The following is a 111,998-nucleotide window of genomic DNA, read 5'->3' on the forward strand; positions in this document are numbered from 1 at the left end:
CGGCGTCGACCGACCAGCGCGCGCCGAGCGGGAGGAACACGCTCCAGAAGAGCAGCATGCGCAGCAGGCTGTCCCCCGCGTTCAACACCATCGGGTTCCGGGCTTGCACGGAGAGCAGCAGCAGCCAGGAGACGAGCGTCACCGCCCGCGTTCGATACCCGACGAGGAGGGCGAGGGCGAACGCGCCGGCGACGGCGAACAGCAGCGCCGCGGCCCACGGTTCCCCCGAGAGCGTGTGCGGCAAGGGAGTCGTCGAGTAGTCCACGACGTACGCGCGTCGCGGGAGCACGCCGTAGTCGGTGTAGAAGGCCGTCAGCGAACGCGAGCGCCGCGCGAGGTCGGCGAGCAACAGCGTCGCGAGCCCGATCCGAAAGGCGGCGAGCGCGCGCAGGTCGACCGCGACCCGCGCGGCGAGCGCCGCGGAGAGCCGATCGACGGCGTTCGAGAGTCGGGACCGAGCGGTGTCGGTGGAGGGCGTTCGTTCCATAATTTCGTAGCGGAGAGTTCAGCAGGAATCTCAGTTCGGCCGGCATAAGCTTGTTGTATATTGAAACGTTCGTTTGACTCTCGCCGCGTCGGCCGCGAGCGGGATACAGTCGGGGCCGCGGCGACCGGAAGCGTGAATTGGGGCGGGCGCGTACGACCATACCGATGGACGCAGAGACCGCTGAGGCCGACGCGATCGTGCTCTTCGACGGCGTCTGCAACCTCTGTAGCGGGTTCGTGCAGTTCATTCTCCCGCGCGACGACGAGGGCAAGTACCGGTTCGCCTCACTGCAGTCCGACGTCGGACAGGCGCTGCTGGCCGAGCACGACCTGCCGAGGGACGAGCTCGACTCGGTCGTCCTGATCGAGGACGGAGAGAGCTACGTCAAGTCGGCGGCGATACTCCGGATCGCGACGGGACTGGGCGGTTTCTACCGGCTCCTCTCGCCGTTCCGGTACCTGCCCCGATCGGTCCGCGACCGTCTCTACGACTTCGTCGCCGACCACCGATACCGGTGGTTCGGCAAGAAGGACCGGTGTATGATGCCGTCCGAAGACGTCCAGTCGCGGTTCTTGGAGTGAGCGGGCTCGCTCGGGCCCCTCGCGCTGCGACGGCTACCTGAGTGGCTCATCGCTCGCTGACTCGGTATCCGTCCTTCAGAAAGCGGGCCGGGCGCGATTTGAACGTATCAGGCCCGCTACGCACCACAAACGGGCGTTCGGTGTGACGGAACAAGGTGTCGTCGTTAGTGTGTTGAGCGCGAGGCCCGCTAATGACAACCGACCTCAAACCAATCGAACCGCAGGAAGCAAAGGAGTGGTATCTCGAAAACCGTCGCGGCGAACTGGCCGACGCGACCTACAAGGCGCACAAGTACCGACTCTCTCCGTTCGTTGAATGGTGCGGTACCGAGGGAGACGTGAATAATATGAACGACCTGAGTGGGCGGAACTTCCACCAGTACAAGAAATGGCGACGGGAGAAGGGCGACTGTAACAAGGTCACGATGGCGACCCAACTGAGTACTCTCAAAGTCTTCATCGACTTCTGTGAGAGTATCGACGCCGTCCAACCCGGCCTTGCTGACTACATCGACCCACCGACGATGAAGAACAAGGAGGACGTGAACGATGACTACATAGACAGCGACACCGCGCAAGCCATCATCGAATATCAGCGGAACTTCAACTACTCTCAGCGCGAACACGCAATCATCGAGTTGCTATGGCACACCGGGATGCGAAACGGTGCGCTTCGAGCCATCGACCTCAATGACTATCACGATGAGGGGCGCACGCTCGAAATCCATCACCGCCCGGACAAGGGTACTCCGCTGAAAAACGGCAAAGAAGGCGAGCGCGTCGTCTCCCTCAAGCCGAAAATCAACCAGATTGTTCAGGACTACATCAACCATCATCGATTCGCTAAAACAGACGATTTTGGACGTGAACCGTTACTGACGACTCGACAGGGTCGTATCTCCAAGACCTCTATCCGTAGCAACTGCTATCGGGCTACCCGTCCGTGTGAGTACGGGCTTGATTGTCCTCACGACCGAAGCCCCGAGGACTGTGATGCGGCAAATTCCTATCACGCCGCCTCGAAGTGTCCCTCCTCCCACGCATCTCACTCGTTCCGAAAGGGTGCTATCACTCACGCCCGTCGAAGTGAGGTTCCGATAGAAGCGGTGTCTGAACGAATGGACGTGAGTGCAGATGTGTTGAAGAAGCATTACGACAAGCGTACTAAGAAACAAGAAATGAAGAACCGGCGAGGGTACTTCGACAACATCTAACTCAAAGTCCCCACACACGCGGTCGTAATATTTATTCTACTTTTTCGTACCCTATCGCGATGAGGGGAAGTGTTGCGTCTCCCTGCTTGGTTTGACGAGAGAATAGGGTACCTGTCGTCAGACACGAAAACGCGCAACAGCGCGGTGGAACAAATCTGGTAGGCCGGTCACTCCATCGGTAGCGATAGGTTCCACACAGAAATCATTTCTACCTATTTAGACTGACTTGAGTACTGGTGCCGCAACGCGATGAGGGGGCGCTGGCCTCTGATGCGTTACTCAGGAAACTACTCACACAAAACGAAGGAGAACCGCGATACTTCCGGTAGTAAAAAGCACTACACCGATACCGAGGAGAAGACCAGTAAGCACGCGAAGGGTGTTAGTACTTTCTCGGTTGCCGATTAATTGCGTAGTACCGTCTATACCTCCGGGTATCAAAAGGAGCGCGCCAAAAAGAACAGTTGGCAAGGGGTCGAGAGGTAGTCCCAACAAGAGTGTCATCAAAATCGTAAGCCCCCCGCTTGCGTACATCCCCATACATCTGGCACATAACCCAAAGTACCGCCCGTGATAGGATAATGACCGGTCTGGTCGGGAGTGACAGAAAGGATATGGTCGAAAAATCTTGTTTGAGAGATAGAACAGGGTATCGAGAATCCTATTCATTAATTACCTCACCGCAATCTATACAGTAGTTGTTGCCCTGTGGATTTTGCCACCCACAATTTCGGCAGATGTATTTTGAACGATTGGTCTGTTGATGGTCTGCTCTATCTGGAAACGTCTCTCCACAATCTACGCAATTATTGTTCGCCTGATGATTATGCCAGCCACATTCAGGGCATTCTTTCGTTGTTGAGGAAGGCTTGTTTTCGTGTAGCGACTTCTCAAGTGTTGCCATAAGTACTGGAATACCGGAGGCTATCAGGAAAGATATACCCGCCATTATGAGGTTTCCTCTAATAAGGAAACCTAAACCAAGAACGGCTCCCAGTCCCATCGACCCAAATAATACAACTATTCTTAAAATGTCTTTGTCGAGACGGGATTTTTTTGGAGTATTTTCATTTGCCGGCGACTCGGAATCTTCCTCAGCATCGTCAATCCCTCTTGGCGTATCTTCAGCCATTAATTAGTTAACTCCGTGCCGCAGTCGTGGCAGTAATTGTTTTCTTGAGTATTCTGCCAGCCACAGTCCTGACAAATAATCTTGTTACGAGATTCTTTAGTAGTATTGTTAGTCTGGTTCGATTGGTTTGAGCCTGATTCAACAACCCTATTCATAAACCACGTTGCCCCCAATTCTGTGAATATAATCCAAAATGGGGATGCTACCAAACTTCCAAAGAACAAGAATGATAAAAAGTTGCTACTCGGGATGATAACTACGCTACCAATCCCGCCCACAAGAAAAGCGATGATAACGATACCCCACGAAGTTAGTGCGTCAGTATTCGCGGATAATGTCTCATCGTCGTTATTCGTATCGTGACGATAATTCCAATCACCCGGCGAAACCTCATCAGAATCGCTACTTGTCATCTCCGTCTCCAGAAGACTTGAAAGTGAAACCGCAGTCTCCGCAATGGTTCGCTTCCGGTGGGTTCTCCATTCCACAATCGGGGCAAATCCGTTTTGGCTTCGAACTACTGTTATCAGGAACTGTAATCTGTTGCTGTTGTTGCTGTTTAGAGCCACAACAACCGATTATCCCAATCCCGAGAAGACCAACAAACGCAGTCGCCGCTCCTGTTAATTCGACAAACACAATTGGAACTGTTTGACCGTTCTGCTCTAACCGGTTATAATCGGTGGTTAGTATTATGCGATAAATTGGCGGATAGCAATATCCTTCTCGGCTACCTGATGTATGGAAAACTTCACTCAATCGATGGTCGTAGGTCACGCCAGCGAAAATCAGCCGTCTCCTCGTTTTCGAGTTCGACACAGAAAATCGTCGTATCGCGTTTGTCGCCAGTTGTTCGGCTCGCGTCATCCTCCAGTACATCCACGACCGTCCCGTGTTGCCTGTGGTATCGTTCGTGGTCGGGGTTGGTCATATCAGGAATGTCTACCCGAACGCGGTCGCCCGTGGTGAATCCGCTCATTCGCGTTGATTTGCGATGAGGCGGGGGCAAAGTTAGTCCTCCCTCACTTCCCGCCCCGTCGCTCCACCTCCCGCTCGCAGACACGGTCAGGGTCAGGCTCGCGTTCCGGCTCGCCGTCACCAATATCCCCAACGTGGGGTGGGTCACATTAGAGCGCCATCACTCGTTCTCCGTGGACTGGAAGCACGCAAAGCAGGGGAGTGGAATCAGCGTCCGGCCCGGAACACCACTTCTCGCCGTTCGGACACTCGTGTTCGGCTTCGATGAGGCCGCGGGCGTCATCGCGCTGTTCCTCGACAATCACACCGCCGTCAGTACGCAGTCGTTCCGCGAGCGTCGTGGAGTCCGTTTTGTCGCTCTCCACCGTGGGGGTTGGACACTCCACAGATGCTTGAAGAACGACTGGCCCGCTGATAGGGTGAGCGCAAGTGTCCGTTTCTCTACTTTGAGGTGGCGGTAGCGTTCGTAGCCTCGACGATGTACGGGGCACGCACAAGAGCAATTAGCGGATTTGATGTTTCCTATGGTTCTATGCTATTCGTTCTCTCAAAGACTTATTGACACATACTTTAAGACTTTAAATTTATTGTCCTTCTCTATATAATATAACTATGCGCTCAAACACGAACCTCGAACCAATCCATCCGGCGAAGGCCAAAGAGATGTATCTCTCACAGCGTGAGGAGGAAGTCTCACAGAGTACAATTCAAGCACATCACTACCGTCTCAAACACTTTGTCCGATGGTGCCGTGAAGTCGCGGAGATTGACAATCTGAACGAACTCTCAGCACGTGGTCTTCAACAGTACAGAATGTGGCGGCGTGAGGACGGCGACCTCAACAACGTCACGATGGTCACGCAACTCTCAACTCTACGTGTCTTTGTGAGATGGTGCGAGAATATTGATGCGGTGGAAAGCGGAATACATGATACAATATTGTTGCCCTCTCTCGAAAAGACTGAGGACCGAAGAACAGCGATGCTCAGCGAGGAGGCGGCGAAGCAACTACTTGAGTATCTTCGGCAATTCGAGTATGCGACTCGCACACACGCACTTATTGAGGTACTGTGGCATACTGGCATCCGAATCGGAGCCGCACACAGTCTTGATATAGGGGACTATGACGGGGAGGAACAGTATCTCGAACTCCACCACCGTCCCGAGACGGGAACGCGGCTCAAAAACAAGACCGAAGGTGAGCGGTATCTCTCACTGAGCGCCGATGTGTGTGACGCGCTGGATGGGTACCTCCAATATAATCGCGAGGAGGGGGCGGATGATGAGGGACGAAACCCGCTATTCTCAAGCCGGAGCGGTCGTCCCGCTAAATCGACACTCCGAGACAGTATCTACCGTATCACACGTCCTTGTGAATACACTGGGGAGTGTCCTCACGACCGCGAGATAGACTCCTGCGAAGCATTAGAGAACTATAAGGCGAGTACCTGTCCATCAAGTGTGAGTCCCCACGCAATACGTCGAGGGTCAATAACTCATCATTTGTCGGTAGACGTGCCGCAGAAGGTTGTTAGCGACCGTATGAATGTGAGTTTGGATGTACTTGAGAAGCATTACGACCGACGTGGGGAACAAAAGAAAGCGGAACAGCGTCGGGACCATCTTAGAAATATCTGATTCTCTATAGGATATTAACAAAACCAGTAGAAGGCAAGTTGATGAATATACATCGGTATTTTTAGGTTAATAGACGTTGTCTATAGAGTGAGGGAAATGCGAACGGAGTTTGAGGTTCTACCCTCTGTACTACTACCGCAGTGTTGTTCAATAGTGCCGTAGTTCGAGGTACGTCTCTCCGATTTCGAGAGCGATGACGCGGGGTTAACTCTCTGCGGTGAAGTTGAGTTCCTGAGTTCAAACCTGCGGTTACAGTCCTGCTGTGTCTGTCCCGGCCTCATCGGAGCGAATTTTTAGACCAAACCGCAGAGAATTGTACCACCGAGTACAACCTTCTGTATGCTCCTCTACTACCTCTCTATAGTCTCTCCTTCTTCTCCACACAGGGAACACTTCGATGAGGGGGAGTCAGTTCAGGATAGAGTTAGCAAGGACTACTCCTCCCTCATCGCGCCCCACTACACCAAGCAAGACCCCGCTGTTCCGGCTCTCTCTCAACGACAATAGAAGGGCCTACCATAGAGGCCCGACAGAGCGGTTGGCACACGAGGGGCCGGGCGCTCGCGTGTATATACGTAACTCGGCCTCAGTATTCCGTCGATTTTGAACGCAATTTCGGAGTTTTATCATTCGACGGCTTTCGACGGATAGTGAGTTGGAGGCTTTTTGTTGTCGTCTCAAGCGTCGATTTTCTCGATACACGAGTATCTTGAACGTGAGTCCAAGGAGGCTTTTGAGTCTGTGAACACGCACCCTCACTGCAACGACCGGCTCGCTGACGGTCGCCGGGTAATCGGAGGGCGTCTGGAAGAAGCCGAATCCGCACGACGCACTACTACCAAATAAATATACTATTAATTTTTCTGGTATTTCTTCACTACTCGCGCCCATCTTGCTGGCCGACCTCGGTGAGACGCGCGATGAGCCGGCGTGGAGGTCGAGCAGATGGTTCGCGGAGTTGCTCAACAGATTTGGTACTCTTGTGACCCATACAAGGTGTGTAGCCGCCCGATAGATGGTAGTTCTCTGTAGTGTGGATTAGAACGGTTGTTAGGCTAGTACTGTGAGCAATTCCAATTCAATTCGGTGAGGTTCAGTTCAACGAGGTCTAATTCAACAGCAAAGTTCTATTACAATGCCGGCGTCATCGGTGTGAATAGTAACTCAAACTCGTGAGTTGAATATGGATTAGTGATTGAGTAGTGTATGTTGCCTCACTCTGTAGTGCCCATAGTACCGACCCATTTGATGTGGCGCTACAGCAGTGCGCCCGCGTGGGGCGTGGCGTAACGCTCGGAGATGGATGCGTGACTTGGAATACTGCTTGGCTGTGATGCTAATTTTAAGCACTCTGACAAGCCGGTGAGTGAGATATGAGGGGGTGTTGAATGGCTTTCCTCGTTAGAAACCTAAAGTCGCTTATGAAGCCACTCTAAGCGTTCTGTCTATGGCTGTGTTTCAGCGATTTTTCGGGTTATTCCAATATATCTCAGAGTACTCCCGACTAAACAGGGTTAGAAATCATACGTAAGGCAACACATGGCTCACAGAAGCATCCTACAGGCTTCCGAGGGGTAGGGTATCCTACAAGAGAAACAAACCTCTCTACGGGCCTGCTGTGGATTCGGGACACGGCGCAGTAAAATTCCTATTGATGGCAAAGACCAATATTTGTTATATTTATCTGGTAGTTATACTTTCATACTAATTTTCTTATATATTTTACAGTCACTCGCTATTTCATATCATTTTCACTCACTTTTTTGATGAGTGGACGACTGGAACTCATTAATGCCGGATGCCTCCGCTCTCCACGATTCCTTGCGTTCAATCGCTCAGCAGACAGACGACGATATGAGCGAGCGCGACGTGGAGAATCTGTTTCTCGAACACGGGTTCTACGACGCGCTTGACTACGAAGGTACTGGAACCGACCTACGAAGCGAGTTCACCCTTCCCGACGACCGACGCCCGGACTACATCACTCTCGACTCGAACGAAGCCGTGACTGCGGTGTACGAGTTCAAAACGACCGGACGCGACCTTCCACCCCACGAATCGCAATTGTTCGGCTATATGGAGTTCTTGCGGGCTGAGTACGGTGTTCTGACAAACGGCGAGGAGTTGCGGCTCTATCGACGGGGCGTCGATGACCCGCTCATCGCGGTATCGACGGCGTCGATTACTGAGAGTGATGCCCGCGACCTCGTGAGCGCCCTCCAGAAACGCGAGTTCGACCTCACGAGTGCGGATGACGTGAACCAGTTCCTCGAAGACCTTGACCCAATCCCGCTTGACGAGCAGGCAGAACTCGGACAGGAACACTTCTTCGACACCTTCCGGCTCGAAGAAGGCAGTCCGTTTGCCGACCTCGTGACCGGGATGATGGACTTGCTCGAAGAACTCCGCGATGAGCAGGAGGCAAAATTCGTCAAAGGGGCGTACGATTTTTGGGAGGCAACCTATGCGAGCGAGCCGGACGAGGTGCCGAGTTCGTGGGAGCCGTTCATCGACGGGAATCAGTCGCTACGGGACTTTATGTTCTGCCTCGAAAGCGGCCACGCCCTCCTCGCGCGGCTCCTCCTTGCGAAGGCCACAGAAGACCACGACTTCTTTGCGGGAACCGGCTACGACGGGATGGACGACTACTTCCGAGGGTTACAGGGATTCGGTCAGAGCATCAATCTTGACGCCTTCCCCGTCGCCGCTGACAACCTCATCGACGATATGCAAGAGCAGTTGGTCGAAGGGCTGTTCCAAGACGACATTTTTGTGTGGTGGACTGACGGCTACAAGGAAGAAATATCGCGAGGACACGAGACTGGTGCCAGTCAATTCGAGGCTGTGGCGACTGGTCGTGGTGACGAAGGCGGTGTTACCCGTATCAGCGAAGCCACACGGAATCGGTTCAGTCGCGCCGTAGCCGAGGTCTTTTTCAACGTTCTTCGGTTCGACTTTGGCGACGTAGAAGGCGACCTCCTCGGTGACCTCTACCAGCGGTATTTCGACCCGGAGACGCGCAAAGCACTCGGGGAGTTCTACACGCCTCAGCCGGTCATCGACTACATTATGGACGGCGTCGGCTACGAGCGCGGCGTCTCCGGTGAACGCCTCATCGACCCGGCCTGTGGGTCGGGGACGTTCCTTGTCGAAGCCGTTGAGCGGTATCTCGCTGACGTGGAACGCTACGAGGACGACCCGGACTGGAAAGACCATCTCCAAGACCTCTGTACGCGCCCGAGAGTTGTCGGACTCGACATTCACCCGTTCGCCGTCCTGATGGCACAGATTCGGTTCGTCGTCGCAATCCTCCCTGCGTACCGCGAAGCGAAGCAGTCTCATCCCGACTACACAATTCGGCGGCTCCCCATCTACCGGACAGACACTCTACGGAACGAACGGGAACTCACCGGGGCCGACCTTGGCAACGACGGGACACGACAGATGACGTTTGACGCGATGACCGAGGACGAGCAGGACGTGCGGATTCCCGTCCCCCTTCCGGTCGAAGTCGATGAGGACGAAGCCGCTGAGACGGAAGACGGGTTCCTCGTTCGTCGTGTTCGGATGCCGCTGTTCGACACCATCCAGTTGGAGACGGGTGTGGGGAACTTCGGGGAGTACTTTGCGGCTCTACAAGGCGTTCTGGACACCGTTAAAGACCATATGGCCCTCGCTGAGGAGTTCGGCGGTGACTTCGATTGGACGTACCAAAGCGGTCTTGAGGAGCGAGTCAACCAGCACACTTCGCAGGAGTACTCTGGTGTCGAGGAGTTCTTCGCGCCTTACGTGAACGATATGCTTGAGAACGTCCGGTATCTCAAAGAGGAACACAACGACGGGCGGCTGTTCAAAATGTTCGAGGACACGGTGCTGGCGCTCGTCGTGAAGAACTATATGGAGTACGACTACGTCGTGGGGAATCCCCCCTACGTCCGTATCCAGAACCTTCCAGATAATCAGAAGCGGATGATGAACCAATTGTACGAATCCACAACCGGGAACTACGATATTTACGGCCCGTTCTATGAGCGTGGTCTTGAGTGGTTATCTGAAGATAGCGGAAAACTCGGATACATCACTCCGAATCAGTTTATGACCACGGACTACGGCGAAGGACTTCGGCGTGTGCTGTTACGCGAAAGCCGAATCAAAGAGGTGTACGACTTCCGCGACTCGGGTGTGTTCGAGGATGCGAAGAATTACCCGGCTATCGTCATCCTCGAAGACGAGCCGGACGCAAACGAGCGAAATGAGAATGAAATCCGGTGCGTCCGTGTGAAGGGTGATACAAAAGAACCCACTAACCGGAGCCTCGATACCGCAATCCTCGAAGCAGTCCGTCAACACCGTGACGACCCCGGCTATGAAGACGAGTTCATCAATGTGTTCGACCATCCACAGGGTGACTTGGATGACGGGTATTGGGCGTTGATGCCGCCGGAGGAACTGAATATCATTCACAAGATGGATGCGGCAAGTGACGCGAGTGTAGGGGATGTGACGGACTCAGTTTTTGCTGGAACACAGACCAGCGCGAACGACGTGTTCCTCGTCACGCCGATAAATGCCGACCGAATCTCTGCCGACGATACAGGTAACACGGTCACAGTTGTTCCGAAGGGAGAGAGCCGAGAGTACGAGATTGAGACAGATACGCTACGACCGTGGTTACAAGGTCGTGACATTAACCGATGGCGTGGAGATTGGTCTGGAGAACACGCAATCGTTCCGTACACCCTCGACCGAGACGACGACGGGAATCTCACCTCAAATCTAATCAATCAGGAGAGGTTGGAGGACGAGTTACCCTTGACGTGGTCGTATCTGACTGAGCATCGGGACACATTAGAAAGTCGTGAGGGAGGACGCTTTGAAGACCGGGAAGACTGGTACGGATTTGGCTATCCCAAAAGTATGACGCGATTTGAAGACCCGAAACTCATCTGCCCTGAAATCGCGGCAGAAGCGACGTTTATGCTGGACGAGGTGGGAACGTGGTTCTTCAAGGCCGCATACGGTGTTCAACTCGAAGATGAGTTCAAGAACCGGACAGACACGTTCGCCGCGCTGTTGAACTCTAATGCGTTGGACTTCTACCTCAAACACTACACGGCGCTAAAGGTTGATGGATACTACAAGTACACCACGAACTATCTCACTCCCCTTCCGATTACGTGGGGAGACGACGAAGACCGTAACGAGATTCGGGAGTCCGTGTCTGCCATCACTACAGCGTTAGATACAGATGCCAAAACCGAGCGATTCCCCGAAGCGTACCTTGGGGATTACAGCGGTGAACTCGATTATATCACTTACGAGTGGCAGACACGCCGGTATCCCGTCAACGCCGACGTTCAGGGAGACGTAGAGGGCGACTTCACGGTACAAGCCGGTCGGTCGGACGTAATCAACGACCCGGCGATGTACTCCGGTGACCGTGAGGCCCGGAAGCGTCGCGCCGAGTACGTTCACGCTGCCGTGGATGGTCGGAACGTCAAGAGTGGCGAGGAAACGACTATTCCCATTCCCCGAAGCGATGACGGCGTTGAGGAACTGCTGAGCCGTCTCGATGGCGACCGCGATGAGGTAGCGGCGACGAACACCGAGGAACTGGAGGAGAGAGTGAACGACGTTGTGTATGATATGTTCGGAATTACGGCTGAGGAGCAGGATGTGATTGAGGAGTTCTTAGAGACGTTCCGAGTGTATTGATGGCTGTCGGAGTAGATGTGTTCTGACTTTCTGCCCCCTCATCGCACTTTGACGCGATGGGGGACTTATCAGTTGTAATGCCAATACGACTGTATGAATTCAGTTGACCGTTTTCGAACTCGGGTAGCAGAGGCCTTTGGTGCGATGATACTGACGCTAATGGCGACAGTCGGGGGAGTTTTTATCACATCTGTTCGGGAGGCAACACCTGCTACTGAACCGGCCACCTCAGCATCAATTAGTCTGCTGACTGGATTGCTGACCTCGCTCCCCGGTATCGTGTCTTTTCTTGGTATAATCGGTGCGACCGTTATCGCGGGGCCACTCGGGTTTTTTGGGGCAATGCTCGAAGTAGCAGGGACGAACGTATTACTCTACAATCAGAGTGTGTTAGGCTTCCGGATGATTGTCTTCGGTGCCGGACTTGTTACAGTAGGTGCCCTGATTCCGTGGCTGAGAGTGTTAGAGTGGTTCTTTGATTCTGGTGGGCGATATTAGAGTACGTAGCCATCGCATCGTCGAATAGTCGTCTTGTTTTATGTTCCAATAGCAGGACTACCAAATGTGACCGACGAAGGTTGGGAGATTGAAGGAGAATTTAGAGATGGTAGTAAGCGAGTTCGAGACGATGATGGACAATATCAATCCGTTAGTACGGCTATCCTTGAGGAATTATCTGAATATGAGGTAGTTGATAAGTCAGATATTGCGTCTCGGATAGGAGTTGAGGAGACAGTTGCGCTTGAACATCTTATTCATCTCAAAAAGAAGGGATTACTCCACGGCAAAGAGGGCGCGTGGTCGAAAGAACCGAGAAAATCTGAGAAGGGAATCCCTCCTGAGGACTCTCACGCTTTCGAGTGGGAAAATAAGGACAGCGAAGACTCAATCTACTAAGCGAAATTTGGACTCGATGAGAGTATTCAAATGTTCTTGCTCTCCCGCTCATCGCAACTCCTTTCGGTCAAGTTTCTGCTCGTATCCAAATTGCGCAAGTGGCGACTCCTGTTCGGTCAAGTAGTATGCTCCAATGAGTTCTGTCTCAATCTCAGTTCGTTTGTGATGCGCATCGAGATGAGTTAGTGCTACCCACGAGAACTGAGCGTGTCCTCCAAATGTCTTCTCGTGGTTGTAGAGACGAGACGAGATGTTACTTGATTCTCCCACGTAGGCTAAAGGCACCGAGGCGTCATCGTACCAGATGCGATAGAGGCCATTATCTGGTGGATTCGCATCAAGACGATTTCTGAGACGATAGGGTTCCGACCACTCAAGCCCCATCCAATCTCGCGCGCGTGGCTCGGTCGAGTTTTTCCACTTGGTTGGCCCTACCCCTTCCTCAGCGTTCGCTTCCGTCTCGCCGTCATCGAGGCGGCCACCTTTGTACGCTGGCTCGTTGTAACTGTAGGACGACTGCTTGTATCCCTCGATTATTCGTCCGAAATTTGCTGTTGGACTTTGGTTTGTCTCGCGGCGATGAAGTGCGATGAGCGCGGCTTCTATTCCCTTGCGGTGTTGGTCATCTTCTGCTTTCGAGGGCGTGGCATAGGAAACTTCGAGTTCCGGGCCGACAGCGTCACGGATTGCCCACAGCGAGGGCGCGGCTGTATGGGGGTCACGGTACGGCATCTTGTCGGCATACGTCCCACGAGCCAGCGCTTGGACTCTACGGCGGGTATCTCCGGACTCTCCGATGTATTCGAGAAACAGACGCTCATCGTGTTGACTACGAACCCGATACAGTCCCGGTTCTTTCGGAATCTCTGAAAACGAGTCGGCGTAGAGTGGCTTCCATTCTGACCACTCTAACTCGAACCAATCGCGAGTACTGAAATCTGACTTAGTCACGGATTTCTCTTACATCGCGTGCGGTGACAATACTGAAATAATTCATCACGGCGACACACCAACGAGCCATATTGGAATATCAAATACAGACTCGTATTTGCTGATTTCTTTCTTGGCCCATTCTCTGGTCTTAAACCACGACTTACCTCCCCAATCCTCCTTATTTTCGGGGACAATAAGGATTGACTCATCAATATATCCCTGACTATACTCCTCTTGGAGCGTCAAGAGGTTAGTTAATACCGCAGTTCTCTTTGACCCAATATCAATCTCAATCGGGATATTTCCGTGATAAACATCTACCCGTTTGTTTGGCAGACTTTGTGGACTGACCTCCGTTCTATGACCATTACTCTGAAACGCATCCTGAATTGGTTGAGATAGAGAGCGGTTGCCACTTGCTGAACTACCAGTGTGAATTTGAATGTCATCCCGGAGGATATTTCTCACATTTTGCTTTGCCTCCTCATTTTGAACACCACCACTAATACTCGTCTCCTGCTTGATTTTCATAATTTGTCTTCATCTTACAACCAGAAAGAGCCTGCTGTACTTCCTATTGAATTAACGGGTACTATCTCGCTTTGCCGTGCTCCAACACGAAGACAGAGTACCCCGAAGTATTCTGAGTCTCCGCCGCGCTCATCGCACTTTTACGTGGATAGGGACTTATCAGTTGTAATGCCAATATGACTGTATGAACTCAGTTGACCGTTTCCAAAATCGGGTAGCAGAAGCCTTTGGCGGGATGATACTGACGCTGGTAGCGACTGTTGGAGGAATTGTAATTCGCTCTGCTCAGGAAGCGGCACCGGCTACGGAACCTGCCACATCTCTCTCACCAAATCTAATGACGGGCTTGCTAACCTCACTTCCGGGTATCGTCACGCTTCTCGGGATTGGCGGGGCGACCGTCATCGCAGGCCCGTTTGGATTTGTGGGTGCGTTATTGGAAGTGGCAGGTGCCAATCTCATCTTCTACCATCAGAGTACGAGTGGCTTCTGGATGATTATCTTCGGTGCTGGACTTGTTACAGTAGGTGCCCCTATTCGGTGGTTGAGAGTGTTGGAGTGGCTCTTAGACTCCGGTGGGAGGTATTAGACTTCGCAGAATCGTTGAACATCTAATCGTTGAGCCAAACAGAACGAACTTCCAAGGAATTGAACCGCCGCTGTTACCCGGGAGATTGAAGTTCACCGGCTGAGTACTCTTAAAGTGACTCAATGACCCTATACGGATACGATATTGAAACTACTGGGCTAAATCCCTACAAAGATGAAATAGTAACGATTCAGTATAAAAGGGACAAAACTGGGCTATCAGTTTACAAACGATGGGAACATGATACTGAGCGAGATATGCTGCTCGCCTTTCTCAACGACTGGAAAGATATCCCCCGGTCCAGGAAAAGGGGTGCCGAAGAATTTATCGCGTTCAATGTTTTAAAATTTGATGCTCCCTTCCTTCTTACAAAAGCTCAGCAGCACAATATTGCTACAGAGTCTAACTGGAATGGCGAATATGTTTGGCAGAATATCATTCACGGACCACCATTCCTTGACTTAGCCCAGCTCTTAGGGGACGATATGAAGAAATTTGCGGAGTGGAGAAACTGCTTGACTGGGAGCTATGGCGACTACGAAAGTAAGCAAATTCCTGAATTCTACAACAATGGTAGCTACAATAAAATTGAAGAATATGTACGTGATGAAATGAATACCCTAGAGCAAGTCTACCAAGAGATACAGACCGAGAATTTCTATGAGGAACTACAAACGCTCAGAGAGACTGCGGAGGCGAAGTGGAAAAACCGCGACAATAGTAGCTTATCAGACTTTTAATTCTACGACAGAATTAGTTAGATATCTTTAGGATATTCTTCTCGCCGTTCCATCTGCTCATTCTTTGTTGTCCTGTCGTTTCTTAATCGTTTTCCTGAGCGCCAATTTACTACTGAGCCGCCTTAATGACGACCGCGATGAGGTGGCGGCGACGAACATTTAGGAACTGGAAAGAGCGATTGGCGACGCGATTTACGTATTATTCAACTTGACCGACGACGAGCGTGAGGTAGTGGAAAACTAATTTAAACTGTTCCGATTACTCGTCCGCCTCATCGGATTGCCACTCACAAAGAAACTCTATAGAGAGTCCAACCTGCTCCGTAAGCTCACGAAGACGCGTTTTCTTCCCTTGTGTATTGAGCGAAGTGTGTAGGAAGTACCCGTTCGTCAGTTCATAGGGCCGTCTCATATCCTCGCCGTTGGGGTGTACGGGTTCGCTATTAATGGAACAATTCTTTCGAGCGCGTGGTGGAAAGTGCGGCATTTTAATTTTGTCAATTAGGTCGTATTCCTCTATCAGGTAGTCCACCGCCGCACCCATATTCTCTTTTTGCTGTGCGTTTATCCTCGTGTTGTCTCCGGGAATCACCGTGCCATCAGAAAACCGTACGACGTAGCCTTGTCTATCTCCAATCTCTCTGGTCCTGAATTTTGCCGACTCATTCACATCCGTCTGTTGACCTGACTCCTCATTGAGTTCTCCTTGCGATTCCTCGCTAACAAATTTTCGCTGTTCACGAAGTACGGAAACAAGATTCCTTACGAACTCTCGGGATTGCTCTTCAAGTTCTATGTTGAGTTCACCGACCTCGTTTTGTACTGCCTCGGTGACGGACTTTGTGACACTGTCCGCGTTCTCTTGTAGGTGCCGAATTGCTCTATTCGTCTGCGCGACCTGCTCGGCCACCTCATCGGACTTCCCCGAACGTATCGATTCCTTAGTTAGCAGTTCCAGTACGTCCGGGTTCTCGGTGAGGTCATCAAGAGTGAACTGGACAACCGATACTTCCTCGCCACCATTCCGGTGGTTGTTTTTCGTTAAAACCTCAAACGATTCACCGTTGGTCAAGATACCCCAATCCACATCCAGTTCTTGTCGCATATAACTCCGCAACTGCCGAACCTCTTTATCGGTGAGAGTAGAACGAACCGGTTTCGCTTCCACGAATACGACAGGAGAATCACCGACGAGGAGCGCATAGTCGACGTGGGTATTCCCCGACGCCATTGGAATGGTGTATTCAAGAGCGACTTCTGTAGAGTAGAGATTCCATCCGAGAAGTTCGAGAAACGGCTGGACGAGTTTCACCTTCGTGTTTTCCTCGTCCATCTGCGGTGACGACTCAATGAGTTGCTGACACCGCTGGACGTACTCCTCAATTTCATCTCTCTGCATTGTCAAACAGTCCGTGACGAACCCTTTTTAAAATGGCGTAAACGGAGCGAACTTCCAAGGAATTGAGGTGATGTAGATTAGGGCTGAGTCACCTGTCAAAGTTCGGTTCTTCAGCGAACCCAAAAGCGTTCCAAATGTCTTCCATTACTTGGTCAACTATCTCCTCAGTAGAATCAGAATAGTCTTGAATTGCTACCTCTGGAAGAAGTGCCATATCACGGTCTAACGTTCCACTCATATTGGGTCTGCGAACTGGCGTTTCAATCTCAATACCCTCCGCACCGATTAGGGAAATGAATAGGAAGATTGGCACTGGTACGTCTTCCTCCTCTAAGAATTCCACATAATTGGGGAGAGTGTGCTCAAGCATTTCCCTTACCACGAGTGCTGAAAACGTATTTTCTCCATCGTCAGATAATGGCCCAAACGGGAATCCATTCACTGTCTCTATGATTCCGTTCCTGTAGACTTGAACGTACGCAGAGGGGTCATCAGAGGGACAATATTTGACAAGTCCATCTAAATTATGCCTATTGCCGTGTGGGCGTTCCTGTCTCTGTAAACTATCTGGAGAATCACGCACATCGAATGAGTCTATGACCCTCGAATTTCTCCCCGCACTAAATACACGTAGTGGAATAAGATGTATTGTTACGAGCGGTGATTCGGTGATTTCAACGGGAGTATCATTAGCACGAATATCCGCAAGACGGTCTGCTCGGTAGTCGCGTATCTCTTTCGCATTGGTTTCTGATAGAATGAATTCTCTCCTGAGTTCTTCTACGTCAAGTGGATACTTTCCATTGCTACTTCGCGCGTAGAATTTGTCGTGACCGCCAAGAGTCACCCTGTGTGGACTTCTAAAACTTTCTCGAACTCTAATGATTATTACGTGCTTGTCACTGTTCACTTCGACAGTCTTCACATCGTATCCAGGTATTCGGGGGTTGACTCCATCTCGAATGATACTATCCAATCTACCAACTTCCTCATCCACGTCTGATATTTCCAAGTCGTGGAAATCAACTGGTTCTCCGCTATCATCGTCTTCTTCAATTCCATAAATTAGGTCACCCCCTTGTGTGTTTGCGAATGAGGATGCTTCTTGAACCAACGTCTTTCGACCTCCGCGTGTGTCTGGTATTTCCTGCTTGTATTCTATGGTTTTTCCCTCCAAAACGGTGTGTTCAATAAGGTTCTGTAAATCCGATTCTGTTATCTCGTCAAGTGGTTTTTCTATCACAACACAACAGACATACCGAAAGAATATGAATCTAATTTCGCTGGAAGATACAGGCGGGACTCAAACGTCCACGAGATTGTCCTCACGCCGTTCCATTTGCTCGTTCTTCGTCGCTTTGTCGTAGTGCTTGTCCATCACTTCGTGAGACATATCCACTCTGTCGGCAGGCACGTCCAACCGCCACCTCATCGTGACACCTCTCGATTGACTCACACCGAACAATTCTACAGCCTGCTAATTCTCGCGCGCGCTGGCTGAAGTTACAGATGGGACGCAAGCCAACTATAGCAAACCGCAGTAAGGAGGAGACGCGCATCACACTCGAAACGAACTGACGCCAAATAGATGGCTATTCCCAAACCTTCTAATGGCGCTACCTGCTACGTATAGACAGTTCAGCCACTAACGACCTAACTTGGTATCCGTCGTCGAGAAAGCGGGCCGGGCGCGATTTGAACACGCGACCGACGGATTAAGAGTCCGTCGCTCTCCCTAACTGAGCTACCGGCCCTCACCGAATTCTACCCGTGTCGGCGTAAAAGACCTTTTCATTCGGCGGCGTCGATTCACGCGGTGTCACGGTCATTTCTCGTCGGTGGGTCCCCCTGCCAGCGTCGTCGTCGGAGTCGCCCGAAGCCGGCGCCGCTCCCCGTCCCACGCGGAGAGCGCACTCGTTAAGTGTGGTCCCGGGGAAATCACGTGCAATGAGTAGTGGGGCATCCGGATCCGCGCGGACCCGATACGCGATCCTCGGCTGTGGAAGCGTCGGACACGCCGTCGCGGAGGAGCTGACGGACCGCGGCAAGGACGTGCTCATCCTCGACCGCGACGAGAGCCGCGTCGAGGCGCTCCGCGACCAGGACCTCAACGCCCGCGTGCAGGACATCGCCGAGCCCGACGTGGTCGCGGAGCTCGACGACCGTGACATCGTGCTGATCCTCGCCAGCGACGTCGAGGCGAACAAGGCGGCCGTCTCGGCGGTGCGCGACGTCGGCGGCGACCACTACGTCGTCGTCCGCGCCTCCGACCCCGTCAGCGAGGACGAGCTCCGCGACCGCGGCGCCGACGTGGTGATCAACCCCTCGACGGTGATCGCCGACAGCGCCCTCCAGTCGCTCGAAACCGGCGAGCTGGAGTACATGGCGCGCCAGCTCGCGGAGATCATCGAGGAGGGCGGCGGCCGGATGGCGATCCTGACCCACGACAACCCGGAGCCGGACTCGATCGCGTCGGCGACAGCGCTCCAGGCGATCGCGGACGCGTTCGGCGTCGAGGCCGACATCCTCTACTCGGGGGACGTGGGCCACCAGGAGAACCGGGCGTTCGTCAACCTCCTCGGGATCGACCTCGTGGCGCGGTCGGACGCGCCCGACCTCTCGGAGTACGAGACGGTCGCCGCGGTCGACCTCGCGAAGTCGGCCGACGACGGCTTCGACTTCGACGTCGGGATCGACGTGTACATCGATCACTTGAAGGCGGACGTCCCGTTCGACGCCCGGTTCGTCGACGTGCGGACCAACGTCTCCTCGACGTCGACAATCCTCACGAAGTACCTCCAGGAGTTCGACCAGTCGCCGACCGAGGCGGTCGCGACCGCGCTCCTGTACGGGATCCGCGCCGAGACGCTCGACTTCAAGCGGGACACGACGCCCGCGGACCTGACCGCGGCCGCGTACCTCCACCCGTTCGCGAACCACGACACGCTCGAACAGGTGGAGTCGCCGTCGATGAGCCCCGAGACGCTGGACGTGCTCGCGGAGGCGATCCAGAACCGCGAGGTGCAGGGGAGCCACCTCTTCTCGACGGCCGGCTTCATCCGGGACCGGGAGGCGCTCGCGCAGGCCGCCCAACACCTGCTGAACTTGGAGGGGATCACGACGACCGCCGTCCTCGGGATCGCCGACGACACGATTTACCTCGCCGCGCGCTCGAAGGACATCCGCCTGAACATCGGGAACGTCCTCGACGAGGCGTTCTCGGAGATGGGCGACGCCGCCGGTCACTCCACGCAGGGGTCGCTGGAGATCCCGCTCGGCATCTTCACCGGTATCGAGGCGAGCGGCGAGAACCGCGACACCCTCCTCCACCTCACCGAGGAGGCGGTCCGCCGGAAGCTGTTCGACGCGCTCGGCGTCGAAGGCGGGAGCGGGAGCGACGGCGGGAACGGGTCGTAAGCGGGAGTAAACCAGCTACCGGTTCGGCCACCACCGCCGGATCCGTTTTACTCGTCTGACCCGTACCCGGAGCTACGCGGCTGCGCGATCACCATGCACGTTCCCGAGGACACGCCGGACGCCTGCCCCGCCTGCGGCGATCCCTACGAGTCGGTGTCTCGCCACGCCGACGGGTTCGTCGTCAACCTGCTCGACAACGAGCGGTATCAGCGTGTGTGCTTCGATCCCGCGAGCGACGGCGACGGCCCCGCGCTCGACTGTTATCACCACACCCACCGACAGGCCGGCGGCTCGGCGGGCGAGCGGTCGGAAGGCAGGTAACGTCGCACCCGACGAGCCGTTCGGTCGCCGTCGGTCAGAAGTCGTCGCCGTCGGTCAGAAGTCGTCGCCGTCGGTGATCGAGGTGTACGAGCCGATCAGCGCGCCGGAGAGGTCGACGCCCTCCAGCGTGACGCCCTCGTCGATGACGGAGTTACGGATATCGGAGTCGGTGATCGTCCCGTTCGGGAAGACGACCGAGCGGTCGAGCGTCGAGTCGGTGACGGTCGCGCCCGACATGACGTGGACCACGTCGCCGAGGTCGGACCCCTCGACGGTCGCGTCGTCGGCGACGAGCGTGCCGCCCTTGAGCGCGTACTCGACCGCGTCGAGGTAGCTGTCGGCGGTGCCGATGTCGAACCACGCGCCGTCGAAGGTGAACGCGTGAACCGGGCCGCGCCCCTGGAGCCACTGGAGGAACCAGCCCGGTTCGTCGGGGTTGTTCCCGTCCGAGAGGTACGTCGAGAGGTCGGGGAGCGTCTCCGCCGGGAACGCGTAACACGCGATGGAGACGAGCGTGCTCTTCGGGTCGTCGGGCTTCTCCTGGAAGTTCACGACCTCGTCGCCGTCGAGTTCGACGAGCCCGTACGACTTGGCGCGTTCGCGGTCCTCGACGTCGTAGGCGGCCAGCGTCGGCGCCCCCTTCGTCTCGAAGAAGTCGGCGAACTCGGCGAGATCGAAGCTGATCATGTTGTCGCCGGCGACGACGACGAGGTCGTCGTCGACTCCCTCGCGGTCGACGAGCTGTTCGAGCGCCCCCACGACGCCGAACTTCTCGTCCTCCTCGACGGTCTCCTCGACCGAGAGCGTCGGCTTCTCGAACGGGCTGTCGCTGAGGTACTCGTCGAACGTGTCCGCGAACCGCTCGTTCGTGGAGACGAACACCTCGTCGACGCGGTCGTCCGCCTCGAAGTCCTCGAATATCTCGTCGATGACGGTGTTTTCCCCGACCGGGAGGAACATCTTCGGTCGGTGCTCGGTGATCGGCCAGAGTCGGGTGGCGTAACCCCCCGCGAGTACGACGGCTTTCATATCACCCCCGTCTCACCCCGGTGACATACTTCTTTTGCTCGTGTCAACCACCGAAAACGCAGGCGGCGGCTTCGTCTTAGTCGCTCAGGCGTTCGGTGTCGATGCTCACGCCCGGCGGCGTGACCACGAGGAACCCGCGGAAGTGCATCAGCTCGCCGCCCATGTCCTTCACCTCGCGGGCGAAGCCGGCGGCGAGCTCGTTGAGGTCGCCGTCGATCGACAACACCAGCGTGTTCCCGTAGTCGACGCTGCGGACCCACTCCTCGGGATCGGTGGTGCCGTCGAGGACGCCGAGGACGACGTCGCCGGCGGCCGCGAACGCCTCGTCCATCTGCTCTTCGGCGTCGCGTAAGTCGAGGTCCCAGTCGCTCATACCTCAGGGTCGCGAGGCGGCGGCAAAAACGTTCGGACCCGCCGAGTGCGTCGCACGCCGGGCGCCACCGCCCGGTCGCGGAGTCGTTAAGTGCGCTCCGGCCCCAGCGGGCAACATGGAACGCACGCGGCGGTCCCTGCTCGCGGGCGCGGCGTCGGTCGGCGTCGTCGGCGCGGCGGGATGTCTCGGCGGCGGCACTACCCTCGACCTCAGCGGCGTCGACCTCGACACCGGCGAGTACGACTGCGACCTGGCGGAGCCGTCGGACCCGAACCTCGACCACCGGCCGACCCTCGGCGACCCCGAGTCAGACGTGGTCGTTCGGGCGTTCGAGGACTTCACCTGCGGTCACTGTGCGAGCTACACGCTCGATCACTTCCCGGCGATCCGCGAGGAGTACGTCGAGTCCGGCGAGATCCGGTACGAACACTGGGACTTCCCGATCCCCGTCAACGAGACGTGGGCGGTCCCCGTCGCCAGCGCGGCCCGCGGCGTCGGCGCCCGGAACGGCTCCGAGGCGTTCTTCGAGTTCGCCTCGGCGGCCTACGAGTCGCAGGGGAGCTACAGCGGCGAGGCGATCGGCGCCGCCGCCGAGGCCGCGGGCGCTGACCCCTGTGCGGCGATGTCGGACGCGCGGTTCGCGGCGTACGGGGAGGCGTCGGCGGACGACAGGTCGGAGGGAACGTCGATGGGCGTCGAGGGGACGCCGACGATATTCGTGAACGGCGAGCCGGTCGACACCTACGAGGCCGCGACCGTCGCGGCGGCGATCGACGAGGCGCTGTAGTCGCGACGACGACGCCCCTCCCGTATCTCGCGCCGATGACCCCGTAGCGTCGGTCTTTTGCCCGTTCGACTCGTTTTATAAGGCAATGAGCGACGACGACCGCGGGGAGCGACGGCTGCTCGGCGCCGTCGTGCTCGCGGTGCTGATATCGCAGGTACTCCTCTACCCCGGCGTGCCGGACCTCGTGGTCGCCCTCGGCGCGCCGGCCGGCATCGACGCCGGGATGTGGTTCCTCGTCGCGGAGTTCGGCGCCTTCGTCTCCTTCGCGGTCGTCTGGGGGGCCGCCAGCGACGCGCTCGGGAAGCGGGTCCCGCTGATCGTCGCCGGCGCGCTCGGCGGGGCGACCTCCTACCTCGCGCTGGCGGCGGTTCCGGGGCTCGGACTCGGATTCCGAGCCGCCCTCGTCGTCCGCGTCGTCGGCGGTGCGCTCACGATCGGCGCGTTCTCGCTCGCGATCACGTCGCTGATGGATCTGCGCGGCGGCAACGGGCGGAACATGGGCGCCGCCGGCACGGCGATCGGACTGGGCGCGGCGGTCGGCTCCGTCGTCGGCGGCGCGCTCGCCGACCTCGACCCCTTCTACCCGGTGTACGCCGGGGCGGCCGTGCTGGCGGTCGCGGGGCTGCTCGCGTCGACCGTCGACGACTCGACGGCGACGCCCGGGCGGTCGGTCGAGGACAGCCGTGAGGACGCCGGCTTCCGTCACGTGCTCTCGCGGGCCCGGACGACGCGCGGGCTCTTGGTTCCGCTGGCGTTCGGGTTCGTCGACCGGCTCACGGCCGGCTTCTTCGCGCTGGTCGGCGTCTACTACTTCCAGGACCCGGGGACGTTCGGCCTCTCGGCGGCCGGTGCGGGGGCGACGCTCGCGCTCTTTTTCGTCCCGTTCGCGCTGCTCCAGTCCCCGTTCGGATCGCTCTCCGACAGGGTGGGGCGGTTCCTGCCAGTCGTGGTCGGCTCCGTCGCCTACGGGGTCGCCACCGTCGGCGTCGGCGTCGCGCCGGTCTACCCGCTCGCGGCCGGGCTGATGGTCCTCGTCGGCGTCTGCGGCGCGCTGATGGCGCCGGCGACGATGGCGCTCGTCACCGACCTCGTCGAGCCCGAGGCCCGCGGCGCGGCGATGGGGCTGTTCAACGTGTTCGGCTCGCTCGGGTTCCTCGCGGGCTTCCTCGTCGGTGGGAGCGCCACGGAGGCGTTCGGCTACACGCCGGCGTTCCTCGCGGTCGGCGGACTGGAGCTCGCCATCGCGCTGGCGCTGTTCCCGGCCGTGCGGGCGCTCGCGCCGGGCGAGGGCCTGCTCGGGCTCCGCGGCGACGCCGAGCGTTCGACCTCGGAGTAGGTCGCCGAGTCGAGCCTTTTTAAGCCTCGCGCGCCCTCCGTTCGGGCAACCGATGGACATACTCGTCGCGGGCGCGGGCGAGATCGGCCGGTGGATCGCCGACACGGTGTCGGCCGACGAGTCGCCGGTAGAGGCGACGCTCGCGTTCGCCGACCGCGACCCGGGCGTCGCCCGCGACGCCGCCGCCTCGCGGGACGCGACGACGGTCCCGGTCGACGGCGACACGACCCACGACGCGGTGTGTCTCGCGGTGCCGATGTCGGCGGTCCCGGCCGCGGTCGAGGCGTACGCGCCCCGCGCGGATCAGGCGATCCTCGACGTCTCCGGCGAGATGACCGACGCGGTCGCGGCGATGCGCGAGCACGCGCCGGGGCTCGAACGCGCGAGCTTCCACCCCCTGTTCGCGCCGCCGCGGGTCCCGGGCAACGTCGCCTGCGTGGTCGACGAGGGCGGCCCGGTCGTCGAGGGGATCGCGGCCGCGATCGAGGCCGGCGGCAACGAGGTGTTCGAGACGACCGCCGCGGAACACGACCGGGCGATGGAGACGGTGCAGGCCGGCGCGCACGCGGCCGTCCTCGCGTGGCGGCTCGCGGGCGACGACGTGCGCGAGGAGTTCCACACGCCCGTCTCGGCCGCGCTCGACGACGTCGCCGACACCGTCACCGAGGGCGCGCCCGGCGTGTACGCCGAGATCCAGCGCGCCTTCGACGGCGCCGACGACGTGGCCGCCGCGGCCCGCGAGATCGCCGACGCCGACTCGGACGAGTTCGCCGACCTGTACGAGGCGGCCCGCGGCGACCGCGAGGGACGGGAGCGACACGAGTGACCGACCGACGACCACGAGTGAGCAGACCGACGACAACAGTGATTCCATGATAGACAGAGACGCGGTCCGGAACAACGCCAACTACCTGCGCAACGTCAGGCCGATCGACCCCGAGGAGATCGCGGAGTACGTCGAGGGGACGCCGCACCCGGCGGTCGTCCGCGAGACGCTCCGCGAGGAGGCGTTCGACCTCCGGCTCCGCGAGCGGGACGACGGGAGCTTCGAGCCGGTCCCCGAGGGGCCGATCCCCGACTCCGAGTGGTCGCCGACGGCGTTCCCCGAAAATTACGCGTTCGCCCTCGAAGACCTCCTCGTCGCCGAGTTCGGCGCGAACTGGCACCGCGGCGAGTCGGGCGCGGAGCTCCGCGAGGCGGTCCGGCGGCTGAAGACCGACTACCTCTACGAGAACGACGTCGAGTACGGTCGGATGGCGGCGCTCGGCTACGCGATATACCACCTCCCCGCCTACTACGCGACGATCGGGTACGTCCTCGACGACCTCGCGGAGAACGGGCTGCTCGACCGGACGCTCCGCGTCCTCGACGTGGGCGCCGGCGTGGGCGGGCCCGCGCTCGGCCTCCACGACTACCTCCCAGACGACGCCGTCGTCGACTACCACGCGGTCGAGCCGAGCGCCGCGGCCGACGTCCTCGACCGGCTGCTCGACGAGACCGGCCGCAACTTCCGCGCGACGATCCACGAGACGACGGCGGAGTCGTTCCTCGGAACCGGCGGGAGAGACGCGGAGTTCACGTCCGACGACCCCTTCGATCTGGTCGTCTTCGGGAACGTGCTCTCGGAGCTCGCGGACCCGGTGGCGGTGGTCGACGCCGCGCTCGACCGACTCGCCGACGACGGGAGCGTCGCCGCCTTCGCGCCCGCCGACCGCAACACCGCGATGGGGCTCCGGGAGATCGAGCGAGCGGTCGTCACGCCGACGAGCGACGTCGACACGTACTCGCCGACCGTCCGGCTGTGGCCGGATGCGACGCCCTCGGACGGCGGCTGGTCGTTCGACGTCGCCGACGACCTCGACGCGCCCCCGTTCCAGCGGCGGCTCGACGAGGGCGCCGACCGCGGCGCGACCGACGAGCCGGGCGAGTTCGTGAACGTCGACGTGCAGTTCGCGTACGCGATCCTCCGACCGGACGGGAAACGCCGGGTCGACGTCCGGGCGAACGACGGCCGCTGCGCGCGGATGGCGGACTCCGAGGAGCACGTCACCGACCGCGTGAACCTTCTCGCGGTGAAGCTCAGCCACGACCTCAGCGCGGGCGACAACGCCCTTTACCGCGTCGGCGACGGCTCGCAGACCGTGGATCACTACCTCGTCTGCACGCGCGAGACCGTGCTCAACGAGGACCTCCGGCGGGCCGACTACGGCGCGGTCGTCTTCGTCGAGAACGGCCTCGTGCTCTGGAACGACGACGAGGACGCGTACAACGTGGTCGTCGACGACGAGACGGTCGTCGACCTGGTCGCGCCCTGAGGACCGGTCGGCCTCCGTCGCGACGCGACGGCGACCGAACGCCGATCGCTCTCCCCCGGGATCACGGACGACCGTTCGCGGTCGACCCGTTCGGACCGCCGTTCACGGCCGACCCGCTCGGACCGACCTCGTCGCGGACGGCGAAGTAGAGGACCCAGACGACGACGCCGCCGAACAGCGCGGCGAGCGTCCACGCGATCGCGTGGCGGCTGTTCCGGTCCGTGGCGTCCAGATAGACGAGCAGGGACACGAGCAGCGCCGGAACGACCAGTATCCCGAGGAGGAGGGCGGCAACGAGCAGTTCCGGACCGCCGGCGACACCGATCTGCAGGGTGGAGGGCATGCTGTCCTTTCATTTGGAAAATAGGTAAAAAAGGATTACTTCCCGCCGACCGGCTCGATCAGCTCCGGCGCGTCGACTCCGGGCGAGTTCACCCGGCTCGACACCGGGTACGCCGTCAGCTCGTCGGCCGGGTACGGGTCCAGCAGCGCGGCGGCCTCGTCGGGGTCCCCGCGGAGCCACGTCTCCTCTTCGTCCGGCGCCAAGAGTACCGCCATCCGGTGGTGGAGGCCGGTGACGAGGTCGTTCGGCTCGGTCGTAACGATCGTGAACGTCTCCACGGGGCCGTCGGTCTCGCCGTCGTCGCTCTCCGCCGACCCGCCGCCGAACGCCCCGAGCCCAGTCTGCGTCGTCTCGGGCTCGGGCGGCTCCCACCGCTCGTAGAGTCCCGCCATCGCGAACGGCCGGTCGTCCTCGAACGCGACCCGGTAGGGCGTCTTTCCGGAGCCGCCCCGTCCGCCGGATCCGCTCCGCTCACTGGCTCCGTTCGGTCCGCCGCCGTCGACCCACTCGTAGAAGCCGTCCGCGGGGACGAGACACCGCCGTCGCTCGAAGGCGTCGGCGAAGCTCCGCTTCTCGCGGACCGTCTCGGCGCGGGCGTTGATGAGGCCGAACGACTCGTCCGCCCACGAGGGGGTGAGTCCCCACTCCATCCGCGTCGCGGCGGTCGGGTCCTCGTCCGCGATCACCGGGAGCTCCTGGCCCGGCGCGCAGTTGTAGCTGGGTTCGACGCCGCCGAAGTCGGCGCCGAACCGGGCCTCCAAGTCGGCGGCGGCGGTGAAAAGCGTGTAGCGGCCGCACATTGATAGCGGATGTTGGCGCCGCCGATACTTAAGTAACGGTCGGCCTCGGCGTCGGTCCCCACCCGCGCCGCCTCCCGTCGGGTTTTTGCCCGCGCGCCGCCGCGGTCGGGTATGCGCATCGAGAACAGCTTCATCCCGGTCGAGGGAGTCGGCGAGACGACGGAGCGCAGGCTCTGGGGCGAGGGCGTCACCACCTGGGAGGCGTTCGACCCCGCGGTCGACGTCGCGGGCGTCGGCTCGACCACCGCCGACCGGATCGAGTCGTTCATCGCCGAGGCGCTGACGCGCCTCGACGACGGCGACGCGGCCTACTTCGACCGGACGTTCCCGAGCGGGGAGCGCTGGCGGCTCTACGAGAACTTCCGCGAGGAGACCTGCTTCTTCGACATCGAGACGACGGGGCTCGACGAGCACCGCGACCGCGTGACGACCGTGAGCTTCCACCGCGACGGGGAGACGACGACGCTCGTCGCAGGCGACGACCTCACCGCCGACCGCCTGCGCGAGCAGTTCGCCGACGCCAGCCTGCTCGCGACGTTCAACGGCGCGCGGTTCGACGTGCCCTTCTTGGAGGCCTCCTTCGGGATCGACGTCGACACGCCGCATCTCGACCTCATGTACCCCTGCAAGCGGATCGGGCTCTCCGGCGGGCTGAAACCCATCGAGAAGGAGATCGGGATCGACCGCGACCGCCCGGACCTGTCGGGCCGGGACGCGGTCCGGCTCTGGCGCGAGTACGAGCGCGGGGACGCGGACGCGCTCGACACCCTCGTCTCGTACAACCGCGAGGACACCGAGAACCTCCGAACGCTCGCCGACGTCGTCAGCGAGCGGCTCCACGAGGACGTGTTCGTCGGCGCCGCCGCGGAGCGCTAAGGAGAGAGGACCGACGGCTCGACGGCGGCTACGTCGGCTCCGCGTCGGGGTCGACCGGCGCCTCGGCCGTCTCTGAGCCCGTACCGTCCTCCTCACCGTTCCCGTCAGGAGTCGCGTCGGTCTCCTCGGAGACCGACTCGCCGTCGCTCTCCGGTTCCTCCCCCGCGGCCGCCTCCGCGCTGACGATCGGCGGGTCTTCGCGATCCGACTCCTCGTCTGGCACCGACTCCCCGTCGGGGTCCGACGCTTCGTCGGACTCGGTCGCGTCGTCGTCTCCGGCGCTCTCCTCGTCGACGGTGCTTTCTCCGTCTTCAGCACTTTCCTCGCCTCCGGCGCTCTCTTCCTCCCCGGCGCTTTCCTCGTCGCTCTCGGCGGCGTCCTCGCTGTCGTCGGCCGCTTCGCCGCCCTCGTCCGACTCCTCTCCCGCCTCCTGCACCAGCTTCATTTCGCCGCGCGCCCGGAGAGAGCCGTCGATCTCGGCGCCGTCGTGGACGACGAGGTCGCCCGCCGAGACGTCGCCGAGCACCCGCGCGCCGGCCTCGATGGTGACCGTCCCGCCGCGAGTCGTGACGTCGCCGTGGATGACCGTGTCGGCGCCGACGGTCACGCCCTCGCGGGCGCGGAGGGAGCCGAACACCTCGTTGCGCTCGCCGACGTGTACCGATTCGGCCCGGAGGTTGCCGTGGAGCCGGCAGTCGTCCCCGACCGTCGCGGGCGTCGAGACGCGCCACGCGTCGTCGGAGATCTCGGCGCCGCGCGGCACCAACAGGGGGTCGCGCACGTCGTCGCCGTCGGCGAGCGCCTCCGCGAGCTCGTCGGCCGCGTCGGTCTCGCCGACCCGCAGGAGCTGGGAGAGGACGATGAAGTAGAAGACGATCGTTGGGACGGGGTTCCGGATGACGATCCAGCCGTTCGCCTCGAACCCCTCCTCGATCGACACGTCGTCGCCGATGTCGAGGTCCCCGGAGACCATCAGCCGGCCGGTGACGGTGACCCGCTCGCCGAGGTACGCGTCCTCGCCGACGAGCACGTTGCCGTCGACGGTACACCACGTGTCGAGCCGGCAGTCGCCCTCGGCCTCGATGTCGTTCCCGACGCGCACGCGCTCGCCGATGGCGACGTTGCGCCCGCGCAGGCCGAACTCCACCGTCGACTGGCCGCCGACGAGCACGTCGCCGTCGACGACGAGGTCGTGCTCCTCGACGGTCGTCCCGGACGGGACCGCGAGCTCCTCTATCGGACCGTCCCCTCGCAGCGACACACCGGGAGAACTCCCTCCGCGCGTATAAACCGTGTGGGGACGTCCGACGCGCGTCGGACGCCGGCGCGGTCGCGAGAGCGATTGACCTCGCGGCGGGCGCGAGCGGTCGGTCCCGCCCGAGCGGTCGACCCCCAGCGCCGCGCGTGCGACTCCCCCTCGGATCGTCGGCAGGTCACTACCCTTTTGAGTCCGGCGCGGATGGGTCAGGTATGGGATTCGGATCGTACGACGAGAGCGAGCAGAAGAACCAGGACGTTGACACCGACGACGACGCCGCGGTGAACGTCCACGAGCACGACCACGACGGCGAGGTGTCCATCGAGGGCGGCGCGTCCACCGACGACTTGGTCGGGCGGCTCTCGGAGATGAAAGACGACGGCGACGAGGAGTAATCGCCACCGCCCCCTCGCCGAATCGAGACCGGCGACCGGGGACCCGCGAGCGCCGGACCGAGGCCGTGTCACGCTCCTTTTATCCGGTCGACGCCTACGACGGCCCATGAGCACAGACCTGACCTTCACCGACGACGGCGTCGACGTCGTCTACGAGGGGACCGAGTTCGAGCTGGAGAAGGACCTGATCGAGGAGGCGACCGGCAAGGGGTTCCGCGACGTCACCGACCACGAGGTGTTACAGATCGTGGCCGAGGAGCCCGACTTGGACGGCGAGCCCGTCCGGATCGGCGACGTCTTGTAAGGCGGCTCCGCGAAGCGGTACGATTTTACGCGACGGTCGGTTCCGCCGCGGTATGAGTATCGGCACCGTTCTCTCCGCGCTCACGAGTTCGAAACTACGGACCGCTCTCGTCGGGCTGTTGGTCCTCGTGGGCGCCGTCGGCGGCGCGTTCGCCGTCGGGATGCTCGGCGTCCCGAGCGTCGCGACAGTCGACAACACCTTCGGCGACGTGACGAACGAGACCACCGAGGTCGAGACGGACCTGGTCGTCTCGAATCCGAACCCGATCGGCGTCGGGCTCGACGGCGTCTCGGTGAACTACACGGTGTCGATGAACGACATCAAGATGGCGCAGGGCGGTCGCGAGGGCGTCTCCGTCGACGCCGGCAACTCCACCGTCCCCCTCGAAACGGAACTGCGGAACGACGCGATCCCGCCGTGGTGGGTCAGTCACGTCCGCAACGGCGAGCGGACCGAGGTCGGCATCGACGCCAGCGTCACCTCGGACCTGCTCGGGCGGACCGTGGAGTTCAGTCGCGACCGCGAGATAACGACCGACCTGCTCGGCGCCTTCGACTCGAACGAGACCAGACCGGTGAACGCCGACAGCGCGCTGACGGACGATCCCGTCCTCTACGTCAACGAGACGCGGGGCGAGTGGGGGAGCGTCAGCGAGGCCGAGACGCCCATCGACATGGCGTTCACGGTGTACAACCCGAACCTCGAACCGTACGTCGTCACTGAGATCGGCTACGACGTCACGATGAACGGGGTCGAGATGGCCACGGGACGGACCGAGGAGGGGTACGTGATCCCCTCGCGGAGCTCCGAGACGATCGAGTTCACGACCGCGCTCCAGAACCGCCGGCTCGACGAGTGGTGGGTCACGCACCTCGACGAGGAGGTCCGCGGCCACCAGGTGAGCGGTCTCCGGATCGAGTTCTACGCCGTCATCGAGTTCCCGGGCGGAGAGGAGGTCACCGTTCCGCTCGACGAGCTGACCTACGAGGAGACTATCGAGACCGACATCTTCGACGAGGGCGAGGACGTTCGGGGCTCGGGCGACACCGACGGGAGCGGGACCCAGGGCGACGGGTCCGGCACGGACGACACCGACGGCGGAAACGATACCGACGACGGAAGCGCCACCGACGACACCTCGGGAGACGGGGATTCCACCGGCGGCAACACCACCGACGACGGGAACGCAACCGACGACGACACCACTGACGACGGGTCGGACGACGGCGACGACGGCGTCCTCCCGCTGTAGGACCGCCGCCGGTATCTCTGACTGATAGTCGGGACCGACCGACGTGACGCCCGCTCGTACGCGGCGTCGAGCCATACGACGCGACCGCGGTCGACGCGATCGACCCCCTCCGAATGAAACGCTGTTTTCATCGATCAGCGAGCAGGCTCGTCTGCCGCAAACGGGCCGCCAGATATACAACACTACTTTATTTGCGGCCGCCGAACAGCCGATAATGGCCGACGCCGATGGCGGAGGATCGCCGGACGTCCTCGAGAACAAGCGGAGCGCGACGCGGTATCAGGTGCTCGTGGAGATCGCGGCCCGCCAGCCCGCCGTGAGTCAGGGCGAGATAGCCGAGACGATCGGGGTGACCTCGCAGGCGGTCAGCGATTACGTTCGCGACCTCGTCGAGGCCGGATACGTCGAGAAGGGGGGTCGCGGCCGGTACGAGGTGACCAAGGAGGGCGTCGACTGGCTCATCTCCCGGACCGACGACCTGGAGACGTACCTCGAGCGAGTGAACTCCGACGTCCTCGGGAGCGTCGAGGTCGACGCCGCCATCGCGCTCGGGAACGTGGCGGAGGGGAGCGAGGTCGGACTGGTGATGCGGGACGGCGTCCTCCACGCCGACCCCTCGGGCGGGACCGCGACCGCGGTCACTGTCACGAGCGGTAAAAAGGGCGAGGCCGTCGGCGTCGCCGACTTCGAGGGCGTCGTCGACTACGACACCGGGACCGTCTCCGTGCTTCCCGTGCCCACCGTCACCGACGAGGCCCCGCCCGATCCGGACGTGATATCGGATCACGTCCCGGAAGGCGGGCTTCTCGCGGTCGCCGGGACGGAGGCGTACGCGCTCGTTTCCCGGAGCGACGCGACCCCGGACGTCCGGTTCGGAACCGCCGATGGCGTCGCCGAGGCCGGCATGCTCGGCCTCGACGTCCTGTTGGTGGCGGTTACAGACGAGATCCCGCGTCACACGTCCAAACTCCGCGACAGGAACATCCCGCACCGGGTACTCGATTCGGACGACCGCTGATCGGGCGGTCAGCCGGCGGTCGCCGCCGAACAAGACGGCGACGGTGCGGTCTCGATGCGCCCTCTCAATCCGCCGCGTCGGTGACGCCCCGACTCTCGCCTTCCAACCTCGTCGGTAGCTTACCGTCGTACCCCTCCGGCACGTACGGACAGAGCGGGTCGCTTCCGGTCGGGTCCCCGGTCGCCGCGAACGCCCGGGAGCGGCTCCCGCCGCAGACCCGTCGGAACTCGCAGGCGCCGCACTTGCCCGCGAACTGATCCGGTTCCCGGAGCGACTCGAACAGGCCCGAGTTCCGATAGATGTCCACCACGGACCGGTCCCGGACGTTGCCCGCGGACTTCGGGAGGAACCCCGACGGGTACGTCTCTCCGGTATGGCTGACGAAGGCGAACCCCCGGCCGGCCGTGATGCCGCCGCGTCGACGGACCCCGGCGTCGTCGCCGTCGCGCTGAAGACCGACCCGGCGGTAAAACGGCGCCTCCGTGGTCTTGACGCCGAACCGTTCCGCCTCGGCGACGTCGTGGAGCCACTCCATGACCGCCTCCGCGCGCTCCGGGGAGATCGGGTCGAGGATCCGCCCGCGGCCCACGGGCACGAGGAAGAAGACGCTCCAGAGCACCGCGCCGAGGTCGCGGACCCGATCGCGAATCGCCGGGAGCTCCTCGACGGTCTCGGCGCAGACGGTGGTGTTGATCTGCAGCGGGAGCCCGTCCTCCCGGGCCGCTCGGACCGCAGTCACCGTATCGCCGAAGCTCCGCTCGCCGCGGAACCGGTCGTGGCTTTCTCGGGTCGCGCCGTCGAGGCTGACCGCCATCCGCTGAACGCCGGCCTCCGCGAGCGCCTCGACGCGGTCGGGGGTCAGCGACGCCGTCCCGCTCGGCGTAAGCGTCATGCGGTGGCCGAGGTCGTCGCCGTGCGAGATCAATTCCGTGAGGTCCTCCCGGGCGAGCGGGTCGCCCCCCGACAGGACGACCAGTTGGCCGTCGCCGAACTCGGCGGTGTCGTCGAGGAGCCGCTTCCCCTCGGCGGTCGTCAGCTCGTCGGGGTGACGCTCCGGCTTCGCGTCCGCCCGACAGTGACGACAGGCGAGGCCGCACGCCTGCGTCACCTCCCAAATCAGGACGAAGGGACGCCGGTCAACGTCGAAGTCGTCGAACATGTGCTCGTCCCGCGCTACGACCTTTGCCCCCTTGGGGAATACCCCGAACGTGTTCAGGTAACGTCCCGCTTCCCCGACCGCGGCTCAGCCCTCGCTCCGCCTGCGATCGGTCATCGAGAAACGCGTACCGACGATGTGCGATCGGCGTCCCGGGGAGCGCCGCTCTTCTCGTTCTCTCTGAGGGATTCGGGGGGACAGCGTGAATTCAGACGTGGGCGAAAATTCGTATAGCGGCATATAATTTATGCGTCCGACTCGCGACGCGATCCACGTTGCTTTCAAGCCAACAAAATACGATTCGGTCCCCGAAACTATCCCAACAGTCGGTAGACGTTCGCCTCGTACGTCTCCCGGACCTGATCGCCCCAGTTGTGCGTGTAAGTGTCGATCACGTCGTCGGCGACGTCGCCCCGCAGGTATTTGACCACGCCGCGGTCACCGGTCCTGTCGCGCAGGTGCGTCGTGAAGAAGTGCCGGAAGTAGTGGGGCGTGACGTTCTCGGCGGCGCCGCCGCCCGTCCGGTACCAGCCCGCATCGCGGGCGTACCGCTCGACGACGTGTCGCACCGCCTGCGGATCGAGCCGCTCGCCCCATCCCTCCGCCGTACCGACGAACAGGGGCTCCGCCGGCGAGGGGCTGTCGGGGCGGATCGCCAGCCAGCGCTTCAGGGTTCGGGCGAGTTCCTCGTCGACGGGGATCACCGTCCCGCGCTTCCGCTTGTTAGACGCCGTCCGCACCTCGCCGTTCAGCTCTTCGCCGACGGTCGCGTCCGGCGTCACGTACAGCGAATTCGGGCGGTCCGCGAGGACGTGACGCGTTCCGAGGTCGTACTCGCCTCGGATCTCGGCGTCGTCGACGGCGAGATCGCGGAGATCGAGGTTACAGCACTCTCCGACCCGCATCCCGGTCTTGAGAAGCGTCACGACGAGGGCCCGATGGAGCGGATGGCGGATCTCGGCGACGAACTCCCGCATCACCGGCACGGGAATGTCTCGGCGAGCGGGGTCCTTGTCCACCGTCTCGTCCATTTCCTCCATCACGAGCGTCATCGGGTTCCCCTCGAAGACGCCGACCTCGGTCATGTATCCGTAAAACCGGTGCAGGTAGGCGGCGTACGTCGCCACCGTGCTGTCCGCCACGTCGCCGCGCAGCGAATGGACGAATGACATGCAGTCGCGGTGCGTCGCCGCCGCGGGCGTCGTCTCCGGGCCGAGGAACGACTCGAATCGACGGAGGACGCGCTCGTAAGACTCGCGGGTGCGCTCCGTCTTCCCGTGATACGTGAGGTCCTCGATGAAGTACCCTACCGGGTCCGAGACCTCGTCCGGCGCGCGGGCGCTACTCATCGGTGAGAGTGTACCCGCCCTTCCGGCCGTTGTACCGAACGCGGTTGCGATCCTGTAACTCGTCGAGCGCGCCCTCCAACCGGTCCTCGAAATCGCCGACCACCGCCTCGGTGAGTTCCTCCCACGAGAGCGGCCCGTCGACGAGGGCCGCTTCCACCCGTGTTTCGAGGCCGTCACCCCCGGGGTCAGACCCGGACGGATCGGGTTCGGCCGGCTTCCCGGAATCGTCCGTCGAGAACCCGCGGCGTCCGGCCTGTACCATCGTCCTGACGAACTCGCTCTGTGACATCCCGAGCTCGTCCGCGTGGTCTCGCCACCGATCCTTTTGCTCGGCGGGAACGTACGTCTTCACCGAGCGGCGATCGTCGCTCATCGTTCGGATTCGGCTTCTCCGGCCGCCGACTTCAATCTATCCCACAATTCCGGATAAGGTCACTTATACTGAGTTATAGGTCTCTCGATGCGGCGCCAAGATGTGTGTATCTTGGTTTCTAGGACTTACTGATCGTCTATTAGTCCTAGAATATGGGATATATTATAGGGGCCGTTCTCAAAACCGCCGGATACTGCGGAACATAATTCGAGTAGAACCTCTCGCTCAGGAGGCCGCGCTCTCGCTTTTCGGTTTGGCCTACGCGTCGAGACGCGCCCCTTCGAGTTTTCATTCCCACTGCGACCACCGCGCCGCTGAGAAGCGCACAGCGCCGCGTCGACCGGCCCTGGTCGGCTCCCGGAGCGAGTGCCCGTCCCTCACACTGAGGGGTCCTCTCGTCGTCTCACCCGGCATGAGAGTTGGCGCCTCCTCACTGAAGAAGCAGAGGGCCCCGTCTCACGGGTCGTCCGCAACAGATGTATCGTATGTCGCTATAGAAACAGTGGGGATCAGATTCGGATCTCGGAGGCGGCGTCCTCGACGTCGAGGGCAGCTATCGCGCGCTCGACCCGCGGGTCGCTTTCGACCGCGTTCCGCATCAGGACGGTCTCGCTCGGGAAGAGGTGTTCCCCGACGACGAGGCCGTGATCGCGGGCGGTCGACCCGGTGACGGTGAGATAGACGCCGACGCCAGCCCGGGCGATGCCCGCCTCTTCCTCCTCGTCGGGGTCCGGGTAGACGAACTCGACGCCGTCGAGCGCGTCCGTCCCCAACACAGCGGTAACGAGCCGCTCGTACCGAGGCGAGATACAGAGCGGCCCCTCGTAGCCGGCGAGGAACGCGCGGTCGAGGTCGGTCCCCGGCTGGATCCGCTCCGGTCGGGCCATCAGGGTGTGGTACACGGTGTCACCGAGCCCGTTGACGACGCGGACGTCGGTGTCGACCGGGTCGATCCGCTCGTTGATGTCGGCGATCTCGCCGAGCCCCTCCGGGCGGATCCCGACGACCTCCTCCAGCACGAGGTCCGCCGAATCGAATCCGAGCGCGAACTCATGGGTCCGGAGGGCGCGGAACGGCTCCTCGCGGCCGACGAGCTTCAGCCTGACATCGCCGAGGTCGACGGTCGCCGCGTCGAAGACGATGCGGCGGGGCTTCCCGTCCCGGTCGTCGCGGAGCAGCGTGAACTCCGGCTCGGACGCGGCGTGCGGGTCCGAGTACTCGGCCAGCCGCTCGTAGGGGCCGTCGTCCGCCTCGACGCGGCCTTTCGTGATCGCCTTCTCGTAGCGGAGCGTGTTGCTCACGCCGTCCGCGAGCCCTTCCAGCCGGTCCTCGCGGCCGACGGCCGCGATCCGTTCGAGGACCGCTTCGAGGGGCCGGCCCTTCCGCGGGACGGCGACCGGTACCGGTTCGCTCATTACCCGAGTTGCGTCACCGCGGCTAAAACGGGTTGCGCTTTCGGTCGGGGGAGAACGGCGATCCGACGGGAACAGCGGTCGGGATCGGAACGAACGAACAGAGCGAATTCGGTCGAGAGGGCGCCGTTACGGTCCGAACGCCTCGTTGAGCCGCTTGCGGAACGCCTCGAGCTCCTCCAGGTGGTCGTTGATGGATTCGAGCTCCGTCTCGACGTCGTCGATGTCCTCGCCGAGCCGGTCTTCGATCTCCGTCAGCCGGGTGTCGACCTCCGCGAGGTCGTCCCACAGGTCGTCGAACTCCTCGTCGAAGCGGCCCAGCCGGGACTCCACGTCTTCGACGCGGTCCGCCGTCGCCTCTGCCGCGGCGGCGGCGTCGTCGACCTCTTCGTACAGCGTCTCCACGTCGTCGCCGACGTCGTCGAGCGCCTCGTCGAGCGCGTCCGTCTCCGCGTCGATCCGCGAGACGTCGTCGGTGACCTCCTCGACCGTCGCCTCCACGTCGCCGACGCTGGCTTCGACGTCCTCGACGGTCGATTCGACCCCGTCGACGCGTTCGGTCACGCCGTCGACGCGTTCGGAAACGCCGTCCACGCGCTCGGTCACGCCGTCGACCTCCGTCGAGACGGTCTCGACGGAGTCGTCCACCCGACCGACCGTCTCGCGCAGGTCATCGCGGTCCGCGTCGGCCGCGTCGACCCTGTCGTCGAGCGCCGCCATCTCCGACTCGACGGTCTCCACCTTTCGGTCGAGCTCGTCGAGGATCTCACGGGCCGTCCCCTCGCCGTCGATGAACTCCGCGAGCGCGTCCGCGTACGCCTCGATGTCGGCGACGCTCGACTGGAGCCGCGAGATGCGGACGTCGACGCTCCGCGGGACGCCGACGTCGAGCTCCTCGCCGATGGTCTCGAGGTCCTCGTCAGCGACGTCGCCGGCGCGGATCTCGGCCGCCAGCGCGGCCGCGAGACCGCTCTCGGGCGACGGATCGGGGGCGGAGTCGGAGGCGGACTCGTCCGATTCCGGAGACTCTTCGGTCGCTTTGTCGGCGTCGGTCGCGTCGTCGGCGTCTGTCGAGTCTGTCGCTGCGGCCGCTTCGGCCGCCTCGTCAGCGTCGCTCGCCTCGGTCGTGTCATCCGCTCTCGACTCCGCCGCCTGCTCCGTGTCGTCGACTCCGTCGTCGCCCGTCTCGTCGTGCATCGTCACCGCCGCGCTGCCGCCCGCGGTGACGGTCCGGGGTTCCGGGGCGTCCGCCTCGGCGGCGGTCTCCGCTTCCGGATCCGCCTCGGTGACGGTCTCCGCTTCCGCGTCCGCCTCCGCGTCGGAATCGGCCGCTCCCGCGCCCTCCCCCTCCGCGACCGACCCCTCCATGCCGGGCAGGGTCGCGCGGTCGCCCGAGAGGACTTCCCTGACGGCGTCGGTGTCGCCGGTGCCGAGGACGTCCTCGATCTCCTCGCCGACCGGGACGTGTTCGATCACCGGCGTGCCGAGGAAGCCGTCGAGGTCCGGATCGTCGTCGCGGATGCCGAACACGGTCTCGATCTCGTCTCCCGGGTCGAGCACGCGCTCGAACTCGACGCGGTGGTCCTTGTACGCCGTCCAGTTCTCGCTTTCGTACTCCGGGTGAAACCCGATGCGGTCCATCGGGAACGACTCCGGGATCCGGTCGACGATGCGCACGCGCACGGGCTCTTCGCGGGTCGAAGAGAGCTCGTACATCACCGCGGGTACGGGGAACGCGTCGTCGGTGAAGGATTTCTCGACGCGAATACCGTCCTCGCCGACGGTCGTCGTCGCTTCTGCCGTCCGTTCGCTCATAATCAGTCCCTCCCGGAGCAGGGGCTTAAATTCCACGGGCCGGGTTTCGGGGTTGATAACCCCGGGTGGGGGAGTCGTTTCGCCCGTCTCGGCCGGTCCGCCTACAGGTCGATCCGGTCGCCGATCTCGACTATCTCCAGCCGGTTCGGGTGTTCGAAGCTCCGCACGTGGTCGTGGAGCGCGGTCGGGTCCGCGGTCAGCCCCTTCCACATGTCCCAGTGCGTCGGGACGAGCCGGTCCAGTTCGAGGTCGCTCGCTGCCTTCGCGATCTCGTTCTCGTCGCTGTACCACTTCGTACGGACGGGCTCGCCGGTCTCCTTGTCGGCGATGTTACCGACGGAACCGAACGCGAGGATCCCGAGGTCAATGTCGAACTCGTCGGCGAGGGCAGGAAACGACGCCGAGGGCTTGCTGTCCCCGGCGTGGAAGACGGTGCCGGCGTCGTGCTCGATCACGTAGCCGACGGGGTGCGTGGCGTCCGAGTCGTGCGTTGCCACGACGTGGACCGTGAACTCGCCGATCCGCAGTTCGTCGCCCTCGGTCACTTCCAGGAACGCCTCCCCGTCGACGTCCCAGTGTGCGGTCCACTCTTCGTCCTCTCGCGCGACCGCGAGCGAGTCGTCGGGGGCGACGAAGTCCGCGTCCGTGTTCGCGAGGATCGGCGCCTGCGAGGGGCCGTGGACGTGGTCGGTGTGTTCGTGGGTCGCGAGCACCGCGTCCGCCACGTCGACGTCGGCGGGGTCGAAGGGCACCGGGATCATCCGGACCGTGCGCGGCGGGTCGCCCGTCCCGACGTAGGGGTCGATCCAGAGGACGGTGCCCTCGCTGCCCTTGATCGCGAAGCCGTTACAGCCCAAGTACCACAGCGCAACCGTGTCGGGGTCGGCGTCCGCGACCGCGCGCGGCAGCCAGTCGCCCCAGTCGGAGTCGGCCATGTCCCACGCTGTGCGGGCGCGCGGGGTAATGATTCCGGAGTGCGCCAAAATTCCGACTCGCACACGGGGTCAGAAACGTGTCCGAGACCAGTCCCATAAACCGCATATCGCTATATAAAATAGTGCCCGAATCCGAAGCGGACTGGGACGCGAACGCACGGAACGAGAATCGACGAAAAACGGTGGTGTGAGCGCGTCTCTCAGCCGCCGAACTCCCACTCGGCGTCGAGCTCGCGGTGCGAGAACGGGAGCGCGTCTTCGCCGCTGTAGCTCGCGACGAGGTGCCCGTCGCCCTCCAGGTAGTACTTGTACGTGGTGAGCCCCTCCAGCCCGACCGGGCCGCGCGCGTGGACCTTGCCGGTCGAGATGCCGACCTCGGCGCCGAGCCCGTAGCGGTAGCCGTCGGCGAAGCGCGTCGAGGCGTTGTGGAAGACGCTCGCGGCGTCGATGCCGGTCATGAACGCGTCGGCTGCCGACCGGTCCTCGGTGACGATGGACTCCGTGTGTTTCGAGCCGTGCGCGTTGACGTGGTCGACCGCCTCGAACACGTCGCCGACGAGCTTGATCGAGAGTTCGAGGTCGCCGTACTCCGCGTCCCAGTCGTCGTCGGTCGCCGCGCCGACGTCGACGATCTCGCGGGTGGCGGCGTCACCGCGGAGCTCGACGTTCGCGGCCTCGTAGCGGTCGACCAGTTCCGGGAGTAGGTCGGGCGCGACCGCCTCGTTCACGAGCAGCGTCTCGACCGCGTTACACACCGCCGGGTACTGGACCTTCGCGTCGAACGCGACGTCGGCGGCCATCTCCAGGTCGGCGTCGTCGTCGACGTAGACGTGACAGACGCCCTCCGTGTGGCCGAGCACGGGGATCTGGGTGTTGTCTTGGATGTACGAGACGAACTCCGAGGACCCCCGCGGCATCACCAAGTCGACCGCGTCGTCGCGTTCGAGGAGGCGGTCGACCTCCTCGTGGGCCTCGACGAGCCCCGCCCACCCGTCGGGGAGGTCGGCGGTCGCCTCGCGGATCACCCGGTGGAGGACGCGGTTCGACTCGCTCGCCTCGCTGCCGCCCTTGAGGATGACGGCGTTGCCGGACTTCAGCGCGAGGGCCGCGATCTGGACGAGCGCGTCCGGCCGCGACTCGAAGACGGTCGCGACCACGCCGATCGGCACGGACACCCTGTACAGCTCCAGCCCCTCGTCGAGCTCGCGGGCCGCGAGCGTCCGACCGAGGGGGTCGGTCTGCTCGGCGACGGACTCGACCATCCCGGCGATGTCGTCGAGCTTCGCGGCGTCGAGCTTCAGGCGGTCGACGAGCGCCTGCGTGTACTCGCCGCGCTCCAACATCGCCGCGGCCGCCTCGACGTCCCGCGCGTTCGCGTCGAGGATCTCGGCCTCGTTCGCGCGGAGCGCGTCGGCGATCGCCCGGAGCGCGTCGTCCCGGGTCGCCTCGTCGGCGTTGGCGAGCCGCAGGGCGGCCCGCTGGCTCCGCTCGACCAACTCGTCCGTGTCGCGCTCGATTTCCGTTGTCTCACTCATTCGTCTCACCCGCTGTCGGGACGAATAGCGTGCCCGTCGGTTTACCGGCTGCGATCCGCTCTAAGACGTCCCGGGTCGCCGAGCCGGCGATCACTCCGGGGGTGCCGCTCTCCGCCACGTCGCGGGCGCCCTCGACCTTCGTCTGTATCCCGCCGAAGTCGGTGGCCGTGCTGTCGCCGACCAGCTCCCGGACCGCGTCGTAGTTCGCTCCGACCGCCTCGATGACGGTCGCGTCCGGATCGCGCTTCGGGTTCCCGGTGTACACCCCCTCGACGTCGGTGAGCGTGACCAGCAGGTCGACGTCGAGCGCGATCGCGGCCGACGCCGACAGCATGTCGTTGTCACCGATCCGCAGCTCGTCGGTCGCGACCGCGTCGTTCTCGTTGATGACGGGGACGACGCCCCACTCGAGCAGGGTCTCGACGGTGTTGGTGAAGTTGTCGAACCGCTCGGGCGCGTCGAGGTCGGCCCCGGTCACGAGGATCTGCGCGACCGGCTGGTCGTAGCGGTCGAAGCTCTGCGTGTAGTGGCGCATCAGGAGGCTCTGACCGACCGTCGACAGCGCCTGGCGCTCGTCGATCACGTCGCTTCCCCGGTCGATGTCGACGTCGACCGCGGCGGTCCCGCCGCCGTTACCGAGCCGACCGATGCCGGCGCCGACGGCGCCCGAGGAGACGAGGACGACCTCCTTTCCGCGCCGGCGGAGATCCATCACGTCGGCGACGAGCTTGTCGAGCTTCACGCGGTCGAGCCGCGAGTCATCGTCGGTGAGGGAGTTGGTCCCCGCCTTCACGACCACGCGGTCGGCCTCGGCGGCCGCGGTCCGCGCGCGGTCGACGGCGTCCGGGTCCACCGCCCCGACCGCGACGCCGTCACTCGTCATCGAACGCCTCGGCCAGTTCCCGCGAGCGCTCCTCGGCCGCCGCGACGGCGTCGACCACCGCCTCGTCGGCGTCGCTGTCCCAGAGGACCTCCATCCCCTCGATCGTCGTCCCGTTCGGCGAGCAGACGGCGTCGATCAGCTCGTCGACGCTCCGGTCGTCCCGGAGGACGGTCTCGGCGGCGCCCTTGAACGTCTGCGCGGCGAGCGTCTCCGCCTGCTCGGGCTCGAGGCCGCCGTCGATCCCGGCCCGCTTCACCGCGTCGATGAGGTAGAAAGCGAAGGCGGGACCGCTCCCGTTGACCGCGGTCGAGACGTCCATCAGCGACTCGTCGACCTCGACGAACTCCCCGGCGTCGTCGAGCATCGCGCGGACCTCGTCGGTGAGGCCCTCGTTCGTCGCCGCCGCGGCCATGTCGCCGGTCTCCGCCGCGAGGTTGGGCATGATCCGGACCACGCTCGCCGCGGTCCGCTCCGCGACGAACTCGCGGGGGAGCCCCGCGGCCAGCGTCACGAGCTGCTGGTCGGCGCCCAAGTCGAGGTCCGCGAGGACGTGCTCGGCGACGTCCGGTTTCACGGCGAGGACCACGACGTCGGCCTCTTTCGCCGCCGCCACGTCGTCGGTCGTCTCGTCCGCGGCGTCCTCGACGGCCGCGAGCGCGTCCGGGTCGAGGTCGATCGCCGTCAGGTGATACGAGTCGGTTCTCGCGAGGCCGCGCAACAGGGCACCCCCCATGTTCCCGCAGCCGATGACGCTCACGCGTGTCATGTTACCTGCACGGAGAACGCTCAGGGTCAAACCAACTGCGGTTTGGACAACACTGCCGGCGAGTGACCGAAACCCCCGAGGGCGGGCGATCGGCCCTCAGATCAGCCCGTCGTAGAGCGACCGGTACCGCTCCGCGATGGCGTCGAGCGAGAACGCCTCGCTGCGGGCGGCCGCGCTCGCCCCGAGTCGCTCGCGGAGCGCGGGGTCCGAAAGCCGACGTATCGCGTCCGCGAACGCCTCGGTCTCGGAGTCGGCGTCGACGGGGTCCACCTTGAGGCAGTCCTCGCCGTCGTCGAGCCACGAGAACGTCTCGATGTCACGGACGACGACGGCCTTGCCGGCGGTCATCGCCTCCAGCAGCGCGATCCCCTCGTTCTCCTCGTGGGTCGGGAACAGGAACACGTCGCCCGCGGCGAACGCGCCCCGGACGTCGTCGACGAACCCCGTGAACCTGCAGTTGTCGGGCGACTCCTCGATGAGCCGGGTCGTCTCGCGGCCCTTCAGCGACAGGTCGAGCGGCCCGAACCACGCGAAGTCGACGTCGGGGAGCGCGCGGGCGACATCGACGAACGTCTCTAACCCCTTCCGCTTGATCACGTGGCCGACGAGGAAGACGGTCGGCGGCTCTAGGTCGTACCGCTCGCGGTACTCCGCTTCGAGCGACTCGAAGCCCGCCAGCTTCTCGCGGTCGACGCCGTTCGAGATAACGGTCGTCGAGGCGTCCGCGTACCCCTCGATCACGCCGCGGTTGTACTCCGAGGGGCAGACGAGCGCGTCGGCGAGCCCGTACGCCCGGCGCAGGTAGGGCCGGAGCGGCTTCGCGAGCGCGTTCGTGAACCGGAAGCTGTCGCCGAAGTCCTCCGCGGTGACGTGAGTGTGCGCCACGACCGGAACGCCGCGGTCGCTCGCGCGCTTCGCGTACCACGCCGAGCGCGGTCCCATCAGGTTGCAGTGGAGCACGTCGGCGTCGAGGGTCGGGGCCGTGGTGTACTCGATGCCGACCCGGTCGAGCATCTTCCGCTGGTGGACGACCGACTCGCGGATCCCGCCCGTGACGTGGTCTTCGAACTCGAAGTAGTGGCTGACCTTCATCGGGGAATCGAGGACGGGACGGGGGTCGAGTCCGCGGCGGTCGAGTCGGCGACGGTCGCGGACGCGACCGCGATGGGCGACGCCGGCGTCGGCTCCGTAGCGTTCAGTTCACTTCCAGCCACGGGACCTCCATCAGCGGCGGGATGTGCGTCTCGATGTGGTGTTCCCAGACGCCCTCCTCGCCGAAGGCCTCGCCGTGGTCGGCGGTGACGACGACGGTCCCGTCGAGCTCCTCGACCAGCTCCGCGACGGATTCGAGGGCGATCCGGAGGTTCTCCTCGTAGAGGCGGAGCGCGGTGACGCGCGTGCCGTCCGTGACGAGGTCGGCCGGGTCGAGCTCCAGCCACAGCCCCGCCTTCTGCGCGAACTCGCTGTCGTCGAGCCGGCTCTCGATCTTGGGCCGGACCGTGTCGCTGAGCGAGGAGAGGAGTCCGCCGCCGTCGTCGTCGTCGCCGGCCGCCTCCTCCGCTTCCTGCTCTCTGATACCCTTTTGTATCTGCTTGAGCTTCTGGCCCTTCCCGCGGGAAAGGTAGGGGGCGTGCGGCTGCATGTAGTGGAGCACCGTGCGGTCGGCCCGCTCGACCGCCTCGGCGTTGTTCCGGAACGCCTCCGCGATCCCCTCAGGGGGGACCGTGCCGAGGTCGTCGTCCCACCCGGTCTTCCAGACGTCGTGGATGTCGCTGATGTGCTCGGAGGCGGTCCACTCGTAGTCGCAGCTCGCGCCCCACTTCAGCTCGTTCAGCGGGATTCCCAGGTCGTTGATGAAGGGATTGCCGGAGAAGTAGGCGATGTCGTGGTCGCCGGTGAACGTCCGGTAAGCCCACTCCGGCGTCGACGAGCCGACGCTCCAGCGCTTCTCGAGGTCGCCGTCGAGGTACTCGTCGTACACGTCCTCGAACACGTCGTAGCGGCACGCGTCGAGGACCAGACAGTAGTCCCACTCTGACTCGAGGAACCGCTGGTCTTCCATAGGTTGCGCGACGCTTCTCCACCGACGGTTGTATTCTTGTTGGTGCTCGGTCGGCCGCCGTCCCGGAATCGCCGGACGGTCGCGATCAGACGTTTCAAGTTCGCCACCGACGCACCGCACCGTATGGACGGAAACCGCCGGCGCGGACTGGTCATCGGCGGGACCGCGGCGGTCGCGATTCTCGCGGTGCTGTTCGCGGTCGTCGGCGCCGGCCGCGTGGTCGACGCGCTGCTGGCGTCCGACCCCTGGCTGGTCGCGGCGACGTTCGGGCTCGCGCTCTGCTGGCTGATCGCGTGGAGCCTCATGCTCAGGACGGTGCTCGGCTCGCTCGACGTCGACCTCCCGGTCGCGACGTCGTTCCTCGTGTACGCGGGGGCCGTCTTCGCGAACAACGTCACGCCCTTCGGACAGGCGGGCGGCGAGCCGGTCACCGCGGCGCTCATCGCGAAGGTGTCCGGCTCGCGATACGAGACGGGGCTCGTCGGCATCGCGAGCGTCGACGTGCTCAACGTCGTTCCCTCGATCTCCTTAGTCTTCCTCGGGGTCGGCGCCTACGCCGCCACCGCCGCCATCGGCGAGCGCCTGGAGGTCGCCGTCGCCGTCGCCGTCGCGCTGATCGCGTCGATCGCGACCGCGATCGCGCTCGGCTGGCGCTACCGTCGGGAGCTCGTCGACCGCCTCCCGGCCGCCGTCGGCGGACTCCTCGGTCGGCTGCGGCGGTTCGACGCCGCCGCGGTCGAGACGGCGCTCGCGACGCGCCTGCGCAACTTCTTCGAGGACATCGAGCGCGTCGGCACGAGACCCCGGCGCCTCGCGGCCGCGGTCGGGCTCTCCCTCGCGGGGTGGACGCTCCAGGCGACCGCGCTCGCGGTCGCGTTCGCCGCCGTCGGCAGTCCCATCGCACCGGAGGTCGCCCTGTTCGCGGTCCCGCTGGCGTACGTCGCGGGCGCCACGCCGCTGCCCGGCGGACTGGGCGGGATCGAGGCGGCGTTCGTCGCGCTGCTCGTCCCGACCACGGGCGTCGCCGCGGCGACCGTCACCGCCGCCGTGCTCGTGTTCCGCGGCGCCGTCTACTGGCTCCCGACGCTGATCGGCGGGATCTCCGTCTCGGCGCTCGGGATCGACGCGATGCGGTGAGCGAGGCGCGCGACGACCCGGACCAGCGTCCCGTCGGTGGGAGAGGAGAGGGGGTCCCTGCGCTCGCCCTCAGCGACCGTCGGCCTCCACGACGCCGGTCAGCTCGTCGGCTTGGAGCCGCACGAGCGCGAACACCGCGTCCGCCGGCGCGTCGAACACGTGATAAAACGGGATCTCCATCTCGCGCTCGGCCTGACTGACCGAGCGGTCGCTCGGGCGGTGAGTGTCTAAGTCGTCGACGGTGCTGCGGTGTTCCGGCTCGCCGCGCGCGAGGACGCTTTTCCAGCCCGCCTCGGTCTCGGCGGCGACGACGAACGTCGCGCGCTCCGTCGCGTCGATGAACTCCCGCTTGCGGCTTCCCGGGGCGTATCCGAGCCTGAAGTAGACGTCTCGGTCGTCCGGGTCGAAGGTGAACGACACCGGGATAGCGTAGGACTCGTTCCCCTTCGCCAACGAGAGGGTCCCCACCGATTGCGTTTCGAGAAACGACTCGATCGCCGCGTCGTCGAGCGCCTCGCCCGTCAGTCGTGTCATGCGCGCACATGTGTCAGAGACAACCTAAATCCATCGCGGCCGTCGTCGGGTCTCTCCGGACCTGTGGCCTCGGTTCCGTCCACGGCGGCGACGCGTACCGTATTCCGAACGATCGCCCGCGGTCTAGCTCGTTCAGAAGAACAGCCACAGCACGAGCAGCGCGTACAGCGCCAGCAGCGCGATCACCGTCAGCCGGATGAGGATGTTGACGCTGAACACGAGCCCGTTGTAGTCGTTCTTGAGGAGCTTGAGGGGGTCCGTCTTCCGGCTTTCCAGCCCGACCGTCGCCGGCGAGACGTCGTCGAGTGCGCGCTCGATCGCCGCTTCGAGGGCGTCGACGTTGGACTGTTTCATGTTCGCGAGCTCGTAGATCGAGGCGTGGGTGTCCGTCGAGAACACGAGGACCTCGTCGAACGCCTCCCCGCAGCGGTCCTCCATCTCGCGGATGTCCGGCGTGACGCCGTTCGTGTCGATCCCGATCGTCAGCACGTCCTGGCCGTCGACGGTCTCGACCACCGCGATCATGTCCTGATCGGTGCGCTCGACCGCGAACCCGGCGGCGTAGCCGTGGAGCGACTCCTCGGCGAGCCGTTCGCGGAAGTCGTCGAAGCGGTCTTTCAGTCGGTCGGCCTCGCTGGAGCCGTACTGCACCTCCTTCGTCGGTCCGTCCTGGATGTCGTGCTTGTGGAGGTCGACCAAGAGCACCTCGGACTCGTCGACGTCCCGCATGAACACCCCGGTGTCGTAGTCGTCGATCCCCTCGCTGTGGAGGTAGACGACCTGCTTGTCGCCGATCCGTCGCCCGTAGAACTCGATCTCGCCGTAGTCCTCGTGGACGAGCCTGGAGGCGCGACCGACGCCGTCGGGATCGGCGACGGCGTCGAGGATCTTCCGGGCGTCGGTCGGGTTCGAGAGGTCCTCCTTGTGCGTGCACGGGACGTGGAGGAAGAAGCCGTGGCTCTCGCCCTCGTTCAGCGCCTCGATGACGTTCCCGCTGAGCTGACCGCCCCCGAACCCGCCCAGCGGCCCGGGGTGGACCCACGGGGCGGCGAGCGTCAGCCGTCGCCCGTTGTCGATCGCGAGGGTCTCCACGACGGGCTCGGCCTCGACGCCGAGGTCCAACGACTCCCGGTCGTTGCGGAGGATCCCGGACGTGAGCGCGAACGCGGAGACGTCCGTGTTGCTCCGGATGAGGTAGTCGACGAGGGCGAGCACCGACACGAGGAACGCGGCCGCGATCAAAAGCGACGCGAACGCGAACACGTGACGGTACGTCGAGAACCCGAGGTCGCCGCCCGCGAACGCGTAGAAGGCCGCGATCAGCGCCGCCGGCTCCGCGAGCGACACGAGGAGGATCCGCTTGTAGCGGTCGATCCCCGTCGAGACGACGAGCGCGAGGATGTTGATCAGGTAGATCGTGATGAAGAGGAGCCAGACGATACTCCAGACGTTCCCGACGTCGTTGGCGCCGGAGAGCACCAGCGAGTAGACGAACAGGACGAACTGGTTGACGGCGGCGAGAAAGAAGCTCCACGACCGGGGGTAGCTAGGCAGCAGCCGGTGGAACAGCTCCCCGGCGAACAGGAAGGGGAGCAGGAAGAGGAGGACCGCGACCGGCAGGACGCTGGACGGCGCCGGGGAGAGCGGCGTGAACGTCGAGAACGCGACGAAGGCGAGGAGGCTGTACACGCCGCTGAGCCCGACGAGCGCCGGTATCTGCACCTTCAGCGGCGGGACGCTGAACACCAGGCGCTGGAAGACGTCGACGTTGTCCGCCCCCATCTACGAGGACACCCCGTAGATGGACTCGAGCTCGTCTATCGTGCGCGTCACGGAGAACCCCTCGACCGCCTCCCGAGTCCGCCGATCGCCGTTGAGACAGTCCCTGACCGCGCGCTCCATGTCGTCGCGGTCGCCGTACGCGAAGCGGGCGCCGTTGGCCCCGCCGATGGTCTCGTCGAACGGGGAGACGTCGGCCGCGGCGACCGGCGTCCCGCAGGCGTTCGCCTCCAGCGTCGAGAGGCCGAGGGTGTCGCAGGTCGAGGCCGTGGCGAAGACGTCGAGCGCGGAGTAGAACGCCGGCAGGTCCTCGCGCGGGAGGAAGTCGCGGAACCGGGCGTTGTCCGGGGCGTCGCGTTCGAGGGCGTCACGGACCGGGCCCTTCCCCACGAGCTCGAAGGACACGTCCGGCATCCGCTCGGCCAGCCGCAGTATCTCGTCGACGTTCTTGTTGCGGGTCATCCGGCCGCTGTAGCCGACGGTCGGCCCGTCGCGCTCGAACCGCGAGTCCTCGACGGGGCGGAACGTCTCCATCTCGATACCGACGGGGAGCTTTCGCGGGGCCACGTCCCGCCGGATCCGCGACGTCGACGCGGTGACGCAGTCGAACGAGCTGAGAAACCGGTTCTCGTAGGCGACGTACAGGCGCCCGGCGACGTCGGAGAGCGACTCCAGCTTCAGCCCCTGAACGAAGTAGTCCTCGACCGGCGTGTGGTGGGTGTACACCGACTTCACGCCGCGCTTCTTCGCGTACCGGCGTCCCATCAGTCCGGTCGACGCGGGACCGTGGCAGTGGACCACGTCGAGGTCGGGAAGCGTGGAGAGCCGGCGGTAGACGGGAACCCGGTACTGGCGGTAGAAGGGGTTCGGCAGCGACCGCACGGGGATCTCCCGCTCGTCCGGCTCGTGGCTGCTCGCCGGGTAGACGACGAACACGTCGTGGCCCCGGTCCTCCAGGCGATCCCGCCACGCGCGGATCGTGTAGGTGACGCCGTCGACGCCGGGAAAGTAGCTGTCTGTGAAGAATCCGATGTTCATACGAGGGTCCGTCGTTCGCGTGTCGTCCGCCGGAGACCGCTCTGCGGAGGGGTGCGGACGACGTTCTGACGAGCCGATCCGCCGACCGCCGCGTCCGCGGCGGACGGGAGCCGGTCGGGCCGCGTCGGCGCGTCTGGATGTGCAGCGGGTCGCACGGGTTCTGTCTCCCGGATTCCCCACCGAAAAGCTTCAACATTTTCATTCCGAGCGCGACCGAGTCGCCGGGGCCGGCCTGCGGCCGTCCCTTGCCGCCCCCTCGCCGCCCGCTCGCCGCTACCTCGCCGCGACCCCACGCTTAATCCGACGGGGCGCGGATCCAGAGGCATGATATCGACGGAACGCATGGCCGCGGTCGACGCCAACGCCGCCGCCCTCGGCGTGCCGCGCAAGCAGCTGATGGAGTCGTCGGGCAACGCGGTCGCTCGCGAGGTCCGGGCCGTCGCCGACTCGGGCGCCGAGGTCGCGCTGCTGTGCGGGCGCGGGAACAACGGGGGCGACGCGTTCGTCGCCGCGCGGTTCCTCTCCGCGTACGACGCGACGGTGCACCTGCTCGGCCGGCCGGAATCGATCCGCAGCGACATCGCGCGGGAGAACTGGGCGGCGCTCGACGCGGCCGAGATCCCGACCGAGACCGTCACCGACTCGGCGGACCTGTCGCTGGGCGACCCCGACGTCGTCGTCGACGCGATGCTCGGAACGGGGGTCACGGGCGCGCTCCGGGAGCCCGAGCGGACGGCGGCGCGGCTGGCGAACGGGAGCGACGCGACGGTCGTCGCCGTCGACGTCCCCTCCGGGATCGACGCCGACACGGGCGAGCCGACGGGAGCCGGTGGCGGTTCGGACGGCCGGGCCGACGCCGGCCGTCGCGTCGAGGCCGACCGCGTCGTCACCTTCCACGACGAGAAGCCGGGGCTCGGCGCGCTCGACGCCGCGGTGACGGTCGCGGACATCGGGATCCCGGCGGCCGCGCAGCGGTACACCGGGCCCGGCGACCTGCTCGCGCTCGGTCGCGACCCGGACTCGCACAAAGGGGAGAACGGCGAGGTGCTCGTCGTCGGCGGCGGCCCCTACACCGGCGCGCCGTCGCTGGCCGCGCGGGCCGCGCTCCGGGCCGGCGCCGACCTCGTGCGCGTCGCCTGCCCGGAGACCGTCGCGCGCGAGGTGCAGGGGTACTCGGCCGACCTGATCGTCCGCGGGCTCCCGGGCGGCCGGGTCGCCCCGGCCCACGTCGACCGCGTCGCGGAGTTGGCGGCCGACAACGACGTCGTCGTGTTCGGGCCGGGACTGGGCGACGACGACGCCACGCTGGAGTTCGTCCGCGAGTTCCTCGCCGGCTACGACGGCCGGGCCGTGGTCGACGCCGACGCGCTCCGCGCGGTCCCCGAGGTCGACACCGACGCGACGCTGGTCTGTACGCCCCATCAGGGCGAACTCGTCGGGATGGGCGGCGAGACCGCGGCCGACCCCGACGAGCGCGCGGCGCTCGTTCGGGCGTTCGCCGCCGACCTCGGTCACACCTTGCTCGTGAAGGGCGCGGTCGACGTGATCAGCGACGGCGACGGCGACGCCGTGCGACTGAACCGGACGGGGAACCCGGGCATGACGGTCGGCGGAACGGGCGACGTGCTCGCCGGGACCGTCGGCGCGCTGGCGGCCGTCACCGACCCGTTCCGGGCGGCCGCGATCGGGGCGTACGTCAACGGGCGGGCCGGCGACGCCGCGGCCGCCGCCCGCGGGAACGGCCTCGTGGCGACGGACTTACCCGACCGGCTTCCCGAGGCGATGCGTGATGAGTGACGAGCGCGAGCCCGCCGACGGAGCCACCGACGAGCTGACCCACACCGACGACTCCGGCGAGGTCCGGATGGTCGACGTCGGCGCGAAGCCGGACACGAGCCGCCTCGCGGTCGCGCGCGGCGAGATCCGACTGACGCCCTCGACGATCGCGGCCGTCGAGGCCGACGAGGTCGGGAAGGGAGACGTGCTCGCGACAGCTCGGATCGGCGCCGTGCAGGCCGTCAAACACACGTGGGAGACGATCCCGATGTGTCACCAGATCCCGATCACGAACGTCGACACCGACTTCGCGGTCGGCGACGACCGGATCGAGCTGACCGTCGCGGTGGAGACGACCGGCAAGACCGGCTGTGAGATGGAGGCGCTAGAGGGCGTCACCACCGGGCTCAACACGGTCTGGGACATGGTGAAGGCCGCCGAGAAGGACGCGGACGGCGGCTACCCCGACACGCGGATCGCGGACGTCGAGGTCGTCGAGAAGACGAAGCGGGCGATCGACGGGTAACCGCTCCGGGCGAGGCGACGGCGGGCCGGAAGCGACGGTCCCGGTGCGGACGGGAGCGGTCCGTCCCGTCAGTCGTCCGCGGGCTCCGCGTCGTCCGCGGACTCCCCGCCGTCTGTCACGGTAACCGCGATGTCCGCCGCCGCGGCCTTGTACTCCGGAATCTTCGCGCGGTCGTCCAGCACGTCGTTCGTGAGGCGGTTCGCCGAGGCGGCGGCGAAGTGCGGCGTCGTCCAGACGACGCCCTCCTTGATGTCCTCGGTCACCTGCGCCTTCACCTCGATCTCGCCGCGACGGGAGCGGAGCGTGACCACGTCGCCGTCCTCGATGCCGTACTCCGCGGCGTCGTTCGGGTGGACGTCGACGAAGTTCTCCGGGTGCTGACGCGACAGCGTCGGCGAGCGCCGGCTCATCGTCCCCGTGTTGTAGTGTTCCTCGAGTCGCGCGGTGGTGAGGATCAGCGGGTACTCCTCGTCCGGCACCTCGGCCGGCGGCTGGTGGCGGACGCCCTCGATCTGACCGAGGCCGTTCTCCGTGTCGAAGGAGTCCTCGTAGAGGTACTGATCGCCCTCGTCGCCCTCCTCGTAGCAGGGCCACTGGATCCCTTCCTCGCCGAGCGCGTCGTAGGTCATCCCGTGGTAGCTCGGACACACCCGGCGGAGCTCCTCGAAGACGGCCTCGGCGTCCTCGAAGCGGAACTCGTCCTCGCTGAAGAGGCGGCTCCCGACCTCCATCAGGATGTCGAGGTCGTGCTTCGTGTTCTCGTGGACCGTGTCGACGCCGCGCATCCGTTGGACGCGGCGGTCGGTGTTGGTGACTGTGCCGCCGCGCTCGGCCCACGTCGTCGCCGGCAGGACGACGTCGGCGAACTTCGCGGTCTCGGTCATGAAGATGTCCTGGGCCACCATGAACTCCAGCGACTTCAGCCGCTCTTCGACCTCGTTGCCGTCGGGTTCGCTCATGACGGGGTTCTCGCCCATGACGTACAGGCCGTGGACGGAGTGGCCCGCCTCGTGGGAGATCTCGACGTTCGTGAGCCCGGGCTCGTCGGGCACCTCGAAGCCCCAAACGTCCTCGACGCTCTTCCGGGCCTCGTCGTCGTCGACGAGCTGGTAGCCCGGTAGGACGTTCGGCATCGCACCGACGTCACACGTGCCCTGGACGTTGTTCTGGCCGCGGAGCGGGTTGACGCCGGTGCCGGGCCGGCCGAGGTTCCCCGTGATCAGCGCGAGGTTGATCTCGTTCTGCACGTTGTCGACGCCGCAGGTGTGCTGGCTCATCCCCATCCCGGTGAAGATGGCGGCGTTGTTCGCCATCGCGTACTTCTCCGCGGCGAGCTCGATGTCCTCGAGGGGGACGCCCGCCTCCTCGGCGGCCGCCTCCTTGTCGAAGTCCGCGAGCGTCTCTTTCAAGTGCTCGAACCCCTCGGTGCGCTCCTCGATGAACTCCTCGTCGATCCAGCCCGCGTCGGGCTCTTCCTCGTGGCGTTCGAGGATCGTCTTCAGAACGACGTTGAGCAGGGGAATGTCGGCTCCCGGGTTCAACTGGAGGTGCATGTGCCGGTCGGTCTCGTCGATCTCGAACGACCGGGTCGTCTTGTTCGCGTGGGGGTCGACCTGGATGACGGTCGCGCCCTCCAGGACGGCCTGCCGGAAGTACTGGCTGTTGGCGATCGGGTGCTGCTCGCCCGGGTTCGCCCCCTGGATCCAGAACACGTCGGCCGCCTCCTCGAGGTCCTCCATGCTGTTCGTCATCGCACCCGCGCCGAGGCTGGTCCGGAGCGCCCACACCGTCGAGGCGTGGCACATCCGCGTGCAGTTGTCGACGTTGTTGGTGCCGTACCGGCGCGCGAGCTTCTGGAGGAGGTAGTTCTCCTCGTTCATCGTCTTCGAGGACCCGAAGAAGCCCATCGCGTCGGGGTCGTAGTCGTCCCGGATACGCTCCATCTCCGAGACGATCCGGTCGTACGCCTCCTCCCACGTCGCCTCGCGGAACTCGCCGTCCTCCTTTATGAGCGGCTCCGTGAGACGGTCATCGTGGTCGACGACCTGCGTCGCCGCGCCGCCCTTGATGCAGACGCGCCCCTCGTTGACCGGGGCCTCGCCCCACGGCATGAAGTTTACGTCGCCGGGGTCGTCGCCCTGGTTCACCTTGATCCCGCACCCGACGCCGCAGTACGGGCAGATCGTTTTCACCGCCTCGTCTCCCTCAGTCGACATGGTACTCACCCTGACGTGCAGTCATATATCACGATTTGTGATGCCTCCTGCATCAGTGTATCGGTCGTTTCAACAGTGTGATGCGTCGTGAGCGGGCGCGGCGCGCCCGCGAAGGCCGACTCGGACTCCGGACGCCCGCTCCCAACGCCCCCTCGCTGCACGCTCGCACTCCGGACGCTCGCCGCCAACGCCCGCCGAACCGTTTTGTCGACGGCCGGCGTTCGGCCGGTATGGACACGACACTCGCCGACGTCGAGGCGCGCGTGGACGAGCACGTCGAGACGTACCGCGAGACCGCCCCCTTCCACCCGGTCGAGGCGGAGTCGATCGAGACGCTCCCGGACGCGTTCCGCGCCGGCGACTACGGCAGGCGGGACGTCGAGTGGGTCGTCCGCTGGTACTTCCGGCGCCGCGTCGACGCGATCGACCAGGAAGAGCGTCGGGCGGTCGAGGGGGCCGTCGAGGACGCGGACCCGAGCGAGCTCCGCGGGGCGATGTGGGACGCGATCGACGCGCTCGACGAGGCGGCCCCCGAGGAGGGCGGCGACGGCGACCCGCGAGCGCNNGCGCTCGCGGACCTGCCCGGCGTCGACGTCGCGATCGCTTCCGCGCTGCTCTGGTTCCTCGACCCGGACCGGTTCCTCGTCGTCGGCGACCGCGAGTGGCGAGTCGTCGCGGCGCTCACCGACCTCGACCCGGTGTATCCGGACCCGATGACGCCGGCGGCGTACGACCGCTACCTCGACGCGGCCCGGACGCTGGCGGACCGGCTCGGCGTCGACCACTGGCGACTCTACATGGTGATACAGCGGGTGTACGCGGAGGAGTTCGGCGGCGAGGGCGGCGACGCCGACGGGTGACCGCGAGTAGCCGGACGGCTACCGGTCGAGGAACGGCGGGATCACGATCTCGGCGCGCTTCTCGTCGCCGCGCACGACGACGCTCACCTCGGCCCCCGGCTCGACGTAGCTCTCGTGGAGGTAGCCGAGGCCGATCGGCTCGTCGAGCGTCGGGCTCATGGTCCCGGAGGTGAGGTGTCCGATCCGAGTGAGGTCGCCGTCGGTCACCGCGTAGCCCCCGCGGGGAACGCCGCGCTCCAGGAGGCGGACGCCGACGAACCGCTCGTCGACCCCCTCCGCCTTCTGTCGCTCGAGCGCGTCGCGGCCGACGAACTCCGTGTCCAGCTTCACGACGAACCCGATCCGCGCCTCGTAGGGGGTTCGGGGCTCGTCGTCGGGGTCGAAGTCCTGCCCGGAGAGGAGGTAGCCCATCTCCGTCCGGAGGGTGTCTCGCGCGCCGAGCCCGCACGGCTGTGCGGCCGGCTCGGCTCCGCCCTCGCCGGCGAACGCCGACCAGACGTCTTCGACCGCGTCGGTCGGACACAGTATTTCGAACCCGTCCTCCCCGGTGTATCCGGTTCGGGCGACCCAGCTGTCGGCGCCCGCGACCGCGGCGACCGTCGCCTCGAACTTCGGGAGGCCGACCACGCGGTCGGCGGGGGTCGCGTCGTCGACCGCGTCGGCCGCGTCCGGGCCCTGCACCGCGAGCATCGCCCAGTCGTCGGTGACGTTCGCGACGGTCGCGTCGAGCCCCGCCTCGTCGCGGTACTCCGTCCACCGGTCGGTCATCTGGTCGTCGTGGCCCGCGTTCGGGACGAAGAGGTACGCGGGGTCGCCGCCGGGGGCGTCGAGGTCGCGGTCCATGTCGGCGAGCGCGTCGGCGCCCGTCCCGGCCGCGACCCCGTCGGGGAGCCGGTAGACGACGGTGTCGTCGAGCATGACTCCCTCGTCGTCCGTGATCGCCGCGTACTGCGAGTCGCCCGGGTCGAGCGCCGCCGCGTCGTTGGTCGTCAGGCGGTTCATCAGCGCCGTCGCGTCCGGGCCGGACACCTCGATCTCGCCCATGTGCGAGACGTCGAAGACGCCGACGGACTCTCGGACCGCGGCGTGCTCCTCGCGGATCGACCCGAACTCGACCGGCATCTGCCAGCCGCCGAAGTCGGTGAACTTCGCGCGGCGCGCCTCGTGGGTCTCGTGGAGGGGTGGAAGCCGATCGGTCATGGCCGAACGGTCGCCGGGACGCGCCTAAGGTCTTGCCATCGGGGCGGTCTCGGCGCCCGGAGTCGCAGGGTCTCGGCGCCCGACCGCCGCCGGAAGGGGCGGGGGCGCCGACAGGCTCAAGCCGCTTCCCCACTCCCTGACTCGCGTGAAGCGGAACGTCTCCGAACTCCTCGCGCCCGCCGCGGCGGTCCTGCTCGTGGCGCTCGTCGTCGCGGCGGCCGCGGGCGTGTGGCCCCCGTTCGTCGCCGTCGAGAGCGGGAGCATGGAGCCGACCGTCGAACGCGGCGACCTCGTGGTCGTCACCGCGACGGAGCGGTTCCCCTGGCGCGGGCTGGTCGGACACGCCGAGCCCGACGCGCCCGCGCGGCTCGGGGGCGCGGGAGACGTAGTGGTCTTCGACCCCCCGGACGGGGAGACGCGGCCGATCCTCCACCGGCTCGCGTTCCGGGTCAGCGCGGGCGAGGACTGGACCGACCGCGCTGACCCCGCGCTGCTCGACGGCGACTGCGCAGACCTGGCGAGCTGTCCCGCGCCCTACGACGGCTACATCACCTTCGGCGACGCGAACGGCGAGTACGACCAGAGCGCGGGGATCGCCCCGGTCGTCCGGGAGGAGTGGATCTCCGCCAAGGCGCTGGTGTCGGTCCCGAACCTCGGCTGGTTCCGGGTCGGCGTCGACGCCGCGATCGCCCGCCTCGGGCTCCTCCCGACCGCCGTCGGTATCGGCGGCGCCGCGGCGATCGCGGGCGGCTTCGGCGCGGTGCTGATCGGGTGGGCGGGTCGCGGACGCGGCGGCGGGCGGAGGTAGCTCGGTGCCGGACGTTACTCGGGTTGGGAGTCCGCGGCCGCGTCCGACCCGATCGCCGCGTCCCCCTCGACCGCGTTCGGTTCGCCGGGCTCGCCGCCGTCCGAGCCGGCCTCCCCGTCGTCCGCGCCGACCTCGTCGAGCGTCACGGACCCGGTCGCGGCGTTCCGCAGGGCGTCGGACCGCCCGAACTCGCCGGGCGCGATGGCGAGGGTCCGGATCCCGTAGCCGTTCGCCGTCTCGACGACGGGCTTGAAGTCGGTGTCGCGGGAGGCGATCGCGAGGACGGACATCCGGTTCTCGGCCGCGAACTGGGCGGCGTCGACCGCGAGCTTCACGTCGACGTCGCCGCTCGTGATCACGACCTCGAACCCGCGCGCCTCCGCGGCCTGTATCAGCCCCGGGGTCGCGTGCTCGTCGAGGTAGAGCCGCGTCGTCACGAGCGGCCCCTCGGCCTCGGCCGCCCGTCGGACGTCGTCGAGGTCGACGTCGAACTCCTCGCGCAACACGTTCGGTCCGTCGACGAACAGCGCCACGCCGACCGGCTCCTCGTCCTCCCGACTGGATTCCATGTGTCGGGGTCGGCGGCGGGCGGAAATATGCGTGCTGGTCCGAGACGACCGCCGACCGCTCCGTTCCCCGCGTCGCCAGCGGCGTTATACACCTTATATCCGTTTTACCACCTGATTGACGACCGTAGTGAATATACGGAGAATTAAAGTAGTATGTCCAAGAATAACGGGTTAAGATGTCGAACTACGACACCTTCACTGTAATTTCCGAACAGAACGATCACGAATGCACCACGGTTCGTGCACATCCGCGCAACGAGACGTACCACGTCGTCGACTACGCCGACGACGACGCCCGCGAGGAGGTGGCCGACCTGCCGGTCGGCTCGGTCGTCAAGATGGAGCTGTCGCGCGCCGGTCGCCGCAGCAACGTCTGGCGCGCCGAGTCGGTCCGGACCGCGCACACTGACGGGGGAAAACGGGAGTAGACGGCGGCGAATCGTCCGGTCTCGCCGCTCTCACGGCCGCGCGCCTCAGGTCTTTCCTCGCCCTCTATTTCAAACGAACTCCGGTTACCTAACGGTCCCGCGTCAGCCGCGGGTTCGTCACCGCGCCGTCGGCCGCCGAGGCGAAGTCGCGAGCGTACTTCGCGAGGATACCGCCCTCGTACTGCGGCGCGGGCGCCTCCCACGCCTCGCGGCGCTCCTCGAACTCCTCGTCGGAGAGGTCGACGCTGAGGTCGCGCTCGGGGATGTCGACGGTGACGTGATCGCCGTCCTCGATGAGGCCGATCGGGCCGCCGTCGGCCGCCTCGGGGGCGACGTGGCCGATCATCGGGCCCCGCGTCGCGCCGGAGAAGCGCCCGTCGGTGAGGAGCGCCACGTCGTCCTCGTGGCCCGCGCCGACGACGGCGGCGGTGACGCCGAGCATCTCGCGCATCCCCGGCCCGCCGGTCGGCCCCTCGTTGCGGATCACGATCACGTCGCCGGAGTCGACCGCGCCCGACTGGACGTACTCCATCGCGTCCTCCTCGTGCTCGAACACGCGGGCGGGCCCCTCGTGGTAGAACTCGTCGTCGCCGGTCACCTTCAGCACGGAGCCCTCGGGCGCGAGGTTCCCCTTGAGGATCTTGATCGCGCCCTCCTCCTCCTTCGGCTCGTCCACGGTGTAGAGGAAGTCGGCCTCGATCTCCGAGTCGTCGGGGAGCGCGCCGCTCTCCTCTAGTTCCGCGATCTCCTCGGCGAGGGTGCGGCCGGTGACGGTCATCGCGTCGCCGTGGAGCAGATCGGCCTCCAGGAGGCGGCGGAGCACGACCGGCACGCCGCCGATCTCGTGGAGGTCGTTCATCACGCGGCTCCCGCCGGGCTGGAGGTCGGCGATCTTCGGCGTGCGCCGCGAGATCTCGTCGAAGTCCTCGATCGAGAGGTCGACGTCGGCCTCGGCGGCCAGCGCGAGCAGGTGGAGGACGCCGTTCGTCGAACCGCCGATGGCGGTCTGGAGAGCGATCGCGTTCTCGAACGACTCCCGCGAGAGGACGTCGGAGGGGCGGCGGTCGTTCTCGATGCAGTCCAAGACCAGCTCGCCGGCCCGCTCCGCGACCTCGTAGCGCTCTTTATCCTCGGCGGGCGCGGAGGCCGAGCCGAGCGGCGCCATCCCGAGCGCCTCGGAGATGGAGGCCATCGTGTTGGCGGTGAACATCCCGCCGCACGAGCCCGCGCCGGGGCAGGCGTGGCGCTCCAGCTCGTCGAGCTCCTCGCCGCTCATGTCGCCCTCGGCGTAGGCGCCGACGCCCTCGAACACCTGGACGATGGTGACGTCGCGCCCCTCGTGTTCGCCGGGCATGATCGAGCCGCCGTAGAGGAACACGGAGGGGAGGTCCGTGCGGATCGACGCCATCAGCATGCCGGGGAGGTTCTTGTCGCAGCCGGCGACGGTCACCAGCGCGTCCACGCGCTCGCCGAACGAGACGAGCTCGACCGAGTCGGCGATGACCTCGCGGGAGATCAGGCTCGCCTTCATCCCCTCCGTCCCCATCGAGATGGCGTCCGAGATGGTGATCGTTCCGAACTCGATCGGCATCCCGCCCGCCGCGTCGATCCCGTCGATCGCCGCGTCGGCGACGTCGTCGAGGTGGACGTTACACGGCGTGATGTCGGCGGCGGGGTTCGGCACGCCGACGAGCGGCGAGGAGAGGTCCTCGTCGTCGAACCCCATCGCCCGGAACATCGAGCGGTGGGGGGCGCGCTCGGCGCCCTCCGTCACGTCTCTGCTCCGCAGGTCCTCGTCCTTCTCCCCCGCGAACCGGTCCGCGTCGCCTCCGCGTCGCCGAGGGGCCTCTCCCTCGTCGGATCGTGGCTGCTGTTCGCTCATACCTCACCCTGTCGCTCGGGGGTCTTAAACGACCGCAAGGGGGCGAGGGTTGCTCGCGGAGACGAACCGGTTCGGGCCCAGTCCGATCGGTCCCTCGACCGACCGAAGAACTACGTCAACGGGCCGGCTGTACCGAGCGTGGAACTCGCAATCCTCAGCGACACGCACGTCCCCGAACAGGCGGAGGGCCTCCCGGAGCCGTTCCGCGATCGGATCGCGACGGCGGATCACGTCGTTCACACCGGCGACTTCGGCTCCGTCGAGGCGTTCGAGGCGGTCCGGTCGGCGGCGACGGAACTGACCGCGGTGTACGGGAACGCGGACCCGGCCGAGATCGACCTGCCCCCCGTCGCCTCCGTCTCCGTGGAGGGCGTCTCGTTCGTCGCCTCACACGGGATGGTCAACTTCGTCGAGCGCGCGATCGGGAGCACGGAGGGCGTCGTCTTCGACGAGGACGACTGGTTCGACGCGGTCGTCGACGTCGCTCGGGCGCGTGCCGACGGCGACGAGACCCTCGTGGGCGTCGCCGGTCACTCTCACGAGGTCGTAACCGAGACGCGGGGCGACGTCACCGTCCTGAACCCGGGGACCGCGACCGGCGTCGGCGGCGAGGACGTCCCGGCGACCATGCTGACGGCCGAGGTCGCGGCCGGGGAGGTCGACGTCACGGACCACACCGCCTGAGCGGCCCGCGAACTCACACCCGCGCCTTCAGTTCGACCCGGTAGCCGAACGGGTCCCTGACGTACACCGCCGGCGCCTCCCCGGTCGCGCCGAGCGGCTCGTCGAGCGTCTTCTCGATCTCGACGCCGGCCGCGTCCAGTTCGGCCTCGATCTCGTCGATCGACTCCTCGACGACGACGGCGACGTGGTCGTAGTTCGTCGCCGTCGGCGGCTCGAACTCGTCGGTCGGCCAGAGGTGGACGACCGCCGTCGCCGACAGCCGCACGTCGAAGAACGGCTTCTCGTCGGCCGCGTACAGCGCGTCCTCGATGCCGAAGCCGAGCCGCTCGCCGTAGAACTCCCGGGCGTCGGCGACGCCGTCCTCGGGGATCCGGACGTTGACGTGGTCGATGTGACGTGCCTGCATACCCGGAGATTTGTCGGCGCGGCGCAAAAGGTGCGGCGGTGGCGACGGGACTCGTCAGGCGAACGCCTTCAGGATCCCCGCCCCGTCCGTGCTCCGGCCGAGGTCCGGGAGCGTGGCGCGCTCGGGATGCGGCATGAGGACGGCGACCGTCTCCCGCTCGCCGATGACGCCGGCGACGTTGTCGGTCGAGCCGTTCGGGTTGGCCGCGTCGGTGACGTTCCCGTCGACGTCGCAGTAGCGGAAGAGGACGCGGTCGTCGGCGACGAGGTCGGCGTGGGCGTCCTCGCCGATCTCGAATCTCCCCTCGCCGTGCGCGATGGGGACCTCGATGACGTCGCCCTCGTCGTAGGCGGCGGTCCACGGCGTGTCCGCGCGCTCGACGCGCAGATGGACCGGTTCGCACTGGAAGCGCGCGGAGGCGTTGGTGGTGAACGCGCCGGGGACGAGCCCGGACTCCGCGCCGATCTGCGCGCCGTTACAGACGCCGATCACGGGGACGCCGTCGGCGGCGGCCTCCCGCACCTCGGTCATGACCGGGGCGCGGGCGGCCATCGCGCCGGCGCGGAGGTAGTCGCCGTACGAGAAGCCGCCGGGGAGGACGATGCCCTCGGTGTCGGCCGGGAGGCCGTCCTCGTGCCAGACGCGCTCGGCCTCGACTCCGAGGTGCTCCAGCGCGCGGACCGCGTCGCGGTCGCAGTTGGAGCCGCCGAACTGGACGACGGCGACCGTCACGCCGACCACCCCGCGTGGGCGGCCGCGACGACCGCGCCGGTGACGAGCGGCGTCGTCTCGACGACGACGACCGTCATCGCTCCGCGACCGCGACGTCGTAGTCGTGGATGGTCGGGTTCGCGAGGAGCCGCTCTGCCATCTCATCGGCGCGGTCGGCGGCCTCGTCGGCGTCGGCCGCATCCAGGTCCACCTCGAAGCGGTCGGCCGACCGGAGGTCAGACAGCTCGAACCCGAGGCGTTCCAACGCCTGCTGGGTGGTCTCGGCCTCCGGGTCGAGGACGCCCCGCTTCAGCCGGACCGTCACCGTCGCGGTGTATGCCGTCATGCCCGATACTGCGAAGTCGTGTGTAAAAACCGTTTTGGAACGCCTCTTATATCCATGTTCGTGGGTATATATTGGTCGATCATGCCGGTGGCAGACCCCGCGCGGAACGAAAGGGAAAAACCCCTCCGCGCTCTGGCCGGAGTGTATGCAGCCGCTCGAACCCGCGGAGGTGATCGTCGCATGACCCGCGAACTGACCGAGATCACGGTCGTCGGAGGAGACAAGACCGGACTCATCGCGCGGGTCACCTCCCTGCTGTTCGAGCGGGGAGTCAACATCGAGGACTTGGACCAGGCGGTCCGCGAGGGCGTCTTCCGGATGACGACCCGCGTGGACGCCTCGGAGATGGAGACCTCGCGCGGCGAGCTCCGCCGCGCCCTCGCGGAGCTCGGCCGCGAGCTCGGCGTCGACATCCAGGTGCGCTTCCCGAGCGACCGGGACGCGCGCCGGATCGCGCTGCTCGTCACGAAGGAGACGCACGCGCCCGAGGCGCTGCTGGATGCGGAGGCCAACGGCGACATCGCCGAAGACGGCGAGGAGGCCGAGATACCGGTCGTCATCGGCAACCGCGGAGACCTCCGCTCGCTCGCGGAGCGCTACGACAAGCCCTTCTACGACGTTGGCGACGGCAACGGCAACACCGACGAGGGGCGGCTGCTCGACCTGCTGGCCGAGTATGACGTCGACCTGATCGCGCTGGCCCGCTACATGCGCATCCTCTCGCCCGAGGTCGTCTTCCGCTACGAGGGGCGGATCATCAACGTCCACCCCTCGCTGCTCCCGGCGTTCCCCGGCGCCGAGGCGTACCGGCAGGCGAACGACGCCGGCGTCCGCATCGCGGGCGTCACCGCCCACTACGTGACGACGGACCTCGATCAGGGGCCCGTGATCTCCCAGCGCGCCTTCGATGTCCCCGCGGGCGCGGGCGTCGACGAGATCAAGCGCCGCGGGCAACCGCTCGAGGCCGACGTGCTACTCGACGCCGTCCGGCTCCACCTCGCCGACGCGATCGCGATCCACCGCGGCACGGTCCACGTGCGCGAGGACGCCGACGTCGACGCCCGGCTCGGGCTCAGCGAGGCGGCAATCGACGCCAACCCCGACGAGCCGGTCGACGGCGAGCCGCTGTCGCGCTCGGGGACGCCGCCGGTCGAGAGCGACTGACCGGCGGCAGTCGGCGGCGACCGCCGACCGACTCGCTCCGTGTAACGCGGTTCCGACTCGCGTCGTGCGACCCTTTTACCGTACCGGGCGCGTACGAGCGGGCGATGCCGATCGGCGGATCTCTCTCGGAAATCGCCGGCGACGCCCGCGCCGTCGTCCGGAGCGACGAGCGACTGATCCTGCTGTTCCTCCTGCTTCTTTCGGTGGTCGCCCTCGCCGTGTTCCTCCACTACACCACGCTGATCCTCGACGGGCTTCCGGACGTGATCCCCTCGGAGCCCCCGCGACCGTGAGCGGGCGCGCTCCGACGTCGACGCTCACTCGCCGTCGCCGTCCTCGATCGACTCCGTGACGCGGGCGTGGAACTCCCGGAGGACCGCCGACTCGTCGTCGGCGAGCACCGTGTCGGAGTCGACGAGCGTCGCGAGCCCGAACGAGAGCGGGGCCGGCGAGTCGACGGTGTGGTGCACGACGTCGACGTCGCCGTCGGCGACCCCGACGAGCACCTCGCGGATGCCGGCGAGGTCGAGCCGGTCCTCCAACAGCTCCCGGTACGTCTCCTCGGTGACGGCGAACTCGTCGAGCTCCTCCGCGAACGAGAGCAGCATCTCCGCCGACACCTGCTGTTCGGCCGCCGTCTTCTCGTACCCCTTGTAGCGCTTCAGGATGAGCAGCGAGCGGGCCGCGTCGATGCGGAAGTAGCGCTGGAGGAGGTCGGTCCCCTGCACCGCCTCCCGGAGGTCCTCGCGGACGGTGTCGGGGGACAGCTCCCGGAGGATCCCGGCGACGTCTACCTTGCGGTTCAGCGGGAGCGCGAGCGAGAAGCCGCGGTCGGCGACCGCGACCGCGACGTTGGCGTCCGTGCGGTTCGCGACCCGGGCCCCGACGAGCCGCGAGAGGCCGTCGTTGAACCGCCGGCCGTAGTTCGAGTGGACGTAGAACCGGCGCTTGTACTCGGCGCGGTCGAGCTCCTCCTCGACGACGAGCCGCCCGGGGGTGGGCACGCTCTCGGCGCCGGCGTACGCGACCTGTTCGTCGTACATCCGGGTGATCGCGCGGACCGCGCTCCCGTCGAGAGGGAACTCCCGGAGCCACGCGCGGACCGCGGGCGGCCCCCCGTCCCGGAGCCGGTCGAGCAGCTCGCCTTGGAACGCGAGCACCTCGCGGGCGAGGTCGTAGGAGAGCGGGAGCCGCTCGGAGTACCACGAGGGGACGGTCGGGCGCTCGCTCGTCCGGTCGACGTACACCTTCGAGCCGCGGCGGTACCGGAAGGCGAACCGCTCGCCGCCCAGCGCGAACACGTCGCCCGGATCGAGCGTGTCGAGGTAGCTCTCGTCGAGCGTCCCGACCGGCTCCCCGTCGCGCGTGAGCACCTGACAGCTGAACGAGTCCGGGATCGTCCCCACGTTCGTCATGTAGATCACCCGCGCCAGCCGGCCGCGCTTCCCCACGAGGAGTTCGCCTACGGGATGTTCTTCGTGGTGGTGCTCCCCGCCCGGCGGGTCGTTCTCGTCGCGCCACACCTTCGGGTAGACGTTGCGGTCCGCGAGCCCCTCGTAGTCCGCTGTGAGGTACCGCATCAGCCGCTCGTAGTCGGCCTCGCCGAAGTCGCGGTACGGGTGGGCGCGCCGGAGGATCTCGCGGACCTCGCGGTCGGGACGGATCCGGTTTATCGCCATCCCGTACACGTGCTGGGCGGCCACGTCGTAGGCGCCCTCGGGGAGGAAGACGCGGTCGACGAAGCCGTCCTCGGCGCGGGCGAGCATCGCCGCGCACTCGACCAGCTCGTCGCGGTCCAGTGCGAACACCCGCCCCTCGACCGTCTCGCCGGGGCTGTGGCCCGCGCGGCCGACGCGCTGGAGCAGCGCCGCGACCGACTTCGGCGAGCCCACCTGCACGACCAGGTCGAGGTGGGGCATGTCGATCCCGAGCTCCAGGCTCGTCGACGTGGTGACCACGTCCAGGTCGCCCGCCTTCAGCCCCTCCTCGATCCGAGTGCGTTGCCCCTCGCCGAGGCTCCCGTGGTGACAGCCCGAGTCCGACTCGTCGTAACCGTACCGCTCGCGGAGCTCCTGCAGGGTGCGTTCCGCGCCGGAGCGGGAGTTCGTGAACACCAGCGTGTTCTCGTGGTCGGCGATAAGCTCGTGGAGCGCGTCGTAGAAGCGGTCGGTGACGGCCGACCGGGGGGTGTGTATCAGGTCGGCCGCCGGGGTGCGAAGCTCCAGGTCGAACTCCCGGACGAACCGCGCGTCCACCAGCTCGTACGGTCGGGGTTCGAGGCCGGACTCGTCGCCGACCCCGCCGGCGACGCGCTCGCGGCCGACGAGGAACTCGGCGACCTCGTCGAGCGGCTCGACCGTCGCGGAACAGCCGATGCGGGTCGGCGACCCGTCGGCCAGCTCCGTCAGCCGCTCCAGCGAGACGGAGAGGTGGGTGCCGCGCTTGTTCGCCGCCAGCGAGTGGATCTCGTCGACGATGACGTACTCGACGGTCCGGAGCTTCTCCTTGAACTTCGGGGAGTTGAGCAGGATCGCCAGCGTCTCCGGCGTGGTGTTGAGCACGTGCGGCGTCTCCGCCAGCATGGCCTGCCGGTCGGCCTTGCTCGTGTCGCCGTGGCGGATCGCCTGCCGGACGCCGGGGTCGTGTGCGTCCCCGTCCCCGTCTCCCTCTCCGTCCCAGTCTCCGGAGCACGTCTCCGCCGCGATCCCCTCGATCGGGACCTCCAGGTTGCGCTTGATGTCGTTCGCGAGCGACTTCAGCGGCGAGACGTACAGGCAGTAGACCGAGTTCTCCAGCTCTCCGGCTCGCTCCCGGGCGAAGAGGTCGTCGAGCACGGCGGTGAAGGAGGCGAGCGTCTTGCCGCTGCCGGTCGGCGCGGCGACGAGGCAGTTCCGCCCCTCGTCGACGTGGGGGATCGCCTCGCGCTGCGGCGGGGTGAAGAAGCCGCCGTTCTCGCCGACGTACGCGCCGAACTCCGAGACCCACCACCGGCGGACCGGCGGCGAGAGCCGGTCGAGCACGTCGCCGTCCGGGAGCGGCACCGTCTCCGGGTCGAACTCGACGGAGGGGGAGTCGTTACCGGCGAGGGTCTCGCAGAGGAGCGCCCGCGCCGAGGGGCGTTCCGCGCCGCGTTCCGTGAGTTCGCTCACTGTCACGTACGTGGGCGCGCGGAGGCATATCGGTTGTGTCGGTTCTGTGGAACTCTTCGGTCGCTTCTCGTTTGGAGAGGCTATGCTGACTACGGGGCGCGTATCGCGCGCTGGGCCCTTACCAGAAAGAAATGGCTCGAATAGGTCGGTGTGGCGATTCACCGATACAGTCTCTGGGGCGGTCTTGGTTTAGCCCACCCGGTCAGTACCTGTCGTAGTTCGCACCGAGGTTGAAGCGACTAATGTCACAAGTGGATGGTGGCTGACTCGGGGGTTCGGTCTCTTTCGGGCGAACGTACCCCACGCGGAGATCGTCAGTCTCCTCTACCCAGAACTTCTCGACAGACGCGTGTCCAGCAAGGGGGAGTTCGTTGAACGCAGTACGATGGGCCTGCGCATGGACGTGGTCACCCGCATCGTTCACCGGTCCCAGTTTGATTTTGTAATTCACTCGATCGAACTCAGTCGTTAGGGTATCGTGCAACTCCGATGAGACGGCAACCGATGCATCGTTAATGGCTCCATCAACGTACTCCGGATCGAAAACCCCGAAGACCTCGTCTCGATCGCGGTCAAACTGTAATCGAAGGATATCGGTCAAAACAGATCCCTCCGTCTGGGTGAGTTCGACCTGGACTTTCTTTTGCCAGACTACTCCGTCGACAGACTCGTCCGACCGGTCGATGGTCGAACACCCCGTGAGAGAGACGAAACCGCCCGTCGCATAGACCGAAAGGAACCGTCGACGCGAAAGGGGAGGGCTCACAACAGAACGAAATGGTTCGTTTCGTGTGCGTTTTTCCATACAGAATCCATTTTCGGTATATCGTTCGATACGTAAGTGGCGTCGTCACGCTGTTTCATGCCAGTAATCGACAGTACGGTAGAGCATATAGAGGAGGGCATTAAGAAAGCCCACTACAATCAACAGTTCACCAAGCTGCGTGAACACTCGCTCGAAAGAACTTGTGAACTCGGTCACACCGTAACTGAAAAACGCAGCGATCACACCCCAGATGAGGAGGATTGCCGCGATACGTGCACCATCTGCGACGTAGTCTGTGATAGACTGTGGTTCTGGAACAGCGCTCACAGTGAGTCGTACACCCGGTTTTGTATAATACGCTTGAATGCTCAAAAACCTCTTTTAGCTGTTAGTTTGCTGCCCGTGGAAAACACACGGCGCAGGTCGGTCACTCAATTATCGAACCGGCCATCTTGATACTGTAAAATCCGTGTCAATCAGGTTGGTCTACACCAGTAGTGCGACTTCGGTGACTGATACCCCGAGGAGAATGAGGCCGAGATACGCCACCGCTATCGATCCGAGGTCCCGTATAGCCGATACCGGTCAGTCGTATGCAAAAAAGCAATAGGGTGCCTACAACACTGATGCGGAGGCCGACAGCGTTTTTCCAGAGTCCTACCTTCTTATGACATCCTCTCGTGTATCTGAAATCGAACGGAGAACGTATAGCATGTTTTAATCGTCTTTTGTCTCTGCAATCTGCGGTTGGTAGCGGCATAGCCACACCCCTAGTGAGCGTAATTTCCGTCTACTGCATCCATTCTCTATATATACAGCAGCCAGAGAGTGTCACTCACTGACAATTTCAACAGAGCCGTTGTGTCGGTGGGGTCGACCGCTTCCGGCGGCGTGCGGGACGCGCCCCCGGCAGCGGTGCGCGAACCGCCCCGTTTATCCGCGATCCGTCCGTGGCGCCGCACGTATGAGTGGAACCTCGCCGACGGCGGAGCGGGAGATCGACCGCAACCTGTTCGTCACCGTCTCCGGCCCGCCGGGCTGCGGGGCGACGACGCTGGTCGAGGCGCTCGCGGAGGCGCTCGACTGCGGCTACGTCTCCGGCGGGGAGCTGTTCCGCGAGATCGCCGCCGAGCGCGACATGAGCCTCTCGCAGCTCATCGCGAAGACGGGCGAGTCCGAGGAGATCGACCGCGCGCTCGACCGCCGGCTCCGCCGGATCGCCGAGAAGTGGGGCGCCGCGAACAAGGCGTTCATCCTGGAGTCGCGCCTCGCCGGCTGGATCGCCGGCAACCGCGCCGACGTCCGGATCTGGCTCGACGCGCCCGACGAGGTGCGCGCCGACCGGACGCTCGACCGCGAGGAGATGACCTCCGAGATGCAGGTCCGCGAGGTGATAGAGGAGAAGCGGTACAAGTCGTACTACGGGATCGACCTCTCCGACCGCTCCATCTACGACCTCGCGATCAACACGGGACGGTGGGACCCGGAGACGACGCTCGACGTCGCGCTCACCGCGATCGAGGGCTACGACGTCGAGGCCGACGAGGGAGCGTTCGACACGCCCGACTTCGAGATCTAGCGGACCTTCTCGGCCCGCGTCCTTCCGGGCCCGGCCTTCTCGCCCTGTCTTTCCGGACCCGGCCTTCTCGCCCTGCGGTCCCTCGCCTACAGCGTGATCACGTGGTCGACGCCGACCTCGCCGAGCGCCGCGTAGAGGTCGGGGAAGCAGCCGACGGTCGCGCCCTCGACCGTGTTCGTCGGCTCGTACCGGTCCCGGCCGTGCTCGTCGGTGCGGTCGAACTCGGCGAGCCCGCGGCGGGTCGCGCACTGATCGCAAAGCATGAGGAGGATGTCCCGATCGGCCGCCACGTCGGCGAGCCGCTGTCCCAGCGGGTCGCCCTCGCGGAGCGCGTAGGTGTTGTCGTGGAAGAAGAACATCCCGACCACGTCGGCGCCGTGCGCGTCGGCCTCCAGCTGCGGGAGGATCATGTCCCCGAGCACGTAGTCGATGGTCTGTCCGGCCGTCGCGAAGACGTAAGCGACCTTCATACCGCTTGGTCGAGCGGTCCGCTGATTGCTCCGCGGGCATCGGCAGCGTTCCCCGGTGTCTGTGACGACGGTTCGCGGCCCCGACCGCCGGACCGCGCTCAGACCACGACGGACCCGAAGGGGTACGCGCCCGTCTCCGCCGTCCATATCGGACCCCGCGAGACGTCGACGAGCGAGACCCGGTCGTCGTCGTAGTGCGAGACGACCAGCCGGTCGCCGACGCGGGTCGCGGCGAGCCCCGGCGCCGGGGTGTCGACGATCGCGCCCGAAAGCGAACGGAGGCCGTCGGCGGCCGCGTCGAGCACCCACCGCTCGCCGCCGATCCTGAACAGGTCGACGGGCCGGTCGAACCCCTCGTGGACCGCCGCGAGCCCGAGGTCGCGGTCGAACTCGTGGACGACGCCGTCGCCGCGGCCGGGGACGAACACCCGGTCCGCGGTGACGACGAGGTCGTACGGGTCGGCGCCGACCGCGGCCTCGCCGAGGACGGAAGCGTCGGAGGCGTCGCCCGGCTCGTCGGCGCCTCCCGCCGCGTCGGGCCTTCCCGGCGCGTCGGCCCCTCCCGGCGCGTCGACTCCCTCCGGATCGAACGCGACGACGCGGGCGCCCGCCTGATCCACGGCGTAGCCGCGGTCGCCCTCGGGGCCGACCGCGACGCCCTGCACTCGGGCGTCGGGACCGACATCGACGGCGCCGAGTCGCTCGCGGGCCGCGGGGTCGACGACGTCGACGACGCCCTCCCGGCGGCTGCCGGCGTAGAGCCGATCGCCGTCCTGAGAGACGGCGACCTCGTGGGGCTCGGCGCCGACCCCGATCCGGGCGACGAGGGTCAGCGACTCGGGGTCGACGACGGCGAGCGCGTCGCCGGCGGTACAGGAGACGAACAGCTCCCCGTTCGCGGTCGCGAAGTGCGAGGGGCCGAGCACGCCCGTCTCGACCCGCGAGACGGCGCCGTCCGCGTCGACCGCCGTGACCGCTCGCTCGCCCATCGTCGCGACGAACGTCCGTCCCCCGCGGGTCGTCGCGTGGACCGGGTGGCTGCCGACCGGGACCTCGCCGAGGGGCTCGCCGTCGGCGAGCGCGAACAGCGCGAGCGCGTCGTCGCCCTCGCAGGGGACCGCGACGATTCGGTCGGGCGGACCGTCTGAGCCGCTCTCGCTCATCCGGTACAGGAGAAGTCGCCGCCGCCGTCGTCGCCGCCGACGCTCCCCTCCGTCTCGATCACGGCGCTCGTCTTGGTCTCGACGGGGTACCGCCCGCGGTCCCCCTCGACGTTCGACCACTCGCCGAACCCGCCGTCGTACAGCCGCACGTCCTCGAAGCCGATCGCCCGCAGCGTCAGCCACGTGGACGTGGGGTCGACGTTGTCGTCGCCGTAGACGACCACGGTGCCCGAGCGGTCGAGCCCCGCCCGGTTCTCGTACAGGTGCACGAGCTCGCCCGGGTCCGTCATCCGCCGGCCGTCGACGTTGCCGACCCAGTGGACGCCGATCGCCCCGGGGAGATGTCCGTGGCGGTCGTTGTCGGGATTCAGGGCGTCGGCGGCGGGCGCTCCGAGGTACGCCTCCGGGACGCGCACGTCGACGAGCCCCGGTCCGTCGCCGTTGAACGTCCCGACGCGGTCGGCGAGCCACTCGCGGGTGACCCACGCCGACGCGGCGGGGTCGGCCTCGTACTCGGTCGGCTCGACCCGGTCGCGGGAGCCCGTTCCGAGCCGACCGTTCCAGCCCGAGAGGCCGCCGTTGAGGACGCGGACCGATCCGGCGTGGCCCAAGGCGACGAGCGCGAACGCGGTCCGGGTGACTCGCGACCCGACGCTGGCGCCGTAGACGAGGACGTCGTCGTCGGGCGACACCCCGACCTCACCGAACGCGTCGGCGATCGCCTCGACGTCCGGGACCAGTCCGGCGTCGGTCGACGCTCGGCTCGTGACCGCGTCGAACGGGACGCGCCTGGCGCCGTAGATCCGCTCCTCGCGGAAGCGCTCGGGGTCGCGAGCGTCGAGGACGACGACGTCCCCCCGGTTCTCGGCGAGCCAGCTCGGTCCGACGAAGTGCGAGACGTTCCCGCTCAGCCCGTACTGCGCGGCGGTGTCGGCCGGGGTGGTGATCCCGAGACAGCCGGCCGTGCTCGCCGCGCCGGCGGCCGTCGCACCCGCCGCGGCGCGGAGGAGGCCTCGGCGAGTCGACGCGGGATCGGACCCGCTCGTCTCGTCTGCTCCGGCCGCGTCGCTCTCGGCGGGGTCGGCGGGACCGTCGTCGCGCACGTTATCCGAGGCCATCTACCCGCAGTAGCAGTGGTCGTCCATGCACCACGACGCCTCCATCTCGCCGAACGCGATGCCGAGCGAGGCGAGCGACGCCTGGAGGCTCGACACCGCGTCCTCCTCCGGGCGGACCGTGCCGGCGACCGCGCCGGTGGGCGCCTCGCCGGCCTCGACGGTCGCGACGACCTCCCGCTCCGCGTGGTCGATCACGGCGACCTGGTTCGCGTCCTGCACGGGGACGTACAGCTTCTCGCGGTTCGGCCCCCACGCGCCGGCGATGCTGCTGCCGCCGACGTCGAGCGTCGTCGCGTACTCGTTCGCCTCCAGGTCGACGACGCCGACCCCCTCGCCGGGGATGAAGAGGTACGCCGCCGAGTTGTCCGGGGCGACCTCGCTCGTGATCGGCGCGCCCGGGAGCCCGTCGTCGCGGGTGACCTTCGCGATCTCCTCCGGGTTCTCCGGGTCGGAGATGTCCCAGACGCTCTCGGAGCCCTCGCGGGGCACCTCGGGGTCGCCGCCGAGCGTCCCCTCCCCGTTCTCGACGAGCAGGAGCTCCCCGTCGAACGAGGCGGTGCACATGAAGGGGAGGACGTTGCCCTCGGTGACCGGTTCGCCGGCGTCGACACGCGTCACCGTCTCGAACGGGTCGACGCTCAACACGCGGACCGCCTCGTCGGCGACGTCGACGACGAAGGCGTAGTCGCCGTTCGGGCCCAGCGTCATGTCGCAGGGGCCGACGTAGCCGGTCTCGATCTCGGCGGTCACCTCGCCGAACGCGTCGCTGTCGCGGTCCGCGTCGACGCGGAAGATAGCGTGGGCCTCGTCGCCCTCGGGCGCCATTCCGGTCGTCCCGCCGGAGGCGATCAGGACGTGCTCGCCGTCGGGCGTCACGTTCGGGTAGTTCGGGCCGTACCCGGTCTCGACGAAGGCGAGCTCCTCCAGCGTGCGCTGGTCGAACGCGCGGACGCCCCCGGAGACGTTCAGCCAGAGCACGTCGTGCTCGTCGTCGACGCCCGTGGCGTACTGGTTGGCCGGGAAGGAGGCGGTCGTGCCGAGGAACGCGGTGTTGAGCAGCTCGTCGCTCTCCGTGTCGATGACGCTCAGCGTTCGGTCGCCGTTGTTGAACACGAACATCGTCGGCGCGGGCTCGTCGCCGTCACCGCCGCCACCGCCGCCGGAACAGCCGGCCAGCGCCGTCGTCGCGCCGACGGCGCCCGACGCCTGCAGGAGTCGTCGCCGGTCGATCCCGTCGGCGAAGGGGTTGCGCCGGTCGTCGTTCGCCAGCTCGCTCCCCTTCGCGGGACGGGGCCCCGCGTCGGCGGACGCGTCCGGCGCGGCTTCGCCGGAGTCGCGCGGCGCCGAGTCGTTCGATCCGCATCCGCAGTCGTCGCTCATATCCGCACGACGCGGCTCGCGCCTAAAGGGCTCCCGGAGGCGCGCTTCGTTGCCCCGTGTGTCAAATAGCGGCAAGTGTTGTTTGTTCCTCTGATCATCGCGCACCGTTACCGTCTTCAGCGACGTTTTACGCCGGGGAGCACTCGACCCGCGTAATGATACTGTCTCCCGTCGCGTACGTCGGGATATCGATCGCGGTCGGCCTCTCGTTCGGCGTGCTGTTACAGAAGGCGCGGTTCTGCTTCGTCAGCGCGTTCCGGGACTTCGTCGCGTTCAAAGACACGCGCGTGCTGAAGGGACTGCTCGCCGGGCTCGCGGTGATGACCGTGTTCTGGAGCCTGCAGGCCACGTTCGGCTACTTCCGCGGCTTCTGGACGCCCGCGTGGGGGCTGGGGTCGCTGTTCGGCGGCTTCGTCTTCGGCCTCGGGATGACGCTCGCCGGCGGCTGCGCGTCCGGCACCCTCTATCGGGCCGGACAGGGGTACCTCCAGTTCTGGCTCGTCCTCCTCTTCATGTTCGTGGGGTACGTCCTCTTCGCGTTCGCGTTCCCCGTGGCGGAGACGTACTACTTCCAGACGCTGAACCCGTTCGAAGGGCGGACGCTGTACCTCTCGCTGCCGTTCTCGCCGGCGATCACGGGGACGCTGGCGGTCGCGGCCGGCACCGTCGCGTACGCGTTCGTGAAGGGGCGGAGCCGGCTCCCGGACGACCCCTCAGGCGGGACCGGCGTGGGGGCCGACACACGCGCGCAGGCCGTTCTCGGCGCCTCTCGGACGCTCTCGGCCGTCTCGGTCGGCCTGCGTGGCATCGCCGACGGCACCGTCGAGTACGTCCGCGGCCTCCGCGGCGACGACCGACCGGTGAGAGTCCGGCTCCGCGACTCGTGGGACGCGCGGACCGCGGGCGTCGCGATGGCGGTCGTCGCGAGCCTCTGGTTCTACGTGCACGGCCACTGGGCGATCACCGGCAGCGAGGCGCGCTGGGCCGGCTACCTCCTCGCGCAGACCGGCTACGACGTCGCGAGCGTCGAGTACTGGGGCTCGATCCTCTTCCGCGACGGCGACATCTCCCTGAGCATCGACATGGTGATGATCGCGTCGCTCGTCGTCGGCTCCTTCCTCGCCGCGTACGCCTCCGGCGACTTTCGGATCCGGAAACCGAAGCTGAACCGCGTGCCGAACTACGCCGCGGGCGGCCTCCTGATGGGCGTCGGCTCGCGGCTCGCCGCCGGCTGCAACATCGCGAACCTCTTCTCGGGGATCGCGCTGCTCTCCGTGCACTCGTTCCTCGCCGGCGGGGGGATCGTCCTCGGCGTCTACGTCATGACTCACTACATGTACCGCGAGGTCGGCTGCGCGATCTGACCGACGGCGCCGATCCGCCGTCGGTCCGGTCAGTCCGTCACCGGATCGAGCACGGCGACGTCGCTGACCTCGAACCGAGTGCCGCCGTTCGGGGCGTCCGTGACCGCGATCTCCCAGCCGTGCGCGGAGACGACGCTCGCGACGATCGCCAGCCCCAGCCCGCTCCCCTCCGACTCCGACGAGTACCCCCGCTCGAAGACGGAGTCGCGCTCGATCTCCGGGATGCCCGGTCCGTCGTCCTCGACGAAGAACCCCGCGTCGTCGGGCAGCGCGCCGATCCGGACCGTGACGTCGTCGCCCCCGTGCTCGATCGCGTTGCGAAAGAGGTTCTCGAACAGCCGCCGCAGCCGGTCGGGGGCCGCCCGGATCGCCAGGTCCGACTCGACGCGGAGCGCGGACTCCTCGGTCACGACCGATCGCCAGCATCGCTCGGCCACCGACCCCAGTCGGATCTCGTCGGCCGACTCGACGGACCGGCCCTGTCGGACCATCGTCAGCACGTCCTCGATGAGCTCCTCCATCCGATCGAGCGCGTTCGACGCCGTTTCGAGGTCCCGATCGCCGGTCGACTCCCGAGCGAAGTCGACGTACCCCTGCGCCACCCCGAGCGGATTGCGCAGGTCGTGGGCGAGCACGCTGGCGAACCGGTCCAGCCGCTCGATCTCGACCGCGGTGCGCCGGCGCTGCAGCTCGTGTTCGAGCACCCGGGCGATCAGCTCCGCGAACAGCGTTTCCTCGTCGCTGAAGGGCCGCGATCGGGCGCCCTCGGAGACGAAGCAGACGGTCCCGTAGAGCTCGTCGTCGACGACGACGGGACTCCCGTGGTAACAGCGGAGTTCGTGCGCGTCGAACGCCGGGTCGTCGGCCCACCCCTGTTCGGGGGCGTCGTGGAGCGCGACCGTCTCCCGATCAGCGACGACGCGCCGGCAGTAGGTGGTCCCGAGGTCGAGAACCAGTCCGGCCGGGAACGCCCCCTCAGGCGGGTCCGTACTGGCGACCGTCTCCCAGTAGTCGCTGTCGGGGTGGATCTCCGTCAGGTGGGCGTTTTCGACGTCGAGGTACCGTTTCCCGAGCGCGAGGGCTCGTTCGGCCTTCTCGTCGAACTCGCCCGACTCGTTCATCACCTCGTAGAGCTCTCGGCGGGCCTTCTCGGCGTCCATGCGGGCCACTAACTGGCCTGCGGTACAAAGAGATACGCCAACGTGACAGTCGGACGCACATATAGTTTCAGAGACCGCTGTGCGGGCCGCCGCCGCCGCCCTCTCCGAGCGCTGCCGACGGAAACCGGGGGGCGGGTCGGGGCGACCTCCGTGTCAGCGGACAGATCGGGGCGAACTACGCGTCGGCGGACGCGTCGGTCTCCAGCTCGAAGTCCCACTCCTCGTAGCCGCCGGACATGCTGGCGACGACGATGTCTTCCTCGACGCCCTCGTAGCTGCTGATCAGCATCGCGGCCTGCTTCGACGACTGGCCGACCGGACACGCGCAGACGACGTCCCTGTCGTCCCAGTCGATGTCCGGGACCATCGACGGGAGGTCGCCGAGCGGGACGTTGATAGCGCCCGGGATGTGACCCCGCTCGTACTGTTCCTGCGGTCGCGTGTCGATGACGCGGATGTCGCCATTCTGGACGCGCTCGTTGACTTCCTCGGGGGTGAGTTCTTCGACCATGATCACTCCTTCCGCATGAAGATGCGGTAGCGGCCGTCGCCCGACTTCCAGACCTTCGCGGTCGCGTCGTCGCCGACGGCCTTCGGGACGTTCTCCGTGCTCGGGACGTGGTCAGTCTCTTGGACGAGCACGTCGCCGGGGGAGAGCCCCGCGATGGCCTTCTTGGCCTCGACCTGCGGGTACGGGCAGACCTCGCCGGTCATGTCCTGTACTTCGGTCGCGTCATCGAAGAGCGCCTCGGCGGTCTCGTCGTCGAGCTCGTCGGGCATCTCGACGACGTCGTCCCACGATGGTTGGCTCATACGGCTCGGTAGACGATTCGCCGTGTAACGCCTTTCGTGACCGGCAGGCTTCTCCCGTATCTCTGACGGGTGATCGCGACGCACGACCGCGATAGGCGCCGAGACAGCCGTTTCCGTCGGACTCTTACCCGGGAGCGATCTACGAGGCCCATGAGCCAGTACGTCGTCGACGAGTCGACGATCTTCGAGACGCCCCTCGTGGAGCTCGACCTCGACCTCGGGGCCGACGCGGACGTGTACGCGAAGGCGGAGTGGTTCAACCTCTACGACGCCCCCCACGGCGGCGGGTCGATCAAGTCCCGGATCGCGAAGGGGATGCTGGACGGCGCCGAGGAGCGCGGCGACCTCGAGTCCGGCGTCACCGTCATCGAGCCTACCTCGGGCAACACCGGCAGCGAGGTGGCGCGGCTCGCGGCCGCCCGCGGCTACGACGTCGAGATCGTCATGCCCGACAACGCCGCCGGCGGGAAGGTGGACGCCGTTCGGGACGCGGGCGCGGAGATCCACTTCGTCGACGCCAACCTCGGCTACGACGCCGTCATCGAGCGCTGCGAGGAGATAATCGCCGCGGACCCAGAGGCGTACTTCCGCCCGAACCAGTACGAGAACCCAGACAACCCGGGCACCCACGAGCGGACGACCGCCCGGGAGATATACGAGGCGACCGACGGCGACGTGACTCACTTCGTCGCGGGGGTCGGGACGGGCGGGACGATCACGGGGACCGGCCGGGGCCTGACGGACCTGAGCGACGGGGCGACGGAGATCGTCGGCTTCGAGCCCGACGAGCAGCTCCACGCCATCGACGGCCTGAAATACCTCAAGACGGGCGACCACTACCACCCCGAGACGTACGACGAGTCGGTGCTCGACCGGACGGAGTACGTCGCCACCTCGGACGCGTACGACCAGGCGCGGGCGCTCCGCGAGCGCTACCTCGACGAGCCGGTGCCGATCGCCGACCTCGGCCAGCACGACGAGGCGACGGTCCGCGAGCACCTCCGCGTCGACGATCAGTTCGTCGTGGGCACGTCGGCGGGCGGCGGCGCGGCCGTCGTGGCGAACCTGGACGCGGCGGGCGAGCTCGACGACGACGACGTCGTCGTCTTCATGCTGTGCGACCGCGGCGACAAGTACGCGGACATCCCGCTCTGGGAGGACTACTTATAAGCGAATCCCGCCGCGAACCGAGAGACGGACCGGTTACCGACCGCCGGACGCCGCCGGGATGACGCGGACCTGCGCGTCTGCCGGGACCTCGGCGTCGACGCCGTCGACGGGCGTCCCCTCGACGTAGACGTTGATGAACTCCTTTATTTCGCCGTCTTCGAGCACGCTGTCTCTGAGCTCCGGGCCGTGCTCGTCGGCGTGGTTGTCGAACAGTTCGTTGACGGTCTCCCCTTCGACCTCGACCTCAGAGGTCGCGGACCCGCCGACGAGGACGGCCGGCAGCTTAATCGTGGCCATATTAGCGGTTCTCGTCCCAGTCAAAAAAGGACCCCGCCGACGGCAACGGTGGCCCCGGTCTAACACGACCGCCGAGCCCGGAGCGACGCGCCCGCGACGGACGTCTGCCGTCGGTCCCGCGTCCGCGACGAGTCGAGCGAGGCCGTCGTCGGGCGCGGTACCGGCCGGCTCCCCGTGCGCCGCCGGTCGTCCTCTCGATGCGTTGCGGGCCGTCCTCTCGATGCGTTGCGGGCCGTCCCCCGATGCGCCGCGGGCCGTCCCCAGATGCGCAACCGGTCGTGCGAACCGGGCGCATCTCCGAGATGTCGGCAGCACGCGCCGGTGGGCGGCCGTCTTATTGGTTTGCAGCGACAAGCGGCGGCAAATGAGCGACCTCGACCTCGATCCGACGCAGCTCGACCGGTACTCCAGGCACATCATCATGGACGACGTCGGTCCCGAGGGGCAGAAGGCCCTGCTCGACGCCGAAGTGCTCGTGCTCGGCGCCGGTGGGCTCGGGGCGCCGATCATCCAGTACCTCGCCGCCGCCGGGGTGGGGACGCTCGGCGTCGCCGACGACGACGAGGTCGAGCTGTCGAACCTCCAGCGCCAGGTGATCCACGGGAACGACGACGTGGGACGGAAGAAGGTCGACTCCGCCGCCGACTTCGTCGAGGGGCTCAATCCCGACATCGACGTCCGGAAGCACGAGCTGCGGGTGACCCCGGACAACGTCGAGGAGCTGATCGAGGGCTACGACTTCGTCGTCGACGGCACGGACAACTTCGCGACGCGGTACCTCGTCAACGACGCCTGCACGCTCGCCGGGATCCCCTTCTCGCACGGCTCAATCTTCAAGTTCGAGGGGCAGGTGACGACGTTCGCGGGCGACGACGACTCGCCGTGTTACCGCTGTCTGTTCCCCGAGGCGCCGCCGGCCGGGATGGTCCCGAACTGCGCGACCGCCGGCGTCCTCGGCGTGCTCCCCGGCACCGTCGGCTGTCTGCAGGCGACCGAGACGGTCAAACACATCATCGGCGAGGGCGAGTCGCTCGACGGCTCGATGCTGTTCTTCGACGCGCTCGACATGGAGTTCGACAAGGTCGAGATTCCGAAACAGGACGACTGCCCGGTGTGCGGCGACGACCCCGCCATCGAGTCGGTCCACGACGTCGACTACAGCGCCTCCTGCGCCATCGATGTCGGCGGCGACGAGCCGGAGATCGAAGCGGACGACTGAGGCCGACGGTCGGAGCGGTTCTACTTTTCAATGTGACCGCTGACCGCGGTGCGTATTTAAAGAGCGAGCGAGCCGGCGATAGTAGCTAATAAACAAACGATGCGGTGGCGCGTGCCTGCGAGGCCGCTCCCGCGGCCGAGCAGCACGCGCGAGGTCGTCGGGCTTCGCCCGACTGCCAGAGGCGCGTTGCGCCTCGCTGTCGCCGGCGCGTAGCGCCGGCTGCCAGAGGGACCTCCGGTCCCTCGCTGGAGTCAGTCGCCCGAAGCGGAGCGAGAGCGACTGACGAGGCTGGGGAGGGATGAGGTGCGGTCGCTGGGCGGTCGGGTGGGATTCAAAGGGGCAGCCGCGAGGGCGGCACAGGCGACGTAAGCACCGCAGGGAGTGAGTGTAACGAGCGACCGAGGAGCGCAGCGAGCGTGCGCCGCCCTCGCGGCTGGGGCTTTGGCGGTGTTCATCGTCGATTCGGCGTCAACGATTTATAAATAGACGGCTCTGTTGAAAGTCTATTCTTCAGATATAAAATGGGCTGAAACAACCGGTCGCTGAAGGGTACGTACTGAGGATTCGTGAATTCTTAGGTTGATGTGGCTCTGTTAAAACCCTCAACAACTGATAGAAATGGCGTGCTGAATAGAGAGCGCAAGTCGGTCACGACAGCTTCTCAGTCGATCCTCTCTCCACATAATGTACGTAGCCAAACGACACGACCAATCAACTGGACTGGCGTGCTGACTTCGAGTTTTAATCGTCGGGATGTGTTGCACCGGTGGATTGTCTTCTGTGTGTCGACTGCCGCACACACTACTGTTGACCGTCTCCGAACCGGTTTCGAAGACGTGGCCCAACAACAAACGCGACGAGCAGTGCGGAGCTGATTCCAATAGCCAATCCGGCCGCGTCACCGAACAACGCACTGCCAGCGATCAGGGTCACGACGAAAACGACCGCCGCAATGAGCACGACCAGCCACCCACTCAGCTCCATAATAGCCCACCCTTTTAGGCCTGCTACGAGTTCTTTGAGGAGACTCATATCTATCACTCAAAAGTCACTGTAACAACTTTTTTGGTCGCGTCGCAAAGCGGTCTAGAGTTTCGAGTGGTGGTTGCGTAGACTACTCGGGCTGCTATCTCTAACGCTCTCAAATCACGTACACTTGGTGCACGCCATTCTAACGCAGTATTTTCAGTTGTACGAAGTGCTGTCGAGACGCTCAGCGGCAAACTCTATAGGACTTTGCGACGCGACCAATCGATTGCTGAATCTAACCTCTGTATTCAGTACGACCGTAGAAACCTATCACCGTTTGAGGGTTTCAGCAAGGCCAAATAGACCCGTCACTCGACCCCGTTCTATCGCTCGCTCCGAACCGAGACGGTCTCCTGTTCGAACCCCTCGTCGTCGCCCCGCCAGCGCCACGAGCCGACGAACGGGTAGCCGTCCAGCGCGCAGATCACGTACGAGTGGTCCGGCCAGGTCGCCCGGGCGGCGTCCGTCTCGCTCGGGTGCGTCGGCCCCGTGGGATGCGAGTGGTAGAACCCCACCACGTCGAGCCCGTCGTCCTCGATCGCTTCGATGAGCTCGAACTGCTCCTCGGGGTCGATGAGATAGCGGATCTGGGGCGTGTCGGCGACGTTCTCCGCCTGATACGCCTCGGTGACGACGCTCGGCTCGCCGTCGGTGCCGTGGGTGCCGGCGAGCACGCCGCAGATCTCCGCCTCGCCGCCGCCGTACGCGTGGTACACGATGTCGTCGTACACGGCCCGTGAGAGTTCGATCATGGGCGAGCGAAGGCGACTCCGACCGATAAGTCCGTCCCGACCGGCAAAGGGCGCGCTCCGTCACAGGTAGCGGCAGTCGTTGACGGGCCGGGAGAGGGTTTTTCCCGCCGCGGTCGGAGTCACACCCATGAGCGACGCCCGAAGCGGGTCCCCGGCGCCGACCGCCGACGAGGCGCTCCACACGACCCTCGACATGCCCTTCGACGACGCGGTCCCGTTCGTGCAGATCGAACACGAGCTCGCCGACTTCGAGACGGTGCAGGTGACGCGGCTCGATCAGATGATCGAGGGGATGCTCGGCCACGACGACGTCGAGCGGACGGCGCTCATCGTCGTCTGTCACCCCGAGATCGCGTTCGACGCGATCGAGATCGACCCCACGCTCGCCGGGATGCTCCCGTGCACCACCATCGTGTACGAGCGCGAGGGCGACGACCTGGTCCACGTCCACCACACGTCGGCGACGAAGGCGATCCGCGACCTCGGCTGCGCGCCCGCGGACTGCGGCGGCGCGGTCGACGACCTCGTCGAGAAGACCGGCGAGCTGATGACGGTCGTCTGGGAGAACATCGAAGAGCACGGTCGCGGGCGGCCGTCCGAGTAGGTCGCCGAACTCCCGGCCTCGGGCCCTCCCCGCTACAGCCCTTCGACGCGACGCAGCGCGTCGCGTACCTCTCCCGGCGTCGTGTAAGGACCGCCCTGTACCCGGTGGTCGGGAAGGAGGATGGGGATCGGGTTCTCGTCCAGCGCCGTTCGCACGAGTCTGAGGTCGTCGGGGTCGTCCGCGTCGAGCGCCGCCAAGCGTGTGAGCCGACTCACGGACACCTCCTCGCCGTAGGGGACCGTCCGGAGCGCTTCGAGGACGTCGCGGCGGTCCGTCGGCACCGTGAGTCCGACGGCGACCTCGGCGAACTCGTCTCGCTCCCCGCGGACGTACGCGCCGATCCGGTCGAGGAGTTCGTGATCCGGCCTCGCGTCCGCCGGTATCTCCGCCGGGAACGACACCGAGATCACCCGTCCGCCGGCGAATCCGACCTCCACCGCGCGACCGAGGCCATCGAACTCGCGGGCGAAGACGCCCGACGCTCCCGTCGGATTCATACCCGTCATACGACGGCCCCGACGGTTAAAATGATGGGACGGACGGAGCGTCGCGTCGCCGACTCGGCCGCTCGTCCGTTCCGGGCGGGTCACGCCCGCAAGCCTTATGAACAGATACGTGCATTAGTGTACACTAATGGAGGATCCAACCGAGCTGGCCCCCGCGGTCAGGTCGATCCTGTTGGCGGCGCGCGAACGGGCGGCAGAGGGGCGTACCGACCGCGTCGCCGTCGACCCGCGCGACCTGCGCGCCGCGTTCGACCGGGCCGAAGAGGACGGTCGCGTGCCGGTCGTCGCGGAGGTCAAACCGACGAGCCCCACCACGGACGGGACCCGCGAGGACGACCCCGTCGCGCTCGCCGAGGGGATGGTCGCGGGCGGCGCCGCCGCGCTGTCGGTGCTCACGGAGCCGGAGCACTTCGGCGGGAGCGTCGAGGTGCTCGACCGCGTGCGCGAGGCCGTCGACGTGCCGGTCCTCCGGAAGGACTTCGTCGTCGCCGAGCCCCAGCTAGACGCCGTCGAGAGCGACGTCGTCCTGCTGATCGCGCGGTTCGTCGGCGACGACCTCCCGGACCTGTTGGCCGCCGCCCGCGATCGCGGCTTTCAGGTCCTCGTCGAGGTCCACGACCGCGAGGAGCTGGCGCGGGCGCTCGACGCGGGCGCGACCGCGATAGGCGTGAACAACCGCGACCTCGCGGAGCTGGTCGTCGATCTCGGAACCTTCGAGTCCGTGGCGCCCCACGTCCCAGACGACGTGACGCTCATCGCCGAGAGCGGTGTCGGATCCCCCGCCGACGTCCGGCGGATGCGGGCGGCCGGCGCCGACGCGCTGCTCGTCGGGAGCGCGATCATGGACGGCGACGTCGAGGCGAACACGCGGGCGCTGACGCGGGCGGAGGCGGACGGCGAGGCAGAGACGGACGGCGAGGCTGAGGCGGACGAAGACGCGGAGACGGACGAAGACGCGGAGGCGGTCATCGACGAGACCACCGACACCACGGAGACACCCACATGAGCGAAACCGAATCATCGACGAGCGAGGTTGGAGAGCTTTCGCGCCGCCCGGGCCGCGAGCGCGGCCGAGAGGACGGGAAGTTCGGCCGCTACGGCGGCCAGTACGTCCCCGAGGCGCTGATGCCGGCGATCGAGGAACTGACCGACGCCTACGAGCGGTACGTCCTCGAGAACGAGGACGGCTTCATGGACGAGCTCCGCGAGCGGCTCGCGGACTTCGGGGGGCGCCCGATCCCGCTTCAGCGGGCCGACCGGCTCTCCGAGCGCTACGACACCGATGTCTACCTCAAGCGCGAGGACCTGCTTCACGGCGGCGCGCACAAGCTGAACAACGCGCTCGGGCAGGTCCTGCTGGCGAAGTACATGGGGAAAGAGCGGATCATCGCGGAGACGGGCGCGGGCCAGCACGGCACCGCGACCGCGATGGCGGCCGCCCACCTCGACATGCCCTGCGAGATATACATGGGCGAGCGCGACATCAACCGCCAGCGTCCGAACGTCTTCCGGATGAAGCTCAACGGCTCCGAGGTGAATCCGGTGACCGCGGGCCGGGGCACTCTGAAGGAGGCCATCTCGGAGACGATGCGCGACTGGGCGACCACCGTCGAGAATACCCACTACGTCATCGGGTCCATCGTCGGCCCGCACCCGTTCCCGGTGATGGTCCGCGACTTCCAGGCCGTCATCTCGGAGGAGGCGCGCGCGCAGACTATCGAGAAGACGGGCGCGCTCCCGACCGACGTGGTCGCCTGCGCCGGCGGCGGCTCGAACACGATGGGGACGTTCGCGGCGTTCGTCGACGACGAGGAGGTCGCACTTCACGCGGTCGAGGCCGGCGGCTCGACGCTGGAGGTCGACGAGGAGGCGGGCGTCGCCCCGAACTCCGCCTCGCTCTTCACCGGCGAAGAGGGCGTGCTCCACGGCGCGCGCACCAAGCTCCTGCAGGACTCCGACGGGCAGATCATGGAGAGCCACTCGATATCCTCCGGGCTCGACTACGCCGGCGTCGGTCCGGAGCTCGCGTACCTCGTCGACGAGGGCCGCGTGAATCCCGTCGCCGTCGACGACGACGTCGCGCTGGAGGGGTTCCACCGGCTCTCGCGCACGGAGGGGATCATCCCCGCGCTGGAGACGGCCCACGCCTTCGGCTTCTTAGAGGAGCACCACGAGGAGCTCGGCGAGCGCGTCGTCGTGAACGTCTCCGGGCGCGGCGACAAGGACCTCGACGCGGCCATCGAGGAGACGGACAAGCGCGACATCGACGAGGCGCCGGACATGTCGATGTTCACGGGGGGGATCTGAATGGCGGAGCGGACCGCGGAGTCGACGGCGAAGCCGGAAACGGGAAACTCGGCCGCGATAGCCGAGGCGTTCGCCGACGGCCCCGCATACGTCCCCTACCTCGCCGTCGGCGACCCCTCCTACGAGGCGTCGCTGGAGTACGTCCGCGCGCTCGACCGCGGCGGCGCCGACGTCATCGAGCTCGGACTCCCGTTCTCGGAGCCGATCGCCGAGGGGCCGACGATCCAGGGCGCCCTCGTGCGCTCGCTCGACGGCGGGATGACGCCGGACCGGTTCTTCGCGTTCGCCGAGGAGCTCGACGTCGACGCGCCGCTGGTCTGTATGACGTACTACAACCTGATTTACCAGTACGGAGAAGAGGCCGGTCCCCGTCCCTTCGTCGAGCGCGCCGCCGCGGCCGGCATCCAGGGGCTCGTCGTTCCGGACCTACCGGCGGAGGAGGCCGACCCGCTCCGGGAGGCCTGCGACGAGTTCGGCCTCGACCTCGTCTTCATCGTCGCGCCGACCACGGTCGGCGACCGGCTCGACCGGATCATGGGGCGCGTGTCGGGGTACGTCTATGTGCAGGCGCGGCTCGGGACGACCGGCGCGCGAGACGACGTCTCCGAGCAGACCACGGAGAGCCTCGACCGGCTCGCGGAGTACGACGTGCCGAAGGCCGTCGGGTTCGGCATCTCGGCGGGCGAGCACGCGGAGCGCATCGTCGCCGGCGGGGCCGACGGGATCATCGTCGGCTCGGCGCTCGTCGACATCGTCGCCGGGGGCGTCGAGGAGGATCTGCCCACTGACGAGGTCGCAGACCGGTTGGAGGCGCTCTCGCGGGAGCTGAAGGAGGGCGCCGAGCGCGGCCACGCCGCCCGCGTCGGCGCGGCGGAGTCGCGGTGACCGCGGGTTCGAGCCAATACGACCCCGAACGAAACCCACTTACCTGCGATTGCCACACTCTCACACAACGACCGAACCCACCATGACAGCAGGACTCTCGGCACGACTCGAACGCATCTCCACAAATGACCGGTACCTCATCGTCCCGATGGACCACGGGATCACGATGGGCGCCGTCGACGGCCTCGTCGACATCGAATCGACGATCGACGGCGTCACGCGCGGCGGGGCGGACGCGGTCCTCACGCAGCGCGGCGTCGCCTCCCGCGTCCATCCGAACAAGAACGACGCGGGCTACATCGTCCACGTCAACGGGTCGACGACGATCGGCCCCGACGAGAGCGACAAGCGCGTCACCGCCACCGCCGAGGACGCGGTGCGCGCGGGCGCCGACGCGGTGTCGTTCCACATCAACGTCGGCTCCGACCACGAGCCCGACCAGATCGAAGAGCTGGCGGAGCTGACCGCCGACGCCGACCGCCTCGGCCTGCCGGTGCTCGCGATGGCCTACGCGCGCGGCCCCGGCGTCGACGAGACCGATCCGGAGTCGCTCGGGCACGCTGTCCGGCTGGCCGAGGAGCTCGGCGCCGACGTGGTGAAAACGGGGTACTCCGGCGACGGCGACTCCTTCGCCCGCGTCACGGAGTCGACCCGGCTGCCGGTCGTCATCGCCGGCGGGTCGAAGGGCACCGACCGCGAGACCGTCGAGATGGTGCGCGGCGCGATGGACGGCGACGCCGCCGGCGTCTCGATGGGACGGTCGATATTCCAGCACGAGGACCCCGAGGGGATCGCCCGCGCCGTCTCGGCGATCGTCCACGACGACGCGGACGTCGAGGAGGCGCTCCGAGCGGGCGGCTTCGTCGAGGCGTAAGGGGTCACGCAGCGCCGGCGGTCACCTCGCCCCGACATTCTGCTCTCCCTCGAACGAGTCCGGATCGGGCTCGATGTCGGCGTACTGCACCGCTCGACGCCCGAGCGTGAGCGCTCGGTCGTCGAGGGCCTCGTCGACCAGGTCACCGTCCTCGAACTGCGCGTGGGCGCGAGGAACGGCGACCTGATGCGGGATCACCCACGCGTTGAGCGCCCGACAGACGGAGCGGAGGTGTTCTAACGCGGTCACCGGGAAGCCGCCGCCGGCGACCGCGAGGAGGCCGACGGTCTTGTCCTCGAACTCCTCGAAGCCGCAGTAGTCGAGCGCCGTTTTCAGCGTCGAGGAGTACGAACCGTGGTACATCGGCGTCCCGAGGAGGACGGCGTCGGCCGCGCGGACCCGCGCGGTGAACGCGTCCGCGTCTCCCGCCGAACCGCGGTCGGCGTCGTACGTCGGCAGGTCGTACTCGCGGAGGTCGATCGGTTCCGGGGTCCCGCCCGCACGGCGGACCCCGTCGAGCGCGCGACCGACGGCCAGTCGCGTGTAGCTCGTCTCTCGTAGGCTCCCCGCGACGCCGACGACGCGTGGTGAGTCGGACATGGCTCACGCCACGCGCCATCGCCACTAATACGATCGGGGCGATCCGGTCTCGGGAAGCGACGCGAGGCGGAGCGCCGCCGCGATCAGCAGGTGACGCTGACCCGCTCCTGCGGCTCCGGCTCCCCCACCGGCCCGTTCGGGTCGACCGTCTGCTCGACGTGGAAGACGGTCACGGACTCCACCGAGCCGTCCGTCCGCTCGCACGCGTACGCCGCCAGCGGTCGGTACTGCGTCTCCCCGGCGTACCGGATTCGGTGGCCGTACTGATGCCAGAGGGTCGTCGGATACGTGTCCGCCGCGTCCGGTGGACGGTCGAACGCGACCGGCCCGCCGTCCGACGCGTCGACCGTCGCCCCGGATTCGAGCGTCGCTCGGACGACGTACCAGCTGGAGGTGTCGGGCGGGTTGGGCGCGAAGAACGACCAGCTCACCTCCGAGAGCTCGCCGGCCGACTCCGACGCCGGCATGTCGACGAGCCCGACCCCCGCGGCCTGCCAGACCACGAGCGCGACGAAGACGCCCACGAGCAGGACGGCGGCCGCGACGCGGATCCCGCGACGCGCCCGCGACGTGACCGGAGACGCGGTTTCGGTCGCCCTTCCGCCGTCGCTTCGGTACGCCCGCTCTGGGAGCCGAGACGGCCCGGGGAGGTTCGACGCGAGCAACTCGACGGCGTCCCAGACCCTCGGCGGGAAAAACAGGAGCAGGACCGAGACCATGACGAACGGGAACACGCCGAGCCGCATCGTCGCGGCCATGCCGAGGTGCGCGGAGACGAACGCGAGGGCGACGCCGGTTCGCAGCCACCCGGTGGCGGCGACCAGCAGCACGGACGCCGAGAGGAGCGCGATCCAGAGCCAGTTTATCGCCGCGAGGACTGCGGTGTGGTCCGAGACGAACGGGCCGAACAGCACGACGAACTCCTCTATCTGGAAGATCCGCGGGACCGCGACGCCCGACATCCACGCGTCGCTCCGGTACTTGGAGACCACGTTGGCCGCGTAGATCGAGGCGATCGTCAGGAGGGTGACGGCGGTTCCGAGCGAACAGACCCGCTGACCGACGCCGCTCTCGCGCCCGTCAGACGAGCCTTCATCGGCGTCGTCGCGGTAACCGGGGTCGCTCGACCGGCCGGCACCGAGCGACCACCGGGCGTCGAGCGGGAGAAAGAGGCTCAAAAAGAGGAGTACTATCAGGATCGTGTTCCCGCCGTTGATCACGAACGGGTTGCGAGCGTAAAGCGACGCGAGCAGGACGAGGGAGAGACCCGTCGACGCTCGCGTTCGGTAGCCGACGAGCAGGCAGACGGCGGCGCACGCGCCGAGCGCGAGGAGCCCCGTTTGGACCCGCGCCGAGCCGGACGCCGCGTGGATCGAGACGGTCTCCAAGAACGGGTACAGCTCGGCGAGCGTCGAGCGCGGCAGGACGCCGTCATCGGTGTAGAACGCGCCCACCACCGGGAGGCGGTAGACGAGCAGGTCACCGAGGAGTAGGAGGGCCAGCCCGATCCGGAACGCGCCCAGCGCTCGCGGATCGATCCCGAGGTGCGGCGCGGCGCGCTCCCGGAGGGCCTCGCGCGCAGCGGCGTATCGGGACCCCGCGTTCGAGGGCCACCGGCGTGGTGTCTTCATTCGGGGGTGTACGTCCTACGATACAAGCTTAGTTATAAGTGCTTTGTCGTCTACGGGTCGTTGCGTCGCCAACGGCGGACGGTCCCGCCGCGCCGTCGACCGCGAATGACGCTCCCGTCGCGCAGTCGCCCGCAACGCGCGACCCTTCCGCAGTTTTCAAGCCCGCCCGCCGTGAGGTTCCGACAATGACACGCACGGTCTGGGTGAAAGCCGACGGGAGCGTCGGCGACTGGGAGGCGCGCAAGCGACGGATCACGACCGCCATCGAGGCCGGCGCGGACTGGGTACTCGTCGACGAGGCGGACGTGGGGCGCGTCCGCGAGCTGGGCGACGTCTCGGTCGCGGCGTTCCGCTCGGAGGCGGACGTCATCGACGACGCCGAGAGCGACGCCGAGGCCGACGCCTACTTCGTCGGCAAGGGCGGCGAGGGCGACGGGACGATCGACCTCCCGAACGACTTCTCCGGTTCCGCGGACCTCACGACGGTCCGCCGGGGCGACGACCGCGCCCAGGGCGTGTACGTCCGCGTGCTGGGGACCGAGTACGAGCGGTTCGCCGAGGAGGCGGCGGCGGACGCCGAGTACACGATCGTCGTCGGCGAGGACTGGTCGATCATCCCGCTGGAGAACCTGATCGCGCGGGTCGGCGAGGAGACGCACCTCGTCGCCGGCGCGACGACCGCGGCCGAGGCCCGGACCGCCTTCGAGACGCTGGAGATCGGCGCGGACGGCGTCCTCCTCGACAGCGACTCCCCCGACGAGATCCGGGGCGCGGTCGACGCCCGCGACGCCGCCGACCGCGAGACGCTCGACCTCCGACACGCCGAGGTGACCGCGGTCGAGCGCACCGGGATGGCCGACCGCGTCTGCATCGACACCGGCTCGCTGATGGACGACGACGAGGGGATGCTCGTCGGGTCGATGTCCCGGGGTCTCTTCTTCGTCCACGCCGAGACCGCGGAGTCGCCGTACGTCGAGTCGCGCCCCTTCCGCGTGAACGCCGGGGCCGTCCACGCCTACGTCCGCAACGCCGAGGGCGGCACGAACTACCTCGCGGAGCTCTCCAGCGGCGACGAGGTGCAGATCCTCGACACCGCGGGTCACACGCGCGAGGCGATCGTCGGGCGCGTGAAGATCGAGAAGCGACCGATGTTCCGGCTGCAGGCCGAACTGGAGACCGAGGACGGGGTCGATCGCGTGGAGACGCTCATCCAGAACGCCGAGACCGTGAAGGTGGCGACGAGCGACGGCAAGAAGGCCGTCACCGATCTCGAAGCCGGTGACGAGGCGCTCGTTTATTACGAGGACGTCGCGCGCCACTTCGGCGAGGCGGTCGAGGAGAGCATCATCGAGAAGTAGCTGGGCCGAGCAGCGAAACGTCGAGCGTCGCGGTAGCGGGACGGCGAACGAGGCCTTTTAAACTGATCCGCGTGTCGGTGATCGTCAAAAATGTCGCAACGAAAACCAATATGTTCTGCATGTTCCATCCGCTTCCATGGCAGTCATTCACGAGCATGACCGCGTGGAGGAGGCCAACTGGCTGGAGCGCGTCGCGCATCTCGCGCAAGCCGCCAACCCGGCGTTCGCGGCCGGGAGCGTCATTGTGCCGCTGTCGTTCGTCGCCGCCGGCGTCCTCCTCTCGAGCACGACACTCCTGTTTTATACCCACGTCGCCGCCGGCGCGGTCTGGTTCGGGTTCGCGCTGATCTTCCCGGCGGTCATCGGGCCGACCCTCGGCGGCCTCGATCGCGAGACCGCGGCGGACGTGACGACCGCGCTGACGCCGAAGGTCGTGTTCTTCGTGCTCGGGTTCTCCCTGACGACCGTCGTCTCGGGGACGATCCTGCTCGGGTCCGTCTTCGGACTCGGCTACGGGTTCTCCGGACGGTGGCCGACCCTCTCGCTGACGCTGGGCTGGGGACTCTTCGTCTTCGGGCTGCTCGTCCCGAACCGGATCCACCTGAGCGCGTACTACGAGAGCCGGTCGGCGGAGCCCGACGCCTCACGACTCGAGGCGATCGAGAAGCGGAATCTCGTCGTCGGACTCCTCGAGGCGGGCGCGATGCTCGCGATTATCGTGCTGATGACGGGGCTCCGGCTGGGGTGAAGCCCGCATAACCCACGAAACCGCGGAGACCGCCGAGAACGCGGAGACCTCAGTGCCTCAGAGGTCGTACAGCTCGCCGTACTTCTCCTCGACGTAGTCGGTGAACGCGTCGGCGGAGAACGCCTCGCCGGTGGCGCGCTTCACCAGCTCGTTCGTCTCGTAGCGCGAGCCGTGTCGATGGACGTTCTCGCCGAGCCACGACTGCAGCTCGTCGAAGTCGCCGTCGGCGACCTTCGCGTCGAGGTCGTCGATCTCCGCCTCGGCGGCCTCGAACAGCTGGGCGGCCATGACCGAGCCCAGCGAGTACGTCGGGAAGTAGCCGAAGTTGCCGTGGCTCCAGTGGATGTCCTGGAGGCATCCCTCGCTGTCGGTGTCGGGGCGGATCCCGAGGTACTCCTCGTACTTGTCGTTCCAGACCTCCGGGACGTCCTCGACCGCGAGGTCCCCGCGGATCAGGTCGCGTTCGATCTCGAACCGGACGATGATGTGGAGGTGGTAGGTGAGCTCGTCGGCCTCGACGCGGATGAGGTTGTCCTCGTGCACCTGGTTGAACGCCTCGTAGGCGTCCTCGACGCTCGCGTCTTCGGTCTGCGGGAACTGCTCTTGGAACCGCGGGAGGAACAGCTCCCAGAACGGCCGGCTCCGCCCGACGTGGTTCTCCCAGAGCCGCGACTGCGACTCGTGGACGGAGAGGTCGCGCGACTCGCCGAGCGGGGTGGCCCACTCCTCCCGCGGGAGCCCGAGGTTGTACTGCGCGTGGCCGTACTCGTGGATCGTCGAGCCGATCGCGCCGAGCGGGTCCGACTCGTCGAACCGGGTGGTCACGCGGCAGTCGAACTGGTTGCCGGAGGTGAACGGGTGCGAGGAGACGTCGAGCCGGCCGCGATCGAAGTCGTAGCCGAGGAGTTCGAGCGCCTCGCGGGCGAGTTCCTCCTGCTCGTCCTCGGGGAACGTGCCCTCGAACGTGTCGACGGCGAGGTCCGCGTCGGCGTCGCGGATCGCGTCGATCATGGGGACGAGCGTCTCGCGGAGCTCCTCGAGGATCGACTCGGCGCGGTCGATCGAGAGGCACGGCTCGTAGTCCTCGAAGAGGACCTCGTATGGGTCGCGGTCGGGGTCGATGTGTTCGGCGTACTCCCGTTTGAGCTCGACGTGCTTCTCCAGGTACGGTGCGAACGTCTCGAACTCGTCCTCAGCTTTCGCCTCCTCCCACGCCTGCAGCGCCTCGGAGCCGGTCTCGGAGATCTCCTCGACGAGTTCGACCGGGACCGCGTCGGCGCGCTCGTGCTCGCGGCGGACCTCGCGGACGACCGCCGCCCGCTCGTCGGAGAGGTCGGCGTCGTCGAGCTCGGCGAGCAGGTCGCCGGTCTCCTCGTCCGTGATCATGTCGTGTTGGACCGACGAGAGCGTCGACAGCTGCTTCGACCGGGCGGGGGTGCCGCCCTCGGGCATCATCACCTGTTGGTCCCACCCGAGCACGCCGGCGGCGCTCCCGACCGTGTTCCAGCGTCGAACGCGGTCCAGGAGGGCCTCGTACGCCTCGGGGGCGTCGGTCGCGTCGTCGGCCGCGGCTTCCGTTGCCATACGTCACGGATCGGTCGCGTCGATTAAGAAGGGACCGAATCCGGAACGCCCCGGCCGGGTGAGCGCGACCTATTTCCGATCGGCCGCCGAACCGACGGTACCGAATGGAGACCGACGAGGACACCATCGACCTGCGATCCGACACCGTCACGACGCCCTCGGCCGAGATGCGCGAGGCGGCCGCGACCGCCGAGGTCGGCGACGACGTGTACCGCGACGACCCCGCGGTCAACGAGTTAGAGCGCCGCGCCGCCGAGGCGGTCGGGACCGAGGCCGCGCTGTACGTCCCCTCCGGGACGATGGCCAACCAGATCGCCGTCCACGTCCACACGGAGCCGGGGCAGGAGCTCCTCTTGGAGCGCGAGTCGCACATCTACCGGTGGGAGCTCGCCGGCGCGGCGAAGCTCTCGGGCGCGCAGACTCGCACGATCGACGCCGGCGACCGGTGCGTCCCGACCCCGAAGGAGGTTCGCGAGGGACTCGTGAGCGAGGACCTCCACCGGCCCGGGACCGGCCTCCTCTCGCTGGAGAACACCCACAACTACCGCGGGGGCGTCGCGGTGCCGGTCGAGGGGATCGCCGCGGCCGCCGACGTCGCCCGCGACGCCGACGTGCCGGTCCACCTCGACGGCGCCCGCGTGTTCAACGCGGCTGTCGCGCTCGGCGTCGACGCGAGCGACGTCGTCGACCCCGTCGACAGCGTCACCTTCTGCCTCTCGAAGGGGCTCGGCGCGCCCGTCGGCTCGATACTCGCGGGCGACGAGGCGTTCGTCGAGGCGGCCCGCCGCGTCCGGAAGCTGTTCGGCGGCGGGATGCGACAGGCCGGCATGATCGCCGCGCCCGGCCTCCTCGCCCTGGAGAACGTCGACCGGCTCGCGGACGACCACGCCAACGCCGAGCGGCTCGCCGCCGGGCTCGACGCGCTGGACGGGGTCGACGCGCCCGCGCCGGACACCAACATCGTCGTCGCGCACACCGAGGACGCCGGGATCCCCGCGTCGGACCTCGTCGAGGCCTGCAAGTCGGCCGGCGTCGGTTGCGTGGAGTTCGACGAGCACACGACGCGGTTCACCACGCACCTCGACGTCGACGAGGACGACGTCGACGCCGCGATCGACCGCATCGGCGACGCGGTCGCGACGCTGTCGGCCTGAGCCGGCGGATTCGAATTTCCGGCGCACACCACGGAAACGTTCAATTCGGCGGGCAAACAACGACGGGTTATGGAGCTGACACCCGTCGGTAGGAGCTCGCGGCCCGGGCGAACCGAGGTGGCCGGTGCCCGCCCCTGAGGTGGTCGGCGTCGACATCAGCGGCCGCCACGAGGAGGCGGGCGAGTACCTGATGGTCGCGGCCGCGGTCCACGCCCGGGTCGGCTCGACGCGGATCCGGTCGGTCGAGGGGATGGGCTTCGCCGCCGTGCGCGAGGGACCGACGCTCGACGCGACCCTCGGCCTCGTCGCGACCGCGGTCGGGAACCTGCCGGAGCCGCCGGACGGCCCGATCGTCGCCGAACACGGCGAGTTCTACGAGGAGCCCCCCGATCGAGTCGGGCTGAGCTTCCGACCCGAGTTTAAATACGTCGAGAGCATAGGAGAACGCGAAACAGTGCAGGCAGCACACCACGCCGCGTACGCCGCCCGAGACCTCCTCTTATGACCGGGAGCGTCGAGGGGGCGAGCGCCGACGGCGACGCCGAATCGGTCCCCCGAGAGCGGCGGGCGGTCGTCGCCAAGCGCGTCGACTCCGGCGACGCCGACCTGGCCGAGATCACCCAGCTCGCCGCGGCCGCGGGGTACGAGGTCGTCGGCGAACTCACCCAGACCCGCACCGAGGACGCCGCGTTCATGTTCGGGGAGGGAAAGGTCGCGCAGCTGCGCGACTTGGTCCGCCGGACCGACGCCGGCGCCGTCATCGTCGACAACGACGTCGGCCCGTACCAGACGTTCAATATCGGCGGGGAGCTCCCCGAGGGCGTCGAGGTGATCGACCGGTTCACGCTCATCCTCGAGATATTCGGTCAGCGCGCCAACACCCGGAAGGCGCAGCTCCAGGTCGAGCTCGCGGAGCTCCGGTACGAGCTCCCGCGCGCCGAGGCGAAGGCGAGCCTCGCGAAGCGCGACGAGCGCCCCGGCTTCATGGGGCTCGGCGAGTACGACGAGAGCGTCGAGCGCGACATCAAACGCCAGATCTCCGAGATACAGGACGAGCTGGAGTCGATCGCGGAGAAGGAAGAGGCGCGCCGCGAGCAGCGCCGCGACTCCGGCTTCGACCTGGTCGCGCTCGCGGGGTACACGAACGCCGGGAAGTCGACGCTGATGCGCCGGCTCGCGGCCGAGATCGACGTCGACGAGAACGCCGACCGACACCCCGACCTCGACACCACCGCCGAGTCGCAGGACATGCTGTTCACCACGCTCGGCACGACGACCCGCAGGGCCGAGATGGAGAAGCGAGACGTGCTGCTCACGGACACGGTCGGGTTCATCGCGGACCTTCCCCACTGGCTCGTGGAGTCGTTCGAGTCGACGCTCGACTCGGTCTACCGCGCCGACCTCGTGCTGCTCGTCGTCGACGCGAGCGAGCCGGTCGAGGACATGCGCGAGAAGCTCGTCACGAGCCACGACACCCTCTACGAGCGCAACGAGGCCCCCGTCGTGACCGTATTCAACAAGGTCGACCGGCTCGCGCCCGGCGAGTTGGCCGATAAGCGCGGTGCGCTCTCCGGTGTCGCCCCCGACCCCGTCGCCGTCTCGGCGAAGACGGGCGCGGGCGTCGCGGAGCTCCGCGACCGCGTCGAAGACGAGCTCCCCGACTGGGAGCGCGAGCGGCTCGTCCTCCCGGTCTCCGACGAGGCGATGAGCCTCGTCTCGTGGATCCATGACCACGGCCACGTCGACGAGGAGTCGTACGCGAGCGACCAGGTGACCGTCGACTTCGAGGCCAAACCCTCGATCGTGGCCCGCGCGCGGTCGAAGGCGGCGGATCTCGCGCCCGCGGAGTCGACGTAGCCGACTCGCCGCCGACCGGGACCGCGGACAAAGTATACATTCCTCCACTTGCGAACGGGTATCATGGACGACGCCGGAGTCGACGGCCGACGGCGGGACCGCCCCGTCGCCGACGACGACGCCATCGAGCCGCCGACCGGGTTCCGCGAGCGGGCCGTGGCGAGCGACGCGGGGGTGTACGACGCGTTCGCGACCGAGGGGCCCGACGCCTGGCGGCGGGCCGCCGACCTCCTCGACTGGGAGCGACCGTACGAGAGGGTGCTCGACGACGGCGACCCGCCCTTCTACGAGTGGTTCCCGGACGGGCGGCTCAACGCCGCCGTCAACTGCGTCGACCGCCACCTCGACGAGCGGCGCAACCAGCTCGCGATTCGCTGGTTCGGCAAGCGTGGCGAGCGGCGGTCGTACACCTACCTCGACTTACACCGCGAAGTGAACGCGCTCGCGGCCGGCCTGCGGGAGCTCGGCGTCGAGGAGGACGACGTGGTGACGCTGTACCTCCCGATGGTCCCGGAGCTGCCGGTCGCGATGCTGGCGTGCGCCCGCATCGGCGCGCCGCACAACGTCGTCTTCGCGGGGCTCTCGGCGGAGGCGCTCGCGACCCGCCTCGACGCGGCCGACTCGTCGTACCTGATCACCTGCGACGGCTACTACCGCCGGGAGGACGCGTTCAACCAGAAGTCGAAGGCGGACAACGCGCGACTCCGGGCCGACGGCGACCTCGCGGCGACGGTCGTCGTCGACCGGCTGGGCGACGCGCTGGACGTGTCGCTCGGCGCCGACGAACACGCGTACGAGTCGCTCGTCGACGCGCACGACGGCGAGACGGTCGAGCCGGTCGCGCGCGACGCCACCGACCTCCTGTTCGTGATGTACACCTCGGGGACGACCGGCCGGCCGAAGGGCGTCGAACACGCGACCGGTGGCTACCTCGCGCACGTCGCCTGGACGACCCGGAACGTCCTCGACGTCCGCCCGTCGGACACCTACTGGTGCGCGGCCGACATCGGCTGGATCACGGGCCACTCGTACGGCGTGTACGGCCCGCTCTCCGTCGGGACGACGACCGTGCTGTACGAGGGCTCGCCGGACTACCCGGACCGGGACCGCGTGTGGGACCTCATCGAGCGCAACGCGGTCAGCGTCTTCTACACCTCCCCGACCGCGATCCGGTCGTTCATGAAGTGGGGCGCGGAGTACCCCGACCGCCACGACCTCTCGTCGATCCGGCTGCTCGGGACCGTCGGCGAGTCGATCACGCCGAAGGCGTGGCGCTGGTACCGCGACCACGTCGGCGGCGGCGAGGCGCCGATCGTGGACACGTGGTGGCAGACGGAGACGGGCGCCATCGCGCTCGCGACGCTGCCCGGGATCACGCCCATGAAACCGGGGAGGGTCGGGCCGCCCCTGCCCGGGATCGACGCGCGCGTCGTCGACGAGGACGGCGAGCCGGTGGACCCGGGCGAGCCGGGCTACCTCACGATCGGGTCGCCGTGGCCCGGCATGCTCCGCGGGCTCCGCGAGGGTGACGAGCGCTACCGCCGGGAGTACTGGGTCGAGGCCGAGGACGGGTGGCGGTACCGGACCGGCGACGGCGCGACGGTCGACGAGGACGGCTACGTAACCATTCTCGGTCGCGTCGACGACGTGATCAACGTCCGGGCGCAGCGGTTCAACACGGCCGAGCTGGAGTCGGCGATCGTCGGCGTCGAAGGGGTCACCGAGGCCGCGGTCGTCGGCGACGACGACGGCGACGTCGTCGCTTACGTGACCACTCGGAGCGACGTCGAGCCCGGCGAGCCGCTCAGGACGGCGATCGGCGAGGAGCTGGCCCGCGAGGTCGGCGACCTCGCCCGCGCGGACCGGATCGTGTTCACCCCCGACCTCCCGAAGACGCGCTCGGGCAAGATCATGCGCCGCCTGCTCGAAGACATCGCGCGCGGCGAGGAGTTCGGCGACGTCAGCGCCCTCCGGAACCCCGAGGTCGTCGGAGAGATCGAGTCCGCCGTTCGAAGTGAGTAACCGAATACGGTTCCCAAACACCGCTTTCGAAATCTCTCAAGGATCCATAAGCGTGGCCGCCGAAGCGTCGGTATGGGAACGCTGGTCTCGCGGTCCGCGCTTCACGACCGGAGGCGCGCGGTCGCCAAGACGCACTGTTACCGCGCGTTCATGGTCATGATCACCGTGACCGTGGCGTGGGCGGTCGTCGGCGACGTCGGCGACGCCGTGAACATCGGGCTGGTGACCAACGCCCTCAAGACCGCGACTTACTACGCCTACGAGCGCCTGTGGGACCACGTCGCGTGGGGCGTCGCCGACGGCGTCTGAGTCGGCCGCCCGGTCGCGGCGGTCTCGGCGGTCTCGGCAGGGGCGGACCGCGGGTGCTCGGGCGGCTCCCCGTCGTCCGGGGCGCACCGCCTTCGGGCTGACCGCTCGACGGCTATTTCGGGTACTGGCTGAAGACCGAAATTCTGACCGTCCATAAGGTTCGATCAGAGCGGTCGGTCGACCGCGTCGGCTGAAGTTCGCCTTGCAGACCGCGCGAGGCGACTAAAGGGGGAAGATTTTTCTTTCGGGTTTCTGTCTACTTACGAAACAGATGGTCGACGGCCTCGACGGCGACGCCTACGACGCGCTCCTGACCGCCGCGGAGACGTACCGCGCCGCGGTCGTGGTTCGCCTCGCCGGCAAGGCCGGGCTCCGAACCGGCGAGATCACCCGCGTCGCGCCGCGGGATCTCCGGGACCCGGGCGTCGCCTCCGGCGCGTCCCTCCTCGCCGTCCCGGACGGCTCGGGAACCGACGGCGAGGCCGAAGGGGAGCCGACGAACGGCGCCGAGTCGACGGTGGCGATCGACCGCGAGACAGTCGTCCCCGCCTCGCTGGCGTCCGAGCTCCGGCGGTACGCCGAGAGCGAGGGACTCGACGACGCGGAGCCGTTCGTGGGCGTGTCGCCCCGGCGCGTCCAGATGATCGTGTCCGAGACGGCCGAGCGGGCGGCGGCGCGGACCGACGGCGCGGTGCCGGCCGACGTCACGCCGAGCGATCTCCGGGAGACGTTCGCGCGCCGGCTCCTCGTCGATCGGGGCGTCGACCCGCACGCCGTGCGCGAGGCCGGCGGCTGGGAGACCCTCGGCACGCTCGACGAGTTCCTCGGCCCGCTCGACGGGCGGGAGATCGCCGAGGCGTTCGCCCCCGCCGGGGGCGCCGAAGCCGGCGGTACCGGCGCTCCGGATCCGGACGCGGGCGGACGGGCCCCGAGCGCGCTCGGCGGATTCGAGGCCCTCGCCGACGGCGAGGCGAGGGAATCGCCGCTCGCCGCGGTCCCGGAGCGACTGGTCGAGTCCGGTCGGTGGGCCGAGGCGTGGGTGGTCCGCGGATCGGTCGACGACGGCCGGGCGGAGGTCGTGGGAGCAGCCGGGGTCGACCGAGAGGTCCTCGTCGACCGCGGCGTCACGCGGGAGGGGCCGTGGCTCGGCGCGGTCGAGGACGGCGAGCCGGTCCTGACGGACGGGGAGCCCACCGCCGGCGGCCGGCCCGGGATCGCCGTCCCCGCCGGCTACCGGGACGTGACGCACGGCGCGCTCTGCGTCGTCGCCGACGACGGCGCGCCCGTGTCGGACGTCGAGCGGCGGGAGCTGGTCGCGCTCGGGCGCTGTCTCGGCTGGGCGGTGACGGCGGGCCGGTGGCGCGACCTCCTGCACTCCGACGCCGTCACCGAGGTGGAGTTCCACACCGCCGACGACGGAGCGTTCCTCGCCCGCGCGAGCGCCGCCCTCGGCTGTGCGATAGAACTCGACTCCACCGTCGGCGTCACCGACGAGGCCTCGCGGCTCTACCTCTCCGTCGCTGGCGCGAGGCCCCAGGGCGTCGCCGACGTCGTCGACGGCGCGGACGGCGTCTCTGACCTCCGGGTGACCGAGACGCGCGAGGACGGCTGTTCGGCCTCGGTCCGCGTCGAGGGAGGGTCGGCGGTCCGGACGCTCACCGAACACGGCGCGACGGTCCGCGAGGCGACCGCGGAGGACGGTCGCGTCCGCGTCGTCGCCGACCTCCCCGGGGGCGCCGACGTCAGACCGGTGGCCGACGGGCTCCGCGCGGCCTTCGACGACGCCCGCCTCGCGAGCAAGGAGTCCGTCGTCCGGGCGTCACGGCCGGAGTCGTCGTTCCGCGAGGGGGTCGCGGACCGCTTCACCGACCGCCAGTGGGCCGCGCTGTCGGCCGCGTACCACGGCGGCTACTTCGACTGGCCGCGGGAGAGCACCGCCGAGGAGGTCGCCGACGCGATGGAGGTCTCCTCCCCGACGTTCCACAACCACCTCCGGAAGGCCCAGCGCGCCCTGCTCGACGGCCTCTTCGACGAGGAGTACCGAGAGCGCCGTTGACGCGACCCACGCGAATCGTTTATAATGGGGTTCGAGAGCGCGACGCGGACGGGACGGAGCCGGGCAACGCGCCGCGTATTCATCATGATTTTTCGTATTTAGCGTCAGCGTTTATATGCCGAGATCGGTTGGATACGACCGTACCATGACAGAGGGTGACGGTCAACTGGAAGCGAGACTTGAAGAGCAGGAGGTGTTCGAGCCGCCCGAGTCGTTCGCGGCGCAGGCGAACGTCTCCGACCCCGAGATCTACGAGACGTTCGAGGAGAACTGGCCGCAGTGCTGGCAGGCGGCAGCCGACCTCCTCGACTGGGAGTCCGACTACGACCAGGTGCTGGACGACAGCGACCCGCCCTTCTACGAGTGGTTCACCGGCGGCGAGCTGAACGCGTCCGCCAACTGCCTCGACCGACACCTCGACGAGCGCGGCGACGAGGCCGCGATCGAGTGGGTCGGCGAGCCGGTCGACGAGGACGACCGCACGTACACGTACGCGGAGCTCCACCGCGAGGTGAACGAGTTCGCGGCCGCCCTCCGCGATCAGGGCGTCGAGGAGGACGACGTCGTGACGATGTACATGCCGATGATCCCGGAGCTACCGGTCGCGATGCTGGCGTGCGCCCGCATCGGCGCGCCCCACAGCGTCGTGTTCGCCGGGTTCTCGGCCGACGCGCTCGCGACGCGGATGAACTCCGCGGAGTCGGAGTACCTCGTCACCTGCGACGGCTACTACCGCCGCGGCGACCCCCTCGACCACCTCGACAAGGCGAACGAGGGGCTCGCGGGCGTCGACCACGACACCACGACCGTCGTCGTCGACCGGCTCGGGCCGAACGGCGACGACTTCGGTCACGACCTCGGCGACGACCAGCTCGATTACGGCGACCTCGTGGCCGAGCACGAGGGCGCCGAGGTGGAGCCTGTCACCCGCGACGCCGAGGACATGCTGTTCCTGATGTACACCTCGGGGACGACGGGACAGCCGAAGGGGGTGAAACACACGACCGGCGGCTACCTCTCGTGGGTGTCGTGGACCTCGCAGTCGGTCCTCGACATCAAGCCGGATGACACGTACTTCTGCTCGGCCGACATCGGCTGGATCACGGGTCACTCCTACATCGTCTACGGGCCGCTCGCGCTCGGGACGACGACGATGATGTACGAGGGGACGCCGGACCACCCCGAACAGGACCGCCTCTGGGAGATCGTCGACGAGCACGACGCGACCCAGCTGTACACGGCGCCGACGGCGATCCGCGCGTTCATGAAGTGGGGCTCGGAGTACCCGGACCGCCACGACCTCTCCTCGCTGCGGCTGCTCGGGACTGTCGGCGAGCCGATCAACCCGCGGGCGTGGAAGTGGTACTACCAGCACATCGGCGACGAGGAGTGCCCCATCGTCGACACGTGGTGGCAGACGGAGACCGGCGGGATGATGATCACGACCTTACCCGGGATCAAGGACATGAAGCCCGGGGCGGCGGGCCCGCCGCTGCCGGGGCTGGACGTCCAGATCCTCGACACGCTCGGCGACGAGGTAGAGCCGGGGAAGGCCGGCTACCTCACGGTACAGAAGCCGTGGCCCGGCATGCTCCGGACGCTGTACAACAACGACGAGCGCTACATCGACGAGTACTGGGCGGAGTACTCCGACACCGACAGCGACGACCCCGAGGACTGGGTGTACTTCCCGGAGGACGGGGCGAAGATCGACGAGGACGGGTACATCACCGTCCTCGGCCGCGTGGACGACGTGTTGAACGTCTCCGGCCACCGGCTGGGGACGATGGAGATCGAGTCCGCCATCGTCGGCGTCGAGGGGGTCGCGGAGGCCGCCGTCGTCGGTGGCAACCACGAGATCAAAGGGGAGGCCGTCTACGCGTACGTGACGACCGAGGACGGGTACGAGGGCAACGAGGAGCTCCGCGACGCGATCGTCGCCGGCGTCGAGGACGCCATCGGCCCGATCGCCCGGCCGGAGCAGGTCGTGTTCACGCCCGACCTGCCGAAGACGCGCTCGGGCAAGATCATGCGGCGCCTGTTGGAGAACATCGCCGACGGCGAGGAGCTCGGAAACACGAGCACGCTCCGGAACCCGGAGATCGTCGAGGAGATCCAGCGGAAGGCAGAGGGCGAGTAGCCGCTCACCGGCCTCGTTTTCGACACGCAACCGGTACCGGAGCACGCCGACGCGCCGACAACCATTACGATCGATTCAGATAATCGACGCGCGACGACACGCGATACCGACACACCACGGCACACCGATACACATGACAGATAATAGTTCACACGACACTGACGACGCGGCCACCGACGGTGGACGAGCAGCGGGCGACGCGGCCACCGACGGTGGACGAGCACCGAACGACGCGGCCACCGACGGTGGACGAGCAGCGGGCGACGCGGCCACCGACGGCGGCGTCGCCACGGGCGCGGCACAGCAGCACCGACAGACCGACTACCTCAGCGAAGAGGTGAACCTGCTGAAACCGAGCACCGCGTATATGCGGGACCACCTCAGAATCGTCTGGACCGGGTTCATCGTTTGGGCACTCATCGTCTTCGGTCCGGTCACGATGACGATGCTCGCACCGGGCACGATGACGACGACCATGCCGGTGCTCGGATTCCCCTGGCACTACTTCTTAGTCGCCTTCGGCGCGCCGACGGGCGCGCTGATCTTGGCGGCCGTCTACGCCCGCCAGCGGGACAAGTTGGACGATAAGTACGGCATCGACCACAGCACCGACACCGGGTCGGCCGACACCGCCAGCGACGGGGGGCAGCGGGAATGACGCTCCCGCTCCAAGCCGAGGCGCTCGACATCTCCTTTAAGCTCCTCCCGGCTATCATCGTCTTCCTGATGATGGCCTCTTTCCTGGCCATCGGCTTCGTGTTCAAGGTGGCAGACACCGAGGGCATGTGGGTCGCCGGTCGGGGTATCGGTAACATCGAAAACGGGATGGCGATCGGCGCCAACTGGATGTCGGCCGCCTCGTATCTCGGCCTCGCCGGGCTGGTCGCGCTCGCCGGCTTCTACGGGCTCGCGTTCATCGTCGGCTGGACGACCGGGTACTTCGTCCTGCTCATCTTCCTCGCGGCCCAGATGCGCCGGTTCGGGAAGTACACCGCGCCGGACTTCGTCGCGGACCGATTCAACTCCCCGATGGCACGCGCGCTGGCCGCGTTCACCACGCTGCTCATCGCGTACGTCTACTCCGTGGGCCAAGCCCGCGGGATGGGGCTGGTCGGTCAGTACGTGTTCGGACTCGACATCATCCCGATGATCATCGTGATGATGACCATCACCGTCGGCTACCTCGCGCTCTCGGGCATGCTGGGCGCGACGAAGAACATGGCCGTTCAGTACGTGATCCTCATCGTCGCGTTCCTCGCGGGCGTCTACGTCGTCGGCTTCTCGCAGGGGTACTCGACGGTGCTCCCGCAGATCGAGTACGGCGCCCTGTTCAGCGAGCTCGGCCGGCAGTTCAGCGAGCCGTTCATCGGCGGGAACAGCTACTACCTGTGGGTCGCGACGGCGTTCTCGCTCATCTTCGGCACGTGCGGCCTCCCGCACGTTCTGGTCCGGTTCTACACGGTCCAGAGCGAGCGGACCGCCCGCTGGTCCACCGTGTGGGGGCTGTTCTTCATCCTGCTCCTGTACTGGGCCGCGCCGGCCATGGCGGCCTTCGGCGTCGACCTCTTCGCCACCGTGAACGGCATCTCGTCCGAAGCGGTGTTCAGCGGCGAGCAGGCGATGTCCGGCGCGGAGGGCGACGTCATCGTCGTGCTGGCCGCACAGTTCGCCCAGTTACCGACCTGGTTCGTCGGGCTGGTCGCCGCCGGCGCGATGGCGGCCGCGATCGCGACGACGGCGGGGCTGTTCATTACGGCCTCCTCCGCCGTCGCTCACGACATCTACGCCGAGCTCATCAACCCCGACGCGACCCAGCGGCAGCAAGTGCTCATCGGCCGGGCGACCATCGTCGGGATCGGCGCGCTCGTCACGGTGACCGCGTTCAACCCGCCGGCGCTCATCGGCGAACTCGTCGCCTACGCGTTCTCGCTCGCGGGCACCGTCCTGTTCCCGATGTTCTTCCTCGGGTTGTGGTGGGAGAACACCAACCGGCAGGGAGCGCTCGCGGGGATGACCGTCGGCCTGGTGCTGTGGTTCACCTCGATCGTCAACAGCGTCCTGCCGGCCTACGTCGGCTTCCTCGCCGACATCGCCGGTGGCTCCGGACAGGCGCTCATCCCGGTCTACGCCCAGTACGTGCCGCCGATCGGCGCCGCCTTGGTCGGCACGCCGCTCGTGTTCCTCGTCACCATCGCCGTCTCGATGGCGACGCCGGAACCCCCGCTGGAGACCAAGCGGATGGTCCGCCAGTGTCACAGCCCCGAACCGATGGGCCAACAGCAGACGGCAGAGGACGTCGTCGCCGACGGCGGCGAGGAGATGACGGCCGACGGGGGCCGCGCGGCCACGGAGGAGTGATCCATGTACGAACACATTCTGATCCCGACTGACGGCAGCGACGTCGCAGAGTCAGCGGTCGAACACGCGCTCGACCTCGCGGAGCAGTACGACGCCGAGGTCCACGCGCTGTACGTGGTCGACATCGACTCGGTCAACCTCGGCCTCGGGACCGAGCAGGTCGACCGGCTCAAGCAGGGCCGGTTCGACGAGATGGAGGAGCTGAAATCGAAGGCCGACGAGGCGACCGGCGCCGTCGCCGCCCGCGGCGCGGAGCGGGATATCGAGGTCGTCGAGCAGATCTCCGGCGGCCGCCCGCACACGGTGATCGCCGACTACGCCGAGAACCACGACGTGGACCTCATCGTGATGGGGAGCCACGGCCGCGCCGGCGTCCGGCGCGCGCTCCTCGGGAGCGTCACCGAGCGCACGCTGCGCTCGACGCACGTGCCCGTTCTCGTCGTCGACTACGCCGACGAGGACTGAGCCGCGACCGCGGGCGCGGCCGCGTTCCGTCGCGGCCACGGGCGTTCGACCGACCGACTCGCACCGCTTCCGGAACACCGACGTACCCCGACCGACACGCACACTCATGACAGAGACGAAGCCGATCGACGACAGCGACGAGGAGAGCCTCGCCGACCGCGTCCGATCGCACGTCACCGAGCACCGGACCGGCATGGTGCAGGACCTGCTGTTCGCGGTCGTCTGGGTGACGCTCGTGTCGCTCCTCTTCGATTACGCGTTCACGAACGCCCCGCAGTGGGTGTTTTACATGTTCATGCTCGCCGGAATCCCGGCGTACTTCGGCTTCTTTATCTCGCTGGAAATGGCGAAGGAACAGCGGTAGTCCCGGGTCGCGGTCCGGCGTCAGTCGTCGACCGTCTCGGCCGAGACGTCCGGGCCTTCGACCCCCTCCCCCTCCCCTTCTTCCCGGTCTCCGCGGTCGTCGCCCGGCGCGACCGCCGCACCGCCCCCCTCGTCGACGACTCCCTCCGTCCACGTCCCGCGCAGGAACCACGCCACGCCGACCGCGAAGGAGACCACGGCGGCCATCGCGTACGCCCACCAGAGCCCCACGACGCCCCAGTCGAGCCCGACGTAGCTGATCTCGATCGCGGGGACGTCGACGGGACCGACCGCCCCGCCGCCGAGCGTGATCCCGACCGCCCCGAACGCGAGCAGGGCGGCGAGCGGAATCCGGACGGCCCACCGGGAGAGCAGCGAGAGCGCCAGCGCCGCCTTGGTGTGGCCCGCGCCGCGGAACGCGCCCTGTATCACCATGAGCCCGCCGAAGAACGCCCACGACAGCGCGATGACGCGGAGGAAGACGACCCCCTCGGCGACCGTCGCCGGGTCGTCGATGAAGACGCGCATCGCGACCGCCGGAAACAGCCAGACCGCGCCGCCGGCGACGCCGAGTAGCGCCATGGTCCCTAGCGTGGCGACGCGGGTGACGGCGACGGCGCGGTCGGGCGTCTCCGCGCCGAGGTTCTGTCCGACCCCCGTCGCGGTCGCCTGCCCGACCGCGCCCGCGACCGACCACGAGACGGACATGAGCCTGACGCCGATCCCGTAGGCCGCGGTCGCGGCCGGGCCGAATCGAGCGACCAGCGCGGCCATGAAGACGGCCGCGAACGACCGCGCCCACCCGTCGAGCGTCGCCGGGTACCCCACGCCGATCAGCTTCCGGAGGATCTCCGGGTTCGGCGCGAGGTCGCGGACGTACAGCTTCACCCCCCAGTCGCCGCGCAGCAGAATCCAGACGCCCGTCGCGGTCGCGAAGAGGCGCGCGATCAGCGTCGCGATCGCGGCCCCGCGCGTCCCGAGTGGCGGGACCGGCCCCCATCCGAGGATGAAGACGGGATCGATGACGATGTTGATCCCCGCGGAGATCCCGACCAGCCACATCGCCGTCGTCGTGTCGCCCGCGCCCTGCAGGGAGGCGCGGAACGCGAAGAAGAGGAACGTGAGCGGGAGCGTGAGGAGGATCACCTCGATGTAGGCGAGCGACTCGACGAACACCGCGTCCCGCGCGCCGATCCAGTAGAGCAGCCGGTGACGGGCCGCGAACCCGAGGGCGGCGAGGGCGACGGAGACCGCGACCGCGAGCAGCACCGTCTGTCCCACGACCTCGTCGGCGCGCCGGTCGTTGCCGGCGCCGACGTGCTGGGAGACCAGGGCGATCGTCGCGGCCGTGAGGCCCACCGCGGTCGAGACGAACATCCACGACAGCGGGAACATGAGCGAGACGGCGGCGACGGCCTCGGTGCTCACCCGCCCGACCCAGAACATGTCCGCGAGGTTGTACAGCGTCTGGAGGAGGTTCCCGAGCACCAGCGGCCACGCGAGGTCGAACAGCTTCGGCGAGATGGCTCCCGCCGTCATGTCGACCCGAGCGTCGTCTTTCGCCACGAGTTACGTTCGAACGTACGGCCGCTCGCGACCTAACGTTTCGGGAAACGGTTCGCGATCCGACTCGCGGGCCGATGCGGGCGCGGACGGTGCCGCGCGCGACCGGCGGCGATTCCGACGTTCCGGCCGCGAAGGGGTCCGCCGCGGCGATCCGGTCCGGAAAAACGGACATAGAGCCTGTCCGGGTCTGAGAGCGTCGAATACGGGTGGATCGGAGCGCACACAACACTTATCATCCAGTCGGGAGTGTGTCCGAATGCGATGGCGACAGGTAAGGTCGACTTCTTCAACGACACCGGCGGCTACGGATTCATCGAGACTGACGACGCTGACGAAGACGTATTCTTCCACATGGAAGACGTCGGCGGCCCGGACCTCGAGGAAGGCCAGGAGGTAGAGTTCGAGATCGAGGAGGCGGACAAGGGTCCGCGCGCGACGAACCTCACTCGGCTGTAGCTCGCTCGGCCGTACCCGCGACCGGCGACGGCGGACAGCTCTCGAAACGCGTTCCGCGTATATTACACCGCGAGCGGCGTCGCCGGTGTTTTGACCTCCGAGCCAGAGGACGCCGACATGGACGTCGACGACCTCGACGAGTTCGTCGCCGAGCACCTCGACCGCTACGCCGAGACGCAGGGAGTCCTCCCCGAGCGGCTCGACGAGTTCGGCGACAGGTACCGGGCGCAGGGGCACCTGACCCGCGAACAGCTGTACGACATCGCCTACGAGTCGTCGACGCGGAGCGCGTACCACGTCCGGAAGAACCCGGAGCGGCGCTGTCGGGAGGTGACCCGCAACGCCCGCGCCGTCGACGGGGACTTCTCGACGATCCACCTGATCACGGGGCTCACCGGGTTCAAGGCGCCGACGGCGTCGTGCGTGGTCGCCGCGCTCGACGGCGACCGCCACGCCGTCGTCGACACCCGCGTCTGGGCGTCGCTGGAGCGGTTGGGGTATCTCGACGGGCGGAAGGAGTCGTTCGACGCCGCCGACTACGTGACGATGATCGAACCGATCCGCGAGATCGCCGAGGAGACGGGTCACCGCGCGGTCGACGTCGGCTACGCGCTGTTCGCGCACGACGACCGCGTGCGGGAGGGCACGCTGCATTAGTCGCCGCGGTTTCTTTTAAATAGGAAACTCGACGCCGGTCGCCTCCTCGGAGTACTCCCAGAGCCGGCGGGCGTCCGCGCGGTCGTACGAGGCGTCGTTCGACCGGCCGACGGTCGGCGTCCCCCGCATGTTCATGAGACCGCCCGGCTCCACGTAGGCGCCGCCGTCGACGTCGGCGGTCGCGGCGTACAGCATTGGGAGGGCGCCCGTCGCGGCGTCCTGTCCGAGCACCGCGTTCGCGGCCTTCATCCCGACCTTCATCAGGGGGTTACCGCTCGCCTCCGCGGTGCGGTGCTGGAGGTTCGTCGCCGCGTAGCCCGGGTGGCAGGCGACGCTTCGGATCTCGGGGTCGTCGCCCCCGTCGTTCCCCCTCGCGTCGGCGATCCGCCGCTGGAGCTCGTAGGCGAACAGCAGGTTCGCGAGCTTGCTCCGGCCGTACGCCTTCCACTTCCCGTACGAGCGCTCCCAGTTGAGGTCCGAGAAGTCCATCTCGCCCTGCTCGTGGGCGCCAGACGACTGCGTGACGACGCGGGCCGCCCCGCCGATCCCCTCGGCGGCGTCCAAGAGCGGGAACAGGCGCCCCGTGAGCGCGAAGTGGCCGAGGTGGTTGACGCCGAACTGGGTCTCGAAGCCGTCCTCGGTCTCGCTCCGCGGGATCGCCATCACCCCGGCGTTGTTACAGCAGACGTCGACCGCGTCGTAGTCGGCGGCGAGTCCCTCGGCGAAGGCCGCTACCGAGTCGAGGGAGGCGAGGTCGCACTCGCGGACGTCGAGGTTGAGGTCCTCGCGATCGAGGGCGCTCTCGCGTCGGATCTCGTCGGCGGCGCGATCGCCGCGCCGCACGCTCCGGCACGCCATCACGACCGTCGCCCCCTTTTCGGCGAACGCACGGGTCCCCTCGTAGCCGAGTCCGCTGTTCGCCCCGGTGACGACCACAGTTTTTCCGTCCAGTCGCGGCATCTCGTCGGTCGTCCAGCCTGACATGGGAGACGGAAGGGGTCTCACGCGGAGAAAGCTGTCGGCGGGCGAACCGGTAACGGATAAATACAGCGCGAAACGAGACGCGCCCCCGCGATCAAACCTGCTCGAATTTCTCGAGCACCACGGCGATCACGTCCTTCGACGGAACGTCGCGGACTCTGTATTTGGTCGGGTGCCGCTGGTCGTGCGGGTACGCATCCGGCTGTGGGACGCTGTACTCTTCGTTGCCGTTGAAATTCCGGAGGAACTCTCGCGTGATCATCGGCTCGACGAACGCCAGACGCGACGAGTCGGCGTCACCGATGAACCCCTGGATGAGTGTGTTATCGAAGGCACCCGGATCACCGACATCGTCCGGTCCGTCGGGTAGTTCGGGCGCGTCCGCAGGGGCCGTGTGTTCGCCCATGTCCCTGATGTATCGCTGGTCGGCGACCGGATCGGGCGCCCGCGCGTACCCCTCGGGGAGCTGGTCGTAATCGAAATTCGTGTCGGTCACCTTTCCATCAAAATCCGGTGCTGGGCTTCCGGACGTGTACTCCCCGTTCCCGGTGTCATACGGCGGGAGCCGCGGCCCCTCGACGGCGTCGACCGTCGCGGGGTCGAGCATATGGAAGTGGATGTCGAAGTGCGGCTTGAGCCACGCGCCCTTGCCGCCGAAGTGACCGCCCGGATTCCAGTTGAGTCCCAAGAACGTGAATGGTGTGTCTGCCGTGTCCGGGAACGGGACGAAGAACTGAAGCGAGTACTTGTAGTGCACCTCCAGCGCCTCCCCGGTCGGGTTATATTTATCCGCGTATGGACCGTGGCCTGAGCTCTCTGCGGCATTCTTGAGCTCTTCTGCACTTGGTAACGCTTCCAGCGCCGCGCGGTCGAACTCAACACCGTGGTACTCCGTTTCTCCCGATGGCGTCACTTTCGTGAACGTCCTGACGATACCCTTTCCGAGTTTTATGGGTCTCCCGTACTCTGTCAGTCGCTTCGGAGGGAATTTGCCTCCTCCGGAGTCGCTTCCGCCGTTTCCGTTGCCCGGTTTGCCTGCGACGGTCGACGACCCCCAGACGATGGCGGCACCGGCCGCGGCCACTCCCCGGAGAACCCCGCGTCGGTTCGCGTCCCGCGGTCGGTCCGCGTTTCGCGCTCGACTCGGCTCTCCACTCGCGTCGTCGTTTGCCATGGGTGTGCTGCCTCCCGGCACGGTCGTTGACAAGGCACATGTTACCGTGCCACTATATACAATAATTTTATGTTATTTTAAATTATTGATGACAGGGTCGCGACGGAAGCGCTCTCGCAGTCGCCCGAAGTCCACAACGCGAGAGCGACCAATATATCCGAATGAGACGGCGTCTGACGCCGGGATCCACTTTCACCGCGCCGGCGGTGCGTTTTTAGGTGCCTCGGTGGAAGGGAGGGGTACCGAATGACGTCCTTCCAGTCGACGATCGGCGACGAGGAGGGGATCGCGGAGGAGCTGGCCGAGGGCCAGCGCGAGATCTCCATCGCCGAGTTCTTCGAGAAGAACAAGCACATGCTCGGGTTCGACTCGGGCGCCCGCGGGCTCGTAACCGCCGTCAAGGAGGCGGTCGACAACGCCCTGGACGCGACCGAGGAGGCCGGCGTCCTCCCCGACATCTACATCGAGATCGAGGAGGTGGGCGACTACTACCGGCTCGTCATCGAGGACAACGGGCCGGGCATCACGAAAGCGGAGCTCCCGAAAGTGTTCGGGAAGCTCCTGTACGGTTCGAGGTTTCATACACGTGAACAGAATCGCGGTCAACAGGGAATCGGGATTTCAGCGGCCGTACTGTACTCGCAGTTGACGTCCGGCCAGCCCGCGAAGATCACCTCGCGCCCGAAGGGGCAGTCGCGGGCGCAGTACTTCGAGCTCATCATCGACACCGACACGAACGAGCCGGAGATCAAGGCGGACGAGGAGGCGACGTGGGACCGCCCCCACGGCACCCGCATCGAGCTGGAGATGGAGGCGAACATGCGGGCCCGTCAGCAGCTCCACGACTACGTGAAACACACCGCGGTCGTCAACCCCCACGCCCGGATCGAACTCCGCGAGCCGGGGCTCGACGAGCCGATGAAGTTCGAGCGCGCGACCGACGATCTACCGGCTGAGACGAAGGAGATCCGCCCGCACCCCCACGGGGTCGAGCTCGGCGCGCTGATCAAGATGCTGGAGGCGACCGAGTCGTACTCGGTGTCCGGGTTCCTCCAGGAGGAGTTCACGCGGGTCGGCAAGAAGACCGCGGACAGCGTCATCGACAACTTCCGGGACGTCTACTACGGGCGCGAGCTCTCGTGGACGCCGCCGCGCGCGCACGACGACCGCGACGTCGCGGCCGCGGTGAGCGAAGCGGTGGCCAACAAGGGGAAGGCGGCGACGACCGCCTTCGCGGAAGGCGTCGCCGAGACGGTCTCGGGGAACGACCGGCTGAGCCGGTCCGAGCTCGCGACGATCGTCGGGAACGTCGCCGACGGCGTCGAGGACGACACCGGGAAGACGTTCGGCGAGACCGTCCGGGAGAACGCGGTCGACGCGGCGTGGCGGGCGATCACCGGGGTCGACACCGACGGCGAGCCGGTCGGGGCCGCCGCGGGAGACGCGGCCGGCGACGGCGAGGACGACGGGGGAGAGGCCGACTCCCCCCTCGTCGCCGACGCGTACGCGCTCGTCGACGAGGCGACGTCGACTCGGAAGGACGACGCCGCGGTCCAGGCGATGGCCGACGCGCTGACGCGCCGGTTCCTGAACCTCGACGGCGACGCCTTCCGGATCGCTCGCGACGACCTGGATCGGCTCGTCGCCGACGCGGCGAACTTCGTCGCCGAACAGCACGACGCGACGTTCGGAGAGACCGCCCGCGAGAACGTCGTCGAAGCGTTCTGGTCCCGGGCGCGCACCGTGCCGGACGACCCGCCGAAGGTGCGCGACGTCGCCGCCGACCGCGACGCCGCGGCCGACCTGCTCGAAGCGATGCGCACCACGGACATCCTCGCGCCGCCGACCGACTGCCTCGCGCCCATCACGGCCGAGCTCGTCGAAGCCGGGCTCCGCAAGGAGTACGACGCCGACTTCTACGCGGCGGCGACCCGCGACGCCGAGGTCCACGGCGGCGACCCGTTCATCGTCGAGGCCGGCATCGCCTACGGGGGGAATATTCCGGCGGAGGGCTCCGTCGAGCTGCTCCGGTTCGCGAACCGCGTCCCGCTCGTCTACCAGCGCGGCGCCTGCGCGACGACGGACGTGATCAAGTCGATCGGCTGGCGCAACTACGGGCTCGACCAGCCCGGCGGCTCGGGGATGCCGAACGGGCCGGCCGTGATCAGCATCCACGTCGCCTCCACGAACGTCCCGTTCACGAGCGAGTCGAAGGACGCGCTCGCGAACGTCCCCGCGATCGAAGACGAGATCGAGCTCGCCGTGCGGGAGGCCGCTCGGGAGCTGAAGTCGTTCCTCAACAAGCGCCGCTCGATGCAGCAGCGCCGCGAGAAGCAGGACGTGCTCGGGAAGATCCTCCCGGAGATGGCCGACAAGGTCTCCGAGGTCACGGGCCGCCCGCGCCCCGACATCGACGGCGCGCTGGCGCGGATCATGAACAACGTCAGCGTCGATCGCGAGGTGTCCGACGGCACCGTGACGCTGGTCGTCGAGAACCACTCGGACGTGAACGAGCAGTTGGAGATCACCGATATCGTCACGACCGAGCCGACCGACCCCTCGGACGGGACGGTCGTCGACATGGACGGCGAGTGGTTCGTCCAGTGGAAGCCCGAGGTCCCCTCGGGCGACGAGCGGGAACTGACGTACGCCGTCGACGACGACGCCGAGTTCGAGGTCAGCGTCGGCGGCGTCGAGACGGAGAAACTCACGGTGAACGCGTAAATGACGACAGACACAGACGCACGAGACGAGCTGATCGACCTGGCCGCCGACTTCTACGACCAGTTCGCGGGCGGGAAGATCCCGGAGCTGCAGCTCCCGACGCGGACGAAGAGCAACATCGAGTACGACACGGAGAGCGGCGTGTGGACGTACGGCGACCGCACGTCGACGCGCAGCGCCAA

At 66.5% G+C, this 111,998-nt stretch carries 108 protein-coding genes, 1 tRNA gene and 2 pseudogenes (1 of these 111 running past the window's edge); 55 read left to right on the forward strand and 56 right to left on the reverse strand.

Annotated elements, in window-relative coordinates; genetic code table 11:
* Positions 1-487: pseudogene (locus DJ74_RS06725) on the reverse strand (HTTM domain-containing protein); the annotation flags it as partial.
* A gap of 164 nt (positions 488-651) precedes the next feature.
* Here DJ74_RS06725 and DJ74_RS06730 point away from each other — a divergent pair.
* Positions 652-1,068 (forward strand): thiol-disulfide oxidoreductase DCC family protein, encoded by a 417-nt coding sequence (locus DJ74_RS06730; protein WP_094522369.1) that lies wholly within the window; start codon positions 652-654, stop codon positions 1,066-1,068.
* Between the two features lie 191 nt (positions 1,069-1,259).
* The gene (locus DJ74_RS06735) at positions 1,260-2,282 is read left to right on the forward strand and encodes a site-specific integrase (protein ID WP_094526747.1); all 1,023 of its coding nucleotides are present in this window, start codon (positions 1,260-1,262) and stop codon (positions 2,280-2,282) included.
* 291 nt (positions 2,283-2,573) lie between these two features.
* On the opposite strand, the gene DJ74_RS20000 is transcribed toward DJ74_RS06735, so the two are convergent.
* The 4 genes from DJ74_RS20000 to DJ74_RS06755 form a co-directional block, all read right to left on the reverse strand.
* Complete coding sequence (locus DJ74_RS20000; protein ID WP_094526748.1) at positions 2,574-2,951, reverse strand: DUF2085 domain-containing protein; 378 nt, start codon at positions 2,949-2,951, stop codon at positions 2,574-2,576.
* On the reverse strand, positions 2,944-3,414 hold the full coding sequence (locus tag DJ74_RS18615; RefSeq protein WP_141212675.1) for a zinc-ribbon domain-containing protein: 471 nt from the start codon (positions 3,412-3,414) through the stop codon (positions 2,944-2,946). The genes DJ74_RS20000 and DJ74_RS18615 overlap by 8 nt, the downstream gene beginning before the upstream one ends.
* Positions 3,415-4,165: 751 nt before the next feature.
* The gene (locus tag DJ74_RS06750) at positions 4,166-4,393 is read right to left on the reverse strand and encodes a hypothetical protein (RefSeq protein ID WP_094526750.1); all 228 of its coding nucleotides are present in this window, start codon (positions 4,391-4,393) and stop codon (positions 4,166-4,168) included.
* Positions 4,394-4,541: 148 nt separating this feature from the next.
* Complete coding sequence (locus DJ74_RS06755) at positions 4,542-4,757, reverse strand: hypothetical protein (protein WP_094526751.1); 216 nt, start codon at positions 4,755-4,757, stop codon at positions 4,542-4,544.
* A gap of 247 nt (positions 4,758-5,004) precedes the next feature.
* Here DJ74_RS06755 and DJ74_RS06760 point away from each other — a divergent pair, with 247 nt between their 5' ends.
* From DJ74_RS06760 to DJ74_RS18625, 5 genes are all read left to right on the forward strand, one after another.
* On the forward strand, positions 5,005-6,030 hold the full coding sequence (locus DJ74_RS06760; RefSeq protein WP_094526752.1) for a site-specific integrase: 1,026 nt from the start codon (positions 5,005-5,007) through the stop codon (positions 6,028-6,030).
* Between the two features lie 339 nt (positions 6,031-6,369).
* Complete coding sequence (locus tag DJ74_RS19105) at positions 6,370-6,537, forward strand: hypothetical protein (protein ID WP_176451319.1); 168 nt, start codon at positions 6,370-6,372, stop codon at positions 6,535-6,537.
* A gap of 1,284 nt (positions 6,538-7,821) precedes the next feature.
* Positions 7,822-11,745, forward strand: a complete 3,924-nt coding sequence (locus DJ74_RS06765) for an Eco57I restriction-modification methylase domain-containing protein (RefSeq protein ID WP_094526753.1) — start codon at positions 7,822-7,824, stop codon at positions 11,743-11,745.
* 93 nt (positions 11,746-11,838) lie between these two features.
* Entirely contained in the window at positions 11,839-12,243 is a 405-nt protein-coding gene (locus DJ74_RS18620) for a hypothetical protein (RefSeq protein WP_141212676.1), read from the forward strand.
* 66 nt (positions 12,244-12,309) lie between these two features.
* Entirely contained in the window at positions 12,310-12,642 is a 333-nt protein-coding gene (locus DJ74_RS18625; RefSeq protein WP_141212677.1) for a hypothetical protein, read from the forward strand.
* Between the two features lie 48 nt (positions 12,643-12,690).
* Here DJ74_RS18625 and DJ74_RS18630 read toward each other — a convergent pair whose 3' ends face one another.
* Both DJ74_RS18630 and DJ74_RS06775 read right to left on the reverse strand, forming a co-directional pair.
* The gene (locus tag DJ74_RS18630) at positions 12,691-13,593 is read right to left on the reverse strand and encodes a GIY-YIG nuclease family protein (protein ID WP_141212678.1); all 903 of its coding nucleotides are present in this window, start codon (positions 13,591-13,593) and stop codon (positions 12,691-12,693) included.
* 45 nt (positions 13,594-13,638) lie between these two features.
* Positions 13,639-14,106 carry a BglII/BstYI family type II restriction endonuclease gene (locus DJ74_RS06775; RefSeq protein ID WP_094526755.1) on the reverse strand — a complete coding sequence of 156 codons (468 nt, stop codon included), beginning with the start codon at positions 14,104-14,106 and terminating at the stop codon, positions 13,639-13,641.
* A gap of 184 nt (positions 14,107-14,290) precedes the next feature.
* Between DJ74_RS06775 and DJ74_RS18635 the strand changes: the two genes are divergently transcribed.
* Together DJ74_RS18635 and DJ74_RS18640 are read left to right on the forward strand one after the other, a co-directional pair.
* Positions 14,291-14,695 carry a hypothetical protein gene (locus DJ74_RS18635; protein WP_141212679.1) on the forward strand — a complete coding sequence of 135 codons (405 nt, stop codon included), beginning with the start codon at positions 14,291-14,293 and terminating at the stop codon, positions 14,693-14,695.
* A 122-nt stretch (positions 14,696-14,817) separates the two neighbouring features.
* Entirely contained in the window at positions 14,818-15,435 is a 618-nt protein-coding gene (locus DJ74_RS18640) for a ribonuclease H-like domain-containing protein (RefSeq protein ID WP_141212680.1), read from the forward strand.
* A gap of 259 nt (positions 15,436-15,694) precedes the next feature.
* Here DJ74_RS18640 and DJ74_RS19600 read toward each other — a convergent pair whose 3' ends face one another.
* The 3 genes from DJ74_RS19600 to DJ74_RS06790 form a co-directional block, all read right to left on the reverse strand.
* Positions 15,695-16,834, reverse strand: coding sequence for a type I restriction enzyme HsdR N-terminal domain-containing protein (locus DJ74_RS19600; RefSeq protein WP_254922148.1), 1,140 nt, complete (start codon positions 16,832-16,834; stop codon positions 15,695-15,697).
* A gap of 88 nt (positions 16,835-16,922) precedes the next feature.
* Entirely contained in the window at positions 16,923-18,077 is a 1,155-nt protein-coding gene (locus DJ74_RS06785) for a helix-turn-helix domain-containing protein (RefSeq protein WP_176451320.1), read from the reverse strand.
* Positions 18,078-18,514: 437 nt separating this feature from the next.
* Positions 18,515-18,588: transfer RNA gene (locus DJ74_RS06790), tRNA-Lys, on the reverse strand.
* Between the two features lie 193 nt (positions 18,589-18,781).
* Between DJ74_RS06790 and DJ74_RS06795 the strand changes: the two genes are divergently transcribed.
* Both DJ74_RS06795 and DJ74_RS06800 read left to right on the forward strand, forming a co-directional pair.
* Complete coding sequence (locus DJ74_RS06795) at positions 18,782-20,251, forward strand: DHH family phosphoesterase (RefSeq protein WP_094522368.1); 1,470 nt, start codon at positions 18,782-18,784, stop codon at positions 20,249-20,251.
* Between the two features lie 93 nt (positions 20,252-20,344).
* The gene (locus DJ74_RS06800) at positions 20,345-20,572 is read left to right on the forward strand and encodes a hypothetical protein (RefSeq protein WP_094522367.1); all 228 of its coding nucleotides are present in this window, start codon (positions 20,345-20,347) and stop codon (positions 20,570-20,572) included.
* Positions 20,573-20,626: 54 nt separating this feature from the next.
* Here DJ74_RS06800 and DJ74_RS06805 read toward each other — a convergent pair whose 3' ends face one another.
* Entirely contained in the window at positions 20,627-21,601 is a 975-nt protein-coding gene (locus tag DJ74_RS06805; RefSeq protein ID WP_094526757.1) for a sugar phosphate nucleotidyltransferase, read from the reverse strand.
* A 79-nt stretch (positions 21,602-21,680) separates the two neighbouring features.
* Positions 21,681-21,974: pseudogene (locus DJ74_RS06810) on the reverse strand (DUF5779 family protein); the annotation flags it as partial.
* 115 nt (positions 21,975-22,089) lie between these two features.
* Here DJ74_RS06810 and DJ74_RS06815 point away from each other — a divergent pair.
* The 4 genes from DJ74_RS06815 (at position 22,090) to DJ74_RS06830 (ending at position 26,412) form a co-directional block, all read left to right on the forward strand.
* On the forward strand, positions 22,090-22,761 hold the full coding sequence (locus DJ74_RS06815) for a thioredoxin domain-containing protein (RefSeq protein ID WP_094526758.1): 672 nt from the start codon (positions 22,090-22,092) through the stop codon (positions 22,759-22,761).
* 85 nt (positions 22,762-22,846) lie between these two features.
* A complete protein-coding gene (locus tag DJ74_RS06820) occupies positions 22,847-24,097 on the forward strand; it encodes an MFS transporter (RefSeq protein WP_094522363.1) in 1,251 nt (416 codons plus the stop codon).
* A gap of 52 nt (positions 24,098-24,149) precedes the next feature.
* Positions 24,150-24,923 carry a prephenate dehydrogenase gene (locus DJ74_RS06825; protein ID WP_094526759.1) on the forward strand — a complete coding sequence of 258 codons (774 nt, stop codon included), beginning with the start codon at positions 24,150-24,152 and terminating at the stop codon, positions 24,921-24,923.
* A gap of 46 nt (positions 24,924-24,969) precedes the next feature.
* Positions 24,970-26,412: a small ribosomal subunit Rsm22 family protein gene (locus tag DJ74_RS06830; RefSeq protein WP_094526760.1), complete on the forward strand. Its 1,443-nt coding sequence runs from the start codon at positions 24,970-24,972 to the stop codon at positions 26,410-26,412.
* Between the two features lie 61 nt (positions 26,413-26,473).
* Here the strand turns inward: DJ74_RS06830 and DJ74_RS06835 are convergent, their stop codons facing one another.
* Positions 26,474-26,755 (reverse strand): hypothetical protein, encoded by a 282-nt coding sequence (locus DJ74_RS06835; RefSeq protein WP_094526761.1) that lies wholly within the window; start codon positions 26,753-26,755, stop codon positions 26,474-26,476.
* Between the two features lie 35 nt (positions 26,756-26,790).
* Complete coding sequence (locus DJ74_RS06840) at positions 26,791-27,555, reverse strand: SOS response-associated peptidase (RefSeq protein WP_094526762.1); 765 nt, start codon at positions 27,553-27,555, stop codon at positions 26,791-26,793.
* Positions 27,556-27,666: 111 nt separating this feature from the next.
* On the opposite strand from DJ74_RS06840, the gene DJ74_RS06845 reads away from it, so the two are divergent.
* Entirely contained in the window at positions 27,667-28,431 is a 765-nt protein-coding gene (locus tag DJ74_RS06845; RefSeq protein WP_094526763.1) for a ribonuclease H-like domain-containing protein, read from the forward strand.
* Positions 28,432-28,459: 28 nt separating this feature from the next.
* Here the strand turns inward: DJ74_RS06845 and DJ74_RS06850 are convergent, their stop codons facing one another.
* Positions 28,460-29,692, reverse strand: a complete 1,233-nt coding sequence (locus DJ74_RS06850; protein WP_094526764.1) for a polymer-forming cytoskeletal protein — start codon at positions 29,690-29,692, stop codon at positions 28,460-28,462.
* Between the two features lie 209 nt (positions 29,693-29,901).
* On the opposite strand from DJ74_RS06850, the gene DJ74_RS06855 reads away from it, so the two are divergent.
* From DJ74_RS06855 to DJ74_RS06870, 4 genes are all read left to right on the forward strand, one after another.
* A complete protein-coding gene (locus DJ74_RS06855) occupies positions 29,902-30,084 on the forward strand; it encodes a DUF5786 family protein (protein ID WP_094522356.1) in 183 nt (60 codons plus the stop codon).
* Positions 30,085-30,190: 106 nt separating this feature from the next.
* The gene (locus DJ74_RS06860) at positions 30,191-30,388 is read left to right on the forward strand and encodes a DUF5800 family protein (RefSeq protein WP_094522355.1); all 198 of its coding nucleotides are present in this window, start codon (positions 30,191-30,193) and stop codon (positions 30,386-30,388) included.
* A gap of 52 nt (positions 30,389-30,440) precedes the next feature.
* Positions 30,441-31,640, forward strand: a complete 1,200-nt coding sequence (locus DJ74_RS06865; RefSeq protein WP_094526765.1) for an LEA type 2 family protein — start codon at positions 30,441-30,443, stop codon at positions 31,638-31,640.
* A gap of 214 nt (positions 31,641-31,854) precedes the next feature.
* Complete coding sequence (locus DJ74_RS06870; RefSeq protein WP_094526766.1) at positions 31,855-32,658, forward strand: MarR family transcriptional regulator; 804 nt, start codon at positions 31,855-31,857, stop codon at positions 32,656-32,658.
* A 64-nt stretch (positions 32,659-32,722) separates the two neighbouring features.
* Here the strand turns inward: DJ74_RS06870 and DJ74_RS06875 are convergent, their stop codons facing one another.
* The 11 genes from DJ74_RS06875 to DJ74_RS06925 all read right to left on the reverse strand — a co-directional run bounded on the left by DJ74_RS06875 (position 32,723) and on the right by DJ74_RS06925 (position 44,944).
* A complete protein-coding gene (locus DJ74_RS06875) occupies positions 32,723-33,817 on the reverse strand; it encodes a radical SAM protein (protein ID WP_094526767.1) in 1,095 nt (364 codons plus the stop codon).
* Between the two features lie 311 nt (positions 33,818-34,128).
* Positions 34,129-35,163 carry a tyrosine-type recombinase/integrase gene (locus DJ74_RS06880; protein ID WP_094522347.1) on the reverse strand — a complete coding sequence of 345 codons (1,035 nt, stop codon included), beginning with the start codon at positions 35,161-35,163 and terminating at the stop codon, positions 34,129-34,131.
* Complete coding sequence (locus DJ74_RS06885; RefSeq protein ID WP_094526768.1) at positions 35,156-35,536, reverse strand: DUF5805 domain-containing protein; 381 nt, start codon at positions 35,534-35,536, stop codon at positions 35,156-35,158. The genes DJ74_RS06880 and DJ74_RS06885 overlap by 8 nt, the downstream gene beginning before the upstream one ends.
* A gap of 509 nt (positions 35,537-36,045) precedes the next feature.
* Complete coding sequence (locus tag DJ74_RS06890) at positions 36,046-36,951, reverse strand: hypothetical protein (RefSeq protein ID WP_094522345.1); 906 nt, start codon at positions 36,949-36,951, stop codon at positions 36,046-36,048.
* 126 nt (positions 36,952-37,077) lie between these two features.
* Positions 37,078-38,763, reverse strand: coding sequence for a hypothetical protein (locus DJ74_RS06895; protein WP_094526769.1), 1,686 nt, complete (start codon positions 38,761-38,763; stop codon positions 37,078-37,080).
* 101 nt (positions 38,764-38,864) lie between these two features.
* Positions 38,865-39,698, reverse strand: coding sequence for an MBL fold metallo-hydrolase (locus DJ74_RS06900; protein ID WP_094526770.1), 834 nt, complete (start codon positions 39,696-39,698; stop codon positions 38,865-38,867).
* A gap of 200 nt (positions 39,699-39,898) precedes the next feature.
* A complete protein-coding gene (locus DJ74_RS06905) occupies positions 39,899-41,233 on the reverse strand; it encodes a glutamate-5-semialdehyde dehydrogenase (protein ID WP_094522342.1) in 1,335 nt (444 codons plus the stop codon).
* The gene (proB, locus tag DJ74_RS06910) at positions 41,226-42,116 is read right to left on the reverse strand and encodes a glutamate 5-kinase (protein WP_094522341.1); all 891 of its coding nucleotides are present in this window, start codon (positions 42,114-42,116) and stop codon (positions 41,226-41,228) included. Before proB ends, DJ74_RS06905 begins: the two co-directional genes overlap by 8 nt.
* Positions 42,106-42,882 (reverse strand): pyrroline-5-carboxylate reductase, encoded by a 777-nt coding sequence (proC, locus tag DJ74_RS06915; protein ID WP_094526771.1) that lies wholly within the window; start codon positions 42,880-42,882, stop codon positions 42,106-42,108. The genes proB and proC overlap by 11 nt, the downstream gene beginning before the upstream one ends.
* A gap of 96 nt (positions 42,883-42,978) precedes the next feature.
* Complete coding sequence (locus DJ74_RS06920; RefSeq protein WP_094526772.1) at positions 42,979-43,974, reverse strand: glycosyltransferase family 4 protein; 996 nt, start codon at positions 43,972-43,974, stop codon at positions 42,979-42,981.
* 103 nt (positions 43,975-44,077) lie between these two features.
* Complete coding sequence (locus DJ74_RS06925) at positions 44,078-44,944, reverse strand: hypothetical protein (RefSeq protein ID WP_094522338.1); 867 nt, start codon at positions 44,942-44,944, stop codon at positions 44,078-44,080.
* A gap of 123 nt (positions 44,945-45,067) precedes the next feature.
* Between DJ74_RS06925 and DJ74_RS06930 the strand changes: the two genes are divergently transcribed.
* Positions 45,068-46,081: a lysylphosphatidylglycerol synthase transmembrane domain-containing protein gene (locus DJ74_RS06930; RefSeq protein ID WP_094526773.1), complete on the forward strand. Its 1,014-nt coding sequence runs from the start codon at positions 45,068-45,070 to the stop codon at positions 46,079-46,081.
* A gap of 69 nt (positions 46,082-46,150) precedes the next feature.
* Here the strand turns inward: DJ74_RS06930 and DJ74_RS06935 are convergent, their stop codons facing one another.
* The 3 genes from DJ74_RS06935 to DJ74_RS06945 form a co-directional block, all read right to left on the reverse strand.
* On the reverse strand, positions 46,151-46,615 hold the full coding sequence (locus DJ74_RS06935) for a pyridoxamine 5'-phosphate oxidase family protein (protein ID WP_094522336.1): 465 nt from the start codon (positions 46,613-46,615) through the stop codon (positions 46,151-46,153).
* A 132-nt stretch (positions 46,616-46,747) separates the two neighbouring features.
* A complete protein-coding gene (locus DJ74_RS06940) occupies positions 46,748-48,397 on the reverse strand; it encodes a DUF2070 family protein (RefSeq protein ID WP_094526774.1) in 1,650 nt (549 codons plus the stop codon).
* The gene (locus tag DJ74_RS06945) at positions 48,398-49,432 is read right to left on the reverse strand and encodes a glycosyltransferase (protein WP_094526775.1); all 1,035 of its coding nucleotides are present in this window, start codon (positions 49,430-49,432) and stop codon (positions 48,398-48,400) included. It lies immediately after the preceding gene.
* A gap of 324 nt (positions 49,433-49,756) precedes the next feature.
* On the opposite strand from DJ74_RS06945, the gene DJ74_RS06950 reads away from it, so the two are divergent.
* Complete coding sequence (locus tag DJ74_RS06950; protein ID WP_094526776.1) at positions 49,757-51,229, forward strand: NAD(P)H-hydrate dehydratase; 1,473 nt, start codon at positions 49,757-49,759, stop codon at positions 51,227-51,229.
* The gene (gene moaC / locus DJ74_RS06955) at positions 51,222-51,734 is read left to right on the forward strand and encodes a cyclic pyranopterin monophosphate synthase MoaC (protein WP_094522332.1); all 513 of its coding nucleotides are present in this window, start codon (positions 51,222-51,224) and stop codon (positions 51,732-51,734) included. Before DJ74_RS06950 ends, moaC begins: the two co-directional genes overlap by 8 nt.
* A gap of 68 nt (positions 51,735-51,802) precedes the next feature.
* On the opposite strand, the gene fdhF is transcribed toward moaC, so the two are convergent.
* The gene (fdhF, locus tag DJ74_RS06960) at positions 51,803-53,950 is read right to left on the reverse strand and encodes a formate dehydrogenase subunit alpha (protein ID WP_094526777.1); all 2,148 of its coding nucleotides are present in this window, start codon (positions 53,948-53,950) and stop codon (positions 51,803-51,805) included.
* 230 nt (positions 53,951-54,180) lie between these two features.
* Between fdhF and DJ74_RS06965 the strand changes: the two genes are divergently transcribed.
* The gene (locus DJ74_RS06965) at positions 54,181-54,810 is read left to right on the forward strand and encodes a hypothetical protein (RefSeq protein ID WP_094526778.1); all 630 of its coding nucleotides are present in this window, start codon (positions 54,181-54,183) and stop codon (positions 54,808-54,810) included.
* Between the two features lie 18 nt (positions 54,811-54,828).
* Here the strand turns inward: DJ74_RS06965 and gcvT are convergent, their stop codons facing one another.
* On the reverse strand, positions 54,829-56,010 hold the full coding sequence (gene gcvT / locus DJ74_RS06970) for a glycine cleavage system aminomethyltransferase GcvT (protein ID WP_094526779.1): 1,182 nt from the start codon (positions 56,008-56,010) through the stop codon (positions 54,829-54,831).
* A 145-nt stretch (positions 56,011-56,155) separates the two neighbouring features.
* On the opposite strand from gcvT, the gene DJ74_RS06975 reads away from it, so the two are divergent.
* A complete protein-coding gene (locus DJ74_RS06975) occupies positions 56,156-56,818 on the forward strand; it encodes a S26 family signal peptidase (RefSeq protein ID WP_094526780.1) in 663 nt (220 codons plus the stop codon).
* A gap of 14 nt (positions 56,819-56,832) precedes the next feature.
* On the opposite strand, the gene DJ74_RS06980 is transcribed toward DJ74_RS06975, so the two are convergent.
* Positions 56,833-57,387: an NYN domain-containing protein gene (locus DJ74_RS06980; RefSeq protein WP_241881434.1), complete on the reverse strand. Its 555-nt coding sequence runs from the start codon at positions 57,385-57,387 to the stop codon at positions 56,833-56,835.
* 176 nt (positions 57,388-57,563) lie between these two features.
* Here DJ74_RS06980 and DJ74_RS06985 point away from each other — a divergent pair, with 176 nt between their 5' ends.
* The gene (locus DJ74_RS06985; RefSeq protein ID WP_094522327.1) at positions 57,564-57,815 is read left to right on the forward strand and encodes a hypothetical protein; all 252 of its coding nucleotides are present in this window, start codon (positions 57,564-57,566) and stop codon (positions 57,813-57,815) included.
* Between the two features lie 88 nt (positions 57,816-57,903).
* Here the strand turns inward: DJ74_RS06985 and ilvD are convergent, their stop codons facing one another.
* Complete coding sequence (gene ilvD / locus DJ74_RS06990; RefSeq protein WP_094526781.1) at positions 57,904-59,697, reverse strand: dihydroxy-acid dehydratase; 1,794 nt, start codon at positions 59,695-59,697, stop codon at positions 57,904-57,906.
* A 138-nt stretch (positions 59,698-59,835) separates the two neighbouring features.
* Between ilvD and DJ74_RS06995 the strand changes: the two genes are divergently transcribed.
* A complete protein-coding gene (locus DJ74_RS06995; RefSeq protein ID WP_094526782.1) occupies positions 59,836-60,381 on the forward strand; it encodes a YfcE family phosphodiesterase in 546 nt (181 codons plus the stop codon).
* Between the two features lie 13 nt (positions 60,382-60,394).
* Here the strand turns inward: DJ74_RS06995 and DJ74_RS07000 are convergent, their stop codons facing one another.
* The 3 genes from DJ74_RS07000 to purS all read right to left on the reverse strand — a co-directional run bounded on the left by DJ74_RS07000 (position 60,395) and on the right by purS (position 61,844).
* Positions 60,395-60,787, reverse strand: coding sequence for a VOC family protein (locus DJ74_RS07000; protein ID WP_094526783.1), 393 nt, complete (start codon positions 60,785-60,787; stop codon positions 60,395-60,397).
* A gap of 54 nt (positions 60,788-60,841) precedes the next feature.
* The gene (purQ, locus tag DJ74_RS07005; RefSeq protein WP_094522370.1) at positions 60,842-61,519 is read right to left on the reverse strand and encodes a phosphoribosylformylglycinamidine synthase I; all 678 of its coding nucleotides are present in this window, start codon (positions 61,517-61,519) and stop codon (positions 60,842-60,844) included.
* 73 nt (positions 61,520-61,592) lie between these two features.
* Positions 61,593-61,844 carry a phosphoribosylformylglycinamidine synthase subunit PurS gene (purS, locus tag DJ74_RS07010; RefSeq protein ID WP_004595793.1) on the reverse strand — a complete coding sequence of 84 codons (252 nt, stop codon included), beginning with the start codon at positions 61,842-61,844 and terminating at the stop codon, positions 61,593-61,595.
* A 180-nt stretch (positions 61,845-62,024) separates the two neighbouring features.
* On the opposite strand from purS, the gene DJ74_RS07015 reads away from it, so the two are divergent.
* Positions 62,025-63,008 carry a formyltransferase family protein gene (locus DJ74_RS07015; RefSeq protein WP_094526784.1) on the forward strand — a complete coding sequence of 328 codons (984 nt, stop codon included), beginning with the start codon at positions 62,025-62,027 and terminating at the stop codon, positions 63,006-63,008.
* Positions 63,009-63,112: 104 nt separating this feature from the next.
* A complete protein-coding gene (locus DJ74_RS07020; RefSeq protein ID WP_094526785.1) occupies positions 63,113-63,301 on the forward strand; it encodes a hypothetical protein in 189 nt (62 codons plus the stop codon).
* Positions 63,302-63,325: 24 nt separating this feature from the next.
* Here DJ74_RS07020 and DJ74_RS07025 read toward each other — a convergent pair whose 3' ends face one another.
* The 3 genes from DJ74_RS07025 to DJ74_RS07035 form a co-directional block, all read right to left on the reverse strand.
* Positions 63,326-66,157, reverse strand: a complete 2,832-nt coding sequence (locus DJ74_RS07025; RefSeq protein ID WP_094526786.1) for an ATP-dependent helicase — start codon at positions 66,155-66,157, stop codon at positions 63,326-63,328.
* 202 nt (positions 66,158-66,359) lie between these two features.
* Positions 66,360-66,962, reverse strand: coding sequence for a hypothetical protein (locus DJ74_RS07030; protein WP_141212624.1), 603 nt, complete (start codon positions 66,960-66,962; stop codon positions 66,360-66,362).
* Positions 66,963-67,007: 45 nt separating this feature from the next.
* Positions 67,008-67,250 (reverse strand): hypothetical protein, encoded by a 243-nt coding sequence (locus tag DJ74_RS07035; RefSeq protein WP_094526788.1) that lies wholly within the window; start codon positions 67,248-67,250, stop codon positions 67,008-67,010.
* A 637-nt stretch (positions 67,251-67,887) separates the two neighbouring features.
* Between DJ74_RS07035 and cmk the strand changes: the two genes are divergently transcribed.
* Positions 67,888-68,502, forward strand: a complete 615-nt coding sequence (cmk, locus tag DJ74_RS07045) for a (d)CMP kinase (protein ID WP_094526789.1) — start codon at positions 67,888-67,890, stop codon at positions 68,500-68,502.
* An 86-nt stretch (positions 68,503-68,588) separates the two neighbouring features.
* Here the strand turns inward: cmk and DJ74_RS07050 are convergent, their stop codons facing one another.
* The 4 genes from DJ74_RS07050 to DJ74_RS07065 all read right to left on the reverse strand — a co-directional run bounded on the left by DJ74_RS07050 (position 68,589) and on the right by DJ74_RS07065 (position 72,633).
* Complete coding sequence (locus DJ74_RS07050) at positions 68,589-68,972, reverse strand: SaoD/DsrE family protein (RefSeq protein WP_094526790.1); 384 nt, start codon at positions 68,970-68,972, stop codon at positions 68,589-68,591.
* 98 nt (positions 68,973-69,070) lie between these two features.
* Positions 69,071-70,135 carry a YncE family protein gene (locus DJ74_RS07055; RefSeq protein ID WP_094526791.1) on the reverse strand — a complete coding sequence of 355 codons (1,065 nt, stop codon included), beginning with the start codon at positions 70,133-70,135 and terminating at the stop codon, positions 69,071-69,073.
* On the reverse strand, positions 70,132-71,253 hold the full coding sequence (locus DJ74_RS07060; protein ID WP_094526792.1) for a sulfurtransferase: 1,122 nt from the start codon (positions 71,251-71,253) through the stop codon (positions 70,132-70,134). Before DJ74_RS07060 ends, DJ74_RS07055 begins: the two co-directional genes overlap by 4 nt.
* Positions 71,254-72,633 carry a twin-arginine translocation signal domain-containing protein gene (locus DJ74_RS07065; RefSeq protein ID WP_094526793.1) on the reverse strand — a complete coding sequence of 460 codons (1,380 nt, stop codon included), beginning with the start codon at positions 72,631-72,633 and terminating at the stop codon, positions 71,254-71,256.
* Positions 72,634-72,788: 155 nt separating this feature from the next.
* Here DJ74_RS07065 and DJ74_RS07070 point away from each other — a divergent pair, with 155 nt between their 5' ends.
* Positions 72,789-73,997, forward strand: a complete 1,209-nt coding sequence (locus DJ74_RS07070; RefSeq protein ID WP_094525479.1) for a YeeE/YedE family protein — start codon at positions 72,789-72,791, stop codon at positions 73,995-73,997.
* Between the two features lie 29 nt (positions 73,998-74,026).
* Here the strand turns inward: DJ74_RS07070 and DJ74_RS07075 are convergent, their stop codons facing one another.
* The 3 genes from DJ74_RS07075 to DJ74_RS07085 form a co-directional block, all read right to left on the reverse strand.
* Positions 74,027-75,157: a HAMP domain-containing sensor histidine kinase gene (locus DJ74_RS07075; protein ID WP_094526794.1), complete on the reverse strand. Its 1,131-nt coding sequence runs from the start codon at positions 75,155-75,157 to the stop codon at positions 74,027-74,029.
* A gap of 175 nt (positions 75,158-75,332) precedes the next feature.
* Entirely contained in the window at positions 75,333-75,668 is a 336-nt protein-coding gene (locus DJ74_RS07080; protein WP_094525481.1) for a rhodanese-like domain-containing protein, read from the reverse strand.
* Between the two features lie 2 nt (positions 75,669-75,670).
* The gene (locus DJ74_RS07085; RefSeq protein WP_094526795.1) at positions 75,671-75,970 is read right to left on the reverse strand and encodes a sulfurtransferase TusA family protein; all 300 of its coding nucleotides are present in this window, start codon (positions 75,968-75,970) and stop codon (positions 75,671-75,673) included.
* A gap of 150 nt (positions 75,971-76,120) precedes the next feature.
* On the opposite strand from DJ74_RS07085, the gene DJ74_RS07090 reads away from it, so the two are divergent.
* A complete protein-coding gene (locus DJ74_RS07090; RefSeq protein WP_094526796.1) occupies positions 76,121-77,140 on the forward strand; it encodes a PLP-dependent cysteine synthase family protein in 1,020 nt (339 codons plus the stop codon).
* A gap of 33 nt (positions 77,141-77,173) precedes the next feature.
* Here the strand turns inward: DJ74_RS07090 and DJ74_RS07095 are convergent, their stop codons facing one another.
* The gene (locus DJ74_RS07095) at positions 77,174-77,437 is read right to left on the reverse strand and encodes a MoaD/ThiS family protein (RefSeq protein WP_094525484.1); all 264 of its coding nucleotides are present in this window, start codon (positions 77,435-77,437) and stop codon (positions 77,174-77,176) included.
* Positions 77,438-77,801: 364 nt separating this feature from the next.
* Here DJ74_RS07095 and DJ74_RS07100 point away from each other — a divergent pair, with 364 nt between their 5' ends.
* Positions 77,802-78,656, forward strand: a complete 855-nt coding sequence (locus DJ74_RS07100) for a molybdopterin-synthase adenylyltransferase MoeB (protein WP_094526797.1) — start codon at positions 77,802-77,804, stop codon at positions 78,654-78,656.
* 801 nt (positions 78,657-79,457) lie between these two features.
* Here the strand turns inward: DJ74_RS07100 and DJ74_RS07105 are convergent.
* Positions 79,458-79,688 (reverse strand): hypothetical protein, encoded by a 231-nt coding sequence (locus DJ74_RS07105; RefSeq protein ID WP_094526798.1) that lies wholly within the window; start codon positions 79,686-79,688, stop codon positions 79,458-79,460.
* Between the two features lie 320 nt (positions 79,689-80,008).
* Positions 80,009-80,437: a desampylase gene (locus DJ74_RS07110; RefSeq protein ID WP_094526799.1), complete on the reverse strand. Its 429-nt coding sequence runs from the start codon at positions 80,435-80,437 to the stop codon at positions 80,009-80,011.
* A gap of 127 nt (positions 80,438-80,564) precedes the next feature.
* Here DJ74_RS07110 and DJ74_RS07115 point away from each other — a divergent pair, with 127 nt between their 5' ends.
* Entirely contained in the window at positions 80,565-81,041 is a 477-nt protein-coding gene (locus DJ74_RS07115; RefSeq protein ID WP_094525487.1) for a DUF302 domain-containing protein, read from the forward strand.
* Between the two features lie 32 nt (positions 81,042-81,073).
* Here the strand turns inward: DJ74_RS07115 and DJ74_RS07120 are convergent, their stop codons facing one another.
* Complete coding sequence (locus tag DJ74_RS07120; RefSeq protein WP_094526800.1) at positions 81,074-81,538, reverse strand: MGMT family protein; 465 nt, start codon at positions 81,536-81,538, stop codon at positions 81,074-81,076.
* A 136-nt stretch (positions 81,539-81,674) separates the two neighbouring features.
* On the opposite strand from DJ74_RS07120, the gene trpC reads away from it, so the two are divergent.
* The 4 genes from trpC (at position 81,675) to DJ74_RS07140 (ending at position 85,613) form a co-directional block, all read left to right on the forward strand.
* Complete coding sequence (gene trpC, locus DJ74_RS07125) at positions 81,675-82,553, forward strand: indole-3-glycerol phosphate synthase (protein WP_094526801.1); 879 nt, start codon at positions 81,675-81,677, stop codon at positions 82,551-82,553.
* Positions 82,550-83,854 (forward strand): tryptophan synthase subunit beta, encoded by a 1,305-nt coding sequence (gene trpB / locus DJ74_RS07130; RefSeq protein ID WP_094525490.1) that lies wholly within the window; start codon positions 82,550-82,552, stop codon positions 83,852-83,854. Before trpC ends, trpB begins: the two co-directional genes overlap by 4 nt.
* On the forward strand, positions 83,855-84,739 hold the full coding sequence (gene trpA, locus DJ74_RS07135) for a tryptophan synthase subunit alpha (protein WP_094526802.1): 885 nt from the start codon (positions 83,855-83,857) through the stop codon (positions 84,737-84,739). It begins immediately after the preceding gene.
* 82 nt (positions 84,740-84,821) lie between these two features.
* Positions 84,822-85,613, forward strand: a complete 792-nt coding sequence (locus DJ74_RS07140; RefSeq protein WP_094526803.1) for a 2-amino-3,7-dideoxy-D-threo-hept-6-ulosonate synthase — start codon at positions 84,822-84,824, stop codon at positions 85,611-85,613.
* Between the two features lie 21 nt (positions 85,614-85,634).
* On the opposite strand, the gene DJ74_RS07145 is transcribed toward DJ74_RS07140, so the two are convergent.
* Entirely contained in the window at positions 85,635-86,213 is a 579-nt protein-coding gene (locus DJ74_RS07145; protein WP_094525493.1) for an NADPH-dependent FMN reductase, read from the reverse strand.
* Positions 86,214-86,296: 83 nt separating this feature from the next.
* Entirely contained in the window at positions 86,297-87,844 is a 1,548-nt protein-coding gene (locus DJ74_RS07150) for an HTTM domain-containing protein (RefSeq protein WP_094526804.1), read from the reverse strand.
* A 185-nt stretch (positions 87,845-88,029) separates the two neighbouring features.
* On the opposite strand from DJ74_RS07150, the gene DJ74_RS07155 reads away from it, so the two are divergent.
* Together DJ74_RS07155 and DJ74_RS07160 are read left to right on the forward strand one after the other, a co-directional pair.
* The gene (locus DJ74_RS07155) at positions 88,030-89,202 is read left to right on the forward strand and encodes a 3-dehydroquinate synthase II (RefSeq protein WP_094526805.1); all 1,173 of its coding nucleotides are present in this window, start codon (positions 88,030-88,032) and stop codon (positions 89,200-89,202) included.
* 136 nt (positions 89,203-89,338) lie between these two features.
* The gene (locus DJ74_RS07160) at positions 89,339-89,950 is read left to right on the forward strand and encodes a hypothetical protein (RefSeq protein WP_094525496.1); all 612 of its coding nucleotides are present in this window, start codon (positions 89,339-89,341) and stop codon (positions 89,948-89,950) included.
* Positions 89,951-90,007: 57 nt separating this feature from the next.
* Here DJ74_RS07160 and DJ74_RS07165 read toward each other — a convergent pair whose 3' ends face one another.
* Complete coding sequence (locus tag DJ74_RS07165) at positions 90,008-91,534, reverse strand: carboxypeptidase M32 (protein ID WP_094526806.1); 1,527 nt, start codon at positions 91,532-91,534, stop codon at positions 90,008-90,010.
* Positions 91,535-91,638: 104 nt separating this feature from the next.
* On the opposite strand from DJ74_RS07165, the gene DJ74_RS07170 reads away from it, so the two are divergent.
* The 11 genes from DJ74_RS07170 to DJ74_RS07220 all read left to right on the forward strand — a co-directional run bounded on the left by DJ74_RS07170 (position 91,639) and on the right by DJ74_RS07220 (position 104,259).
* Entirely contained in the window at positions 91,639-92,688 is a 1,050-nt protein-coding gene (locus tag DJ74_RS07170) for a low specificity L-threonine aldolase (RefSeq protein WP_094525498.1), read from the forward strand.
* 139 nt (positions 92,689-92,827) lie between these two features.
* Positions 92,828-93,193, forward strand: a complete 366-nt coding sequence (locus tag DJ74_RS07175) for a DUF2209 family protein (RefSeq protein WP_094526847.1) — start codon at positions 92,828-92,830, stop codon at positions 93,191-93,193.
* Positions 93,190-94,545 carry a GTPase HflX gene (gene hflX / locus DJ74_RS07180; RefSeq protein ID WP_094525499.1) on the forward strand — a complete coding sequence of 452 codons (1,356 nt, stop codon included), beginning with the start codon at positions 93,190-93,192 and terminating at the stop codon, positions 94,543-94,545. The genes DJ74_RS07175 and hflX overlap by 4 nt, the downstream gene beginning before the upstream one ends.
* 63 nt (positions 94,546-94,608) lie before the next feature.
* Entirely contained in the window at positions 94,609-96,567 is a 1,959-nt protein-coding gene (acs, locus tag DJ74_RS07185) for an acetate--CoA ligase (protein WP_094525500.1), read from the forward strand.
* A 72-nt stretch (positions 96,568-96,639) separates the two neighbouring features.
* Complete coding sequence (locus tag DJ74_RS07190; protein ID WP_094526807.1) at positions 96,640-96,876, forward strand: DUF2061 domain-containing protein; 237 nt, start codon at positions 96,640-96,642, stop codon at positions 96,874-96,876.
* A gap of 271 nt (positions 96,877-97,147) precedes the next feature.
* The gene (locus DJ74_RS07195) at positions 97,148-98,932 is read left to right on the forward strand and encodes a bacterio-opsin activator domain-containing protein (RefSeq protein ID WP_094526808.1); all 1,785 of its coding nucleotides are present in this window, start codon (positions 97,148-97,150) and stop codon (positions 98,930-98,932) included.
* 145 nt (positions 98,933-99,077) lie between these two features.
* Positions 99,078-101,072 (forward strand): acetate--CoA ligase, encoded by a 1,995-nt coding sequence (gene acs / locus DJ74_RS07200; protein WP_094525503.1) that lies wholly within the window; start codon positions 99,078-99,080, stop codon positions 101,070-101,072.
* A 133-nt stretch (positions 101,073-101,205) separates the two neighbouring features.
* The gene (locus tag DJ74_RS07205) at positions 101,206-101,730 is read left to right on the forward strand and encodes a DUF4212 domain-containing protein (protein WP_094526809.1); all 525 of its coding nucleotides are present in this window, start codon (positions 101,206-101,208) and stop codon (positions 101,728-101,730) included.
* Positions 101,727-103,430 (forward strand): VC_2705 family sodium/solute symporter, encoded by a 1,704-nt coding sequence (locus tag DJ74_RS07210; protein WP_094525505.1) that lies wholly within the window; start codon positions 101,727-101,729, stop codon positions 103,428-103,430. Before DJ74_RS07205 ends, DJ74_RS07210 begins: the two co-directional genes overlap by 4 nt.
* 3 nt (positions 103,431-103,433) lie before the next feature.
* Entirely contained in the window at positions 103,434-103,895 is a 462-nt protein-coding gene (locus tag DJ74_RS07215) for a universal stress protein (protein ID WP_094525506.1), read from the forward strand.
* 106 nt (positions 103,896-104,001) lie between these two features.
* A complete protein-coding gene (locus DJ74_RS07220; RefSeq protein WP_094525507.1) occupies positions 104,002-104,259 on the forward strand; it encodes a hypothetical protein in 258 nt (85 codons plus the stop codon).
* A gap of 20 nt (positions 104,260-104,279) precedes the next feature.
* Here DJ74_RS07220 and DJ74_RS07225 read toward each other — a convergent pair whose 3' ends face one another.
* Positions 104,280-105,797: an MATE family efflux transporter gene (locus tag DJ74_RS07225; protein ID WP_094526848.1), complete on the reverse strand. Its 1,518-nt coding sequence runs from the start codon at positions 105,795-105,797 to the stop codon at positions 104,280-104,282.
* A 288-nt stretch (positions 105,798-106,085) separates the two neighbouring features.
* On the opposite strand from DJ74_RS07225, the gene DJ74_RS07230 reads away from it, so the two are divergent.
* A complete protein-coding gene (locus DJ74_RS07230; protein ID WP_004045866.1) occupies positions 106,086-106,280 on the forward strand; it encodes a cold-shock protein in 195 nt (64 codons plus the stop codon).
* A gap of 117 nt (positions 106,281-106,397) precedes the next feature.
* On the forward strand, positions 106,398-106,937 hold the full coding sequence (locus tag DJ74_RS07235) for a hypothetical protein (protein ID WP_094526810.1): 540 nt from the start codon (positions 106,398-106,400) through the stop codon (positions 106,935-106,937).
* A gap of 15 nt (positions 106,938-106,952) precedes the next feature.
* Here the strand turns inward: DJ74_RS07235 and DJ74_RS07240 are convergent, their stop codons facing one another.
* Both DJ74_RS07240 and DJ74_RS07245 read right to left on the reverse strand, forming a co-directional pair.
* The gene (locus DJ74_RS07240; protein WP_094525509.1) at positions 106,953-107,921 is read right to left on the reverse strand and encodes an oxidoreductase; all 969 of its coding nucleotides are present in this window, start codon (positions 107,919-107,921) and stop codon (positions 106,953-106,955) included.
* A 91-nt stretch (positions 107,922-108,012) separates the two neighbouring features.
* Positions 108,013-109,092 carry a hypothetical protein gene (locus DJ74_RS07245; protein WP_094526811.1) on the reverse strand — a complete coding sequence of 360 codons (1,080 nt, stop codon included), beginning with the start codon at positions 109,090-109,092 and terminating at the stop codon, positions 108,013-108,015.
* Positions 109,093-109,338: 246 nt separating this feature from the next.
* On the opposite strand from DJ74_RS07245, the gene DJ74_RS07250 reads away from it, so the two are divergent.
* Positions 109,339-111,816, forward strand: a complete 2,478-nt coding sequence (locus DJ74_RS07250; RefSeq protein ID WP_094526812.1) for a DNA topoisomerase VI subunit B — start codon at positions 109,339-109,341, stop codon at positions 111,814-111,816.
* A protein-coding gene (locus DJ74_RS07255) for a DNA topoisomerase IV subunit A (protein ID WP_094526813.1) crosses the window boundary here: on the forward strand, positions 111,817-111,998 show its 5' portion. 904 nt of this gene lie beyond the right edge of the window; only the first 182 of its 1,086 coding nucleotides appear in the window; the start codon lies at positions 111,817-111,819; its stop codon lies off the right edge, out of view.

The sequence above is a fragment of the Halorubrum sp. Ea8 genome, assembly GCF_002252925.1.
Lineage (GTDB): Archaea > Halobacteriota > Halobacteria > Halobacteriales > Haloferacaceae > Halorubrum.

Bases quoted from the DNA above. Each gene is read 5' to 3' on its own strand.
- DJ74_RS06730 (WP_094522369.1), top strand. From the start codon at position 652: ATGGACGCAGAGACCGCTGAGGCCGACGCGATCGTGCTCTTCGACGGC.
- DJ74_RS06735 (WP_094526747.1), top strand. From the start codon at position 1,260: ATGACAACCGACCTCAAACCAATCGAACCGCAGGAAGCAAAGGAGTGG.
- DJ74_RS20000 (WP_094526748.1), bottom strand. From the start codon at position 2,951: ATGAATAGGATTCTCGATACCCTGTTCTATCTCTCAAACAAGATTTTT.
- DJ74_RS18615 (WP_141212675.1), bottom strand. From the start codon at position 3,414: ATGGCTGAAGATACGCCAAGAGGGATTGACGATGCTGAGGAAGATTCC.
- DJ74_RS06750 (WP_094526750.1), bottom strand. From the start codon at position 4,393: ATGAGCGGATTCACCACGGGCGACCGCGTTCGGGTAGACATTCCTGAT.
- DJ74_RS06760 (WP_094526752.1), top strand. From the start codon at position 5,005: ATGCGCTCAAACACGAACCTCGAACCAATCCATCCGGCGAAGGCCAAA.
- DJ74_RS19105 (WP_176451319.1), top strand. From the start codon at position 6,370: ATGCTCCTCTACTACCTCTCTATAGTCTCTCCTTCTTCTCCACACAGG.
- DJ74_RS06765 (WP_094526753.1), top strand. From the start codon at position 7,822: ATGCCGGATGCCTCCGCTCTCCACGATTCCTTGCGTTCAATCGCTCAG.
- DJ74_RS18620 (WP_141212676.1), top strand. From the start codon at position 11,839: ATGAATTCAGTTGACCGTTTTCGAACTCGGGTAGCAGAGGCCTTTGGT.
- DJ74_RS06775 (WP_094526755.1), bottom strand. From the start codon at position 14,106: ATGAAAATCAAGCAGGAGACGAGTATTAGTGGTGGTGTTCAAAATGAG.
- DJ74_RS18635 (WP_141212679.1), top strand. From the start codon at position 14,291: ATGAACTCAGTTGACCGTTTCCAAAATCGGGTAGCAGAAGCCTTTGGC.
- DJ74_RS18640 (WP_141212680.1), top strand. From the start codon at position 14,818: ATGACCCTATACGGATACGATATTGAAACTACTGGGCTAAATCCCTAC.
- DJ74_RS19600 (WP_254922148.1), bottom strand. From the start codon at position 16,834: ATGCAGAGAGATGAAATTGAGGAGTACGTCCAGCGGTGTCAGCAACTC.
- DJ74_RS06795 (WP_094522368.1), top strand. From the start codon at position 18,782: ATGAGTAGTGGGGCATCCGGATCCGCGCGGACCCGATACGCGATCCTC.
- DJ74_RS06800 (WP_094522367.1), top strand. From the start codon at position 20,345: ATGCACGTTCCCGAGGACACGCCGGACGCCTGCCCCGCCTGCGGCGAT.
- DJ74_RS06805 (WP_094526757.1), bottom strand. From the start codon at position 21,601: ATGAAAGCCGTCGTACTCGCGGGGGGTTACGCCACCCGACTCTGGCCG.
- DJ74_RS06815 (WP_094526758.1), top strand. From the start codon at position 22,090: ATGGAACGCACGCGGCGGTCCCTGCTCGCGGGCGCGGCGTCGGTCGGC.
- DJ74_RS06820 (WP_094522363.1), top strand. From the start codon at position 22,847: ATGAGCGACGACGACCGCGGGGAGCGACGGCTGCTCGGCGCCGTCGTG.
- DJ74_RS06825 (WP_094526759.1), top strand. From the start codon at position 24,150: ATGGACATACTCGTCGCGGGCGCGGGCGAGATCGGCCGGTGGATCGCC.
- DJ74_RS06830 (WP_094526760.1), top strand. From the start codon at position 24,970: ATGATAGACAGAGACGCGGTCCGGAACAACGCCAACTACCTGCGCAAC.
- DJ74_RS06835 (WP_094526761.1), bottom strand. From the start codon at position 26,755: ATGCCCTCCACCCTGCAGATCGGTGTCGCCGGCGGTCCGGAACTGCTC.
- DJ74_RS06840 (WP_094526762.1), bottom strand. From the start codon at position 27,555: ATGTGCGGCCGCTACACGCTTTTCACCGCCGCCGCCGACTTGGAGGCC.
- DJ74_RS06845 (WP_094526763.1), top strand. From the start codon at position 27,667: ATGCGCATCGAGAACAGCTTCATCCCGGTCGAGGGAGTCGGCGAGACG.
- DJ74_RS06855 (WP_094522356.1), top strand. From the start codon at position 29,902: ATGGGATTCGGATCGTACGACGAGAGCGAGCAGAAGAACCAGGACGTT.
- DJ74_RS06860 (WP_094522355.1), top strand. From the start codon at position 30,191: ATGAGCACAGACCTGACCTTCACCGACGACGGCGTCGACGTCGTCTAC.
- DJ74_RS06865 (WP_094526765.1), top strand. From the start codon at position 30,441: ATGAGTATCGGCACCGTTCTCTCCGCGCTCACGAGTTCGAAACTACGG.
- DJ74_RS06870 (WP_094526766.1), top strand. From the start codon at position 31,855: ATGGCCGACGCCGATGGCGGAGGATCGCCGGACGTCCTCGAGAACAAG.
- DJ74_RS06875 (WP_094526767.1), bottom strand. From the start codon at position 33,817: ATGTTCGACGACTTCGACGTTGACCGGCGTCCCTTCGTCCTGATTTGG.
- DJ74_RS06880 (WP_094522347.1), bottom strand. From the start codon at position 35,163: ATGAGTAGCGCCCGCGCGCCGGACGAGGTCTCGGACCCGGTAGGGTAC.
- DJ74_RS06885 (WP_094526768.1), bottom strand. From the start codon at position 35,536: ATGAGCGACGATCGCCGCTCGGTGAAGACGTACGTTCCCGCCGAGCAA.
- DJ74_RS06890 (WP_094522345.1), bottom strand. From the start codon at position 36,951: ATGAGCGAACCGGTACCGGTCGCCGTCCCGCGGAAGGGCCGGCCCCTC.
- DJ74_RS06895 (WP_094526769.1), bottom strand. From the start codon at position 38,763: ATGAGCGAACGGACGGCAGAAGCGACGACGACCGTCGGCGAGGACGGT.
- DJ74_RS06900 (WP_094526770.1), bottom strand. From the start codon at position 39,698: ATGGCCGACTCCGACTGGGGCGACTGGCTGCCGCGCGCGGTCGCGGAC.
- DJ74_RS06905 (WP_094522342.1), bottom strand. From the start codon at position 41,233: ATGAGTGAGACAACGGAAATCGAGCGCGACACGGACGAGTTGGTCGAG.
- proB (WP_094522341.1), bottom strand. From the start codon at position 42,116: ATGACGAGTGACGGCGTCGCGGTCGGGGCGGTGGACCCGGACGCCGTC.
- proC (WP_094526771.1), bottom strand. From the start codon at position 42,882: ATGACACGCGTGAGCGTCATCGGCTGCGGGAACATGGGGGGTGCCCTG.
- DJ74_RS06920 (WP_094526772.1), bottom strand. From the start codon at position 43,974: ATGAAGGTCAGCCACTACTTCGAGTTCGAAGACCACGTCACGGGCGGG.
- DJ74_RS06925 (WP_094522338.1), bottom strand. From the start codon at position 44,944: ATGGAAGACCAGCGGTTCCTCGAGTCAGAGTGGGACTACTGTCTGGTC.
- DJ74_RS06930 (WP_094526773.1), top strand. From the start codon at position 45,068: ATGGACGGAAACCGCCGGCGCGGACTGGTCATCGGCGGGACCGCGGCG.
- DJ74_RS06935 (WP_094522336.1), bottom strand. From the start codon at position 46,615: ATGACACGACTGACGGGCGAGGCGCTCGACGACGCGGCGATCGAGTCG.
- DJ74_RS06940 (WP_094526774.1), bottom strand. From the start codon at position 48,397: ATGGGGGCGGACAACGTCGACGTCTTCCAGCGCCTGGTGTTCAGCGTC.
- DJ74_RS06945 (WP_094526775.1), bottom strand. From the start codon at position 49,432: ATGAACATCGGATTCTTCACAGACAGCTACTTTCCCGGCGTCGACGGC.
- DJ74_RS06950 (WP_094526776.1), top strand. From the start codon at position 49,757: ATGATATCGACGGAACGCATGGCCGCGGTCGACGCCAACGCCGCCGCC.
- moaC (WP_094522332.1), top strand. From the start codon at position 51,222: ATGAGTGACGAGCGCGAGCCCGCCGACGGAGCCACCGACGAGCTGACC.
- fdhF (WP_094526777.1), bottom strand. From the start codon at position 53,950: ATGTCGACTGAGGGAGACGAGGCGGTGAAAACGATCTGCCCGTACTGC.
- gcvT (WP_094526779.1), bottom strand. From the start codon at position 56,010: ATGACCGATCGGCTTCCACCCCTCCACGAGACCCACGAGGCGCGCCGC.
- DJ74_RS06980 (WP_241881434.1), bottom strand. From the start codon at position 57,387: ATGGAATCCAGTCGGGAGGACGAGGAGCCGGTCGGCGTGGCGCTGTTC.
- DJ74_RS06985 (WP_094522327.1), top strand. From the start codon at position 57,564: ATGTCGAACTACGACACCTTCACTGTAATTTCCGAACAGAACGATCAC.
- ilvD (WP_094526781.1), bottom strand. From the start codon at position 59,697: ATGAGCGAACAGCAGCCACGATCCGACGAGGGAGAGGCCCCTCGGCGA.
- DJ74_RS07000 (WP_094526783.1), bottom strand. From the start codon at position 60,787: ATGCAGGCACGTCACATCGACCACGTCAACGTCCGGATCCCCGAGGAC.
- purS (WP_004595793.1), bottom strand. From the start codon at position 61,844: ATGACGGCATACACCGCGACGGTGACGGTCCGGCTGAAGCGGGGCGTC.
- DJ74_RS07015 (WP_094526784.1), top strand. From the start codon at position 62,025: ATGACCCGCGAACTGACCGAGATCACGGTCGTCGGAGGAGACAAGACC.
- DJ74_RS07020 (WP_094526785.1), top strand. From the start codon at position 63,113: ATGCCGATCGGCGGATCTCTCTCGGAAATCGCCGGCGACGCCCGCGCC.
- DJ74_RS07030 (WP_141212624.1), bottom strand. From the start codon at position 66,962: ATGGAAAAACGCACACGAAACGAACCATTTCGTTCTGTTGTGAGCCCT.
- cmk (WP_094526789.1), top strand. From the start codon at position 67,888: ATGAGTGGAACCTCGCCGACGGCGGAGCGGGAGATCGACCGCAACCTG.
- DJ74_RS07050 (WP_094526790.1), bottom strand. From the start codon at position 68,972: ATGAAGGTCGCTTACGTCTTCGCGACGGCCGGACAGACCATCGACTAC.
- DJ74_RS07055 (WP_094526791.1), bottom strand. From the start codon at position 70,135: ATGAGCGAGAGCGGCTCAGACGGTCCGCCCGACCGAATCGTCGCGGTC.
- DJ74_RS07060 (WP_094526792.1), bottom strand. From the start codon at position 71,253: ATGGCCTCGGATAACGTGCGCGACGACGGTCCCGCCGACCCCGCCGAG.
- DJ74_RS07065 (WP_094526793.1), bottom strand. From the start codon at position 72,633: ATGAGCGACGACTGCGGATGCGGATCGAACGACTCGGCGCCGCGCGAC.
- DJ74_RS07070 (WP_094525479.1), top strand. From the start codon at position 72,789: ATGATACTGTCTCCCGTCGCGTACGTCGGGATATCGATCGCGGTCGGC.
- DJ74_RS07075 (WP_094526794.1), bottom strand. From the start codon at position 75,157: ATGGACGCCGAGAAGGCCCGCCGAGAGCTCTACGAGGTGATGAACGAG.
- DJ74_RS07080 (WP_094525481.1), bottom strand. From the start codon at position 75,668: ATGGTCGAAGAACTCACCCCCGAGGAAGTCAACGAGCGCGTCCAGAAT.
- DJ74_RS07085 (WP_094526795.1), bottom strand. From the start codon at position 75,970: ATGAGCCAACCATCGTGGGACGACGTCGTCGAGATGCCCGACGAGCTC.
- DJ74_RS07090 (WP_094526796.1), top strand. From the start codon at position 76,121: ATGAGCCAGTACGTCGTCGACGAGTCGACGATCTTCGAGACGCCCCTC.
- DJ74_RS07095 (WP_094525484.1), bottom strand. From the start codon at position 77,437: ATGGCCACGATTAAGCTGCCGGCCGTCCTCGTCGGCGGGTCCGCGACC.
- DJ74_RS07100 (WP_094526797.1), top strand. From the start codon at position 77,802: ATGAGCGACCTCGACCTCGATCCGACGCAGCTCGACCGGTACTCCAGG.
- DJ74_RS07105 (WP_094526798.1), bottom strand. From the start codon at position 79,688: ATGAGTCTCCTCAAAGAACTCGTAGCAGGCCTAAAAGGGTGGGCTATT.
- DJ74_RS07110 (WP_094526799.1), bottom strand. From the start codon at position 80,437: ATGATCGAACTCTCACGGGCCGTGTACGACGACATCGTGTACCACGCG.
- DJ74_RS07115 (WP_094525487.1), top strand. From the start codon at position 80,565: ATGAGCGACGCCCGAAGCGGGTCCCCGGCGCCGACCGCCGACGAGGCG.
- DJ74_RS07120 (WP_094526800.1), bottom strand. From the start codon at position 81,538: ATGAATCCGACGGGAGCGTCGGGCGTCTTCGCCCGCGAGTTCGATGGC.
- trpC (WP_094526801.1), top strand. From the start codon at position 81,675: ATGGAGGATCCAACCGAGCTGGCCCCCGCGGTCAGGTCGATCCTGTTG.
- trpB (WP_094525490.1), top strand. From the start codon at position 82,550: ATGAGCGAAACCGAATCATCGACGAGCGAGGTTGGAGAGCTTTCGCGC.
- trpA (WP_094526802.1), top strand. From the start codon at position 83,855: ATGGCGGAGCGGACCGCGGAGTCGACGGCGAAGCCGGAAACGGGAAAC.
- DJ74_RS07140 (WP_094526803.1), top strand. From the start codon at position 84,822: ATGACAGCAGGACTCTCGGCACGACTCGAACGCATCTCCACAAATGAC.
- DJ74_RS07145 (WP_094525493.1), bottom strand. From the start codon at position 86,213: ATGTCCGACTCACCACGCGTCGTCGGCGTCGCGGGGAGCCTACGAGAG.
- DJ74_RS07150 (WP_094526804.1), bottom strand. From the start codon at position 87,844: ATGAAGACACCACGCCGGTGGCCCTCGAACGCGGGGTCCCGATACGCC.
- DJ74_RS07155 (WP_094526805.1), top strand. From the start codon at position 88,030: ATGACACGCACGGTCTGGGTGAAAGCCGACGGGAGCGTCGGCGACTGG.
- DJ74_RS07160 (WP_094525496.1), top strand. From the start codon at position 89,339: ATGGCAGTCATTCACGAGCATGACCGCGTGGAGGAGGCCAACTGGCTG.
- DJ74_RS07165 (WP_094526806.1), bottom strand. From the start codon at position 91,534: ATGGCAACGGAAGCCGCGGCCGACGACGCGACCGACGCCCCCGAGGCG.
- DJ74_RS07170 (WP_094525498.1), top strand. From the start codon at position 91,639: ATGGAGACCGACGAGGACACCATCGACCTGCGATCCGACACCGTCACG.
- hflX (WP_094525499.1), top strand. From the start codon at position 93,190: ATGACCGGGAGCGTCGAGGGGGCGAGCGCCGACGGCGACGCCGAATCG.
- acs (WP_094525500.1), top strand. From the start codon at position 94,609: ATGGACGACGCCGGAGTCGACGGCCGACGGCGGGACCGCCCCGTCGCC.
- DJ74_RS07190 (WP_094526807.1), top strand. From the start codon at position 96,640: ATGGGAACGCTGGTCTCGCGGTCCGCGCTTCACGACCGGAGGCGCGCG.
- DJ74_RS07195 (WP_094526808.1), top strand. From the start codon at position 97,148: ATGGTCGACGGCCTCGACGGCGACGCCTACGACGCGCTCCTGACCGCC.
- acs (WP_094525503.1), top strand. From the start codon at position 99,078: ATGACAGAGGGTGACGGTCAACTGGAAGCGAGACTTGAAGAGCAGGAG.
- DJ74_RS07205 (WP_094526809.1), top strand. From the start codon at position 101,206: ATGACAGATAATAGTTCACACGACACTGACGACGCGGCCACCGACGGT.
- DJ74_RS07210 (WP_094525505.1), top strand. From the start codon at position 101,727: ATGACGCTCCCGCTCCAAGCCGAGGCGCTCGACATCTCCTTTAAGCTC.
- DJ74_RS07215 (WP_094525506.1), top strand. From the start codon at position 103,434: ATGTACGAACACATTCTGATCCCGACTGACGGCAGCGACGTCGCAGAG.
- DJ74_RS07220 (WP_094525507.1), top strand. From the start codon at position 104,002: ATGACAGAGACGAAGCCGATCGACGACAGCGACGAGGAGAGCCTCGCC.
- DJ74_RS07225 (WP_094526848.1), bottom strand. From the start codon at position 105,797: ATGACGGCGGGAGCCATCTCGCCGAAGCTGTTCGACCTCGCGTGGCCG.
- DJ74_RS07230 (WP_004045866.1), top strand. From the start codon at position 106,086: ATGGCGACAGGTAAGGTCGACTTCTTCAACGACACCGGCGGCTACGGA.
- DJ74_RS07235 (WP_094526810.1), top strand. From the start codon at position 106,398: ATGGACGTCGACGACCTCGACGAGTTCGTCGCCGAGCACCTCGACCGC.
- DJ74_RS07240 (WP_094525509.1), bottom strand. From the start codon at position 107,921: ATGTCAGGCTGGACGACCGACGAGATGCCGCGACTGGACGGAAAAACT.
- DJ74_RS07245 (WP_094526811.1), bottom strand. From the start codon at position 109,092: ATGGCAAACGACGACGCGAGTGGAGAGCCGAGTCGAGCGCGAAACGCG.
- DJ74_RS07250 (WP_094526812.1), top strand. From the start codon at position 109,339: ATGACGTCCTTCCAGTCGACGATCGGCGACGAGGAGGGGATCGCGGAG.